Raw genomic sequence first — 115343 nt, 5'->3', positions numbered from 1 at the left:
ACGCCAACATGGAGGCGGCGATCACGGCTCTCGGCAAGGACAAGATCGACGGCGTCTACTCGGCCAACGACGGCATGGCGGGCGGCATCATCACCGCGCTCAAGGGCGCCGGCATCTCCCCGCTCCCGCCGGTCACCGGCCAGGACGCCGAGCTGGCGGGTGTTCAGCGCATCGTCTCCGGTGAGCAGTTCATGAGCGTCTACAAGTCCTACCCGGCCGAGGGCATCGTCGCCGCCGAGATGGCCGTCGCGCTCGCCAAGGGCGAGAAGCTCGACTCCATCGCCACCTCGAAGGTCGACAGCGCCACCACCAAGGGCATCCCGACGGTCCTCGTCCCGGTCGTCTCCCTGACCAAGGACAACATCAAGGACACCGTCGTCAAGGACGGCATCTGGACCCTGGACGAGATCTGCTCGGCCAAGTACAAGGCCGCCTGCGACAAGATCGGTCTGAAGTAGCCCCCGGGAGCAGCGCCCCGGAGGCCGGGCCCACCCCCGAGCGGCCCGGCCCCGCCCGCTCCACCGCCACCCGGTCCCCGCGCGGGGACCGGGCGGCCCACCGTCCGCGCGTGCGCCCGGTCCGCCGGCCCCGCACGCGCCACGAAGCCTGTCCGGCGCCCCGCACACCAACCGTCCCGCTACCGGGCGGGGCGCCGGACGGAACGCTTCCCCGCTTTTCGCGTATCCCTTCTGCTCGACACCGCCGCGCCTTCCCCCGGGCGCGGCATCCCCGCCGGTCAGGCGGCGAAGGAGATGGTTCATGTGTCCGCTACGCCCGTGCTGGCGTTGCGAGGGGTCTCCAAGCGCTTCGGTGCCGTCCAGGTACTCACCGATGTAGAGCTTGAGGTCCACGCCGGCGAGGTGGTCGCCCTGGTCGGCGACAACGGCGCCGGCAAGTCAACGCTGGTCAAGACGATCGCCGGAGTGCACCCCATCGATGACGGCGTCATCGAGTGGGAAGGCCGGACCGTGCAGATCAACAAGCCGCACGACTCCCAGAACCTCGGCGTCGCGACCGTCTACCAGGACCTCGCGCTGTGCGACAACATCGACGTCGTCGGCAACCTCTACCTCGGCCGTGAGCTGCGCCGGTTCGGCGTCCTGGACGAGGTGGAGATGGAGCGCCGCTCCCGGGAGCTGCTCTCCACGCTCTCCATCCGCATCCCGAGCGTCCGCATCCCGATCGCCTCGCTCTCCGGCGGCCAGCGCCAGACCGTGGCGATCGCCCGGTCGATGCTCGGCGAGCCCAAGCTCGTCATCCTCGACGAGCCGACCGCCGCCCTCGGCGTCGAGCAGACCGCCCAGGTCCTCGACCTCGTCGAGCGGCTGCGCGAGCGCGGCCACGCGGTCATCCTCATCAGCCACAACATGGCCGATGTGAAGGCCGTCGCGGACAAGGTCGCGGTGCTCCGGCTGGGCCGGAACAACGGGGTCTTCGACGTGAAGACCACCTCCCAGGAAGAGATCATCTCCGCCATCACGGGCGCCACGGACAACGCCGTGACCCGACGTGCGGCGCGCAACGCGGAGGTTTCCAAGTGACCACCGACAAGTCCGCCCCCTCGCTCGACAAGGGCGCAGCCCCGGCGGACGCCCCGCCGGTCGGCAACCCGGACGCGGCCGAGGGCGCCGCCACCGTCGTCGACCCCCGCCTGCTCATCCGCGAGCAGGGCTTCGCCGGGTACGTCACCGAGTTCAAGCGCAAGATCAGCGGCGGCGACCTGGGTTCCATCCCGGTCGTCATCGGCCTCGCGATCATCGCGATCGTCTTCCAGAGCCTGAACTCCGAATTCCTCTCCGCGAAGAACATCAGCGACATCGCCACCACGATGGTCGCCACCGGCATGATGGCCGTCGGCATCATCTTCGTCCTGCTGCTCGGCGAGATCGACCTCTCGGTCGGCTCCGTCTCCGGCGTCTCCGGCGCCCTCGTCGCGGTGCTCAGCGTCACCCAGGGCATGAACGAATGGCTGGCGATCCTCGTCGCCGTCGTCAGCGGCGCGGTGATCGGCGCGATCCACGGCTTCTTCTTCGCCCGGATCGGGGCCCCCGCCTTCGCCGTCACCCTGGCCGGCCTGCTGTTCTGGCTCGGCTTCATGCTCCAGCTGCTCGGCGACTCCGGCACGATCAACCTGGACGGCGAGGGCGTGGTCGGCAAGCTGACCACGTACTACTTCTCCGACGTCGCCGCCGCCTACGGGCTCGCCGCCGTCGCGGTCGTCGGCTACTTCGCCGCCGCCTTCCTGGACACCCGCCGCCGCGAGGCCGCCGGCATCCCGGCCCGGCCGCTGGCGGACATCGTCGTGCGCACCGCCGTCCTCGCGGTGTTCGCCTTCGCCGCCGCTTACATGTTCAACCAGTACCGCGGCCTGCCGCTCGCCCTGGTCCTCTTCCTGATCGTCCTGGTCGGCACGGACTTCCTGCTCCGCCGCACGGCCTACGGGCGGAAGATCTTCGCGCTCGGCGGCAGCGTCGAGGCGTCCCGCCGGGCCGGCATCAACGTCACCGCGATCCGGATCTCCGTCTTCTCCATCGCGGGGACCTTCGCGGCGATCGGCGGCCTGTTCTGGGCCTCCAAGATCGCGGCGGCCAACCAGGGCTCCGGCACCGGCGACCTCCTGATGAACGTCATCGCGGCGGCCGTCATCGGCGGCACCAGCCTCTTCGGCGGCCGGGGCCGCACCTGGAACGCCCTGCTGGGCGTCATGGTGATCGTCTCCATCCAGTACGGACTGTCGCTGGAGGGCATCGCCACGCCGATCCAGTACATGGTCACCGGCGCCGTGCTCCTGGCCACGGTGGTCATCGACTCCGTCACCCGGAAGACCCAGAAGACCGCGGGTCGCGCCTGACCGCACATCCGCGAAGGCGCCCGGTGCCCCCGAGGGGTCGCCGGGCGCCCGCGCGTGTCCGGGTATCGCTACGAACCGGACCGCCCGCTGCCCACTCCCGCGAGCGGAACATTAGACTCATCGGATCGGCACGCACGCTCGATCAGCTCAAACGCAAGGAGGCACGGGTGGATCTGCTGACCCGCATCAAGGGACCGCGCGACCTGGACCGGCTCAGCCTCGGTGAGCTGGACCGGCTCGCGGAGGAGATCCGCACCTTCCTGGTGGACGCGGTGTCCAAGACCGGCGGACACCTCGGGCCCAACCTGGGCGTGGTCGAGCTCACGATCGCCCTGCACCGCGTCTTCGAGTCGCCCAAGGACAAGGTCCTGTGGGACACCGGCCACCAGGCCTACGTGCACAAGCTGCTCACCGGCCGCCAGGACTTCTCCCGGCTCAAGAGCAAGGGCGGCCTCTCCGGCTACCCCTCCCGCGCCGAGTCCGACCACGACGTCATCGAGAACAGCCACGCCTCCGGCGTCCTCGGCTGGGCCGACGGCATGGCCAAGGCGAACGAGGTCCTGAAGAAGGACGACCACGTCGTCGCGGTCATCGGTGACGGGGCGCTCACCGGCGGTATGGCCTGGGAGGCGCTGAACAACATCGCCGCCGCCAAGGACCGCCCCCTCGTCATCGTCGTCAACGACAACGAGCGCTCCTACGCCCCGACCATCGGCGGCCTCGCCAACCACCTGGCCACGCTCCGTACGACCGACGGCTACGAGCGGTTCCTGGCCCGCGGCAAGGACCTCCTGGAGCGCACGCCGGTCGTCGGCCGCCCGTTGTACGACACCCTGCACGGCGCCAAGAAGGGCCTCAAGGACTTCATCGCCCCGCAGGGCATGTTCGAGGACCTCGGCCTGAAGTACGTCGGCCCCATCGACGGCCACGACATCGAGGCGCTGGAGTCCGCCCTCCACCGTGCCAAGCGCTTCGGCGGCCCGGTCATCGTGCACTGCCTCACCGAGAAGGGCCGCGGCTACACCCCGGCCCTGGAGGACGAGGCGGACCGCTTCCACGCGGTCGGCAAGATCCACCCGGACACCGGGCTGCCGATCTCCACCTCCGGCCTCGACTGGACCTCCGTCTTCGGCGAGGAGATGGTCAAGCTCGGCGAGGAGCGCGAGGACATCGTCGCGATCACCGCGGCCATGCTCCAGCCGGTCGGCCTCGGCAAGTTCGAGGCGGCCTTCCCCGACCGGATCTACGACGTCGGCATCGCCGAGCAGCACGGCGCGGTCTCCGCGGCCGGCCTCGCCACCGGCGGCCTCCACCCGGTCTTCGCGGTCTACGCCACCTTCCTCAACCGCGCCTTCGACCAGGTCCTGATGGACGTCGCCCTCCACAAGTGCGGGGTGACCTTCGTCCTGGACCGGGCCGGCATCACCGGCACGGACGGCGCCTCGCACAACGGCATGTGGGACATGTCGATCCTCCAGTGCGTGCCCGGCCTGCGGATCGCCGCCCCGCGCGACGCCGACCAGGTCCGCGCCCAGCTGCGCGAGGCCGTCGCCGTGGAGGACGCCCCCACCGTGGTCCGCTTCTCCAAGGGCGCGGTCGGCCCGGCCGTCAAGGCGGTCGGCAAGGTGGGCGGCATGGACGTCCTGCGCGAGCCGAAGGCCGACGCCCGGCCGGACGTGCTGGTCGTCTCGGTCGGGGCGCTCGCCCCGATGTGCCTGGAGATCGCCGATCTGCTGGACGCCCAGGGCATCTCCAGCACCGTCGTCGACCCCCGCTGGGTCAAGCCCGTCGACGAGGCGCTCGCCCCGCTCGCCGAGCGCCACCGGGTCGTCGTCACGGTCGAGGACAACAGCCGCGCCGGAGGCGTCGGATCCGCCGTCGCCCAGGCCCTGCGCGACGCCGGCGTCGACGTACCGCTGCGTGACTTCGGCATCCCGCCGGTCTTCCTGGACCACGCCTCGCGCGGCGAGGTCATGGCCGAGATCGGACTGACCGCGCCGGACATCGCCCGGCAGGTCACCGGCCTGGTGGCCAAGCTCGACGGCCGCTTCGAGAGCCGCGCCGTGGAGCCCGCGCGCGACTGACCCGCGCCCCCGCCCTGCGGTTCGTGCGGCCTGTGGGCCGGGAGGACCACCCCTGTACGGGTGGTTCTCCCGGCCCATTCGCATGAAACGAGCCGGATGGCGCGTTCACTTGTCGGACTTGTCCGAATCATGGCGTTCACAACGAATGCGTGGAGGTAACGCAGGTGAGCGCGCAGGTCACACCACCCCGCGGAAAAGGCTTGTTCCGCACGAAATCCGTCGAACGGTCGATCCAGGACACCGAGGAGCCGGAACACGGGCTGAAGAAGTCCCTCTCCGCCCTGGACCTGACGGTCTTCGGCGTCGGCGTCATCATCGGCACCGGCATCTTCGTCCTCACCGGCCAGGTCGCCAAGGAGACGGCGGGCCCCGCCACCGCGATCGCGTTCGTCGCGGCCGGCGTCGTCTGCGCCCTGGCCGCGCTCTGCTACGCCGAGTTCGCCTCCACCGTCCCGGTCGCCGGCTCCGCGTACACCTTCTCCTACGCCTCGCTGGGCGAGCTGGTGGCCTGGATCATCGGCTGGGACCTGGTGCTGGAGTTCGCACTGGGCACCGCGGTGGTCGCGGTCGGCTGGTCCGGCTACATCCGCTCCCTGCTGGACAACGCCGGCTGGGCGCTGCCCGACGTACTCTCGGGGACGGACGTGGCGGAAGGATTCGGCTTCGACGTCCTGGCCTTCGCCCTGGTGCTGGTCCTGACCGTCATCCTGGTCATCGGCATGAAGCTGTCCGCCCGCGTCACCACGGTCGTCGTGGCGATCAAGGTCGGCGTGGTCCTCATGGTGATCATCGCCGGCCTGTTCTTCATCAAGGCCGAGAACTACAGGCCCTTCATCCCGCCGGCCGAGAAGCAGGAGGCCGGGGGCGGCTGGGACGCCCCGCTGGTGCAGCTGATGTTCGGCTACGAACCCACCCACTTCGGCGTGATGGGCATCTTCACCGCCGCCTCCATCGTCTTCTTCGCCTTCATCGGCTTCGACGTGGTGGCCACCGCCGCCGAGGAGACCAAGCTGCCCCAGCGCGACATGCCGCGCGGCATCCTGGGCTCGCTCGTCATCTGCACGGTGCTCTACGTGGCGGTCTCGATCGTCGTCACCGGGATGCAGCACTACAGCGAACTGTCCGTGAGCGCCCCGCTCGCCGACGCCTTCAAGGCCACCGGGCACCCGTTCTACGCCGGTCTGATCAGCTTCGGCGCGGCGGTCGGCCTCACCACGGTCTGCATGATCCTGCTGCTGGGCCAGACCCGCGTCTTCTTCGCGATGAGCCGGGACGGGCTGCTGCCGCGGTTCTTCTCCAAGACCCACCCGCGCTTCCACACCCCGTACCGCCCGACGATCCTGCTCGGGGTGCTGATCGCGGTCATCGCCGGGTTCACCAGCATCGAGGAGCTGGCCACCCTGGTGAACATCGGCACGCTCTTCGCGTTCGTCGTCGTCGCCCTCGGCGTGCTGGTCCTGCGCCGTACCCGACCGGATCTGCCCCGCGCCTTCCGCACCCCGCTGGTGCCGCTGCTCCCGATCGTCTCGGTGGCCGCCTCGGTCTGGCTGATGCTGAACCTGCCGGTGGAGACCTGGGTGCGGTTCGGGGCCTGGATGGTGCTCGGGGGGGTCATCTACTTCGCCTACGGGCGCTCCCACAGCCGCATGGCCGGGGAGAACCGCCCTTAGCGGGCGCCACCGGGCCGGGCCTTCCGGTGGTCACCGCCCGCCGGGGTCCGGCGACCGTACCGTACGGGGCCCCACGCACCGGGCCCCGTAAGCCTCGACCCGCTGCCGCAGCCCGCGGTCGGCGGTGACGACGACGCACTCCCGGCCGGCCCCCTCACCGGCCGCCAGCTCGGCGATCAGGTCGTCGCCGCTGCCGGGGGCCGAATCCACCCGGACGCCGGGCACGGAGGCGACGCCCCGGGCGGCCCCTTCCACGACGAGCACCAGCTCCAGCGGGCCGGGCAGGCCCGGCAACCCCTCACCGGCGCGGCGGACCAGCGAGTCACGCAGCCGTTCGGCCGCCCCGCGCCGGTCCCGCCACCATCCGTCCGGCACGGAGCCGACCACGTTGGCCCCGTCCACGATCACCAGCGCCGCGCTCTCCTCGCTCATCCCGGCAGGGTGTCACGGGAAGGGCGGCGCGACGGGCCGTCAGCCCCCGGTGGCGGGGGACTTCTTCGCGTCCTCGGGGATGACGGCGTCCTCGCGGATCGCCTTCCACAGCCGGCCCGCCTGCGGCTCGGCCGCGACCACCCGGTTCTCGTCGATCTTGTCGTACGCCACCGGCAGCATGATCGTCTCCATCGAGGCCGGGTCGACGCCGTTCATCGAGCGGGCGAACTCCGCCAGCGAGGTGAGCGACGCCAGCTCCGAGTCGGTGGTGAGCGCCTTGGTGGCGGACTTGGCGATCTTGTACGAGTTCGTCGGACTGCCCAGCAGGTCCTGCGACTTGACCTCGCTCAGCAGGGCCATCAGGAACTGCTGCTGGAGCCCGATGCGGCCGAGGTCGCTGCCGTCGCCGATGCCGTGCCGGGTCCGTACGTACGCCAGGGACTCGGTGCCGTCCAGCTTCTGCGGGCCCGCGCTGAGGTGCAGCCCGGTCGACTTGTCGTCGATGTCCTGCGGCACGTCGACGGTGACACCGCCGATAGCGTCGACCAGGTCCTTGAACCCGGCGAAGTTGATCTCCAGGTAGTGGTCGATGCGGACGCCGGACATCTTCTCCACCGTCTTCACCACGCAGGCCGGACCGACCTGGGAGTAGACGGAGTTGAACATGACGCGCTCCTTGGAGGGCACCGTGGAACCGCCGTCCCCGACGCACTCGGGCCGGGGCACCAGCGTGTCGCGCGGGATGGAGACGGCGACCGCCTTCGTCCGGCCCTCGGGTATGTGCACCACCATCGCGGTGTCGGAGCGCGCGCCGCCGACGCTGCCGCCGCCGCCCAGCTCCTTGTTCTCCGCCCCGGCGCGCGAGTCCGAACCGAGGACCAGCAGGTTCTGCCCGCTGGTGGGCAGCTTCTCGGGGCGGTCCTCGCCGAGCGCCTTGTCGATGTCGACCGCCGTGATGTTCTGGTCGAGCCGGCTGTAGAGCCAGTAGGCCGTTCCGCCGCCGGCGAGCAGCAGGACGAGCAGGACGCCGAGCGTGATCTTGAGGCCGCGGCGGCGCTTGCGGGGCTGTGCCGAACGCCGGGCGGCGCGCCGGCCCGGGGGCATGACGTCGTTGCTCATCCTGATTCGAGTCCCTAGGTCTCGCGGCCCGGTGGAGGGCTGTGGCGGGTGGACTCGGGTGGGGGGAGGGGCCGGTCCGACATGGCTGGTGCGAGAACTATAGACAATCCATCGAGCAGGCGTGCGAGCTGCGAATGAGGTGTGCGATCGTACGTGGGTAGTACCGGCGGCCTCGCGAGAGCCTTCGCGCTGTAAAGACGTGCCCGAGGCTCGGCCGGCGGGCGAACGCTGTGTGAAGAAGTGCTGAACCTATGATGGGTTGACCCCTTCCCGAAGGGCGGGCCGTCGGACGGCCTTCCGAGACGGCCGAGAATCCAGAAGGCGACTTCACCTATGCCGGTCAGATCCGCACGATCCGCACGGAGCAGGCCCACCTTGCCGGGCGACTTCGAAAGCCGGAGCAGCCATCGCGCCGACGCCACGGTCGACGGGCGATGGCTGCTGCTCGGATCGGGCGGGCGGCTCGCGGCGTACGCGCGGAACCGGGAAGGCCTGCTCCGCTGGACGCAGGACCGGCCGGGCGGCTCCTCGTGGACGGGGCCCGACCTCTTCCCGCTGCGCGACCTGACGCACCTCTCCATCGCGCAGGGCGCCGACGGCTATGTGCACTTTCTGGCCCGCCGTGCGGTGCCGAAGCCGGACGGGCCCGCGGCGGTGGACCTGGTCCATGCCATCCAGTACCAGTCGGGTCGCCCGCTCACCGCGTGGCGCTCCCTCGGCAACCCGCACAAGGACCGGGACAAGGCCGAGCGGCTCGGTGTGCCGACCGGCGCGGTCGACGACGCGGGCACCCTCCACGTCCTGGTCCGCAACGCCGGGCGGGGCCTGATGCTGCGCCGGGAGGGCAAGGGCGGCAAGTGGGAGGCCTGGCGCGATCTGCAGGGCAGCATGTTCCAGGATGCGCCTGCCGTGATGGCGGCGGCCTCGGGGCGGATCGAGGTGCTGCTCCCGGGGGAGGAGGGCGCGGGCCGGTGGGTGCAGCCGGAACCGCACACGCTCCCGGAGCGTGCGGAGAACATCCCCGTGGCCATGGTGCCGGGCACTGCGGTGGCGCTGGAGACCGCCCCGGACCGGGCCACCTATTACTGGACCGATCCGGCGTCCGGCGGCATCGTCGCCCACCGCCCGGGCGGCTGGGTGATTCCGCTGGGCGGCGCCCCCACGGGGCCGGTCGCGGCCCTGCGCGCCACGCTGGACGACTACGACTGCACGGTCCTGGCGCACTGCGACCCCGACGGCAACGTGATGCTGGCGGCCTGCGGGACCGAGAACGAGGGCGCCGGCCTGTGGTGGTCTCCCACCGGTGAACGCGGCACGGGGACTCCGGGTCTGGCTCTGGACGCCTACGGCAGGGTGGTCATTGCCGCGCTCGCCCCCGACGGGGGTCTGTGGGTCGCCCGCCAGAACGACGAACCGGGGCTCGCCATGGGGCCGTCCGCCCGCGTCTGAGACACCCCCCGGTGCGCGGGCCGTGTGGCGCGGACGTGAACGCCGGGTCGAGCGGTGGACGCCTGCGCGGTGCGGGTGCGGCGGTCGGTTCACCTGTCTGTCCCGGTATTCCGCGGCGCGGCCTCGACCCCGTGTTGACATAGAACGCACGTACGGTGAAGATGTGCCTGTGCTGTGAAGGTTTATTTTTCATGTGAAAGTGGCCAGCTGTTTCCTCAGGGCGGGACGGAGTGGCGGAAACAGCTCGGGGGCGGCAGGGAGACGGTCTTCACGGCCGTTTCACGGGGGAGAACGAGGCACCATGGCTGGGCAGTGGCACCGGTTGGTTCTGGAGAGGCGCGAAGGGTGACCACTATTCCCGGCCCCGCCGCGTACGCGGCGAGGCGGACAGACGCGCCCGGACCGCCCGTCGGTATACCCGCGCAGCCGCACAGCGCGCCTCCGTCGGCCGCCACGGCCGACGACGTCTACCCGATGCGGGCGGTCACGCCGCTGGCGGCCCGGGAGGCCAACCGCTCCGCGGTCACCTCACTGCTGGACACGGCCGGCATCGCCCACTTCGCCGTACGCGGCACTTCCGACCACGGCACGGTCGTCGCCGTAGCGGAGGACGAGCGCGAACGGGTGCTCAACGTCCTCTTCCGGGGCCTCGGTCAGTACCCCGGACACCTCGGCGTCACCCGGCCCGACCAGGTCCGGCAGGCCCCGCCGCTCTCTTCCCGCGACGCCAGGGCCTGGCGCGACGTCAGGACGGCGGCTGCTCTCCAGGTGAGCTGGACCCGCTCCGACCCCGGCCGCCACCTTCTGCTCGGCCATGAGTACGGCTGCGCCGTCGAATTCTGGCGCCGCCAGGGCAGCCACCTCGTCGCGCCCCGGCCCAACCGCGTCACCTGGGCCGTGTCCGAGCACGGCCCCAACGTTCTCGGCGCCGCCCGTCTCTTCAGCCGGTTCATCTCCGACTGGACGGCGCCCGGCTCCACGCCTCTCCTGGCCACCCGCCCCGAGTTCCTGGTGGAGCTGGCCGACGAGATCACCTTCCCGGTGGATGCCGTCTACACCTGGGTCGACGGGAACGACCCCGCCTGGCAGAGGCGCAAGGCCTCGGCCAAGGGCGAGGTGTACCACGCGGAGTCCGCGAGCGACGCCCGCTTCATCAGCCGGGACGAGCTGCGCTACTCGGTGCGGTCCCTCCACCTCTTCGCGCCGTGGATACGCAACATCTACATAGCCACTGACGACCAGGTGCCTGCCTGGATGCGTGAGGACGTGCCGGGCATCCAGGTGGTCAGCCACCGCGAGATCTTCCGCGATCCGACGGACCTGCCGACCTTCAACTCGCACTCCATCGAGAGCCAGTTGCACCACATCGAGGGCCTGTCGGAGCACTTCCTGTACTTCAACGACGACATGTTCATCGGCCGCCCGGTGACGCCGTACTCCTTCTTCACCCCCAGTGGGGTCGCGCGCTACTTCCCCTCCCGCAACCGCATCCCGCAGGGGCCCGTCGTCGAGACCGACACACCGGTGGACGCGGCCTGCAAGAACAACAGGGCGCTCCTGCTCGAACGCTTCGGCAGGGTCATCACCCAGCCCATGGAACACATTCCCTACGCGTTGCGACGCAGCGCGATCGAGGAGGCCGAACGGGATTTCCCGCAGGCCTGGGCGCGTACCTCGGCCAGCAGGTTCCGCGCGATGACGGACCTGTCGCCCACCTCGTCCTTCGCGGTCTACTACGCGGCACTCACCGGCCGCGCCCAGCCGTCCTCCATGCCCTTCACCTACCTGCAGCTGGCCGTGCCCGATCTCGCCGACCGGCTGCAGAGACTCCTCGACGGGCGCAACCAGGACTCCTTCTGCCTCAACGACGCCTTCTCCACCCCGGAGGACATCGAGGCCCAGCAGGAACTGCTCGACGGCTTCCTCAACGGCTACTTCCCCACCCCCAGTCCCTACGAGCGATGAAACGGAGTTCATGACGTGGCCCGCCCACCCGCACTGAGCTCCGCCGCTCGGGTGTACCGCCGTATCGTCCCGCTGCCGGTGCGGTCCGTCGCTGCCAACCGTGTGACCCCCCGCGTCCGCCGGAAGGTCAAGCGGAGTCTGGTCCGCACCCTCGACCGGCGCGAGGCGCGCCTGCACCGGCGTGCCCTGCGGCGCATCCGCAGGTCCGACTTCCGGGGCGTCTCCGAGCGCCGGACCAAAGCCCCCGACGGCCGGATCGCCCACGTCCACAGCGGCCTTACCGCGGACCTCGCGAGACGCCTGGACCACGACCTGATCGCGCACGCCCTCGACCGGGCGGAGATCCCGTGGTTCGCCGTGCCCGCACTCGACGACCGGCGGATCTGCTTCGCCGTGGAGCAGCAGGACAAGGGGCAGATCCGCAGGGTCCTGCGGGCACTGCTGGAGGAACACACCGGCTACGTGGTCTCCGCCTCCCCGGCCAACAACGAGACCAGGACCGTCCCTGGCAGCCATATGAAGGCGTGGAAGCACTACGGCAAGGCCAAAGTGATCCGCATCACCTGGCTCCGCACCGATCCCACGCAGAATCTGTGGGTCGGCGACGACCAGGGCGTGGAGATCGAGTTCTGGACCGTCAACAACGCGCTGCCCGTCGAACGCCTCGTCGGGCCGCGCCCCAACCGTGTCCAGCGGGTGGTGCCCCGGGACGCTCCCGGCGTCGAGATCGGCATCGAACGGCTCTCGGGCTACTCGGACATCGACGGCGAGATGGACCCCACCGTCACGCTGGAGAACTTCGACATCCCGCGCCTGGAGGAGATCACCTTCCCCGTGGACGCGGTCATCCCCTGGCGGCACGACACCCCCTGGGGCGAGGAGCTGCTCCGCGCCGCACTGAGGTCTCTGCACCAGTACGCCCCCTGGGTGGACGTGGTGCACATTCTGGAGCAGGCCCCGGTCCCCCACTGGCTGAGGTCGGCCGACCACCTCTCCGTGATCCAGGCGGGGCCGGACGCCGAGATGTGGCTGCACCAGCTGCCCGACCTCTCGGACCGGTTCCTCCTGATGCGCCCCGGCGCCCTGTTCGGGCGGCCGGTGCGCCCCTTCGACTACTTCAGCCCGCACGGCGGAACCCGGCCGCGCCGCGGGCCGTGGACGGCCGAGGAATCTTTCGCCCCCTGGACGGCCACGGCCCACGCCGCCACCGGACGGGCGACCGGTCACGGCTACGCGCCGGGCCCCCAGCCCTACACCCGCTCCGCCCTCGTCGGTCTGGCCGCCTCCGGGTACGCCCCGGAGCAGACCCCCGACGCGCAGCTGGTGCCCGTCCTGCCGCTCACCCACCCCGCGGACGGCCTGACGCACCACTTCGCCCGCACGGCGGGGCTCGCCGACCCCGCGGGGGAGGCGACCGTCGCGCTCCACGCGGCGCTTCCGGGCATCCGACGCCACCTGGACCGGCTCCTGGTGCGCCGGGACATCCAGCAGATGCAGCTGTCCGGGCTCGGCGCCGAAGTTTCCCTGAGCCGTGGCGGCACCGACGCCGTCATCTCCTTTCTGCACCGTTACTTCCCCGTCGCGAGCCCGTTCGAGCTCGATCCGGGACCATCAGAGGACCCGGACGAGCGCACGTGAGCATGGGCAATCCCGAAGCGTCCGCCGCGGTCGGGGTATACCGCACCCTCGTACCGACCTCCCTCAGACGCCGTGTGGCACGCCGGGTACCGATCCGGCTCCGCGCGGCCCTCAAGGGAGCGCTGCGGCGTACGCACCACCTCACCGCGGTCGTCCGTGCCGTCCGCGCGGCCCGCGCGCGGCGTCGCTGGCCCCAGCTGTTCGGCGGACAGGAGCGGCTGGCGGTACTCCCCGCCCACGGCGCGCAGATAGCGCTCGTACGCTCCACCGTGTCCCCGCTCGGCCTGCGCGAGGCCAATCTGGAACTGGTCGTCTCCTTCCTGGAGGCGGCCGGTATCGACTACTTCGCGATCCGTGGGCAATCCGACTTCCGTTCCGTCCTGGCCGTCGCCGCACACGACCGGGCACGCGTCGTCGACCTGCTGGACCGTACCCGGAGCACCGGACCCGTCTACGCCGTCGCGTGCCGGGGGGAGGCGGCCAGGGGCCGGCCCGCCCTGTGCGGATCGTCCCGGGCGCGCAGGATCGCCGGCGAGGCCGCAGTCCTGCGCCTCGGCATGGTGTGGAGCGACCCGGGCAACAGCCTGGTGCTGGGGCTGGAGTACGGCTGCGACCTGGAGTTCTGGGAGAAGGACGAGGACGGCCGTCTGATCGCCCCCCGCCCCAACCGCGTCACCGAGGACGTCTCGCCGGCCGAGGGGCGGGTCAGCGCGCCCGTCAGCAGGCTCACCGGGTTCGCCGCCCTGCACACGCGCCGGACCCGTTCGGTGCGGACCATCGCCGCTTGCGCCGAGCCGCTTCCCGAGGACGTGCGCTTCCCCATCGACGTCGTCTACACCTGGGTGGACGGCTCCGACCAGGAGTGGCGGCGCCGCCGAGAGGCGTTCGGCGACCGTGGTTACCACGCGGAGGCTGCCAACGCGGCGCGCTACATCAGCCGGGATGAACTGCGCTATTCCCTGCGGGCGTTGGAGCAGAACGCGCCGTGGGTCCGCCATGTCTACCTGGTGACCGACCGGCAGCGGCCGCACTGGCTCAACCTCCGCAGCCCCCGGATCACCGTCGTCGACCACTCCGAACTCTTCGCGGACCCCGCGGCGCTGCCGACCTTCAACTCGCACGCGATCGAGAGTCAGCTCCACCACATCGACGGGCTGTCCGAGCACTTCCTGTACTTCAACGACGACATGTTCCTCGGCTGCCCCGTCACCCCGCGCGACTTCTTCCTGTCCAACGGGATGACCCGGACGTTCCTGTCGCCCTCCCAGGTGCCGCGCTGGGAACTCAGCGGCGGCGACCGCCCGGTGGACGCGGCGGGAAAGAACAACCGCAGGCTCCTCCTGGAGAACTTCGGCTCCGCCATCGTGCAGAAGCTGCGACACGCCCCGTACGCCCTGCGGCGCAGCGTGCTGTACGAGATCGAGCACGAGTTCGCCGAAGCCCACCGAGGGACCACCTACAGCCGCTTCCGCAGCCCCACGGACATCTCCATCCCGTCCTCGCTGTACCACTACTACGCGTACTTCACGGCGCGCGCGGTGCCCTCGGAGATCAGCTTCGCCTACCTGGACCTGGCGAAGCCCGAGATCGCGCGTCGGCTGGGCATTCTGCTGGCCCGACGCGACCGGCAGGCGTTCTGCATCAACGACACCTTGTCGGACACCTTCGACGTCGGACGGCAGGCGGCCATGCTCAGCGACTTCCTCCAGGCCTACTACCCCGTCCCCAGTCCCTTCGAGCGGAAGGACGCCGACGTCCGATGAAGATCTCCTTCCTGATCAACAACATCTACGGCATCGGCGGCACCAACCGAACCGTCATCAACCTGGCCGAGGCGCTGGCGGTGCGCCACGAGGTGGAGATCGTCTCCGTCTTCCGCCGCCTGACCGCCCCCAAGTTCGAGATCTCGCCCCGCATCAGGGTGCGCGCCCTGGTCGACCTGCGCCCCGGCGCCGCCGACCGCGCCGCCCCGGGGTCCGACGAGCCGAGCGAAGTGGTTCCGCGCCAGGAGGAGTTCTACGCCCAGTACAACCGGTTCACCGACCGGCGGATCATCGACGACCTGGCAGCGACCGATGCCGACGTCGTCATCGGCACCCGGCCCAGCCTCAACCTCTTCGTGGCCGCGTACACCCGCGACTCCGCCCTCCGCGTCGCCCAGGAGCACATGACGCATCTGGCGATCCCGCCTGCGGTGCGTGCCGAGATGGCCCGGGTGTATCCGCGCCTGGACGCCGTCACCACGGTCACGGAGGCCGACGCCCGCTCCTTCCTCGCCAACACCCCGGTGCCCGGCCTCCCCGTGGTCGGCATCCCCAACAGCGTGCCGCGGCCGGTCGTCCCCCCGGCGGACGGCACCAGCAAGGTCGTGGTCAGCGCCGGCCGCATGCACCACATCAAGCGGTACGACCTGCTGATCCGCGCCTTCGGCATGATCGCCGACGAGTTCCCCGACTGGCAGCTGCGCATCTACGGTGACGGGGGCGAGGCGGCGAAACTGCGCGGACTGGTGACCGAACTCGGCCTGACGGGCCGGGCCCTGCTGATGGGCGGCTTCTCGCCGATCGAGTCGGAGTGGGTCAAGGGCTCGATCGCCGCCGTCACTTCCAGCGCGGAGTCCTTCGGCATGACGCTCGTGGAAGCCATGCGCTGCGGTCTGCCCGTCGTCTCGACGGACTGCCCGGTGGGGCCGCGGGAGATCCTCCGGGACGGCGAGGACGGCCTCCTCGTCCCCACCGGGGACGCCTCCGCGATCGCCTCGGGGCTGCGTCTGCTCATGGCCGACGGCGACCTGCGCCGAGCCATGGGGGAGGCCGCGCTGCGCAACTCCGCACGCTACGACCCGGACGTGGTCGCCGCTCGCTACGTCGAACTCTTCGAGGACGCGGCCCGCCGTCGCGCCTCCGCCGACCGCGACTACCGTCGGCCCGCTGCGCCGCGCGCGAGCGGGCCGGAGCGGTGGACCGTTCCGCCGGTCTCCATGAGGGCGGCCACGGTCGACGTCACGACCGACGAAGCGGGCCGGCTGAGGTTCGCCGTACAAGGGCCGCACGAGGACAAGCACCGCTGGCAGTTCGTGCTGCGACACGGCACCGCCGGCGCCGCGGCCCTGCCGGACATGGAACTGCCGACCGTCCGTACCCAGCAGGACAACGGCGGCACGCTCTACAGCGCGGAGCTTCCGGCCTCGGCCCTCGACGCCCTGGGGGACGGCCGTTGGAAGGTGACCATGCGCTCGGCCAGGTCGGAGAACGTCCATATGAAGGCGGGCATCCGGGACACCCGCTCCCTGATCGACGCCCGTGCCCGGCTCGTGGCCTGGCCCACGAGCGCTCCGATCGGCTGGAACCTCCCGTACGCGCAGCCGAACGGCAAACTGATGCTGCGCACGGTAATGCGCCGGGAGCACGTCGAGTGCACCTCCATCGACCTGCACGAGTCCGGGATCACCGTCACCGGGGTGCTGTGCGGAGAACGGGAGATCAGGCCGGGTGCGCGCTTCGTCGTCAGCCGGCGTGGTCAGCACATGGTCAACCACACCGTTCCGGTCGAGGTCCTGAGCAGCAGGGCCTTCCGGGTGGAGGTGCCTGTCCGGTACGTCGTCGACCACCGCCTGGAGCGCTGGGAGGACTGGGACTGGTGGCTGCAGCCGTACCCCGATCAGTGGAAGAAGACCCGTGTGTGCCGGGTGCTCGAAGACTTTCCCGACGTCAAGAGCGCCTACCCCTACCCGCCCGTGCCGTTGGCGGGGGTTGAACAGTCGGATTACGTCATGGTCCATCCGGCCCGACCGGTATGGGTGCGCCCCTACTGCTCGGTGTCCGGAGGCATGGCGATGAACGTGGTGGACCGATGAACCGAGTGAGACCTTCCCTTCTGCACATCGTCGCGCACCAGGACGACGATCTGTACTTCATGAACCCCGACCTGGTCCGTTCGCTTCAGGAAGGACACGCGATCACGACCGTGGTGGTGACCGCGGGCGAGGGGGACGGCCTCAACGTCGACACCAACGATCCGCAGCGCCGGGCCCAGCAGCCGGACTTCATCGGCTACAGCACCGCGCGCGGCTGCGGTCTGCGTTCCGCCTACGCGCGCATGGCGACCGGGGACCGCACCAGTCCGTGGCGCCGGGAGCCGGTACAGCTGGCGCCCGGCTTCGTCGTGGAACGCTTCACCCTGCTGGCACGCGACACCGTGCGCATGTACTTCTGCCAACTGCACATGGGAGCCCCCGTCATGGGCGGCGAGCGCACCCGCGTACACCAGTTGTGGGAGGGCGCCATCCGGTCGCAGGCCACGCTGCCGGAGCGGGGCTCCACGATCGACGAGGTGCAGCACGTCTCCCGCGAACAGCTGATCGTCGGCCTGACCGCCCTGCTCGACGAGGTCCGCCCGACGGTGGCGCGGGTGATGGACCCCGACCCCGAGCACGACGGCGGCAAGGACGGATTCGTCATGTCCGACCACGTCGACCACACCTCCGTCACCCAGTTCGCCCTCGCCGCACTGCAGCGTCACCGGGACGCGGGGCACGCGCCCGTCGTCGAGCACTACCGCGCGTACGCCAACCGCTTCTGGGGCTACAACCTGGACCCGGTAGCCATGGCCGAGAAGGCCGAATACCTCGCCACGTACGCCGGCCTGGACGCCACACACTGCCCCCAGGGGACCTGCGAGCGGTGCGGCGACCGGCAGTTGGGCCCCAACCCCTACCGCAGCACGCACATGATGAGCAGTGCTTACCGCTACTCGCCCCCCGCCAACTGGTTGCGGCCGGGGCCCGGCGACAGGCTGAACGCCTTCGCGGTCCTGGGCGGACGGCTCGCCTTCTGGACGGAGACGGGCCCCGCCTCCGGCGTGTGGCGCGGCCCCTTCGTACTCGGCGACGGTTGGATCGCGCCCACCGTCGCGGTGACGGGGACGCCGGGCGGGCCGGCCGAACTGGTGGGACTGCGAAGGAACATGGTGGCCGGAGGCGCGGTCACCGTGGACATCGTCCACACGGTGCAGGACCCCGACGGCAACGGCTTCGCCGGCTGGCAGTCCCTGGAGAACCCGGACTGGACGCACGGCGACGGGCGCCGTCAGCGGGAGCTCGGAGTGCCCTCGGCCGCCGTCGACGGCGAGGGGCGGCTCCATGTCTTCGCCCGGAACTTCGCCCAGGGCATCAGCATGCGCCGCAGGAACGAGAGCGGCGTGTGGGAGCCCTGGGAGAACCTCGGCGGCTCCTTCCTGCAGGACGCCGGCATCGCCGTGACCACCGAGCAGGGCACGGTGGAGCTGTACGTCCCCGGCAAGGAAACGGTGAGCCGCTGGCACCAGACCTTCCTGGGCGGCCCCTTCGTCCAGGACACCACGCTCAAGACCGGCAGGGTCGCGACCGGCGGCGTCAACGCGGTGGACTCGGGCGGCGGCCGTACCTGCCTCTACTACCGGCAGGCCGCGACCCAGCAGGTCATGGCCTACCGGCAGCATGAGAACGGCAGCTGGCCCGGCGGCGGCGCGAGTCTCGGCACCAGCGGCGGCACGGGGGCCGTGGCGGCCCTGTGGGCCCCCGAGCGGGGCGCACGGGAGGCGTTCCTGGCCCACCGCAGCTCCGGAGGGAGACTCGCCGTCTCCTTCCCGGCCCCCGACCGGAACGTCTCCGGCACCCACTGGCGTGAGTCGGGCGAGATGTTCACCCACGCCCCGGCCATGGCGTACGACGCCGCGGGAGCCGTCGTCGTGGCGGTCGTCGGCACCGACGGCCGCCTGTGTCTGCGGCGACAGCTGTCGCCGGTGGTGGGCAGCGCGCTCGGCCCCGCCTTCCACGCGGAACAGTCCTGAACGGCGTGGGGGCGTGGTGGGCGGCCCGGTCCGGAAAGGGACGGGTGGGGGCCGCCGTCGTGATCCTGGCGGTCGCGGCGGCCCTCGTCGCCGGGGTGCCCGCCTGCGAGGGGCGGGAGAAGTCCCCCGCCCGGGGGGAGGTCCGGGTTCTCCACTACAACCTCTGCGGGGCGGCCGCCGTGTGCCCCTGGAACGCCGGAGGGTCCGGCTCCGGCACCTCCGTCGAGCGCGTGGTGAGCGAGGCGTCCGCGTTCGAACCCGACGTCATCACGCTCAACGAGGTCTGCGAGACGCAGTACCGGGCGCTTCTGGAACTGCTGGAGAACGCCGGCCGGCGCATGGACGGAACGTATGCGTCGTCCCAGGACAACGTCCCCAACTGTGGCCCCACCGGCGCATTCGGCACCGCGGTCCTCAGCCGAGGGCCCATCGTCTCCGAAGAGCCCGACTACCGGCCCTTCGCCCACTCCGGAGACGAGATGTACACGAACGCGGGGAGGACGGTCCCCGTCCGGCGCGGGATCCTCTGCGCCCCCACCCGGGTCGGCCGGAAGCCCCTGCTCGCGTGCACGGCTCACACCTATGCCAAGGCCCCCGAGCAGCTGCGGGAGATCAGGGACCGGTTGGCGGAGGGCTCCGTGCCACGGAAGGTCCCCGTTCTGCTCGCCGGGGACCTGAACCTCCAGCCGAACGAGCCCGCGCTGGGATTCCTCTACGCCCACGCCTCCGGGGACGGCGACAAGCCCGGCGGACGGTTCCGGGAGGGCGACGAGACGGACCGCGCCTGGTTCTCCCAGGGATCGACCGGGGGAGTGGTGTGCACGGCGGGCGAGCCCGATCGGTGCCGCAACGGCGAACCCACCGCCGACGACCGGAAGATCGACTACGTCTTCGCCGACACCCGTCACTTCTCCGGCGGGCACAGCGACGCGAAGATGTTCGAGGAATCCGATCACGCGATGCTGACGGCGGTCTTCTCCCTCGCCCCGGACGCCTGACCGGCGGCGGGGGCGCCGGGGCTTCGGGAACGGCTCCGGCCCCTGCACGACGGCGGGCCGTACGGGAAGATCATCCCGTACGGCCCGCCCGCGTCCACGACGCGCCGGCTACGCGGGCACGCTCGCCACGCCGCGCTCCAGGAACGGCTTCCCGTTCACCCGCTGGGAGACGCCCTCGCGGTCCAGGTACGGCGTGATGCCGCCCAGGTGGAAGGGCCAGCCCGCACCGGTGATCAGGCACAGGTCGATGTCCTGGGCCTCGGCGACGACGCCCTCCTCCAGCATCAGGCCGATCTCCTGCGCCACCGCGTCGAGCACGCGGTCGCGGGTCTGCTCCTCGGTGAGGACGGTGTCGCCCTGCTTGAGGAGGGCGGCGACCTCGGGGTCGAGGACCGGAGCGCCGGAGTCGTAGACGTAGAAGCCGCGCTTGCCGGCCTTCACGACCGCCGCCAGGTTCTCGGAGACCGTGAAGCGCTCCGGGAAGGCGCGGTTCAGGGTCTCGGAGACGTGCAGGCCGATGGCCGGGCCGACCAGCTCCAGGAGCACCAGCGGGGACATCGGCAGGCCGAGCGGCTCGACGGCGCGCTCCGCGACCTCGACCGGGGTGCCCTCGTCGATGACGTTCTGGATCTCGCCCATGAAGCGGGTGAGGATGCGGTTGACGACGAACGCCGGGGCGTCCTTCACCAGGACCGCGGTCTTCTTCAGCTTCTTCGCCACGCCGAACGCCGTCGCCAGCGAGGCGTCGTCGGTCTGCTCGCCGCGGACGATCTCCAGCAGCGGCAGGACCGCGACCGGGTTGAAGAAGTGGAAGCCGACGACCCGCTCGGGGTTCTTCAGCTTGGACGCCATCTCGGTCACCGACAGCGAGGAGGTGTTGGTGGCGAGGATCGCGTGCGCCGGGGCGACCGCCTCGACCTCCGCGAACACCTGCTGCTTGACGCCGATCTCCTCGAAGACGGCCTCGATGACGAAGTCCGCGTCCGCGAAGCCCTCGGCCTTGTCGAGGACGCCGGAGACCAGGCCCTTGAGGCGGTTGGCCTTGTCCTGGTTGATGCGGCCCTTGCCGAGCAGCTTCTCGATCTCGGCGTGGACGTAGCCCACACCCTTGTCGACGCGCTCCTGGTCGATGTCGGTGAGGACGACCGGGACCTCCAGGCGGCGCAGGAACAGCAGCGCCAGCTGCGAGGCCATCAGCCCCGCGCCGACGACGCCGACCTTGGTGACCGGGCGGGCCAGGCTCTTGTCCGGGGCCCCGGCCGGGCGCTTGCCGCGCTTCTGGACGAGGTTGAAGGCGTAGATGCCGCTGCGCAGCTCGCCGCCCATGATCAGGTCGGCCAGCGCCTGGTCCTCGGCGTCGAAGCCGGCGGACAGGTCGCCGTCCTTGGCCGCCGCGATGATGTCCAGCGCGCGGTACGCCGCCGGGGCCGCGCCGTGCACCTTGGAGTCGGCGATGGCCCTGCCCCGGGCCACGGCCTGGTCCCAGGCGTCGCCGCGGTCGATCTCGGCGCGCTGAGGCGTGACCGAGCCCTTGAGGACGTTCGCGGTCCAGATCAGCGACTGCTCCAGGAAGTCCGCGCCTTCGAAGATCGCGTCCGCGATGCCGAGGTCGAAGACCTGCTCGCCCTTGAGCTGCCGGTTCTGGTTGAGCGAGTTCTCGATGATCACCGAGACCGCGCGGTCCGCGCCGATCAGGTTCGGGAGCAGCACGCAGCCGCCCCAGCCGGGGACCAGGCCGAGGAAGACCTCGGGCAGCGAGAACGCCGGGAGCGCCTTGGAGACGGTGCGGTAGGTGCAGTGCAGACCGACCTCGACGCCGCCGCCCATGGCCGCGCCGTTGTAGTACGCGAACGTCGGGACCGCGAGGCCGGAGAGGCGGCGGAAGACGTCGTGGCCGCCCTTGCCGATGGCGAGCGCGTCCTCGTGGCGGCCGAGCAGCTCGACGCCCTTGAGGTCGGCGCCGACCGCGAAGATGAACGGCTTGCCGGTGACGCCGACACCGGTGATGGCGCCGTCGGCGGCCTCCTTCTCGACCTGGTCGATCGCGGCGTTCAGGTTCGCCAGCGACTGCGGTCCGAAGGTGGTCGGCTTGGTGTGGTCCAGGCCGTTGTCCAGGGTGATGAGCGCGAACCGCCCGGCGCCGGACGGCAGGTCCAGGTGGCGTACGTGCGCCTGCGTGACGACCTCGCCGGGGAACAGCTCGGCCGCACCCTTCAGAAGCTCAGTGGTGGAGCTCACTTGTCGCCTCCGTCAGCGTTGAAGTGGGGGTTCTCCCAGACGACCGTGGCGCCCATGCCGAAGCCGACGCACATGGTCGTCAGGCCGTAGCGGACCTGGGGCTGCTCCTCGAACTGCCGGGCCAGCTGGGTCATGAGGCGGACGCCGGAGGAGGCCAGCGGGTGGCCGTAGGCGATCGCGCCGCCGTACTGGTTGACGCGCGCGTCGTCGTCGGCGATGCCGTAGTGCTCCAGGAAGGCGAGCACCTGCACGGCGAACGCCTCGTTGATCTCGAAGAGACCGATGTCGTCGATGGTGAGACCGGCCTGGGCCAGCGCCTTCTCGGTGGCCGGGATCGGGCCGTAGCCCATGACCTCCGGCTCCACGCCCGCGAAGGCGTAGGAGACCAGGCGCATCTTGACCGGGAGGCCCAGCTCGCGGGCGACGTCCTCGGCGGCGAGCAGCGAGGCGGTGGCGCCGTCGTTGAGCCCGGCGGCGTTGCCGGCCGTCACGCGGCCGTGGGGGCGGAAGGGGGTCTTCAGACCGGCCAGCGACTCCATGGTGGTGCCGGGGCGCATCGGCTCGTCGGCGGTGACCAGGCCCCAGCCCGTCTCGCCCGCCTCGGCGTTGGTGCGGCGCACCGAGACCGGCACCAGGTCCTGCTGGATCTTGCCGTCGGCGTACGCCTTGGCGGCCTTCTCCTGCGAGCGCACCGCGTAGGCGTCCGCGCGCTCCTTGGTGATCGTGGGGTAGCGGTCGTGCAGGTTCTCCGCCGTCATGCCCATGAACAGGGCGGACTCGTCGACCAGCTTCTCCGACACGAAGCGCGGGTTGGGGTCCACGCCCTCGCCCATGGGGTGGCGGCCCATGTGCTCGACGCCGCCGGCCACGACGACGTCGTACGCGCCGAAGGCGATGGAACCGGCCGTCGAGGTGACGGCGGTCAGCGCGCCCGCGCACATGCGGTCGATCGAGTAGCCGGGGACGGACTGCGGCAGACCGGCGAGGATTCCGGCGGTACGGCCCAGCGTCAGACCCTGGTCCCCGATCTGCGTGGTCGCGGCGATGGCGACCTCGTCGATCTTCTTGGGGTCCAGGTCCGGGTTGCGGCGCAGCAGCTCCCGGATGGCCTTCACGACGAGGTCGTCGGCGCGGGTCTCGTGGTAGATGCCCTTCGGGCCCGCTTTGCCGAACGGGGTGCGGACGCCGTCGACGAAGACGACGTCCCGGATGGTACGAGGCACGATGGCTCTCCTCCAGGGTGCGGGATGGCACTGCTGCGGGGCGCGCCACGGGGCGCACCGCCTGCCATCATGCTACTTGCGGGTAACCAGACTGCCCACCCCCCACGGCCGGAGCGTCGAAGGTCACACCGTCCGCCGCACGCCCACCGCGACCGGCCCGGAGGGGCGAGCCGCCTCACGGGTGAACCGGACCGCCCCCGGCCGCCGCAGCGCCGGGCCGTGGTCCACCGCGACCACCGGGCAGGCCGCGAACACGGCGGTGCGCCACAGGGGGTCACCGGCAGCCGCACCGGCGAGGGCGGCGGGCCCGGCGCCCGGCGCGGTGTCCCGAAGATCCGGTCGCTCCGGGGGGACGTGATCGGCGGAGCATCGCCGGAGACGAGCGGAAGCGCCGGCAACCTGGCGTGATTTCGCTCCTTCGCGACCACATCCGCACCGCCGACGCGTACTCCGCGTCACCGGCCGCCTCCGCCTCGGTGATCAAGCCGGCCCCGCCGTCGTCCTCGCCGACCTGGAAGCGCCGCACGCCGCGCCGGAGCGCGGGGTGCGGCGGCGCCCCGGCCCGCCACTCCGGATCGCCCCGCTCCGCGCGCTCCCGCCGCGCTGTTCCGAAGAGGCGTGTTCCGTCGCCGTACCCCGTGCCCGTCGTGCCCGCGCCGTACTTCCCGTGAGTCCTGGGGGCCCGTGGCCCCGGGGAGCGCCGCGCCCCCGCGGCCCTCGCGGACCGGGAGGAGACCGAACACCCCCCCGGCCGACCGCCGGGGGGTGTTCGGGAGCGTGTGCGGGGTCAGGCGGAGGCCGCCAGCGCCCGGACCAGGAGCGGGGCGACCTGCTGGATCTGCCAGTTCCGCGCCCCGTACCCGGCGAGGGTGTCCTCGACCGCGCCGGGCGTCAGGCTCTTCGGCGGCTCCCAGCAGACCCGGCGCACGGTGTCCGGGGTGATCAGGTTCTCCTGGGGCATGTTGAGGCGTTCGGCCAGCTCGGAGACGGCGGCACGGGCGGCCGAGAGCCGGGCGGCGGCGGCCGGGTCCTTGTCGGCCCAGGAGCGCGGGGGAGGCGGCCCGGCCGGCTGCTGACCGGGCTGCGGCAGCGCCGTCTCGGGCAGTGCCCTGGCCCGGTCCACGGCCGCCTGCCACTGCTCCAGCTGACGGCGTCCCATGCGGTGGCCGAATCCCGGCAGTGCGCTCAGCGCCTGGACGTCGGCCGGCAGCGCCAGCGCGGCCTCGATGATCGCGGCGTCGCCGAGGACCTTGCCGGGGGAGATGTCACGCCGCTGGGCGACCTGGTCGCGGGCGGTCCACAGCTCGCGGACGACGGCCATCTGACGGCGGCGGCGCACCTTGTGCATGCCGGAGGTGCGGCGCCAGGGGTCCTTGCGCGGCGGGGCGGGCGGCGCGGAGGCGATGGCGTCGAACTCCTCGCGGGCCCACTCCAGCTTGCCCTGGCGCTCCAGCTCCTCCTCCAGCGCGTCGCGCAGGTCGATCAGCAGCTCCACGTCGAGCGCGGCGTAGCGCAGCCAGGGGTCGGGCAGCGGCCGGGTGGACCAGTCGACGGCGGAGTGGCCCTTCTCCAGCGCGTACCCGAGGACGCTCTCCACCATCGCGCCGAGGCCGACGCGCGGGAAGCCCGCGAGCCGCCCCGCCAGCTCGGTGTCGAACAGCGAGGTGGGGGTCATGCCTATGTCCCGCAGGCACGGCAGGTCCTGGGACGCCGCGTGCAGGATCCACTCGGAGCCGGTCAGCGCGGAACCGAGGCCGGAGAGGTCGGGGCAGCCCACCGGGTCGACCAGGGCGCTGCCCGCGCCCTCGCGGCGCAGCTGGACGAGGTAGGCGCGCTGGCCGTAGCGGTATCCCGAGGCGCGTTCGGCGTCGACGGCCACCGGGCCGGTGCCCGCGGCGAAGGCCGCGATCACCTGGGCCAGCGCGTCGTCGGACGTCACCACCGGGGGAATGCCCTCGCGTGGTTCGAGCAAGGGGATCGGCGCCGGGGCGACGTCGTCCGGGGGAGCGCCCCCGGTGGTTCGCAGTGAAGTGTCTGCTGCGGTCTCTTGGGCGTCGGTCACGTGTCAAGGGTATCTGGGTATGCGCGGAGCCCGCCGACGGAACGTTCCGTCGACGGGCGGGCATGCGCGTATTCCGGCCGAAGGCGCGTCGGGGCACGTCCCGGCGGGGTGAGGTCAGTGGATGATGCCCGTCCGCAGGGCCACGGCGACCATGCCGGCCCGGTCCCCGGTGCCGAGCTTGCGGGCGATGCGGGCGAGGTGGGACTTGACGGTCAGGGCGGAGAGGCCCATCGAGACGCCGATGGCCTTGTTGGACTGGCCTTCGGCGACCAGGCGGAGCACCTCCACCTCGCGTCCGGACAGTTCGCGGTAGCCGCCCGGGTGGCTCGGAGACCCGGGGGGCCGGCGGTGCATACGGGCCGCGTTGGCGCCGATGGGGGCGACGCCGGGGCGGCCGGGGTGGCCGATGTTGGTTCGGGTGCCGGTGACGACGTAGCCCTTCACGCCGCCCGCGAGGGCGTTGCGAACGGCGCCGATGTCGTCGGCGGCGGAGAGGGCGAGACCGTTGGGCCAGCCTGCGGCCCGGGTCTCGGACAGCAGGGTCAGCCCGGAACCGTCGGGCAGGTGGACGTCGGCAATGCAGATGTCGCGCGGGTTGCCGACGCGGGGACGTGCCTCCGCGATGGACGACGCCTCGATGACGTCACGTACTCCGAGGGCCCACAGATGGCGGGTGACGGTGGAACGGACGCGCGGGTCGGCCACGACGACCATGGCCGTCGGCTTGTTCGGGCGGTAGGCGACCAGGCTTGCGGGCTGCTCAAGGAGAACGGACACCAGGCCTCCTGGGGGAGTGGCGGGACGGGCCGGCTCGGGGGATGAAACCGGGGACGAACCGTGCTTGAAGGGTCATTGACCTCTTCGGCAGCGGGCCCGTCCTCCTTTAGGGAAAGATCGCGATTTGGTGAGTAACAATTCGGGCAAATAGGACGCGCGATCGATTGTACGAAAAGAGAGCCGGTACATGTGCGATACGGGTGACGGAGCGTTACGAAACCTGCGGCCCGCGCCGCTGCGGCAGCGTCACCACCGCCGCGTCCACCGTCTCCGACGGCGGCAGCCCCGCGATCTGGCACAGCAGATCGCCCCAGGCCATCAGGTGCGACGCCGTCTCCGGAACGCCGCCCCGGCCCTCGCGGGGCGTCCACGAGGCCCGGATCTCGATCTGCGTGGCCGCACGGCGCGCGGAGAGCGCGCCGAAGTAGTGCGAACCGGCGCGCGTCACCGTCCCGCCGGCCTCCCCGTACGCCAGGCCCCGCGCGTCCAGCGCCCCCGTCAGCCACGACCAGCAGACCTCCGGCAGCAGCGGGTCCGCCGCCATCTCCGGCTCCAACTCCGCCCGCACCAGCGTCACCAGGCGGAACGCGCCCTTCCAGGCGTCGTGCCCCGCCGGATCGTGCAGCAGCACCAGTCTGCCGTCGGCGAGATCGTCCTCGCCGTCCACCACCGCCGCCTCCAGGGCGTACGCGTGCGGGGCGAGGCGCTGCGGCGGCCTGGTCGTCTCCACCTCCAACTCCGGCCGCAGACGCGCGGAGCGCAGCGAGTCGACCGCCGCCAGGAAGGCGGGAGGCACGGGAGGGCCCTCCTCCGCACGGTCCTTGCCTTCAACGCCGTCGGAATGATCGGAGAACTGTCCCTGAGCCGGAGCCATGCGGGGAAGAGTAGGCGGAAGGCGGGCCGCGTGCGGGGAGGGACACCCGTGCGGGGCCGGGCTCCTTCGGCCCGCGTGCGAAGATTCTGTGCGTGAGTGCCAACGACAGCCCTTCGGGCCAGCAGACGACGACCTCCGCCAGCCTCGAGGCGGTCCACCGCGCCACCCGCGACTCGGCGTTCCTCAAGGCGTGCCGACGCGAACCCGTGCCCCACACCCCGGTCTGGTTCATGCGCCAGGCGGGACGCTCGCTGCCCGAGTACCTGAAGGTCCGCGAGGGCATCGCGATGCTCGACTCCTGCATGATGCCGGAGCTGGTCGCCGAGATCACCCTCCAGCCCGTGCGCCGGCACAAGGTCGACGCCGCGATCTACTTCAGCGACATCGTCGTACCGCTCAAGGCCATCGGCATCGACCTCGACATCAAGCCCGGCGTCGGCCCCGTCATCGCCGAGCCGATCCGCACCCGCGCCGACCTGGCCCGGCTGCGCGACCTCACCCCCGAGGACGTCCCGTACGTCACCGAGGCCATCGGGATCCTCACCGCCGAGCTGGGCGCCACCCCCCTCATCGGCTTCGCCGGGGCCCCGTTCACCCTCGCCAGCTACCTCGTCGAGGGCGGCCCCTCGCGCAACCACGAGCGCACCAAGGCCATGATGTACGGCGACCCGCAGCTCTGGGCCGACCTCGTGGACCGGCTCGCGGAGATCACCGGCGCCTTCCTCAAGGTCCAGATCGAGGCCGGGGCCTCCGCCGTCCAGCTCTTCGACTCCTGGGTCGGCGCGCTCGCCCCCGCCGACTACCGCCGCGCGGTGCTCCCCGCCTCCGCCAAGGTCTTCGACGCCGTCGCCCCCTACGGCGTCCCCCGCATCCACTTCGGCGTCGGCACCGGCGAACTCCTCGGCCTGATGGGCGAGGCCGGGGCGGACGTCGTCGGCGTCGACTGGCGGGTTCCGCTGGACGAGGCCGCCCGCCGCGTCGGCCCCGGCAAGGCGCTCCAGGGCAACCTCGACCCGGCGGTGCTCTTCGCGCCGACCCCGGCCGTCGAGGAGAAGACCCGCGAGGTGCTGGACGCCGCCGCCGGCCTGGAGGGCCACGTCTTCAACCTGGGCCACGGCGTCATGCCGACCATGGACCCGGACGCGCTCACCCGCCTCGTGGGCTACGTCCACGAGCAGACCGCGCGCTGAGCGGACGGTCCCGGGGCCCGCGCCCCGGGACCGTCCTCAGCTCCCCGCGCCCCGCACCGCCGCCACCGCCTTGCGGGCGGCGACCAGCACCGGATCCCAGACCGGCGAGAACGGCGGGGCGTACCCCAGGTCGAGCGCCGTCATCTGCTCCACCGTCATCCCGGCCGTCAGCGCCACCGCCGCCACGTCCACCCGCTTCGCCGACCCCTCGCGGCCGACGATCTGCACCCCGAGCAGCCGCCCCGTACGCAGCTCCGCGATCATCTTCACCGTCATCGGCTTCGCCCCCGGGTAGTACCCCGCCCGCTGCGTCGACTCGACGGTCGCCGTGACGTAGCGCAGCCCGGCCGCGGCGGCGTCCTTCTCCCGCAGCCCGGTCCGGGCGATCTCCAGGTCGCAGACCTTGCTCACCGCCGTACCGACCACGCCGGGGAACGTGCCGTAGCCGCCGCCCACGTTGGAACCGATCACCTGGCCGTGCTTGTTGGCGTGGGTGCCCAGCGGGATGTGCCGGGGCCGTCCCGCCACCAGGTCCAGGACCTCCACGCAGTCGCCGCCCGCCCAGATGTCCTGGTGGCCCGCCACCCGCATCGCCTGGTCGGTCAGCAGTCCGCCCTGCGGGCCCAGCGGCAGCCCCGCCGCCCGCGCCAGCCCCGTCTCCGGTTCGACGCCGATGCCGAGCACCACCACGTCCGCCGGATACCTCCCCGCATCCGTCACCACCCCGGTCACCCGGCCGTCCGCACCGGTGAGGATCTCGGTCACGGCGGCCCCGTTGACCGTGGTGATGCCCAGCCCGTCCATCGCCCCGTGGACGAGGCGCCCCATGTCCGGGTCGAGCGTCGACATCGGCTGCCGGCCCCGGTTCAGAACGGTCACCGCGAAGCCCCGCTTGAGCATCGCCTCGGCCATCTCGACGCCGATGTACCCCGCGCCCACCACGACGGCCTGCCGGGTGCCCTCCGCGCCCAGCGCGTCCAACGAGTCCAGCAGCGCCTGCCCGTCGTCCAGGGTCTGCACCCCGTGCACCCCGGACGCGTCCATCCCCGGCAGCTCCGGGCGCACCGGACGGGCCCCGGTGGCGATCACCAGCTTGTCGTAGCCCGTCCAGTACGCCTTCCCGCTCTCCCGGTCCAGCGCCCGCACCCGCCGCCCGGGCACGTCCAGCTCCGTCACCTCGGTCCGCATCCGCAGATCGATGTGCCGCTCCCGGTGCTCCCGCGGCGTCCGGGCGATCAGGTCGTCACGCGCTTTCACGTCGCCGCTCACCCAGTACGGGATGCCGCACGCCGAGTACGAGGTGAAGTGGCCGCGTTCGAACGCGACGATCTCCAACTCCTCCGGCCCCTTCAGCCTGCGGGCCTGGGACGCGGCGGACATGCCCGCCGCGTCCCCGCCGATGACCACCAGTCGCTCCGCTGCCACGCCGGGCCCCTTCCGTCCGATCAGGGCCCCCACGCTACGGTGCCGCGGCGGTTCAGGAGGCCGCTGGGCCCCCCTCCCTCCCCGCGGGCCGTGCCGCGAGCGCCACCGCCGCGCGGCGGGCCGCCCGGCGCTTCCGCAGCACCCGCCAGACCACCACGGCCAGGACCCCGGTGAGCAGGAACGGGAACGCGGCCCCGAACGCCACCGCGATCCACCGCAGCATCGTCACGAACGCGTCCCAGCCGCCGCCCAGCGCGTCCAGGAACCCCGGGTCGTCCTCCTCCCCGTCCTCGTCCGGGGCGTCCGGCGGCGTCAGGTCCAGGGTGATGGTCGCCAGCGAGGTGCGGTCCTTCAGGCTCGCCTGCTGGGCCAGCAGCGACTCCAGATCCGACTGGCGGCTGCTCAGTTCGCCCTCCAGGGCGACCACGTCGCTGATCTTCTCCGCCTCGTCCATCAGCTCCCGCACCCGCGCCACGCTCGCCCGCTGGGTGGAGATCCGGCTCTCCACGTCGACCACCTGGTCGGTGACGTCCTTCGCGTTCGAGGTGCGCGAGCGCAGCTTCCCGGAACCGGACAGCTCCCGCAGCACCTCCCCGAACCGCTCCTGCGGCACCCGCAGCACCAGATGCGAGGTCTCGTACGTGTCGTCGAGCCGCTCGGTGTTCTCCGACGCCACCAGGCCGCCCGCACCCTCCGCCGCGGCGCGTGCGGCGGCCACCGCCTTCGGGACGCTCCTCACCTCCACGGAGAGCGCGGCCGTACGGATGACGTGGGTGGCCGCCGCCCCCGGCTTCGGCGCGGCCTTCCTCCCGGACGCCTTCCCGTCCGCCCGCTCCCCGGAGGCGGCCGCACCGCCCTCGTCCGCGAACCCCTCGCGCGGCGCGCTCTTCCCGTCCGCCGCCTTCGCGTCGCTCCCCGACGAGTCGCCCGACGCGCCGCAGCCGCCGACGGCGAGCAGGAGGCCGAGCGCCCCGGCGACGAGCACCGCACGCCCCCGGACGAAGGATCGATCGATTCCGCTGCCCACACACATGGCCAGGTCCCCCCAAGGACTTCGGTTGATGGTGACGGTTCGACGCGGCGGCCCCGTCGCCGGTTGCCGGCAGGGGTTGCGAAGTGGTCACGGTCAGGACGCGGAACGGGTTTGAGAGAGTGGACCCATGCAGCGTTCCCAACAGCGTGCGGACACGCCCCCGGCCCACGTCGTCGTCATCGGCGGCGGCATCTCCGGCCTGGCCGCCGCCCACCGCCTCGTCGCCGCCGGAGTGCGCGTCACCCTCCTGGAGGCGACGGACCGGCTCGGCGGCAAACTCATGACCGGTGAGGTCGCGGGCGTCCAGGTCGACCTGGGGGCCGAGTCGATGCTCGCCCGCCGCCCCGAGGCTGTCGCCCTGGCCGAGGCGGTGGGGCTGGCCGACCGCCTCCAGCCGCCCGCCACCGCCACCGCCTCCCTGTGGACCCGCGGCGCGCTGCGGCCCCTGCCCAAGGGCCACGTCATGGGCGTCCCCGGCGACCCGGCGGTCCTCGGCCAGGTGCTGTCGCCCGAGGGCCTGGCCCGGATCGCCGAGGAACGCGACCTCACCCCGACCCCGGTCGGCGACGACGTCGCGGTCGGCGCGTACGTCGCGGACCGGCTCGGCCGCGAGGTCGTGGACCGGCTGGTGGAACCCCTCCTCGGCGGGGTCTACGCGGGCGACGCCTACCGGATCTCGATGCGCGCCGCCGTGCCCCAGCTCTTCGAGGCCGTCCAGGAGGGCGGCCCGCTGCTGGAGGCCGTGCGCCGCATCCAGGAGCGCGCCGCCGCCCGGCAGCGGACCGGACCCGTCTTCCAGGGCCTCGACGGCGGCATCGGCACCCTCCCGGCCGCCGTGGCGGACGCCGTACGGACCGGCGGCGGCGAGATCCTCACCGCCACCCCCGTCCTCGGCCTGACCCGCACGGAATCCGGCTGGGCCGTCCGCACCGAGGCCCGGACCGTCGCCGCCGACGGCATCGTGCTGGCCACCCCCGCCTGGTCCGCCGGCACCCTGCTGGCCGCCGAGTCCCCGGCGGCCTCCGCCGAGCTCTCCGGCGTCGAGTACGCGTCGATGGCCCTGGTCACCCTCGCCTTCCGGCGCGCCGACGTCGAGGCGCACGAGGCCCTGCGCGGCCGCTCCGGCTTCCTGGTGCCCCCGGTCGACGGGCACACCGTCAAGGCGTCCACGTTCTCCAGCAACAAGTGGCGGTGGGTCGCCGACGCCGCGCCCGACCTGTTCGTGCTGCGCACCTCCGTCGGCCGCTACGGCGAGGAGGAGCACATCCACCGCGAGGACGGCGAACTCGTCGCCCTCTCCCAGCGCGACCTCGCCGCCGCCACCGGCCTCACCGCCCGGCCCGTGGACACCGAGGTCACCCGCTGGATCGGCGGCCTGCCGCAGTACCCGGTCGGCCACCTCGCCCGGGTCGCCCGCATCCGCGACGAGGTCGCCGGGCTGCCCGCCCTGCGGGTCTGCGGCGCGGTCTACGACGGGGTCGGCATCCCGGCCTGCGTCGCGAGCGCCCACCGGGCGGCCGACGAGATCGTCCGCGACCTCACGGGGAGGATCACCGGGGTGGAGACGGGGGAGATCACGGGGGAGATCACCGCCACCCCGACCCGGGTTCGGGGCACGGGGAGCGAGGCGGGACAATAGCCGTATGAGTGCTCCCGAGACTGCGACATCAAGCAAGGGTCCGAACGCCGGCAAGAAGGCCAAGGACCTCAACGAGGTCATCCGCTACACCCTGTGGTCGGTCTTCAAGCTGCGCGACGTGCTGCCCCTGGACCGCGCCGGATACGCCGACGAGGTCCAGGAGCTGTTCGACCGGCTCGCCGCCGAGGACGTCACCGTCCGCGGCGTCTACGACCTGTCGGGGCTGCGGGCCGACGCGGACATCATGATCTGGTGGCACGCCGAGGACTCGGACCGGCTCCAGGACGCTTACAACCTCTTCCGCCGCACCAAGCTCGGGCGCGCTCTGGAGCCGGTGTGGTCCAACATGGCCCTCCACCGGCCCGCCGAGTTCAACAAGTCGCACATCCCGGCGTTCCTCGCCGACGAGACGCCGCGCGACTACATCAGCGTCTATCCCTTCGTCCGCTCCTACGACTGGTACCTGCTGCCCGACGAGGACCGCCGCCGCATGCTCGCGGACCACGGCAAGATGGCCCGGGGCTACCCGGACGTCCGCGCCAACACCGTCGCCTCCTTCTCGCTGGGCGACTACGAGTGGATCCTCGCCTTCGAGGCGGACGAGCTGCACCGTATCGTCGACCTGATGCGTCACCTGCGCGCCTCCGAGGCGCGCCTCCACGTGCGCGAGGAGGTCCCGTTCTACACGGGCCGCAGGAAGAGCGTCGCAGACCTGGTGGCCGGGCTCGCATAGCCAGCGAGTCCCGCACCACCCCAACCCGGAAGATCAGAAGGACGGGCACCAGGGCACCGACCGTGCCGCCCGCCGTTCCAGCGACACCGGGTTCGGCTTCGGGGGCCGTCGTACCGTGAAGGTGCGGCGGCCCCCGCTCCGTACGCCCCGACGTCAGTCCAGCGACACCGCGTTGGGCTCCGGGCGGGCGGCGCAGTCCGCGCCCCGCCCCGGCACCTCGCCGGTCAGCAGGTACCGGCGCAGATGGTCGTCCACGCACGGGTTCCCGGCCCCGCCCACCCCGTGCGTCCCCGCGCCCCGCTCGGTCACCAGCGACGAACCGGGCAGCCGCTTCCGCAGCTCCAACGCCCCCCGGTACGGGGTCGCCGCGTCCCGCTCCGCCGCCAGGATCAGCACCGGCGGCAGCTCGCCCCACCGCGTTCCGACCTCCAGCGGCCGCTGCCGGGGCGCCGGCCAGAACGCGCACGGCAGATTGGTGAAGGCGTTGTCCCACGCCTCGAACGGCGCGACGCGCGCCAGCGCGGTGTGGTCGCGGTCCCACACCGCGAAGTCCTCCGGCCACGGCGCGTCGTTGCACTCGACGGCCGTGTACACCGCCTGCGCGTTCTCGTTGTCCCTGGCCGCCACCGCGCGCGGGGACGCCTGCGCCACCAGCGGCTCCGGGTTGCCCCGGACGTACTCCGACAGCGCCGTCGCCCGCATCGCCCAGTAGTCGTCGTAGTAACCGGCCGACAGGAACGCCGCGTGCAACTGCCCCGGCCCGACCTTGCCGCCCGCGGGTTTCACCGCCAACTCGGCGCGCACCGCGTCGTAGTGTTTCTCCACGGCCTCCGGGGTGGCGCCCAGGCGGTACACGTCGTCGTGCTTCGCCACCCAGCGCCGGAAGTCCTCCCACCGCCGCTCGAAGGCCACCGACTGGCCCATGTTGGAGCGGTACCAGATCTGCTCCGGGTCCGGGTCGGCCACCGAGTCGAAGACCATGCGCCGTACGTGGGAGGGGAACAGGGTCGCGTACAGCGCGCCGAAGTACGTTCCGTAGGACGCCCCCATGAACGTCAGCCGGCTCTCCCCGAGAGCGGCCCGCAGGACGTCCAGGTCCCGGGCGTTGTTCAGCGAGGTGTAGTGCCGCAGCGTCTCGCCCGCCCGCTCGGCGCAACCCCGCGCGTACGCCTGGGCGCGGGCGACGTGCCGCTCCTTGTCCGCCCGCGTCGGGTGCGTCGGGGCGTCGGTCGGGCCCTTCGTGTACGCGGACGGGTCCTGGCAACTCAGCGGTGCGGAGGAGCCGTTCACTCCGCGCGGGGCGTAGCCGACCAGGTCGTACGCCTCGGCGATCTCCTTCCACTCCGGCAGCTCCCCGGCCATCGGGAAGGTGATGCTGGACGCGCCGGGACCGCCCGGGTTGTAGACGAAAGCCCCCTGCCGGTCCTGGGTCGGGCCGGTGGCGGGGGTGCGGCTGACGGTCAGTTCGAGCTGCCGCCCGTCCGGCCGGGCGTAGTCGAGGGGCACCTTCACCGTGCCGCACGTCAGGGAGTCCGGCAGCATCTCCTCCTGCGGGCAGGGGCCGAAGTCGATCCCGGCGGACGCGGCGCGGGCGGCGGCGATCGCGGTGCCCCGGGCCTCGGCGGGGCCCCGGCCGTCCCCGGCGGCGGCGGGGGCGGTGGCCAGGGCGGACAGGACCAGGGAGCCGATCGTCGTGTAGAGCGCAGCTGTTCTCACGCGCGGTGCCTCTCTGCGGATGAGGAGAGGGACGGCGGTGCCTCTCCGCGGATGCGGAGAGGGATGGTCGGGCGGACGGGCGGCGATGTCCAGCACCGCCCCGGCACGTCTGCGTCAACCACCTTGATGGCCGGTCAATACCGGTACATAGCAGGCTGCTTCAATCCGGTGGCGCCTGGCTCAGGAACCGCCGCCGCAACTGGAGCCGCCGCCGCAGCTCGACCCGCCACCTCCGCAGCTCGACCCGCCACCTCCGCAGCTGGAACCGCCCGAGCCGCCGCAGCTGGAGCCGCCCCCGCAGCTCGACCCCGAGGAGCACCCCGAGCCGCCCCCGGTGGACCCGCCGCAACTCGACCCGCCGGGGCCGGAGGCGGCGCACCAGACCGTCGTGGCGGCGACGGCGGTGGCTCCCGCCGCCGTGGACCCGGAGGCGTACGCGGGGGACCGTCGGCGTCGGGCGCCCATCCGTGCCGCCGTGACCAGTCGGGCGTACAGCGCCGGGTCCGGCAGGGCGCGCAGCCCCCGTGTGGCGACCAGCTGGGCGGGGGTGGCCATCGGGGCGTGGGCGGCCCCGAACCCCTGGGCGGCGCGGCGCCCCGCCCCGGTGATCCGCTTCGCCGCCGCCGAGGCGACGAGGCGACCGCTGATCCCGCCGAGCACGATGGCAGGCAGCATTTTCAGGACGAACGGGACCGGCAGCTCCTCGTACGGGTAGAGGGATGCCATGTACTGGGCGATCGTGAGCACGATGGAGACCGGGAGCGCGATCAGGCAGCCCACTCCCTGGACCAGCCCCCAGCGCCGTACGGTGCGGATCGCGGCGGGCGGCACGAGCAGCCCCCGTTGCGCCAGCCCGTCTCCGATCTCCTGCACCGCCGGGTGGCGCATCACCGCTTCCCGTAGCAGGTGCAGCGCCCCGCTCGGGGCGACCGCCACTTCGTGGAGCACGGCGCGTTCCACCGGGTCGTTCGCCTGCGGGCGCTGGACGGAGACGACGCCGGGGCCGCCGATGAGTACCCGGCCGTCCGTGTGCAGGGCGGTGAGAGCGGTGTCCACGACCCTGCCCGGGCCGCCGTTCAGGAACGCCGCCTCGTAGAGGTCGTGGACGGCGGGGGAGGGGCCGGCCGAGGGGAGGCGGGAGCGGGAGACGGCCGCGGTCGCCACGAGCAGTACGGCGGAGACGAGGACCGCGAGGTTCAGCAGCAGAGCGAGAGCGTTCACGGCGGTCACCTCCCCAGGAGAACGGCGCGGGCCGCCCGGATCAGGCGGGTGGCACGGCCCGGGGGCAGGGCGCCCGAGCGGTCCTGCCACCAGTGCGTCAACGCGCGCCGCGCCACGGGGTCGGCGGGCCCGTCCATGACCAGCACGTGCTCGGCGAAGTCCAGGGCGTCGCGCCGGTATCCGCCGGACATCGGGCGGACAGCGGCGTATGCGAGGAACGCGGCGCGGTAGCCGTCGCCGAAGATCTCCGGCAGCTCCGGGGCGACCTTGGCGACCACGTCCGCGCGCTTGGCGGCCAGCGCCCGGCTCTGCACCCGCAGCCGTACGGGGTCGAAGCCCGCCGGGGCGGGCGTACCGGCGACCAGCGCGGAGAGGAGCGCGGTCTGCGCGACGGCCGTACGGTCACGGGTGGCGGTGGCGGTGGCGGTGGCGGTGGCGGTGGCGCCGGGCGGGCGGTGCTCGTCCCGGGCGGCGGGACGCGCACCCCGGGGGCCCTTCCGGCGTGCCGGGTCCTCCGGAGCGGCCGGGCCCGCCGCCGCCCGCAGCGTCGCCCGGATCGCGTCCAGTTCGTCCGCCAGCTCCCCGCCCGGCGGGAAGGCGTCGTCCCGTTCCAGCAGCACGCCGGGCGGATCGACCCGGGAGCGCAGCTCCGCCAGCACCTCCAGCACGGGAGCGGTCACCGGGTGGGCGTGGGTGTCGTGCCAGACGCCGTTCCGCTCGACCCCGCCCGCCACATGGACGTACGCGATGGCCTCCACCGGCAGCTCGTCCAGCGCCTTCGCCGGGTCCTGGCCGAGGTTGACGTGGTTGGTGTGCAGGTTGGCCACGTCGATCAGCAGCCGCACCCCGGTCCGCTCGACCAGCTCGGCCAGGAACTGCCCCTCGGTCAACTCCTCGTCGGGCCAGGTGATCAGCGCCGCGATGTTCTCCAGGGCGAGCGGCGCCGGCAGCGAGTCCTGCGCGATCCGCACGTTCTCGCACAGCACGTCCAACGCCTCCCAGGTGCGCGGTACCGGCAGCAGGTGCCCCGCCTCCAGCCTCGGCGACGCGGTCAGCGGCCCCCCGGCCCGGACGAACGCGATGTGCTCGGTCACCAGGGGCGCGCCCAGCAGTTCTGCCCGTGCCGCGAGAGCGGCGAGGCGGTCGGTCTCGGGCCGCTCCGCGCCGCCCAGACCGAGCGCCACCCCGTGCGGCACGACGGTGACGCCGCGCTCCCGCAGCCGTACCAGGGAGTCCGGGAGGTGGTCGGCGCAGAGGTTCTCCGCGACGGCCTCCACCCAGTCGATCCCGGTCAGCGCCTCCACCTCGTGCGCGATCTCCGGCCGCCAGCCGATGCCGATGCCCAGTTCCACGATGCCCCCGTCCCCCTGCTCGCTCACCTCGTTCTGTGCCGGGGTCATGGCCCCGGCACGCGGCGATGAACCCGATCGGAGGGACGTTCAGAGCAGGATCTGAGGTTCCGCGGCGGCTGCTCCCGTTATGGCATCGGCATCTTCGGGGGCGGACGGCCTCAGGGGGCGTGGCCGCCCCGGGAAGCTCAGCGGCGCAGCGCCGGGTGGTCGGCGATCACGGTGCAGGAGCCCGGAGCGATCTCGGTGAACCCCGCGTCGCGCACGACCGGCAGCCCGCTCCCGGCCAGCTCCCGCCAGCGCGCCGCCCCGGGGGTGGCCACGGAGAGCGGGAAACCGGCCTCGCGCCACGCCTTGCGTTCGGTGTCGGACAGCTCCCACCAGGCGAGCTGCGCCCCGTGCCCGACCTGGGCCATGGTCTTGCCGGCCGACATGTCGACATCGGGGTTGAGCCAGAGCACCGGGCCCTCCGGACCGGGGGCCACGGGCGCCCCGGGGTCCTCCAGTTCGGTGCCCGACACCTGGAGCTTGGCCAGTTCCCTGGGCCAGCCGTCCAGCGGCACCGGCGGGAACACCCGTACCTCCGCGCCGTCCTCGCCCGTCACCGTGATGCCGTCCAGCGCCGCCGCCTTGCGCCACTCCGCGCCGCGCGCCCGGCGTACGACCTTGCGGATGCGGGCGTCCTGCCAGTCCCGCATCGCCGCCGCCCACGCGCCGTCGCCGAGGGACCGCTCGTCGGAGAGGATCGCCAGGACCGCACGGGCGGCGGCCCGCAGGGCGTCGGTGCGGGCGGGCGGGGCCGTCTTCTCCAGGTGGAGCACCAGGGGCAGCACGAACTGCGGCGCCCGGTCGCGGTCGGCCGCGCCGGGGCGGAAGGGGCTCCCGGAGGCGGAGGAGGGGGTGTCGTCGCTGCTCACCGTCCCAGTCTGCCAGGTGGGGCGGATCACCTGCTTGGCGGAACGGCCTGGTCCGGGTGAGGATGCTCCGCATGAAGAGCGATCTCTTTTCCAGCGAGCACCTGGCCCAAGCGGCCACCGCCCCCGGCATGACCCTGCAGAACGCCAAGTCGATCAAGTACGCCGTCAACGGGGAGATGCACGCCCGGCAGGGCTCGATGATCGCCTTCCGCGGCAACCTCCAGTTCGAGCGCAAGGGCCAGGGCATCGGCGGCATGCTCAAGCGCGCGGTCACCGGCGAGGGCCTGGCGCTGATGGCCGTCCGGGGCCAGGGCGAGGCGTGGTTCGCGCACGAGGCGGCCAACTGCTTCATCGTGGAGCTGGACCAGGGCGACGCCATCACCATCAACGGCCGCAACGTCCTGTGCTTCGACCCCACGCTCTCCTACGAGATCAAGACGGTGAAGGGCGCCGGCATGGTCGGCGGCGGCCTCTTCAACAGCGTCTTCACGGGCTACGGCAAGCTCGGCCTGATGTGCGAGGGCTCCCCGATCGTGATCCCCGTGACCTCCGCCCAGCCGGTGTACGTGGACACGGACGCGGTCGTCGGCTGGAGCCAGCAGCTCACGACGAGCCTGCACCGCTCCCAGAGCGTCGGCTCGATGGTGCGCGGCGGCTCCGGCGAGGCGGTCCAGCTGATGCTCCAGGGCGAGGGCTTCGTGATCGTCCGCCCGAGCGAGACGAGGCCGGAGAAGACCTCCAACTGAGCGCCGGGGCACGGCGCGTGGGACGCCGGTACGGTCTGTGCGGCGTCCGGGCCCGCACGGGCGGGGCCGGTCCTCCCCGTCCGCGCGGGCCCTCGTCGTACCGGCCGCGTTCCTCGTCGGCCGGACCGCCGCCCGGCGCGGACGAGTAGGCTCGTGAGCATGGACATGGGCAGGGACGGGGGAACGGGCGGGGACGGCACGCACGACGACGGCACGTACTGCGCGCCCTCCGGGCCGGGTGCGCCGGCCGCACCGGACGGGGCCGCCGCAGGCCCTCCGTACGCCGAGTGCGTGCTGTGCCGCGAGCCGACCGAGTATCCGGAGTCGACCCGGGGCGCCACGCTCTGCCCGGTCTGCGCGTGGCAGGAGGCGGGCCGCACGGCCTGTTCCGGCTGAGCGTTTCGCGGCAGACCGTGGTGGGGCGTCCCTCCGCGTACCGGGCGGAACCGTGGCGCCGCGACTTCCGTCCGCCGGGGTGACCGAGGAGTTGTCAAGCAGCCGTGCCGGTAGCGCGCACGGGGGTCGGGAATGACCTTTTCTCGCTGGTTGACCGCTTCGCGGCCTTGCGGAGGAATGTGCGGTGACGTGATGCTGAGGCGGCACTTCGCCCATCACTGAAAGAAGCCATCTCGTGACGCACCGTAAAGTGTATTTGGCGGTAGGCAGGACGAACACGCGGATCTACCGCTTCGACCCCATCGACGGGGACACCCGTGTGGTCGAGAACGTGCCGGCGTACCGGGGCGGCTACACCGCCATGGGCGCGCAGTACAGGGGGGACGACAAGGAGCCGCTGCTCTTCGCCGTCAGCGGCGACAGGCTCGTCACCGTCGACGTGGAGGCCGGCACCGTTTCGGACGCGGTGGTCGAAGGGCTGCCGGACGGACTGAAGTGGTACGACGGCGACATGGACGACGACGGGAAGAAGCTGTTCGTCGCGAGCGGTCCCGATGTGCCCAGCTACACGATCGACGTGGTGACCCGGATGGCGACCGCCGGTCCCTGTCCGGGCCCGGGGCGGTGGGACGACTTCGCTCACCACCCCAGGGACGGTCGGCTGATCTCGGTCGAGGGCGACAACGGCGACCTGCTCCATGTGGACCCCGGGAAGAACCCCATGAAGACCGTGCTCAAGAGGGGGGTGTTCCCGCCTGCCGAGGCCAGCGGGTCCAGCGGTTCCCGCAAGTCCTACTCGGCCACGTTCTTCGACTCCGCCGGTCACTTCTACGCGGTCGACTCGGCAGGCAACGTCAACCACCTCGACCTCAGCGGCGACGCCGTTCCCGACCGCGCCGAGCGGATCGGGAAGGGGAAGATCCCCGTCGACGGCCTGGAGGTCGTGAACGGGGCCGGACGCATCACCCCGATGCCGATCCCTCCCGGCTACGACGAGATCGTCGTGACGAAGAAGGCCGTCGGTTCGTGGCAGAGCTACGATCCGCAGGGCCGGGTCTACAGCCTCGAACTGACCGTCACCGCCGTCGGCAAGGCCGGAGGAGGGGGGAAGGACACGCGCAAGTTCCGGATCTCCTTCGACCTGCGCACGGCTCCCGGAGCGAAGGTGGTGGCGTCCGGTGTCGACATCACGCACGAGGACGGCAAGGCGTACCTCTGCTCCCGGACGGACCAGCTGCTGGAGGCGGGCGGCTCGCGGCCCGTCGCGGTGCAGATCACGGTGCCGGGCGACCCCGCCAGGCTTCCGCAGGAGTATCCGCTCGACGGGCTGAGGGCCACACGGCTGGCCTGACGCCTGCCTCGCGTCGCCGTCGGCAGGGCGGCCGCCGCGCCGGGGCTACCGCCCGCCGTCACCCTCCATCAGCTCCGACACCTTCACGAAGCGGTAGCCGCGCTCGCGGAGTTCCGGCACGATCCGTCGTACGGCCGCCTCCGTGGCCGGGGCCGCGCTGCGGGTGCAGTGCATCACCACGAGGGAGCCCGGCCGGACCCCGTCCAGCACCTGCTCGGCCACCGCGTCCGCGTCCGCGGCGAAGGCGTCGCCGCTGACCACGTCCCACTGCACGGCCGTCACGTTCGCCGGGGCCAGGGCGCGCAGCGCCGCGTCGTCGTAGCAGCCGCCGGGGAAACGGAAGTACGGCACCACGTTCCGCACGCCCGCCTTCCGGAACGCGGTGAAGGCGCGCTCCACATCGGCGGTCATCGCGGCCTCCTCGACCTTCGGCAGGCCGTAGCAGGGGGAGCTGAAGGCGTGGTGGCTGTAGGAGTGGTTGGCGACCTCGAACAGGGGGTCCGCTCCGATGGCCTTCGCCTGCTCCGGGTACTCCTCGGCCCAGCGCCCGGTCATGAACACCGTGGAGGGCACGTTCGACCGGCGCAGCAGCGCGATCAGTCCCGGGTTGTCGAAGCGTTCGCCGGCGGCGGCCCGGGGCCCCTGATCGGCCGTCATGTCGGCGTCGAACGTCAGCGCCACGACCTTCTCCGCCGCCCGGCCGGCCGCGCCCCCCTCCACCGCCCTCCGCTCGAAGACCGGGGTGCGGCCCGCCGGGCCGGGGGCCATGGTGGGCGGCTTCTTCGGCCCGGCGGGAACGGAGGCCGGCGCCGAAGCGGAACCCGGCGCCGAAGCGGCGGATGTCGGCGGGGGTGCGGGGGCGGGGGCACGCCCCCCGTCCCCGCACCCCGTCAGGGTGGCGCAGGCCAGCACCCCCGCCGCCGTCAGAGCCGTCGTCGTCCGCGCAGTAGTGATCACTCACGGAAAATATCCGACAATCCGGTCATATTGTTCTACGGCGCTCCGAGGGCGACCCCGGTGGGCGACTACCTCAGCGCCACGGCCCCGTCACCGCGAACGTCGTCCCCGGGGTGTAGCAGTTCACGTACATCGTCGAACCGTCCGGCGAGAACGTGACCCCCGCGAACTCGCCCCACTCCGGGTCCTCCGGCGTTCCGATGTTCTGCCGCCCGCGCGCCATCGTGTACACCTCCCCGCGCCGGGTCACCCCGAGCACGTACTGCGCGCCGCCGCCGTCCTCGCAGACCATCAGCCCGCCGTCCGCCGCCAGGCAGATGTTGTCGGGGGAGTCGCCGGGCAGCTGGACGTCGGTGTCCGGGCCGAAGAGCACGACCAGGGTGAGCCGCCGCTTCTTCGGCTCGTAGCGCCACACCTGCCCGTAGTGGTCGGCCGCCGAGCCGTCGTCGCTGCGGGCGAAGCTGGAGACGAAGTAGACGGAGGAGTCGCCCCAGTAGCAGCCCTCCAGCTTCTGGGCGTGCGTGATGCCCTTCCGCCCGAAGTCCTGGAAGCGGATCGCCGTCTCCTTGGCCAGCGGATCCGGCACGGGAACCCACTCGATCCGGTCGAAACTCGCGCCGGTCTCCTGGACGGCGGAGAGGTCGGGCACGCCCGGCACCCGCATCGCCTCCAGCTCCCCGCCCGCCCGCAGTGAACCGGTGCCGCCGAGCGGCTTCTCGGGCAGGAAGCGGTAGAACAGCCCGAACGGCCTGTCGAACGCGTCCTCCGTCTCGTACACGATCCCGGACTTCGGGTCCACGGCGACCGCCTCGTGCTGGAAGCGGCCCATCGCGGTCAGGGGGACGGCTCCGGTGCGGCGCGGATCGGCGCCGTCCACCTCGAAGATGAAGCCGTGGTCCTTGGTGTACCCGTTGGTCCCGGCCTTGTCCTCGTTCTCCTCGCAGGTCAGCCAGGTGTGCCAGGGGGTGGGCCCGCCCGCGCAGTTGACCGCCGTACCGGCGATGGCCACGCGCTCGCCCAGCACCTTGTTGCGGCCGTCCAGCTCCAGCGCCGTACAGCCGCCCTTGGCCGCCGGGTCGTAGGTCAGCCCTTCGACGGTCGGTACGCCGATCTTGGCGGTGTGCCGGTTCTCGTGGTTGCGGACGAGGTGGACCCGCCCGTTGCGCCCCCGGAGCGCCGTCATGCCGTCGTGGTTGCCGGGCACCGGGCCTTCGCCGGAGCGCAGCGGTTCGCCCTGCCGGGACAGCACCCGGTAGCGGAATCCTTTCGGCAGATCGAGCAGACCGTCCGGGTCGGGGACGAGGGGGCCGTAGCCGCCGTGGCCGCGCGCGGCGGCCGTGCCCGCGAAGAGTTCGGAGAAGGCCCCCGTGAAGGCGATCGCGGCGGCCGCGCCGCTGCCGGCCAGGACCTGTCGTCGCGTTGCGGTGGAACGAGGTGCGGTTGACATGAGGTGACTCCCTGTTGGCGGACAGGTGAAGTGACCCGCACGTGTGTAGCACGCACGGAGGCGCGAGGGAACCATGCGCGCCCTCGCGCCTCGTGGTGCTCCTGGGACGATCCCGGTGGAAAGGGCCGTCGGCGGACGGCCGGACCCGGTGGAGGACCGGCCGCGGGTGGTCAGGCGGCCGGGCCGGGCGGACCGGCCCGGCGGGCCCGACCGGTCAGGCCAGCGACGCCGACAGAGTGATCGTCGTGCCCGAAAGGGCCTGGCTGACCGGGCAGTTCGCCTTGGCGTCCTCGGCCGCCTTCACGAAGTCCGCCTCGTCGAGTCCGGGGACCGTGCCCTGGACGGTGAGGTGGATGCCCGTGATGCCGGTGCCGGGCTGGAAGGTCACCTCGGCCTTCGTCTCCAGCTTGGTGGGCGGGGTGCCGGCCCCGGCCAGCCCGTGCGAGAGCGCCATCGAGAAGCAGCTGGAGTGGGCGGCGGCGATCAGCTCCTCCGGGCTGGTCCTGCCGTTCGCCTGCTCCGAGCGGGCGGGCCAGGAGACGGGGTACTCGCCGATGCCGGAGGAGTCGAGGGAGACGACCCCCTCGCCCTCGATGAGGTTGCCTTCCCAGACCGTGTGCGCCTGACGCGTGGTAGCCATACCGGATCCCTTCGAACGATGTGCGCGGTTGTACGGGTAAGGGCGGGTGCGCCCGTGGTGCGCCGCTCCCCGTCGCGTTACGCCCCCGAACCTACTGCGCCACCAGCCCCTTCGCGTCACGCGCCAGCGCCGTCAGCCGGGAGATCGCCCGGAAGTACTTCTTCCGGTACCCGCCGTTCAGCATCTCGTCGCTGAACAGCCGGTCGAAGGGCAGCCCCGACGCCAGGACCGGGACCTCCCGGTCGTACAGCCGGTCGGCCAGCACCACCAGGCGCAGCGCGGTCGACTGGTCGGGCACCGCCGTCACCCCGGTCAGGCACACCGCGCCCAGCTCGTCGGTGAGCGCCCCGTACCGGCTCGGGTGCACCTTGGCCAGATGCTCCAGCAGCCCGGGGAAGTCGTCCAGCGACGCGCCCGGCGTGGCGTACGCGGCCCGGGTCACCTGCTCGTCGGTGTACGGCGGCGGGGCCTCGGGCAGCCCCCGGTGCCGGTAGTCCTCGCCGTCGATGCGCAACGGGCGGAAGTGCGCCGACAGCCCCTGGATCTCGCGCAGGAAGTCGGCGGCGGCGAACCGGCCCTCCCCGAGCTTGCCCGGCAGCGTGTTCGAGGTCGCGGCCAGCGCCACCCCGGCCTCCACGAGCCGGCTGAGCAGCGAGGACACCAGTACGGTGTCGCCCGGGTCGTCCAGTTCGAACTCGTCGATGCACAGGAGCCGGTGCCCGCTGAGCGTCTTCACGGTCTGCTGGAACCCCAGCGCGCCCACCAGGTTGGTCAGCTCCACGAACGTGCCGAACGCCTTCAGCGACGGCTCGGCCGGCGTGGCGTGCCACAGGGAGGCCAGCAGGTGGGTCTTGCCGACGCCGTAGCCGCCGTCGAGGTAGACCCCGCGCGGCCCGGCCGGCGCGGCCGGCTTCTTGCTCCCGAACCACCTGCGGCGTCCGGAGCCCGTCGCGTGCGCGCCGCCGAGCCCGGCGGCGAAGGCCGACAGGACCGTGACCGCCTCGCTCTGGCTGGGCTGGTTCGGATCGGGCACGTACGTGTCGAAACGCACCGCGTCGAAGCGCGGCGGCGGCACCATCTCGGCGACCAGACGGTCGGCGGGGACGTGCGGCTCGCGGGCGCACAGGGACAGCGGGGCCGTTTCGGAGAGGGGGCTCTGCCCCGGAAACGCGGTGGATGACGACACAACTCTCCACCCTAAGGCCCGTGCCAGACTGCAACCCATGCGAAGCCTGTTCCCTGTGACGGACCTGACAACGAGCACGTCGGGAGGCGACGGCCCGCCCGCGCCGTCCGCCGACCGCGAGTGGAGCCTCGACGAGCTGGCGGAGGTGTACGCCTACCCCGCCCGCCCGCACGGTGGAGCGCCCGGGGGAACCGGAACGCCCGGCGCCCCCTGGCTGCGCGCCAACATGGTCTCCACCCTCGACGGGGCCGCCCAGCACGACGGCCGCTCGCAGCCCATCTCCTGCGCCGCCGACATGCGGATCTTCGGCACGCTGCGGGCCCTGGCCGACGTGGTGGTCGCCGGGGCCGAGACCGTACGGCAGGAGGGGTACCGCCCCGCCCGCGCCCGCGAGGCGTTCGCCGCCCGGCGGGCTGCCGCCGGGCAGGGGCCCGCGCCCGCCGTGGCGGTGGTGAGCGGCTCCCTGGACCTGGACTTCTCGCTGCCCCTGTTCACCGAGCCGCTGGTCCCCACCCTCGTCCTGACCGGCGCCGGAGCACCGGCCGACCGGATGGAGGCGGCCCGGAAGGCGGGCGCGGAGGTGGTGATCGCCGGCGACGGCGCCGGGGTGGACCCGGCCCGTGCCGTGCGCGAACTGGCGGACCGGGGACTGCGCCGGCAGCTCACCGAGGGCGGCCCCCGGCTGCTCGGCCAGTTCGTGGCGGCCGGGGTACTGGACGAGCTGTGCCTCACGATCTCCCCGATGCTCACAGCGGGTGACGCTCAGCGCATTGCCGGAGGGCCCGGGATCGCTGTGCCGGAACGTTTTTTCCTGGCATCGTTGCTGGAAGAGGCCGGTTTCCTCTTCTCTCGGTACCGTCGGACTGACAGTTAGCGGAATTTGCCGTTCCGCTTAGCCCCGGATGGGCACACTTACCCCTGCAGTCCCCGTGGGACCACGGGGAAGGATGGTTTCAGCAAACGACCGTCCACGGCCGAGAGCGCCGGGGACGAGACGAAGAACCGGAAGGGCGCCTGTCGTGTTCACAAGCGTTTTGATGATCGAGAAGCCGCTCACTCCCGAGGACGTGGACTTCGTCACCACGCTCCACGGCGAGGAGCGGATCTCGTTCGTCGTCCTGTTGCAGCCGCGCGGCGACCAGGCCGATGTTCTGCTGCGCGCGATCGACGACGTGGCGATGGGGGAGCTGAAGGACGCGGTGCGCGAGGGGGAGGAGCCGGAGGGCGGCGAGGCCCGCGAGCCCGCCGAGATCGGGCTGGAGTACTCCCTGCGTGCCCTGCGCCAGGCAGGCGCCGAGGCGGTCGGACAGGTGATCGAGGAGCACCCCCTGGACAAACTGAAGACCGTCGTCGAGGACGCGGGCGCCGACGAGGTGATCGTCCTGACCGCCCCGCACTACGTGGAGGAGTTCTTCCACCGCGACTGGGCCTCCCGGGCCCGCCACAAGGTCGGCGTCCCGGTGCTCAAGCTCTTCGCGCACAGCGAATAGGCTGGACCCGCGGTCCGGAGTGGCACCGGTCCGCGGCCCAGGAACTCGAAACCCGCAGGAGCACAGATGGCACCCGGCATTCCCGCCGCCATGGAACGACCGCACTTCATCGGCATCGGCGGCGCCGGAATGTCGGGCATCGCCAAGATCCTCGCCCAGCGCGGCGCGAAGGTGGCGGGCAGCGACGCCAAGGAGTCCGCCACCGCCGAGTCCCTGCGGGCACTGGGGGCGACCGTGCACATCGGGCACGCGGCGGACCACCTGGCCGACGACGCGTCCTGCGTGGTCGTCTCCAGCGCCATCCGCGCCGACAACCCGGAGCTGCTGCGGGCGAACGAGCTGGGCGTCCCGGTCGTCCACCGCTCCGACGCGCTGGCCTCCCTGATGAACGGGCTCCGCGCCATCGCGGTGGCCGGCACCCACGGCAAGACGACCACCACCTCGATGCTGGCCGTCGCCCTCTCCTCGCTGGGTCTGGCCCCCTCGTACGCCATCGGCGGAGACCTGGAGGGCCCCGGCACCAACGCCACGCACGGCGAGGGGGACATCTTCGTCGCGGAGGCGGACGAGAGCGACCGCAGCTTCCAGAAGTACGACCCCCAGGTCGCGATCGTCCTCAACGTCGAGCTGGACCACCACGCGAACTACGCGTCGATGGACGAGATCTACGACTCCTTCGAGACCTTCGTCGGCAAGGTCGTCCCCGGCGGCACCCTGGTGGTCTCCGCCGACCAGCCCGGCGCGGTCGAGCTGACCCGCCGGGTCCGCGACCTCTCCGACCTCGAGGTCGTCACCTACGGCTCCGCCGAGGACGCCGACGTACGGGTCCACAAGGTCACCCCGCGCGGTCTGACCAGCGAGGTCACGGTCCTGCTCAGGGGTAAGTTCCTCACCTTCACCGTCTCCGTCCCCGGCAGCCACTACGCCCACAACGCGGTCGCCGCGCTCGCGGCCGGGGTCGCCCTCGGCATCCCGGCGCACAACCTCGCCTCCGCACTCGGCAGCTACACCGGGGTCAAGCGCCGCCTCCAGCTCAAGGGCGAGGCGGCGGGCGTGCAGGTCGTCGACTCCTACGCGCACCACCCGACCGAGATGACCGCCGACCTGGAGGCCATGCGCGGCGCGGCGGCCGACGCCCGCATCCTGGTCGTCTTCCAGCCGCACCTGTTCTCCCGCACCCAGGAGCTGGGCGCCGAGATGGGCCAGGCCCTCGCCCTGGCCGACGCCTCCGTGGTCCTGGACATCTACCCGGCCCGCGAGGACCCGATCCCCGGCATCACCAGCGCCCTGATCATCGACGCGGCGAAGGCGGCCGGGGCCGAGGTCACCGCCGTCCACGACCAGGCGGAGGTCCCCGCGGTGGTCGCGGGAATGGCGAAGCCCGGCGATCTCGTTCTCACCATGGGAGCGGGCGACGTCACCGACCTCGGCCCGCGCATCCTGGACCACCTGTCGAGCGGCCGGTAGCCGAGGGGCGACCGGACCGGGCGACCACCTGTCGAGCTGAGGAGCGAGCCGTGCCGTACGACGTCGAGAAGCCGGACGAGCAGTGGCGGGAAGAGCTGACCCCCGCCGAGTACGCGGTGCTGCGCCAGGCCGGCACCGAGCCCGCCTTCCGCGGTGAGTACACCGACACCAAGACGGCGGGCGTCTACTCCTGCCGGGCCTGCGGGGCGGAGCTGTTCCGCTCCGACACCAAGTTCGAGTCGCACTGCGGCTGGCCGTCCTTCTACGACCCGAAGGACACCGACGCGGTCGAGCTGATCGAGGACCGCAGCCACGGCATGGTCCGCACCGAGGTGCGCTGCGCCCGCTGCGGTTCGCACCTGGGCCACGTCTTCCAGGGCGAGGGCTACCCGACCCCGACGGACCAGCGCTACTGCATCAACTCGATCTCGCTGAACCTGACGCCTGACGCCTGACGCCTGACGAGGGCTGAGGCCGGGCGACCGGGGCGGCGCGGTCGGACGGACCGTGCCGCCCCGCTAGGGAACGCGTACGACCGCGCACCGTGCGCTGGTGCTCGGGCCCGTCCTGGCTCAGGTCTGGCGCCCCCGTCCGTCGCTGGTCCACGCATTGGCCGGCGTGCTGAAGGATTGCGTGGTTCCGCAGGCCCGGTCGTTCGAGCCGCCGATGAGGGAGACGAAGGCGGGCCACCCGGCTTGTCCGGCCTGTGCGACCGGTCCGGACCTCACCGACTGGCGACGTGTCGGGACGATGCTCGGGCAGGCGGCGCTGCCGGTGAAGAAGAGGCCGGATGCCGTGGACGCCTGGGTCGCCCTGGCCGCCGCCCGGCACGGCAGTGCGGTGATCTTCACCGGTGATCCGGACGACCTGCTGGCGTATCTGGCGGTTCTACGACCCCAGGACGTGCACGTCGTACCCGTGTGAGCGTGGGGCCCGGGTGCCCGTCGGGTGCCCCCGCCCCGCCTCAGCCCGCGTCCGTCTCCGGGCGCAGCAGCGGGTGGATCACGCCGGGGAAGACCGTCGCCTGGACGACCTCCTCGCCCGATCCGCCCTGGACGACCGTCTCCGCGACGCCCCAGGGGCGCCCGGCGAGGTGGACGGTCAGGGTGTACGAGGAGGAGCAGCCGGTGCACTCGTAGCGGTCGGCCCAGGTCTCGACGTCGGTGGTGGAGCCGGGGTAGCGCTTCACGTGCCGGTGGCGGGCGTGGCAGTGGTCGCAGGTCTCACCCGGCTCGCACGTCCCGCCGCAGGGGCAGGGCACGTCGAAGGAGTCGGCGGGCGTCCACCGCTGCACCAGGACGGCGTCCCGGGTGGCGGCGGTGTCCTTCATGGCCTTGAGGTTGCGGGCGGCGACGTTGTACGACTCGCCGGTGGCGGCCATCCGGTCGCGAATGACGTCCTTGCGTCCACGGTTGGTCGTCATGGTGGTGGGCTCTCCTCCTGGGTCACGCAGCCCGTCGGGAGGCTCACGAGTCGTACCGGTATCCCCCTTACGGTACCGGTCCGGCCCGCACGTGCCCGACCGCGAGCGCGACGGACGGCACGGGCCCGCACCCTGGGCGCCGCCACCGCCCGGACGGTTCGGCCGGGGCACCGCCCCTCCCCGTGTTCCGGCCGGTCACGGTAGGTTCGGTGGCGTCCCGTCCCGCCGCGGCCCGACCGGCCGGAGGGCGGGGCGGACCGACCGCAGACCGACTCATGAGGGAGCTTCCGTGGCCACCGTGCACCGCACCACCCTGTCGCCCGGCAAACTGGAGTTGATCACCGACTGGCTGCCGCGGCAGAAGTGGTACGCGGGCGGGTCGGGAACACCCGATCTGACGAACGCCGGCGGGTTCCGGCTGGACGACCCCGAGGGCGAGGTCGGCATCGAGTTCATGGTCGTGGTGGACAGCGCGGCAAAGGAGCCGGTGGCGTACCTGGTGCCGCTGAGCTATCGCGGCGCGGCGCTGGAGGACGCGCCCGAAGAGGCGCTGCTCGGCACCTCGGAACACGGGGTCCTCGGCACCCGCTGGATCTACGACGGAACCCACGACCCGGTGGTGCAGGCCCAGTTGGGCGCGCTGCTGCGCGGTCGGGCGGAACCGCAGCACCAGAGCGAGAGCGACACCCCCGATCCGTCCGTGACGGTACGGGGGACCGGCCCCGACGACGGGTTCGACGTCCGCGTCAACCGGGTCCTGACGGCGGGCGAGGCCGAGGTCGAGGCCGGGCAGCACCCGCCGGCACACCTGGTCGCCGGGTGGACCTGGCCGGACGGAACGGCCGCGCGGGGCGTCTTCGCGGCCGTGGCCTCGTAGGGGAACCGCCGGTCGGCCCGCTCGCCCGCCTGGCTCTCGCTCAGTCCCGGCCCTGGACCGCGTACCCGAGGAAGCTGGTCCAGGAGGCCGGGGCGAGGGCGAGCTGGGGGCTCTCGTCGAGCTTGGAGTCCCGGACGTGGACGGTCAAGGGGCAGGCGGCGACCTCGACGCATGAGTCGCCGTCACCGCTGCTATAGCTCGACTTGTGCCAGTCCATGGCGACCTCGACGCAGTCGCCGGAGGAGCCGCTGCTGTAGCTCGATTTACGCCACTCCAGTGCGACCTCGACGCAGGAGTCGCCGGAGCCGCTGCTGTAGCTGCTCTTGAACCAGGCCAGGGGTGTGGTGCTCATGTTGCTCCTCGCATCCGCTGCATCAGGCTCCTGGAGTCCTCTGCTGTACGAGCCTGTGAACGCATACTGGCACACCGCATCTGGTACGTGCTGATCGCTTTGGGGTCGGTGACGAGCTGGCCGTACTTCTGCCCCTCCAGGTAGCCGAACCACTGGTGTTGCGGGGTCTCCAGCAGTTGCATGGGGCCGCCCAGCCCGGAGTGGTGAGGGCGTACCACCTCCATGACCTGGATGGTGACGTTACGCAGCTCGGACAGGTCGAGGATGTGGTCGAGCAACTCCCTGGTGACCTCGTCGCCTCCCAGGTTCCGTAGGAACAGGTGCTCTTCGAGGATGAAGCTGAACGCGGTGTTCGGACGGTTCCGCAGGAGTTGCTGGCGCTCCTGCCGTGCCGCCAGCTGGACCTCGATCTGCTCGTCGGTGAGCGGCGGCAACTGGTCGGTGAACAGCGTCCGCGCGTACGCGGGCGTCTGCAACAGCCCCGGGATCATCCGGCACTCGTACGTGTGCAGGCTCAGCGCCGACAGTTCCAGGTTCGCCCACTGATGGAACCAGCTCGCCAGCCCCTTCTGCCGCGTCAGATGCTTGGCCGCGGCCTCGATCACGCCGAACGCGTCGAGCACCGCTTCCGCGCGCTCCGCGAAGTCCGGGGGCGGGAAGCGGCGGCCCTGCTCGATGGAGGCGATGGTCTCCACCGAGTACCGGACGAGCGGCGCGAACTGCTCCTGCGTCAGCCGGGCCCGCTTGCGGAAGGTCTTGACCACCTCCCCGAACATCTTCAGGCTGTACTGCGGTTCGGGCTCGGAGCCGGCGCGTCCGCGTGCGCCGCCGCCCCCCGAGGGGCCCTGTGCGATGGTGCCGATGCCGTCGGTGCCGTGCGTCATGGACGGCCACCTCCCCGTGTCCTGGTGCCGGTGAGCAACCCGCCCATGCTTACGGACCGTGATCCGTACCGTCTACCCTTCGCACCCGTACGCTGACGCAGCGTACGGGTTGCTGACCTGGTGAGGAGAGGTCGAAAGCCCGGAATCTGGGGGCATGGAAGCACCCGTGAAGACCCAGTACCCCGTAACCGTACGTGTGTTCAATCATCAATACCCGGCGAATCCGCAGGGCGCTCGGCTCGCTCGACGCGTCGGTCTGCACAAGCTGCACACCTGGGGCATCGCCTACCTCGGTGACGCCTCGGAGTCGGCGGCGCTGATCATCGGGGAGCTGGCGGCCAACGCGGTGACCCACGGCCGCGTCCCCGGTCGCAACTTCGAGCTGCGGCTGTCCTACATGCCCGGAGACCCGGAAACCCCCGGCCTCCTGCGGATCGAGGTCTCCGACGCCCGGGGCGAACGCCGTCCTCCGGGCCCGGGGGCGATCCCGGCCCCGGAGGACGGCGCCGACAGCGGGCGCGGGCTGCTGATCGTGGAGGCCCTGGCGGACCGCTGGGAGGTCCTGGACCGCGACCCCGGCAAGACGGTCCGTGCGGAGCTTGACCTGCCGCGCTGAGGGGCCCGGCGGCGCCCCGCGTTCGTACGGGCCGGTGTGAACAGGAGTGGAGCCGGGGCCCGGGACCGCTACGGCCGTACACCTCCCGCAAGAACCGCGCTCACCTTTCAGGGGGTGATGGCATGCTCGATGAACTGGCCGCAGGATCGGAACCCCAGGCGGCGGTAGACGGGCTCGCCGTCGGCCGACGCCTGCAGGACTGCGATGCGGTGGTCTCCCTCTCGGGCCGTGCGGAGGGCCGCGAGTGTGATGGCGCCGCCGTAGCCGCGCCGGCGGTGGGCGGCCAGGGTGGAGATGTTGTAGATGCCGGCGACCTCCGCATGGTGGAACACCTCGGCGGAGCAGACCGGGCGGTTCTCCGCGTACCCCACCAGATACCGGGCCGGGGAGGTCGCGGCCAGTGCCCGCGAAGCGGACCGGGCGAAGAAGCGCCGGACGGTTTCGGCGGGCGGGTTCCAGTTAGCGGCGAGGACCGTGGCGTAGTCGGCGAGCTCTTCGGGTGTGGTCACTCTCCGGATGTCCAGTCCCGGGATGGCGGGGGGTGGCGGGGTGCCGTTCAGTTCCGCCCACATCGCCGTCTCACGTTCGGACACCGGCAGACCGGCCCCTGCCAGGCGGGTGGTGAGGTCCGCCGGTGTCGAGGCGGGCCCCACCCACCAGGAGAAACCGCGGCCGGTGCGGGCCAGCGCCCCGGCGGTCTCGCTGATCCGGGCCGTGGCGTTGTCGGTGGTGAAGCGTGCTGCGGTGACGATGTTGAACGTGTCGTCATCCAGGCCGCTGTCCGCGATCAGGAGGTCGTGGGCCTCTGTGACGGTCGCGCCGGCCGTACTGCGGTGCAGATGACAGGCGTGTTCCGCCAGGTTCCGTTCCATCCTGTCCAGTACATCGGCTTGGTCGGGAAAGTAATCGTTCATAGCGATTGATCCCAGCATGACCGGACGGAGACCGCACGCGATTTCCGGCAGTGCTGCGCCGACGACCAGCATTGCACCACCCCGCGCTTCCCCCCCCGTCAGCCGAGGTTGGCGGGACGAGCCGGGCGGGTGGGCGGCCACCCGGACAGATGGCCGCCCGTGGGGGGTCACAAGCTGAGGTAGAAGCGCACGGTCGTGCCGTCGTCGCCGGTGTGCAGCCGTACGAGGTCGGCCACGTAGTGGACCAGCATCAGGCCCCGGCCGCCCAGTTGGCCGGGCTCCGGCGGGCGGCGGCCGGCCAGCGGATCGGTCAGTCGGCCCGCATCGCGGACCTCGTACACCAGCTGCTCCCGCTCGGCCCAGACGGCGAGTGTCCCGCGGCCTCCGCCGTGGATCACGCTGTTGGTCGTCAGTTCCGCGACCGCCAGCTCCACATCCATCAGCCGGTCCCCGGCCAGGCCCAGCCGCGTCGACTGAGCGAGAGCGAACCGGCGGACCGCCGGAAGGTCCTCACGGCTGTAGGAGAAGGCTGCGGCATCCGGTGCGGGCGCCAGCGGCTGGTTGTACCGGTCGACGACCGCCTGCCAGTCGTAGGCGTCGCTGACCGACTCGCGGCCCTCCCCGCTGATGAGGGTCGGATGGGTGACCCGCGCATCGGCGATCACCTGCGGGTCCAGCCGTACCTCGTCGTAGGGGCACAGGATCGTCACCGCCCGGCCCTCGAACGCGGCGTTGATCAGCGCCTCGTGCTGCGCGCACGCCGGGTACTCCACCGCGCTGCGCCCGGCCCAGATCGGCTCGCCGATGATCCGTACACGCCCCTTCGGGTGGGCGTCGGCGAATCCGCGCAGCACCTTGGGGATGATCCGCCCCGGGTTGCGTCCGGCCTCGGTCATGTCCAGGAACAGGATGTCCTCGGCGTCCCCGCCCAGACCTGTCCTGATCAGCTCCAGGTTGGGGCCGGGAACCGCCACGGCCACCGGCTCGCCCCTGCTCAGACCCTCGCGCAGGAAGGTCACCGTCTGCTGCGTGTACTCCTGCTCGGTTCGGTAGAACAGGGCAGGGTGCACGAACGCCTCATGGGTGGTCGCCGTGCTCATCACAGAGCCACCTCAATCCGGTCCAGGCCCGGCCAGAACATCTCCAAAACCCGCGGCAGCTGCGGCGGGGGATTCTCGACCACAACCTTACCGTCGGGCAGGTTCACGGCGGTGACCGCCAGCGCGGTCACCCCGGCCATGTCGACGAAGGCCACATCCGACAGCTCCACGTACGACACCCCCGCGTGCCGCCGGGCCAGCTCGGACAGGGCCTGCTCCCAGGACGGGCGAGTGAGGGCGCTGATCTCACCGCGGGCACGTATCCCGGCACGACCGGACAACGGGCTCACCTCCAACGCGGCCCTTCCGGGCACCGGCCGGGGCCCACCCACCGCATGTGGGGCATCCACGCTCGGACTCCTTCACATCAAGCCGCCTGCCGCCGTCCCGGCGCGGGCGGAGGGAAAGTCCCACCCGACGGGGCAGTGTATCCAGGCGGCGGAACGCCGGGTCCTGGGAGTGGGAGCCGGCAACGTTCGACGGCGGTCGGGAAAAGCGCTCGGGAAAAGCGCTCGGGGACCGCGGATCCCGAAAATGCCACAGCTGGACGTGACGCCGGTGGAACCCGGGCTGGTGGTGGAAGTCAGCCTCGACGTCGCCCGGGACGCCTCCGGCCGGTGGCGGCGTCCCGCGCGCTGTGCAGGCCCCCTCGCGGAGGGGACTGTTCGGTGCGGAGAGTTCAGCGCAGCCCGGTCCCGGAGCGGGCGCCGGGTCAGCGGGGCTCGGTGGCGATCTTCGCAAGGGCGTCCTGGAGTCGGCGGACGGCATCCTCCGCCTCCACATATTCCTCAGGAGTCGGAAGGACGGTGCCGAAGGTTCCGCCACCGTCAGCAGGCAGGGCGCGCCAGCGCAGGACCGGTTCGAGCGCGTGGAGGACGCCGGAGAGGAACCAGGCCATGCGGCCGTGAGTACGTGCGAGGGCGATGGCCAGGACGGCGAGTGTTTCCCGCAGGTGTGCGAGCCGGTCGACCTGCGGCAGCGCCTCCTGGGCGTCCGCCGGACGGATCGCGTCGCGCAGGCCGGTCGCGGTCTCAAGGGCGAGTGCACGGTCGCCCGGCTCAAGCTTCCACACCTGGTCCTGGATCAGCTGCTCAGCTTCCTCGACCAGCAGCGCGACGATCCTTCGCGTGTCCATCGGGCCACTGTACGGAACGGGCCCCGCCGCTCGACACCGCCGGTAGATCTCCTCCGATCGAGAACACCGCCGGGCAGCTCCCCGAGGGCCGCTCATAACGGGCACGTGGTGCCACTCAGGCACGGCTCAGCCGCTCGCGGTGCCCCAGCTTCGTACGAACAACGGGCGGCCGCGTCTGTCCCCTGAGTGCAGTCGGCGTGCCCTGCCGCCGCCCGGTTCGGGGAGGACCTGGACGTTCACGCCGTACCGGCGGCGGCAGGACGAAGTCCGGCTCACGCTCGCGCCGCGTCTTGAGCAGGCAGGGAGCTCCTCCGGCGAGCAGGCCGGTCACGCTGGTGACGTAGGCGTGGACGCCCCGTCGTCGGCGACCCGCGCACAGGGGCTTGGCGTGCTTGCCCGTCCCGCTTCGCTCGATTCGTCCCGCTCCGCCCCGCGCCCCCTGACCACGCGGCTCCGGGCCCGGCGACGGGAGGTCAGGGCCCCGGGCCTCCATGCCCCGGGTTCAACGGATCACATGTCCGGGGCCGGCGGAACGGGCTGGAGGGCGATGGCCACGACGTCGTCGGTGAGGGCGGGCGCCCATCGGGCGAGGTCACGCTGGAGGAAGTCGATGACGTCGTCGGGGGAGCACGGCTGAGGGCTGCTGTCGCAGTGAGCCTGGAGACGGGCGCGGAGAGGATAGAAGGCCCCGGCGCGGTCGCGTGCTTCGGTGACGCCGTCGGAGTAGGCGATCAGAGTGTCGCCGGGCCTCATCGCGTGGGTGGTCGTGCGCGGCTGTTCGGCGAGGAGGTCTCCCATGCCCAGAGGAAGGCTGTGTTCGGTCTCCACGACGGTCGCGTCACCGGAGCCGACGAGAAGCAGGGGCTGGTGGCCCCGGTCCACAACCCGTACTTCGTGGGAGTGCGGGGGGAATTCGAGCAGAACGGCGGTGACGAACAGCTCGTCCTCTGGAGTCACCGCGTCTTCGGAGCCATTCGGTGAGGCAGGGACCCGAGGGCCGTCGCTGATGCTCGGGTACAGGTCGGAGTTGTCGCGGTCGAGTTTCAGCGCCGTGTCGATGCGGTCGGCGAGTTGGGGAAGAGTCGGTTGAAGCAGGGCTGCTTCCCGGAAAGTCGAAAGGACCGTGGTCAGGGTCTGGGTGGTATCGATGCCCTTTCCTCTGACGTCCCCGACGATCACGCGAATACCGAAAGGGGTCCGGCGGACGCTGTAGAGGTCTCCGCCGATGAGCGCCTCGTCGTCGGCGGCCCGGTAGAAGCCGGCCATCCTCACGGGGCCGACTTGGGCGGGAAGCGGGCGCAGAAGGGCCAGTTGCACTACTTCGGCGACCGTCTGGACGCGACGGAAACGTTTCTCTATCCGGAAGCGAAGCGCGCACAGTGCGACGGAGAGCACCGTGATGACAGCCAGCACGATCAACGTGGTGACGGTCAGGGGGCCTACGTTGTCCTTGAACGCTTCGGTGAGCGCCAACACGAGGCACCCGACCGTGCCGGTGCAGGCGACGCCGAGCGGAGTGTAGGCCAATACGGCCAGCACGACCGACGCCGTGAGCAGCGTTCCGAAGAAGTAATACGGCGGGGTCACCTGATCGAGGAACATGGAAACGGCGATCAGCGCAGGGGGAAGCCAGCGGATCCACCGCGGGGGCCACGGGTTCTCAGCCGCCTGGCGCCGGCGCTCCTGGGCGGACCGTCCAATGCCCACAGGTGCCACATCCCTTTCCGTCCGCTTTTCCGGCTCACGACCCGTAAGGGAAACATCATGCACGGACAAACACGCTGTAGACGGCATCGACCCGCCTTCGCCGATCAGGAACGGCCGCCACTGCGTTTTGTCGCCGTCATCGCGGATATCTCATCGGATCGAGCCGCGTGAACGTCATTTCCCGAGCCTTCAGGCCGGGAAGGGTGACGTGGGAAAGGCTCGGGGAATCCTGTTGCGGTCGGCGCTGCTCCCCCCGGTGCGCGCACGCAATGCGGGTGCGATGCCCCCGAGCCGGTTCCACGGCCCGGTCCGAGGGCTCCCCCGCCCGCTCAGCCCCGCCGCACCCGCCCCGCGATCCGGCGGCCCAGGCGGCCCAGAGTGCTGGAGCGGTTCCAGTCCCGGAAGGCGTTCGCCCGGCCGCTGCTGCCCGTGCGGCCCACCGTCGCCTCCACCTCCGCGACCTCCTCGGCCGACAGGGCGCGGACGGCCGGACGCAGGACCTCGTCGAGCAGGGCGGCGGCCACCGGGGGCCAGGCCGTGCCCGCGTGCGGGTGAGCCGTCCAGACGGTGAAGCAGTCCGCGGCGTAGGCGGGCTGTGCGCGGAGCCGGGACCGTACGGCCTCCGATCGGGCCGCCCGGTCGTACGCGGCGACCAGTTCGGCGTCGTCGCCGTGGACGAAGGCGTACAGCTCGGCCCCCGGGCGGTCCGGGGCCAGCAGGCGTTCCACCAGGGCCGCGTGGGCCCGCTCCCGGAGCGCCGGTTCGACCGGCTCCGCCTGGGCGCACAGGGTCCGGACGGTCTCCGCCCAGCCCGGTTCCGGCGCGCCGGTGCGGAGGTCGCGGACCAGGACCAGCAGCAGGAGGCCCGCGCGTTCCCGGCCGCCGATCTCCTCGGGGAAGCCGCGCAGCAGGTCGTGGGCGAGGGCCGCCGCCTCGTCGGGGCTCACGGAGGGCGAACCGGCGGCGGACGCGTCGAGCGCCGCGTCGACCAGACGGGCCCACGTACCGGCCACGCGGTGCGCGTCCGAGGTGGCCGCGTCCAGCAGCAGGCGGGCCTCCTCCACCGTGGGGGCCCGGTCCTCCCAGACCAGGCCGACCGCCGTGCGCAGGACCAGCGGCTCGGCGAACGGGGAGACTCCGGCCGCCCGCAGCACCCGGCGCCACACCGCCGCCCGGTCACCGCCCAGCGTCGCCATCGCCTCCGGAACCTCGGCGCACATCCGCAGATGCGGCAGTGCCTGCGTCCCCGTGAACGGCAGGGCCACCCGCTCCAGGAACCGGGCCATCGCACCGGGGTCGCAGGGAGCGATCCGGTCCAGCGCGCCGAGCAACGCCGTCCGCACCTCGAACTGCTCGTCCAACAGCTCCAGCAGCGCCGGGGCGAAGTCCGGCGGCCCTTCCGGCGCCTGCCCGCCGCCCGCCCCGGTCCCGGCGGCGCCCCCGGCCCGTGCCCCTGACTCCGACAGCAGCGCGGATGCCAGCCGGTCCACGGCATCCGGCAGCAGCTCCGTACTGTCCACGTCCAGCAGCCGTGCCACGCGCAGGAGTTGCACCGTCCGCGCCACCGAAAGCGCCCCCGCCGCGCCGCCGCCCAGCTCGGTCAGGACCTCCGGGCTCAGCCGCTCCGCGACCGCCGCGCCCTCCGGCCCCGTGAACGCGTCCCGGCCCGGCAGCTCCAGCGACCCGTTCCCGCCCCGTACCGCCTCCGTCACCAGCATCGCCGCCAGCGGAGCCGTCAGTGAGGCGGGGCAACGACCCTCCAGCGCGCCGAACAGCCGCCCGGCCGCGTCGAATTCGGCGCCCGTGCGATCGTCGACGGAGGGAGCGGCGAGGGCCTCCACCAACCGGCCGGTGCGCTTCGCGTCCAGCGCGTACGGGCGGTCGGCGGCCCAATCGGCCGCGGCCGCACGCCCGTCCGGGCCGAGCGCGATCCCCGCGCACAGCGCCGTCACCGCCAACGGGCCCGCCGCGAACGGCTCTCCGGGCAGCTCACGGGCCTCCCGGAACAGTTCCGGCGACCGGCTCCGCCAGATCCGCGCCGCCGTCGCCGCCCACACGTCGCCCGTGCCGTCGGCCGCCGGAGCCTGTCCCGTGCACACGTGTACCCGCAGGCCCGCACCCCGTGCCGCCTCCGCGTCCGCGGCCAGTACGCCCGCCACCCGCACCGCCGCGCTCCCCGGCCGCCGGGTGTACGTGGTGAACGTCAGCCGCTCCGCGCTCTCCCTCGGCAGCGTCACGGCCGCGAGGCCCAGCCACCGGGCCACGTCCGCGCACTGCCGCTCCACCAGCACCACCGGCCCACCGCCGGCCGCCTCCGCGGCGCTCGCCCGGCGCAGATCCGCCAGCACGGCCGCGAGCCAGGGGCCGCGCGAGACCGCGAAGTCGTCCAGGCCCTCGGAGACCGGCGCCGGACCCTGCGGAAGCGCCAACGGGTCCGGCGCCGGCCCGCCGGGAGTCGCCGCCGCCCAGTGCGGCGACCGCCACGCCTCCACCGGCAGCCGGTCGCCCGGCAGCGGCACCCCCGGCGGCACGTGCACGCCGTGCGCGTGGAACCGCACCCCAGGTCCCGCCCCGCCGCCCGTCTCCCGTACCGGGGCCGAACGTGCCACCAGCCGGCTGCCGTCGGAGAGAACGGCATAGGTGAACGCCTGCGGGAGCGCACGGAGTTCACCGTCCGATGGGCGGCCGGGCGCCCCTTCGGGGAGTTCGTAGCGCACCAAGGGCTCGATCTCCGCCAGCAGAGCCCCGGACACCCCGGGACCGACCGCCGTGAACCGGCCCGCCGTTCCCCCGTCCCCCGGCGCGGCGGAGGTGTAGTGCACCTGTGCAAGGCTCATCTGTCGGCCCTCTTCGTCCTGCCGCGCCCGATCCCCGTGCCCACCCCGTACGGCTGGGTCCGGGGGAGGAAGTCCGCAGCCGCGGGGGCGACGTTATCAAGCACGGGGCGATGTTCCGTACGCTGCGTCAGGCGCTGGCCCGAGCCGTCGGGGCCGGGCCGCGGGCCGGGGGAGCCGGGACTTCCGCGGGCGTGATCGACCGGCCGCCCGGGCGGCGGCGGCGAGAGGCCCGTCGTGCTCCCCGCGACCCGGGCGGCGGCGCTCGGCCTGATCGCCCGCGCCGCCGGGACCACCAGCGCCTCCGGCCGGGGGTGCGGCGGGGCCGGCGGTCGGATCGTGCGGACCGAGCACCGGGGGACCGTGCGGACCGAGCACCGGGGGACCGTGCGGACCCTCGCCTTCGACGCCTCGACCCGCCAGGTGCGCACCCCGGACGGCGTCTTCCTTCACGGGGTCGAGAGGGGCCGCCCCCGCCTCCCGGGCCCCTGCGGCGAGGCGGGGCCTCAGGAGCCGGTCCGGGGAGGGGCCCGGCGGCAGCGGTCCGGGAGGCCACCGCCGGTGAAGCCACGGCCAGGCGTGAAGATCTTCTGCGGCCGCGCTTAAGAAATCCTCGATGGACCCGGGCCCCGTCGTACGGCAGATTTCTCCGTGACGGCCGAGGATGGCCCGTGGAGCCGTGCGACGCGCGGCCCGTACGGCGTACGCGGGACGTACGGACGACGGGCAGCCGTACGCCGTGCTCCGCCCCGGCCCGCCGTGCCCCCGCCACCGGGGGCGACCCGCCGAAGACCGCCCCGGACCGCGGGGCCCTTCCCACCTGCCCCGGACCCCGGGGCGCCCACTCGCGTACCGACGTCAGGGAGCCACCGCCGTGAAGGCACTCGTCAAGCAGAAGGCCGAGCCCGGACTGTGGCTGATGGACGTGCCGGAACCGGAGTACGGTCCCGCCGACGTCCTCATCAAGGTCCTGCGCACCGGCATCTGCGGCACCGACCTGCACATCCGCGCCTATGACGGCTGGGCCCAGCAGGCGGTCACCACCCCGCTGGTCCTCGGCCACGAGTTCGTGGGCGAGGTCGCCGCGATCGGCTCCGACGTCGCGGACATCGCGGTCGGCGACCTGGTCAGCGGCGAGGGCCACCTCGTCTGCGGCAAGTGCCGCAACTGCCTCGCCGGCCGCCGCCACCTCTGCCGCTCCACCGTCGGCCTCGGCGTCGGGCGGGACGGGGCGTTCGCGGAGTACGTGGCCCTGCCCGCCTCCAACGTCTGGGTGCACCGGACCCCCGTCGACCTCGACATCGCCGCGATCTTCGACCCGTTCGGCAACGCCGTGCACACCGCGCTCTCCTTCCCGCTGGTCGGCGAGGACGTGCTGATCACCGGCGCCGGGCCGATCGGCATCATGGCTGCCGCCGTCGCCAAGCACGCCGGAGCCCGCAACGTCGTCATCACCGACGTCAGCGAGGCCCGCCTCGACCTCGCCCGCAAGGTCGGCGTCAGCCTCGCCCTCAACGTCGCGGAGCACACCATCGCGGACGGCCAGCAGAAGCTGGGCCTGCGCGAGGGCTTCGACATCGGCCTGGAGATGTCCGGCCGCCCCGAGGCGATGCGCGAGATGGTCGCGAACATGACGCACGGCGGCCGGATCGCCGTGCTCGGCCTGCCCGCCGAGGAGTTCGCCGTCGACTGGGCCCGCATCGTCACCTCGATGATCACCATCAAGGGGATCTACGGCCGCGAGATGTTCGAGACCTGGTACGCCATGTCCGTCCTGCTGGAGGGCGGCCTCGACCTCGCCCCCGTGATCACCGGCCGGTACGGCTTCCGCGACTTCGAGGCGGCCTTCGACGACGCCGCGAGCGGCCTCGGCGGCAAGGTCATCCTCGACTGGACCGCCTGACCCTCCGACCGCACCCCCTAAGGAACCCGCATGTTCGACTCCGTACGCGACGACCTGCGCACCACCCTCGACGAGATCCGCGCCGCCGGGCTGCACAAGCCCGAGCGCGTGATCGGCACCCCGCAGTCCGCGACCGTCGAGGTCACCTCCGGCGGGCGCCCCGGCGAGGTCCTCAACTTCTGCGCCAACAACTACCTGGGCCTCGCCGACCACCCCGAGGTCGTCGCCGCCGCCCATGAGGCGCTGGACCGCTGGGGCTACGGGATGGCCTCGGTCCGCTTCATCTGCGGCACCCAGGAGGTCCACAAGGAGCTGGAGCAGCGGCTCTCGGCCTTCCTCGGCCAGGAGGACACGATCCTCTACTCCTCCTGCTTCGACGCCAACGGCGGCGTCTTCGAGACCCTCCTCGGCCCCGAGGACGCGGTCATCTCCGACGCCCTCAACCACGCCTCCATCATCGACGGCATCCGGCTCTCCAAGGCCAAGCGCCACCGCTACGCCAACCGCGACATGGCCGAGCTGGAGACGCGGCTCAAGGAGGCGTCCGGGGCCCGCCGCCGCCTGATCGTCACCGACGGCGTGTTCTCCATGGACGGGTACGTGGCCCCGCTCCAGGAGATCTGCGACCTGGCCGACCGCTACGACGCCATGGTCATGGTCGACGACTCGCACGCCGTCGGCTTCGTCGGCCCCGGCGGACGCGGCACCCCCGAACTGCACGGCGTCATGGACCGGGTCGACATCATCACCGGCACCCTCGGCAAGGCGCTCGGCGGGGCCTCCGGCGGCTACGTCGCGGCCCGCGCGGAGATCGTCGCCCTGCTGCGCCAGCGCTCGCGCCCGTACCTCTTCTCCAACACCCTCGCCCCCGTCATCGCCGCCGCCTCCCTCAAGGTCATCGACCTGCTGGAGTCCGCCGGGGAGCTGCGCGAGCGGCTGGCCGCCAACACCGAGCTGTTCCGCACCCGGATGACCGAGGAGGGCTTCGACATCCTCCCCGGCGACCACGCCATCGCCCCCGTCATGATCGGCGACGCGGGCAAGGCCGGCCGGATGGCGGAACTGCTCCTGGAGCGCGGCGTGTACGTGATCGGGTTCTCCTACCCCGTCGTCCCGCAGGGCGCGGCCCGCATCCGCGTCCAGCTCTCGGCCGCGCACTCCACCGCCGACGTGAACCGCGCCGTGGACGCCTTCGTCGACGCGCGGGCCGCCCTGGACGCGGAGGCGTGACCCGCTGACCGGGCGGCGCCCCTCGCCGGGCGCCGCCCTCACCGGGTCGGGCACTCCGCCGCGACCTGGGACAATGGGGGCATGATCGATGCGCGGCGGCTGCGAATCCTCCGGGCGGTGGCCGACCACCGCACGGTGACCGCGGCCGCCGCCGCGTTGTACCTGACGCCCTCCGCCGTCTCCCAGCAGCTCGCCGCCCTGGAGCAGGAGACCGGCCACCGCCTCGTCGAACGCGGGGCGCGCGGGGCCCGCCTCACCGCCGCCGGGGAGATCCTGCTCGGCCACACCAACCTGGTCCTGGCCCAGCTGGAGCGGGCCGAGGCGGAGCTGGCCGACTACAGCGCGGGCGTGGCCGGTACGGTCACGGTCGCCGCGTTCGCCACCGGCATCGGCCTCGTCCTCGCCCCCGCCCTCACCGAGCTGGCCCGCACCGCGCCCGGCGTCCGGGTCAGGGTCCAGGACGCGGAGGGCGACGCGAGCGTGCCGATGGTGCTGGACCGGCAGGTCGACGTGGCGGTGGCCGTCGAGTACCGGGGCGCGCCCGCCGAGGACGACCGCCGCCTCACCCGCGTCCCCCTGTACTCGGAGCCGTTCGACGCGGTGCTCCCGGTGGGCCACCGGCTCGCGGACCAGGCCCAGGTGGCGGTCTCCGACCTGGCGAAGGACCCGTGGATCGGACCGTACCCGGGCAACCCGTGCCACGACGTGGTGGTCCTGGCCTGCGAGTTCGCCGGATTCGCGCCGCGCCTGGAGCACTCGTCGGACGACTTCCGCGCCGTCGTCGCCCTGGCCGGGGCGGACGCGGGGGTGGCCCTGGTGCCGCGCTCCGCGCTGCGCGGGATGGAGCTGTCCGGGGTGGTCGTCCGCCCGGTCGAGGGCAGCGCCCCCACCCGCCGGGTCTTCGCCGCCGTACGCCAGGGGGCCGAGGGCCATCCGCTGATCCGGCCGGTACTGGAGGCGATGGAGGCGGTGGCCGTACGGGAGGGGGACCTGGCGGGCCGCGCCTGAACGCCCCCCCAGTCCAGGTCGGCGGGTCGGCGGGTCGTCGTGCGCCGGAGACCGGCAGCCGGGCCCCGCCCCGCCCCGTCGCGCCGGGGCCCGCGCGGAGGCCGCGCCGGGGCCGCGAGCGGGTTCAGACGGCCGGCTGGAGCAGGTCCCACCGGTTGCCGTAGAGGTCCTCGAAGACCGCGACCGAGCCGTACGTCTCGTGCCGCGGCTCCTCCAGGAAGCGCACCCCGGCCGCCCGCATCCGCTCGTGGTCGGCCGCGAAGTCCTCCGTGTACAGGAAGAAACCGACCCGGCCGCCCGTCTGCGCCCCCACCGCCGCGCCCTGCGCCTCGTCCTTCGCGCGGGCCAGCAGCAGCCCCGTGCCGTCCGCCGCTCCGCGCGGGCGCACCACCACCCAGCGGGAGCCGTCGCCCCGGTCGGTGTCCTCTACCAGCGTGAAGCCCAGCGCGTCGCGGTAGAACGCGATCGCCTCGTCGTAGTCGCGGACGACCAGGGTGACCAGGGCGATGTGAGACATGAAGGGGTCCTCCGGAGGTGCTGGGACAGCGAAGTTATACGTAACACTAGCGGTCAGGGGCCCGCCCGCGGACGCGCGGACTCCGGCCGGGGCCCGCATGCCGACGCTTCGGCCCCCGGTCGCCGGGCACAATGCGCTGCATGGACACCCTGGACGCCACGAGCACCGCCGGCCTGGCCGCGCTGACCGGGCGGGCCCGCGCCCTCGCGGACGGCGGACGGCGCGGCATCCTCGGGATCGCGGGCCCGCCCGGAGCCGGGAAGTCCACCCTGGCCGAACGGCTGGTCGCCGCCCTGGACGGGCGCGCCGCCCTCGTCCCGATGGACGGATTCCACCTCGCCTCCGCCGAACTGGACCGCCTCGGCCGCGCCGACCGCAAGGGCGCGCCCGACACCTTCGACGCGGCCGGGTACGCGGCCCTGCTGAGACGGCTGCGCGTGTCGGACCCGGTGCACGCGGTCTACGCGCCGGCGTTCGACCGGTCCCTGGAGGAACCGGTGGCGGGCGCGCTGCCGGTGGAACCGGACGTCCCCCTCGTCATCACCGAGGGCAACTACCTGCTGCACGACGACGGCCCCTGGGCCCAGGTGCGCGGGCTGCTCGACGAGGTGTGGTTCCTGGACCTCGACCCGGCGGTCCGGGTGCGCAGGCTCGTCGACCGCCACGTGCGCCACGGGCGGACCCGGTCCCGCGCCGAGGAGTGGGTGGCCCGTTCCGACGAGGCGAACGCCCGGCTGGTGGAACGGGGCCGCGACCGTGCGGATCTGATCGTGCGGCTGACGCCGGCCGGGGACCGGGGCGGCCACCGGGATTCGGCCGCCCCGCACGCGGGCGCGACGGGGGAACGGGCGGAGACCCGGCCGCGTACGCCCCGCGGGGAGGCGTGATCGGGCAGGATACCGGGTGCCGTGTCGCACCATCAGGAGGCCCCATGCCCAGCCCCGGCCCGTCCGCCGAGCACTCCGCCCCGCAGCCCTTCACCGCCGACGACTACCGCGCCCGGATGGCGCGCGCCGCCGAGTCCGCCGCCGAGGCCGGGCTCGCCGGGGTGATCGTCGCGCCCGGACCCGACCTCGTCCACCTCACGGGCTACCGCCCCGTCAGCACCGAACGCCTCACCCTCCTCGTCCTGCGGGCCGGCCACGACCCCGTGCTGGTGGTCCCGACCCTGGAGGCCCCCGACGCGGCAGCCGCCACCGGCGCCCCCGCCCTCACCCTGCGGGACTGGAGAGACGGCACGGACCCGTACACGGTGACCGCGCCCCTGCTGGACGCCGAGGGCCGCTTCGGCGTCAGCGACAACGCCTGGGCCATGCACCTGCTGGGCCTCCAGCGGGAGTTGCCGGGCACCTCGTACACGGCGCTCACCGAGGCGCTGCCGATGCTCCGCGCGGTGAAGGACGCCGCCGAGCTGGAACGGCTCGCCGCCGCCGGGGCCGCCGCCGACGCCACGTACGAGGAGATCCTCAAGGTGCGCTTCTCCGGCCGCCGGGAGGCCGACGTGGCCACCGACCTCGCCGCGCTGCTGCGGGAGCACGGCCACTCCCAGGTGGACTTCACCGTCGTCGGCTCCGGCCCCAACGGGGCCAACCCGCACCACGAGGCCGGGACACGCACCATCGAGCGCGGCGACATGGTCGTCCTCGACTTCGGCGGCCTCAAGCACGGCTACGGCTCCGACACCTCCCGTACGGTCCACGTCGGGGAGCCCACCGCCGAGGAGCAGCGGGTCCACGACATCGTCCGCGAGGCCCAGGCGGCGGGCTGCGCGGCGGTCCGGCCCGGCGTCGCGTGCCAGGAGATCGACCGGGCCGCCCGCGCGGTGATCACCGAGTTCGGCTACGGCGACCGGTTCATCCACCGCACCGGCCACGGCATCGGCGTCACCACCCACGAACCGCCCTACATGATCGAGGGGGAGGAGCAGCCGCTCGTCCCCGGCATGTGCTTCTCCGTGGAGCCGGGCGTCTACCTCCCCGGCCGCTTCGGCGTCCGCATCGAGGACATCGTGGCCGTCACCGAGGACGGCGGGCGGCGGCTCAACACCACCTCCCGCGAACTGGCCGTCGTGGAGTAGGAGTCCGGCGGTGGGGGGACGCGGACGGTTGCGCCGCCGACCGCCCCCCCGCCGACCGCGCCCCGCCGCCGGACCTCGCCCCGGCCCCCGCCCCCGGCCCCCGCGCGAAGGCCGTTCGTCCGCGGGACGGCCCGGGTCAGTCGTCCGCCAGCACCACGCACGACTCCGCCGGCAGGCGCAGCACCCCGTCCGGCCCCGGCGCCTCCACCGGCTCCCAGGACGCCAGCACCCGGCCCCCGGAGCGGCGCTGGCGGCCCAGGCCCAGCGGGATCGCGGCCGGACGGTCCGCCAGGTTCACCACGACCCGCAGGTCCCCCCGGCGGTACGCGAACCACCGGGCGTCCTCGTCGAACGCGGTCTTCACCGACGCCAGGTCGGGGTCGTGCAGATCGGGCAGCGCGCGGCGCAGCGCGATCAGTCGGCGGTACCAGGCGAGCAGCCTGGCGTGCGGTTCGCGCTCCGGTTCGGCCCAGTCGAGGCAGGAGCGGTCCCGGGTCGCGGGGTCCTGCGGGTCGGGGATCTCCTCCTCCGCCCAGCCGTGCGCCCCGAACTCCCGCCGCCTGCCGTTGCGCACGGCCTCGGCCAGCTCCGGGTCCGTGTGATCGGTGAAGAACTGCCAGGGGGTGCGCGCCCCCCACTCCTCGCCCATGAACAGCATCGGGGTGAACGGCCCGGTCAGCACGAGGGCGGCGGCGCACGCCCGGAGACCGGGGGAGAGGGCGGAGGCCAGCCGGTCGCCCAGCGCCCGGTTGCCGATCTGGTCGTGCGTCTGCGCGTACCCGACGAAGCGGTGCGCCGGGGTGCGGGACACGTCCACCGGGCGGCCGTGGGTGCGGCCCCGGAAGCTGGAGAAGGTCCCGTCGTGGAAGAACGCCGACGTCACCGTCTTGGCGAGGGCGGCGAGCGGAGCGCGGGCGAAGTCGGCGTAGTAGCCCTGGGACTCCCCGGTGAGCGCGGTGTGCAGCGCGTGGTGGAAGTCGTCGTTCCACTGGGCGTGCAGCCCGAGGCCGCCCGCCGCGCGCGGCGTCGTGGTGCGCGGGTCGCACAGGTCGGACTCGGCGATCAGCCCGAGCGGCCTGCCCACCTCGACGGCCAGCGCGTCCACCGCCGCCGACAGCTCCTCCAGGAAGGTGAGCGCCCGGGTGTCGGCCAGCGCGTGCACCGCGTCCAGGCGCAGCCCGTCGAGCCGGTAGTCGCGCAGCCAGGCCAGCGCGCTGCCCAGCAGGAACGCCCGCACCTCGTCGGAACCGGGCGCGTCCAGGTTGACCGCCGCCCCCCACGGGGTGTGGTGGGTGTCGGTGAAGTACGGGCCGAAGGCGGGCAGGTGGTTGCCGGAGGGGCCCAGGTGGTTGTGGACGACGTCCAGGACCACCCCGAGCCCCAGCCCGTGCGCCGTGTCCACGAAGCGCTTCAGCCCCTCGGGACCGCCGTACGGCTCGTGCACCGCCCACAGCGAGACGCCTTCGTACCCCCAGCCGTTGACGCCCGGGAACGGGCAGACGGGCATCAGCGACACATGGGTGACGCCCAGTTCGGCCAGATGGCCCAGCCGGTCCGCCGCCGCGTCGAAGGTGCCCTCCGGTGTGTACGTCCCCACGTGCAGCTCGTACAGCACGGCACGGTTCAGCCGCCGCCCCTTCCACGGGTTGCGCCAGGCGTACGCCTCGGGGTCGACGACCGCGCTCGGCCCGTCGGGACCGTCCGGCTGACGCCGTGAGCGGGGGTCCGGCAGCAGCGGCCCGTCGTCCACCCGGAAGCCGTACCGGTCCCCGTCCGAGCACTCCGCCTCGGCCGTCCACCACCCCTCGCGCCCCGGATCGCGCTCCATCGGGGACCGGACGTCCGCCGCCTCCAGCACGACCGCGTCCGCCTCGGGGGCCCACACCTCGAACTGCATCCACCACTCCTCGTCGCCGGCCGGGGCGCGCGGCGGCCCGGGAACGGGCTCCACGATCCACGCGACGGACCCTGTTCCCGCCCGCCACCGGCCATTAAGGTCTGGTCCTGATCATTGCCCGGCGAGGTTCCCGCTCATACAGGTTCTGTTCACACGTCCTGGTTCCGCCCCTACGTACGGCTGCTGGAGGCCGCGATGACCCTGCCGATCTTCCCGCCCGGCTTCCTCTGGGGAGCCTCCGCCTCCGCCTTCCAGACCGAGGGGGCGGTGGACGCGGACGGCAAGGGCCCCTCCGGATGGGACGCCTTCGCCGCCCAGCCGGGCCGGATCAAGGACGGCGCCGACACCACCCGGGGCACCGGCTTCCACGCCCGCTACCGCGAGGACGTCGCCCTGCTCGCCGGACTCGGCGCCGACGCCTTCCGGTTCTCCGTCAGCTGGCCCCGCGTGGTGCCCGGCGGCAGCGGAGCCGTCAACGCCGACGGGCTCGACTTCTACGACCGGCTCGTCGACGAACTGTGCGCCCACGGCATCACCCCCGCCCCGACCCTCTACCACTGGGACACCCCCCTCCCGCTGGAGCAGGCCGGCGGCTGGCTCGACCGGGACACCGCCTACCGCTTCGCCGAGTACGCCGGCATCGTCGCCGAACGCCTCGCCGACCGGGTTCCGATGTGGATCACCGTCAACGAGCCCGCCGAGGTCACCCTGCTCGGTTACGCGCTCGGCGAGCACGCCCCCGGCCGCGCCCTCCTCTTCGACGCCCTGCCCGCCGCCCACCACCAGCTCCTCGCCCACGGCCTCGCCGTCCGCGCCCTGCGCGCGGCGGGCGCGGACAACATCGGCGCCGCCCTCTCGCACGCCCCCGTCTGGACGGCCGGCGACACCGACGAGGACCGCCTCGGCGCCGAGCTGTACGACACGCTCACCAACTGGCTCTTCGCGGACCCCGTCCTCACCGGCCGCTACCCGGACGAGGACCTGGCCGCCCTGATGCCGGGCCCGGTGGCGGACGACCTGAAGGTCATCTCCACCCCGCTCGACTGGTACGGCGTCAACTACTACAACCCCACCCTCGTCGGAGCGCCCCGCCCGGAGGCCCTGGAGACCTTCTCCGGCTACACGATGCCCGCCGGACTCCCCTTCGGCATACGGGAGATCGAGGGGTACGAGAAGACCGGCTTCGGCTGGCCCGTGGTCCCCGAAGGGCTCACCGAGATCGTCAGCACGCTGCACACCCGCTACGGCGACCGCCTCCCGCCGCTCTACATCACCGAGAACGGCTGCGCCCTGGAGGAACCCCACGCCGACGACCGCCGCATCGCCTACCTGGAGAGCCACCTCACCGCCCTGCGCGCGGCGATGGACGCCGGGGTGGACGTCCGCGGCTACTTCACCTGGTCCCTCACCGACAACATCGAGTGGACGGAGGGCGCGTCCCAGCGGTTCGGCCTGGTCCACATCGACTACGAGACGCTGACCCGCACGCCCAAGCGGTCGTACGCCTGGTACCGCGACCTGATCCGCGCGCAGAAGACGCGGCAGGCGGATCCGGCGGCCGAAAGGGCTTACGCGATGCCCGCCGAGTGATCGATACTTCCCGCCATGGTCGCTTCATGGTGGTCCCGGGCCCGGCTGGGGATCTTCGTTCACTGGACACCCGCCTCCGTCCCCGGCTGGGCCCCGCCCCACGTCCCCGCCGCCGAACTCCCGGCGGCGGCCAGGCGCGCGCCGCTGGGCTGGACCCCGTACGCGGAGTGGTACGAGAACGCGCTCCGCTTCCCCGGCTCCCCGGTCGCCGCCCACCACCGCGCCACCTACGGGAAGCGCCCCTACACCGACTTCGGCCGCGACTTCGAGGACGGGCTCGCCTCCTGGGATCCGGCCGCGTGGGCGCGGAGCTTCCGGGAGGCGGGGGCCGGGTACGCGGTCCTCGTCACCAAGCACCACGACGGCTTCTGCCTCTGGCCCTCCGGGACGAAGAACCCGCACCGCGCCGGCTGGCACACCGCCCGGGACGTGGTCGGCGAGTTCGCCGAGGCCGTACGGGCCGAGGGGCTGCGCTTCGGCGTCTACTACTCCGGCGGACTCGACTGGACCTTCGACGACCGGCCCATCGGCACGGCGGCCGACATGTTCTCCGCCGTCCCGCGCGGACGCTACCCCGCCTACGCCGACGCGCAGATGCGGGAGCTGATCCGCCGCTACCGCCCCGACATCCTCTGGAACGACATCGCCTGGCCCGCCTCCGCCACCGAGATCCGCTCGCTCGTCGACTTCTACCGCTTCACCGTCCCGCACGGCGTCGTCAACGACCGCCTGCTGCCCTACGCACCGCACTGGCGGGGGCTGCGGCTACCGGGCGCGAAGGCGCTGTACAACCGGTGGGACCGCCGGACGGTGGCGCGGGGCGAGGGCTTCGTCCCGCGCACACCGCCGGTCTTCGACTTCCGCACCCCGGAGTACGCCCGCTACGAGGGCTCCGACCCGTACGAGATCACCCGGGGCGTCGACCACAGTTTCGGCTACAACCGCAACTCCGGCCCGGACGCCTTCATCGACCGGCCGGCGCTGACCTCACTGGTCCGCGACACGGCGGCCGACGGGGGGAACGTGCTGCTCAACGTGGGGCCGCGCGGCGAGGACGCGGCGATCCCCGCCGAGCAGCGGCTCCGCCTGGAGTGGCTGGCCGAGGAGGCCGGCGCGCTCACACCAGATGGATCCGTTCCTGGGTGACCGGGTACCCGGCACGGGCGAACGCGGCGGCCATCGGCACATTGCCCCGGTCCGTCGCAGCCGCGACGAACCCGGCGCCCTCCTCGACCAGGAAGCGCGTGCACTCCACCAGCAGGTCGTAGCCGTAGCCGTGCCCGCGCGCCTCGGGAACGACCCCGATGAAGGCGACGCAGGGGCCCGACGGGTTGTGCGCGGGCACCTGGATGCCCGCCACCTCCCCGTCCGGCGTGTACGCGATCCGCAGCCACTCCCGCGGCGAGGGACACCAGTGGAAGAAGTCCAACTCCTCCCGCGCCGCGGCCTCCAGACCCCCGGGGCCCTCCATGGTCTTGCGGGCGTGGGCGTCCAGGGTGGACGAGTGCACCCGGCGCAGCACGTCGAGGACCACCTCGTCGTCCGGCTCGGGGCGGTGGACGAGCCGCCCGGTCCGCTCCGGCAGCGGGCAGCCGGGGGTCCACCGGTACTGGTAGCGCTCGACCAGCGGCTCCAGTCCGGCCGCCCGCGCGGCGGAGATCCGCCCCTCGACGGCGGCCCGCGCCGCCGGGTCGTCCCGCCAGCCGGCGGGCGCGATCAGCTCGTACTCCTTGTGGAAGGGGGCGCGGCGCAGGAGTTCGGCGCCCGCCTCCGCCTCCCCGTCCGCGAAGTCGAACCAGTTGAGCAGGACGGGCTCGGTGTCCTGGGGGCCGCCCCACCAGGCGGCGCGGGCGACCACGGTGTCCCCGCGCAGGGCGACCCACGACCAGGCGGGGCGGTACTCGCCGCCGTCGGCGGTCGAGGTGTAGCGGTGGCCGAAGGCGGCCCGGCCCACGTGCGGGCTGTCCTGGAAAGCGGTGAAGAGTGCGGCGTCGCTCGCGGTGAGCGCGCGGATGACCAGTCCGGTCATGGAAGGTGTCCTCCGGGACGGAATGCCGCGTTCCCGGTCAGACGAGGTCCGACACCGTCCGGCGGGCGGGACGGGAACGCGGGAGTGAAGTGGTGCGGTGGGTGGTGCGGTTGCCCTCGCGCATGTCTCTCGCCTCCTTCCACGACCGGCAGCGGGTGTCGGGGGAGACCGTAGCCGTCCCCGCCCCCGCCGTCCACCGGATTGAAACGGCGGGGCCGAGGCGGCTGGTCCCCAACCATGGTGAAAACGCGCTCGAAGCAAGACGTACCCGACGCGCTCGACGGACCGGGCCGTCGGCACGTCGCCGCGACCGGTCGCCGCCCGGACGTGCTCCACGCCCCCGGCCGCCGGCGCCCGGGCGTCCCGGCGAGGAGGCCGTCGATGCGCCGCCGACCGCGCCGGGCGGGGAGCCGCGCAGGTCAGCGGGGAGGAAACACGGGCTCGTCTGGACACTCCGGGCCCTCCGGCCCGACAATCGTCCCCGTGACATCCTCCTCCGAGTTCCACATGAGTCCCGCGCGGCTGTCGGACGCCCAGCGCGACCGTGTCCTCGGCGTGCTCAGAGAGGGTGCCGCACAGGGCAAGCTGTCGCACGACACCTTCATGCGCCGCATGGAACTCGCCCTGGCCGCCCGCCGACCGGAGGAGCTGGCGGCCCTCACCTCCGACCTCGACAGCGGCGGGCGGTGGTCCCAGGGGCTGGTCCGGGCGGTGGGCGGGATATCCGCCTTCCCCGGACGGCTGCGCCGCGCCTGGCAGACCGAACGGCTCCCCAGGCTGCTGCTTCCCGTGCCCGGGCCGCATCCCCTGCGCATCGGCCGCGACCCGGCGAACGGGCTGCGCCTCAACCATGAGACGGTCTCCCGGCTGCACGCCGAACTCCACGCGCTGAACGGCCGCTGGCTGCTGCGCGACCTCGGCTCCACCAACGGCACCTGCGTCAACGGGCAGCGGCTCGTCGGCTCCATCCCCGTGCGGGACGGGGACCAGGTGAGCTTCGGGCACATGAGCTTCCGCCTCACGGCCCCGGCCCACCGCTTGCTCGAACCGCCGCTTCCGCCCGCCCCCCGGCCCCCGGCCGACGGGCGGCCCGGACTGCCGGGGCGACAGGCGCCGGAACCGCCGCCGAGGGCCCCGCAGGGACCGCACCGGGGAGCAGTGCCCCCGCCGCACGGTCCGGACCGGGCCCACCCCGGCCCGGAGCACCTGCCGGGCTCCTCGGCCCGGCCGCCGCACGGCCCGGGCGGACCGCAGCCCGGCGCTCTGCCCCCGCCGCCCACCACGGACCGGCCGCCGCACGCTTCGGACGGGCCGCCGCACGTTTCGGCCGAGGCCCCGCAGCCCGGCGCAGAGGCCCCGCGGCCCGGCGCCGGAACCCCGCAGCCCGGGCCCCAGCCGCCTCCGCGCGCCTGAGCCCCGCCGCGCGGCCTCTCACCCGAACGGCCGTCCGCCGCCTGCGGCCCGCCTCGGCCGATGGTCCCCTGAGAAGACGCGCGCCGACCGCCGGCGCATCGACTCCAGGGGGCTGGGGATGCCGGTCGACCGCCCCGACGCCCTGCCCGACGCCCGCCGCCCGCACCGGATCGCGGGCGGGCAGCCCGGACTCCTCGCCCCGGGGGCCACGACGGACCCGTACCGGCTGCGCCTCTACCGCCTGCTGCGCACCGAGTACCCCCTCGGCTACGACCCGGTCCTCCGCGCCTGGCTGTTGAGCCGGTACGCGGACGTGGCCCTGGCCCTCACCGACCCCCGGTTCACCGGCTATCCGCACGACGGGGCCCCGCGCGGTCCGGCCCCCGTGCCGCTCGGCCTCTGCCGGGGCGGCCCGGCCTGCGCCCCGCCCGCCGTGCCGTACCGCGCCCTCGAACCGACCGTCGAGCGGACCGCGTACGTCCTGGCCCGCCGGATCGCCGGACGCGACCGGGCCGACCTGGTCGCCGACTTCTGCCGCTGGCTGCCCACCGGCGCCGCCGCCGCGGCGGCCGGGCACTCCTACCCGGGGCTGAACGGCCGGCTGCGGGGCGGGCCCCGCCGGGGGCCCGGCGGCGGGGCCGACGACTGCGCCGGCTCGACCGCCCTGCGTGAGCACGCCCTCGCCTCGTTCCTCGCGAACATGCTGGACGACCCCGACCTGCGGGCCGCGGCGACAGCCGGCGAGCCGCTCGGGCACGGCGCAGGGACGCTGCTCGGGCGGGCCTGGGCCGAGACCCTGCGCCGTGATCCGCCGGTCCAGATCGTGCTGCGCCGCACCCGCACGGAGGTGGCCGTCAGCGGCGGCACGCTCCCCGCGGACGCGCCCGTCGCCTGCCTCATCGGCGCGGCGGGCCGCGACCCGGCCCGGTTCGGCGCGCCCGACCGGTTCGACCCGCTGCGCGCCGACGCCGACACCCTGCTCACCGGCCCGGCGAACTGCCCCGCCACCCGTCTCGGCCGACTGGAGGCCGAACACGGCCTGCGCGCCCTGCTGACGGCGATGCCCGGCATCCGGTGGGCCGACGGCTTCCGACCGGCGGCGGGCGGCCTGCTCACCCGGGGCCCCCGCACCCTGCTCGTCCATCCCTCCTGACGGCCCCCGCCGAGCCTCCCGCGGGCCGCCCCGCGACGCCCACGACCCGTCCTCGCGCGGCGACCGCCGCGGACGGCCCGCCCCGCCCGCTCAGCCCCGCACCCGCCGCAACAACGCCACCGGCCGCTCGGCGAACAGCTCGCCCGCCCGTACCGCCCCGCCCGCGAACACCCGGCCCGGCGAAGCCGACAGCAGGTCCTCCCAGCCGTCCCCGCCCGGCAGTTCCAGCACCGTCTCCCCCCAGCCGCCGCCCTCGGCCAGTCGCAGCGACAGCCGGGTCACCGCCGTGACCACCTCGCCCGACCGGCAGAACGCCACCAGGTGGGAGGCGGCCGGACCGGAGGCCGTCAACGGTTCGTACGTCCCCCGCGCCCCGAACACGTCCGGCAGCTCCCGCCGCAGCCCCAGCGCGACCGACGTCAGCTCCCGCTTCTCGTCCGGGACCTCCGGCCGCCGGAACGGCCGCCGGTTGTCCGGGTCGACCAGGGCCAGGTACTCGCTCTCCGTGCCCTGGTAGAGGTCCGGCACCCCCGGCATCGTCAGGTGCGTCAGCGCCGCTCCCAGCACGTGGGCGCGCACATGCGGGGCGAGCGCGTCCGCGAACTCCGCGATCCGGGCCCGGACCGGTCCCGCCGCACGCCCCGGACCGGCCGCGACGAAGTCCGCCACCGCCCGCTCGTAGGCCGGGTCCGACTCCGTCCAGCTGGTGGACAGCCCCGCCTCGCGCACCGCCTTCAGCAGCGCCGGCTCCAACCGGCCGCCCAGTTCCTCGGCCGGCAGCTCCGCGCAGCCGTACGCCGACTGCCAGGCGGCCCAGGCGAGCTGACGGTCCGGGGCGGCGACCGGTGCCGCCGCCGCCACCTCCGACACCAGCGCCGCCCACCGCTCCGGGCACTGGGACAGCACCGCGATCCGGGCCCGTACGTCCGCACTGCGCTTGGTGTCGTGGGTGGTCAGGACCGTGCCCGTGGCGGGCCAGTCGCGGGCGATCCGGGCGGCGAACGCGTGGAACTCCTCCGGTGACACCGCCGGCCGCCCCGGGTCGCCGCCCACCTCGGTGGCCGACAGCAGCGGGACGTACCGGTAGAACGCCGTGTCCTCCACCGACTTGGCGTGCAGCGCCGAAGCCGTCTGCGCGAACCGGGCGCAGAACGCGGCCTGTTCTTCGCCGCCGCCGAGCCGCCCGAGCGCCAACTCCCGTACGACGTCCACGGCCGCCGCCTCCTCGGGGACGGCGAACACCGCCTTCGCGTCCCGTACCGCCGCGTCGGTCAGGGCCTCCTCGGCGATCCGGGTCGGCGGCTCGCCCGCCGTGACGTAGGGCCGGTAGACCGGAACCCGTACCAACAGCTCCCGGACCGCCGTCCGCAGCGCCCACGGCGCATGGTCGCGCAGGGCGGGGTCCTGGGCGCAGACGGCGGTCGCGAGCCGGGTCAGCCAGGCGGTCTCGGCGGCCAGCTCGTGGGTCACCACCCGGTACGCGGCCCGGCGCACCGTTTCCGTCCAGTCGCCGCCCCGGTCGGCGGGCGGGCCGGCGAAATCGCGGTAGTGCCCGAGCAGTTCGGCGCTCCCGGCCGGATCGGTGAACAGGCCGTCGATCCGGTGCAGCGCGTCGTACCCGGTGGTGCCCGCCACCGCCCACTCCGCGGGCAGGCGCTCGTCGCCGGTGAGGATCTTCTCCACCACCGTCCACCGCCCGCCGGTGGCGTCGCGGAGCCGTTCCAGGTAGGCGGCGGGGGCGGCGAGCCCGTCGGGGTGGTCGACGCGCAACCCGTCGAGGACGCCGTCACGGAGCAGTTCCAGGACCTTGGCGTGGGTGTCCTCGAAGACCTCCGGATGCTCCACGCGCACCCCGATCAGCTCCGGGACCGTGAAGAACCGCCGGTAGTTCAGCTCGGTGCGGGCCAGGCGCCACCAGCCGAGCCGGTAGTGCTGGGCGTCCAGAAGCTGTGGCAGCGGAAGGCCCGCCGTGCCGACCCGCAGCGGGAACGCGTGGTCGTGGTAGCGCAGCGCCTGCCCCTCCACGGCCAGGTGCTCCAGCTCGCCGCCGAGCGGCCCGGCGAGCACCGGCAGCAGCACCTTCCCGCCGCCCGCCGCCCAGTCGATGTCGAACCAGCGGGCGTAGGGGGAGTCCGGGCCCTCCCGCAGGACCTCCCACAGCCGGCGGTTGTGCCGGGGGGAGGCCGCCATGTGGTTGGGCACGATGTCCAGGACGAGCCCGAGACCGTGCTCCCGGGCGGCCGAGGCGAGTGAGCGCAGCCCCTCCTCGCCGCCCAGCTCCGCCCGGACCCGGCCGTGGTCGACCACGTCGTAGCCGTGGGTGGAGCCGGGGACCGCCTCCAGGACGGGGGAGAGGTGCAGGTGCGAGACGCCGAGCGCGGCGAGATACGGCACGGCCTTCTCGGCGGCGGCGAAGGGGAAGTCGGGCTGGAGCTGAAGCCGGTACGTGGCGGTGGGCGTCATGGACTCCTACGTACCCCGCCCGGGGCGATCCGTGTCACCCCGGGCGGAACCTCACCCCGCCGCGTCCCCGGCGGCTCTCAGGCGGGCCGCTTCAGCACCACCAGGCTGCGTCCGATCAGCGTGACCCGTTCGCCCTCGGCCACCTTCGGGCCGGTCCCCGGCGGGACGCCTTCCGGCCGCGCGGTGTCCACGACGACCTGCCACTGCTCGCCGTGGCCGACCGGGACGGCGAACTCCAGCGTCTCGGCGCTCGCGTTGAACATCAGCAGGAACGAGTCGTCGGAGATCCGTTCGCCGCGCGGCCCCGGCTCGGAGATCGCGTGCCCGTTCAGGAAGACGGTCATCGCCTTGGCGTGCGCTGCCTGCCAGTCCTGCTGCGTCATCTCCTCGCCGTCGGGGGTGAACCAGGCGATGTCGGACAGCTCGTCGTGGGTGCCCTCCATCGGACGCCCGTGGAAGAAGCGGCGGCGCCGGAAGACCGGGTGGTCGCGGCGCAGCCACACCATGGCCCGGGTGAACTCCAGCAGCGTGGAGGCGGGGGCGTCGGCGGGCTCGTCCGGGTCGGGCCAGTGCACCCAGGCCAGTTCGTTGTCCTGGCAGTAGGCGTTGTTGTTGCCGTGCTGCGTACGGGCGAACTCGTCGCCGTGGGACAGCATCGGCACGCCCTGCGAGAGCATCAGCGTGGCGATGAAGTTCCGCATCTGGCGGGCCCGCAGCTCCAGGATCTCCGGGGCGTCCGTCTCGCCCTCGGCCCCGCAGTTCCAGGACCGGTTGTGGCTCTCGCCGTCCCGGTTCTCCTCGCCGTTGGCGTCGTTGTGCTTGTCGTTGTACGAGACGAGGTCGTGCAGGGTGAAGCCGTCGTGGCAGGTGGTGAAGTTGATCGAGGCGAGCGGGCGGCGGCCGTCGTCCTGGTAGAGGTCGGAGGAGCCGGTGAGCCGCCCGGCGAACTCCGCCAGCGTGCGCGGCTCGCCCCGCCACAGGTCGCGGACGGTGTCGCGGTACTTGCCGTTCCACTCGGTCCACAGCGGCGGGAAGTTGCCCACCTGGTAGCCGCCCTCGCCGACGTCCCACGGCTCCGCGATCAGTTTCACCTGGCTGACCACCGGGTCCTGCTGCACCAGGTCGAAGAACGAGGAGAGCCGGTCCACCTCGTGGAACTGGCGGGCGAGCGTGGCCGCCAGGTCGAAGCGGAACCCGTCCACGTGCATCTCGGTCACCCAGTACCGCAGCGAGTCCATGATCATCTGGAGCACGTGCGGGGACCGCATGAGCAGGGAGTTCCCGGTGCCCGTGGTGTCCATGTAGTACCGCTGGTCGTCGGTGAGCCGGTAGTAGGAGGCGTTGTCGAGCCCGCGGAAGGAGAGCGTGGGCCCCAGGTGGTTGCCCTCGGCGGTGTGGTTGTAGACCACGTCGAGGATGACCTCGATGCCCGCCTGATGCAGCGCCTTCACGGCCTGCTTGAACTCCAGCACCTGCTCGCCCCGGTCGCCCCAGGAGGCGTACGTGTTGTGCGGGGCGAAGAAGCCGATGGTGTTGTAACCCCAGTAGTTGGCGAGCCCCATGTCCGCGAGCCGGTGGTCCTGCACGAACTGGTGGACGGGCATCAGCTCGATCGCGGTCACCCCCAGTTCGGTGAGGTGGGCGATCACCTCCGGGTGCGCCAGCCCCGCGTACGTGCCGCGCAGCTCGGGCGGGAGCCCCGGGTGCAGCATCGTCAGGCCCTTCACATGGGCCTCGTAGATCACCGTGCGGTGGTAGTCGGTACGGGGCCGGCGGTCGTCGCCCCAGTCGAAGTACGGGTTGACCACCACCGCGCTCATGGTGTGCGGCGCCGAGTCGAGGTCGTTGCGCGCGTCCGGCTTCCCGAACGGGTAGCCGTACACCGCCTCGCCCCAGTCGATCTTCCCGGCGACCGCACGGGCGTACGGGTCCAGCAGCAGCTTCGCGGAGTTGCACCGCTGCCCGTTCTGGGGTTCGTACGGCCCGTGCACCCGGAAGCCGTACCGCTGGCCCGGCATCACCCCGGGCAGGTAGGCATGGCGCACGAAGGCGTCGGTCTCCCGGAGTTCCACCGCCGTCTCGGATCCGTCGTCGTGCAGCAGGCACAACTCGATCCGGTGGGCGGCCTCCGAGAAGACCGCGAAGTTGGTCCCGGCGCCGTCGTACGTGGCGCCGAGCGGGTAAGCGTGTCCCGGCCAGACCTGCATGATGAAGACTCTTCCACTTCTGATCCGGGGGCTGCGGCTTTCCTCGGCCCGATGGCTCCTCGAACATTTCCCGAATACGTCCGGAATCTTCCCCGAAAACGGGGCGCTCACCTAGGACGTCACGCGGTGCGGCCGAGTCCCGTCGTCCGCCACGCGCCGTACCGGTCAACTTCGGACACGTCCCTGCCGCTCCGGACGTGCTTCCGGACACCGTCACCCGGCAGGCGTCCGGATTCTGCCCCGGGGCGGGGGGCCCAATCACTATGAATCCGCTCACTCCACCCGATCTCGCCACCGAGAACGAGCCGCACGGGCCGGGCAGTTGGGAAAGTCGCCTGCGCATCGGGCTGCGTCGGATCACGCTCCCGGAGTACCCTTCCTTGATCGTTGGGTGGGGGAGTGGAAGGCGGTACGCGGGTGAGCTCGGGTGGGTTCGAGCTACCCCCAGGTGACGCGGGTCGCGAGGGGGAGACGACCGATGCCCCGCCCGGGGCGGTGTCCCTCGCGCAGCCCATGGAGATCGGCGCCGAGCTGGACTGGGGAGCGGACTCCTGGAACGAGGTGCGGACCCGGGCCCAGCGGGCGGGGCGCGCCTATATCTGGCTGAATCTGGTCGAACAGCGTCTGCGGGCCGTCGTCGCCGCGGTGCTCCGGCCGGTCTACGAGCCGGTGCACGGCGAGGAGTGGGTGGTGGCCGCCGCCGGACCGGCCGGGCAGGAGTGGGTGCAGCGCGCCGTCGCCGTGCGCGAGGTGTCGCGCCGCAAGGGCTATCTGCTGGACCCGGCCGACGACAACGTCCTCAGCTTCCTGACGCTGCCGCAGCTGCGCGAGCTGATGGTCCAGCACTGGCCGTGCTTCGAGCCGTACTTCGACGACCGGCGCGAGGTCGAGCTGGCCCTGGACGAGCTGGAGGTCGCGCGCAACGTGGTCTCCCGCAACCGGGCGCTGAACGAAGCGGTGCTCGCCCAGGCGGAGCGCGCCTCCGCCCGCCTCCTGGACATCCTCGGCAGCGGGGCGGGCGTGCCCTCCGCCGACCGGCTGCCGGTGGACGCGGTGGAGGAGCTGGTCGGCGACCGGTACGCGGACGTGGTCTCCGTCCACCCCGACCGGGTGCGGCTCCAGCGCCAGCTGCCGGCCGAGGACCTGTTCGGCGGGGCGCGGCGGCTCGACGCCATCGGGATAGGGCTCAACCTGCTCGTGCAGAACTTCTCCGGCCGCCGCCTCGTGCGGCTCGCCGAGTCGGGCTGCCGGGTCCGGCTGCTGTTCATCAACCCGGCCAGCAGCGCGGTCAAACGCCGGGAGCGGGAGCTGGGCCTCAAGAAGGGCGAGCTGAGCCGTTCGGTGGAGATGAACATCCTCCACATGCGCCGGGTGCGCTCCCGGCTCCGCGACCCGGGCGCGTTCGAGATCCAGGTCTTCGACGAGACCCCGCGCTTCACCGCCTACCTGGTGGACGGCGACGGCCCGGACGCGGTGGGCGTCGTCCAGCCCTACCTGCGGCGGGCCCGGGGCATGGAGGCGCCGGTGCTGGTGCTGCGCGGCGGGGGCAGGCGCACGGTGGTGCGGGCGGGCCAGGACAGCGAACACGGCCTGTTCGAGACGTACCGGGAGGAGTTCGAATCGGTCTGGACGGACTCCCGGCCGGTCTCCTGAGGGGCGTGCGCGGCCCCGGGCGGGGTAGAGCGGTTGGGGTGGAGAGGGGCGCGGCGCGCCCGGCCGGGCCCCGCCCGCTCGCGCGCCCCGGCCGCCCCCTGACGGGCCGTGCGGCGCAGGGCCCCGTCCGTCGCTGTCAGTGGCGCGTGCGAGGGTGGTCGTCACATGGGGGAAGCACGCAGACGGAGGTACGGGATGAGCTGGCCCAGCGGGACGTTGACGGCGTTCGATCTGGAGACGACGGGGACGGACGTGGAGTCCGACCGCATCGTGACGGCGGCGGTCGTCCGGCTGGAGGCGGACGGCTCCGTGTCCGAGGAGCGGACCTGGCTGCTGAACCCCGGCGTGGCCATACCCGAGGAGGCGTCGGCCATCCACGGCATCTCGACCGAGCGCGCCCGTGAGCACGGGCTCCCCGCCGCCCCCGCCATCGAGGAGATCGCCGGAGCGATCGCCGCAGGACTGCGCTCGGGCATCCCGCTGGTCGTGATGAACGCGCGCTACGACCTGTCCCTGCTCGACCGCGAGTGCCGGCGGTACGGGATCGCGTCGGTGGGCGAACGGCTGGGCGCCGACCCCTCGCCCGTCATCGACCCGCTGGTCATCGACAAGCACGTCGACACCTACCGGAGGGGGAAGCGAACCCTCCACGCCCTGTGCGCCCACTACGGCGTTCCCCTCGACGACGCGCACGACGCCCGGGCGGACGCCGTCGCCGCCGCCGGGGTGGCACGGCGCGTGGGGGAGGAGTACCAGCGGATCGGCGGGATGCCCCTGGAGGAGCTGCACAGCCTCCAGGTGCACGCGGCGGCCGAGCAGTCGTCGTCCCTCCAGGCGTATCTGCGCCGCACCTCGGACCCGGCGGCGGTCGTCGAGCCGGCCTGGCCGCTCATCCCGCGGCTGTCCTGACGGTGTCCCGTCCGGGGCGCCGGACGGGACGCGCGTCGTGGTCCGCCCGACGGCGACGCCGCCGCTGCGGAGGAGGGCCGGGCGGCAGACCGGCACGGACCGGTCCCGGCCGAGGGGCGCCGCGCGGACGAGCGGAGGGCCCCCTCGCGGCCGGCGCGCGTGGGGAGCGAGAGCGTACGCGGCCTCGTGCCGCCGGGGCCCGCCAGGCGCCGGAACCGCCCCTGCGACTCGTTCAGAACGGGTACCAGCGGACCTGTGGGTCGTCCTCGCGCAGGGACGCCACCCGGCGGCGGAACTCCGTCAGCGCCTTCGGGTTGGCCGGGGCGTGCTGGGAGACCCAGGCGCAGCTGGCCGTCTCGCGGGCGCCGCGCAGGACCGCGCACCCCTCCCACTCCCGGACGTCCCAGCCGTACGCGGCGGTGAAGGCGTCGTAGGCCGCGGGGTCGAGCCCGTAGCGGTCGCGGGAGAGGGCGAGGACGACCAGGTCGTGCTCCCGCAGATCGGCGGAGAACGTCTCCAGGTCCACCAGGACCGGGCCGTCCGGGCCGACGTGGACGTTGCGGGGGAGCGCGTCGCCGTGGATCGGCCCCGGGGGGAGGTGGGGGACGAGGGCGGCGGCCGCCGCCGCGAAACCGTCGCGGCGCTCGCGGAGGTAGTCGGCGTCCGCCGGATCGATCGCGTCCCCCGCCAGGCTCAGCCACCGCTCGACGCCGCCCAGCAGTTCACGGCGCGGCAGGGTGAACCCCGCCGGGGCCGGCAGCGCGTGCACCAGCGAGAGCAGCGGAGCCAGGTCGCGCGGCTCGGCGGGGCGTACGGGCTCGGGAAGCCGGTGCCACAGCGTCACCGGGTGCCCCTCGACCAGCCGGGCCCCGCTCTCGGCGGCACGTACGGCCGGAACACCGGAGGCGGCGAGCCAGTCGGCCAGAGCCACCTCCCGCTCGGCCCGCTCCCGCAGCTCGGGATGGCCGGTGGAGTCCCGGCCGACCTTGATCACCAGGTCACCGGCGGCGAACACCGCGTTCTCGCCCAGCGCGAGCAGCTCCGCCGCGCCGGGGAGCCCGGCGGCCGTCAGCACCTCGCGCGCACGCATCTCGTCCATGGGTGCGATTTTCGCATCCGCGCAGGCCGCCTTGACGAACCGACGGCCCGTCAGCACCATGACGGGGGCCTTCCGGGCAGCCGGAACGGGACGAAGTCCGCTTCGGGCGCATCAGTGACTCACCGGACAGAGGGGTCTTCTTCGTGACATCGGCGACTGCGGCGAAGCCGCCCGGACCGGGCGGCCCGCACGGCGGACCCGGCGACCCGGGCGGACGCGAGGGACCGGGCGGGAGCGACGGGGCGGGCGGACGGGGCGGCGGGCGCACCGGCAGCTCCGGTCGCACCGGAAGCCCCGGGCGGTCCGGCCGGCCCCGGGGCAAGGTCTTCGGGGACCGGGCCGCCTGGTTCCTGGTGCTCCCCGCGCTCCTCCCGATCCTGGTCCTCAGCGTCGGGCCCCTCCTCTACGGCATCGCGCTCTCCTTCACCGACGCCCAGTCCGGCCGCACCCGCTCCACCCAGTGGATCGGCGTGCTCAACTTCCAGGACCTGCTGCACGACACCCTGTTCTGGGACTCGTTCCGGATCGGCCTGGTCTGGGCCGCGGGCGTCACCGTCCCGCAGTTCCTCCTGGCGCTCGGCCTCGCCCTGCTGCTCGACCAGAACCTGCGGATGCGCTGGCTGGCCCGCGCGCTGGCGATCATCCCCTGGGCGATGCCCGAGGTCGTCGTCGGCATCATGTGGCGGCTGGTCTACAACCCGGACGCCGGCATCCTCAACGAGACCGTCCGCGACCTGGGCCTCGGCGACGGACGGGACTGGCTGACCGGCCTCGCCACCGCGCTGCCCGCCGTGATCCTCGTCGGCGTCTGGGCGGGGATGCCGACGACCACGGTGGCCCTGCTCGCCGGACTCCAGAACACCCCGCGCGAGCTCCACGAGGCGGCGGCCCTGGACGGGGCGGGCGCCTGGCGCCGGTTCCGTACGGTCACCTGGCCCGCGATCAAACCCGTCGCCCTGGCCGTCGGCGCCCTCAACCTGATCTGGAACTTCAACTCGTTCGCGCTCGTCTACGTCCTGACCAGCGGCGGACCCGGCGGCCGGACCCGGCTGCCGATGCTCTTCGCGTACGAGGAAGCCTTCCGCTACGGACAGTTCGGCTACGCCGCGGCGATGGGCTGTGTGATGGTCGCGGTGGTCTCCGTGCTCCTCGCCCTCTATCTCGTCGGCCGCATCGGGGGAGGGGAGGACCGATGAGACGGGGACTGATGGGACGAGGACTGATGGGACGAGGACCGGTGAAGCGTGGCTCCGGAAGGCGGGAGTCCACCGGTCTGCGTACCGGCGGGGCCGCCCGCGCCGGACAGTACCTGGCTCTCCTGGCCTACCTGGTCTTCCTCGCGTTCCCCTTCGCGTGGCTGATCTCGACCGCCTTCAAACCCGCCCGCGAACTGGGCTCGCTGCACCCCACCTGGATCCCCGAGCAGCCCACCCTGGACAACTTCCGGCAGGCGTTCGACGAGCAGCCGCTGCTCCAGGCCGCCGCCAACTCCCTGATCGCCGCCGTCGGCGCGGCCGTGATCTCCGTCGTGATCGCCACCCCGATGGCGTACGTGATGGCCCGCCACCGGGGCCGTCTCGCCACCGCGGCGACCGGGTGGGTCGTGGTCAGCCAGGCGTTCCCGTTCGTCCTGGTGATCATCCCGCTCTTCCTGGTCCTGAAGAACCTGCACCTGATCAACTCCCTCGGGGGCCTGGTCCTCGTCTACGTCGTCTGGTCGCTGCCCTTCGCGCTGTGGATGCTCGCCGGATACGTACGGGCCGTGCCGACCGAACTGGAGGAGGCCGCCGCCGTCGACGGAGCGGGGCGGGTGCGGACCCTCGTCTCGGTCGTGGCCCCGCTGCTCGCCCCCGGCCTCGTCGCCACCGCGCTGTTCGCGTTCATCACCGCATGGAACGAGTTCTTCTTCGCGCTCGTCCTGCTCAAGACCCCGGAGAAGCAGACGTTGCCGGTCGTCCTCACCCACTTCCTCGGCGCGGAGGGCGTGGCCGACCTCGGCCCGCTCGCCGCCGCCGCGTTCCTCGCCACCCTCCCCTCCCTCGTCCTCTTCGCCTTCATCCAGCGGCGGATCACCGGCGGGATGGCGGCCGGGGCGGTGAAGAACTGATGCGCGGCGCGGTCCGGCGGGCGGCCGTCGCCGTCACCGTCCTGGCCCTGCTGCTCAGCGGCTGCTCCGGCGACGGCGACGACGGGCGGGACGCGGACGGCACGATCCGTCTCCGGTTCCAGTCGCTCGCCTGGCAGAAGGAGTCGGTCGACGCCAACAAGCGCCTGGTGAAGGAGTGGAACGCCGCCCACCCCGCCGTCCAGGTGGAGTACGTCCAGGGCAGCTGGGACAGCGTCCACGACCAGCTGCTCACCTCGTTCGAGGGCGGCGAGGCCCCCGACATCATCCACGACGCCTCGGACGACCTGGCCGACTTCGCGTACGGGGGCTACCTCGCCGACCTCCGCCCCTACCTGCCCGCCCGGCTCAAGGCCGACATCCCCGAGCGGTCCTGGCGCACCACCACGTTCGGCGAGGGCGTCCACGGGGTGCCCTTCCTCCAGGAGCCCCGGGTCCTGATCGCCAACACCGAGCTGCTGAAGGCGTCGGGCGCGCGCATCCCGACCCCGGAACGCCCCTGGAGCTGGCAGGAGTTCCGGCAGGTGACGAAGGAGCTGACGGGAAAGGGGCGGTACGGGATCGCCTGGCCGCTCAAGGAACCGGTCTCCGTCACCCTCAACCTGGGCCTGTCCGGCGGCGGCCGGCTCTTCCACCGCGACGGCGACGGCAAGGCGGTCCTGCGTTTCCGGCGGGGCGACGGCGTGGTGCCCGGCACCATCCGCGACCAGGTCAACGCCGACCGCAGCGCGGCGCGCGGCGCGTTGGGCATGGGCGGCTCGGACGCGCTGCCCGGCTTCTTCGGCGGCAAGTACGCGATGCTCCCGCTCGGGTTCTCCTACCGCCAGCAGATCATCCAGCAGGCCCCCGAAGGGTTCGGCTGGTCGGTCCTGCCGATGCCCGCGGGGGCCGGGGGCGCGGTCCAGGGGGTGAGCCCGCAGACGCTGTCGGTGGCGGAGGAGAGCCCGTACAAGGAGGAGGCCGTCGCGTTCATCGACTTCCTGCTGCGGCCCCCGAACATGGTGCGTCTGGCACGCGGCGACTGGATGCTGCCCACCGGGACGCGGGCGCTGGCCGACCCGTCGCTCCGCTCCGCCGAGCACGGCTGGGCCGTGGGCGCCGCCCTGGCGAAGGGGTTGCGGCCCGCGCCCGCGCAGTCGGTGCGCGGCTACCCCGAGTGGAAGGACAAGGTGGCGACCCCGGCGTACCAGGAGTTCTACAGCGGCGCGATCGACGCCGACGAGCTGAGCGAACGGCTGGTGGAGGACGGCAACCGGGTCCTGGCCCGCTACCAACGCTGATCGGGGACGGAAATTCATTGCACGAGACGTCTCGTCTCGTTTAGAGTCACCGGCATGACGGAATCCCCGCGTGCCCATATCGCCATGTTCTCCATCGCCGCCCACGGGCATGTGAACCCGAGCCTCGACGTCATCCGCGAGCTCGTCGACCGTGGACACCGTGTCAGCTACGCCATTCCCGCCTCCTTCGCGGAGAAGGTCGCCGCCACCGGGGCGGAGCCGGTGATCTGGAACTCGACCCTGCCGACCGACGAGGACCCCGACGCCTGGGGGACGGAGCTGATCGACAACATCGAACCCTTCCTCGCCGACGCCGTCCAGGCGCTCCCGCAGCTCGCGGACGCCTTCGCGGGCGACGAGCCCGACCTCGTCCTGCACGACATCACCTCCTATCCCGCCCGCGTCCTCGCCCACCGCTGGGGCGTCCCCGCCGTCTCCCTGTGGCCCAACCTGGTCCCCTGGGACGGGTACGAGAAGGAGGTGGGGGAGCCCATGACCGCCGAGCTGAAGCGGACCGAGCGCGGCAGGGCCTATTACGCGCGCTTCGAGGGCTGGCTCGCGGAGAACGGCCTCGGCCACCTCCCCGCCGACGACTTCGTGGCCCGCCCCCGCCGCGGCCTCGTCCTGATCCCCGAGGCCCTCCAGCCGAACGCGGACCGGGTGAACCGCGAGATGTACACCTTCGTCGGGGCCTGCCAGGGCGACCGCTCCGACCAGGGTGAGTGGCGGCGGCCCGCCGACGCCGAGAAGGTGCTCCTGGTCTCCCTGGGCTCCTCGTTCACCAAGCAGCCCGCCTTCTACCGGGAGTGCGTCGCGGCCTTCGGCGGCCTGCCCGGCTGGCACATGGTGCTCCAGATCGGCGCACACGTCGACCCCGCCGAACTCGGTGACGTGCCCGGCAACGTGGAGGTGCGCGACTGGGTGCCGCAACTGGCCGTGCTCCGGCAGGCGGACGCCTTCATCACCCACGCCGGGGCGGGCGGCAGCCAGGAGGGGCTCGCCACCGGCACCCCGATGGTCGCCGTGCCGCAGGCCGTGGACCAGTTCGGCAACGCCGACATGCTCCAGTCGCTGGGGGTGGCCCGGAGCCTCCCGATGGAGGAGGCGAACGCGGCGGCCCTGCGCGAGGCCGTGCTCGCCCTGGTGGGCGACCCCGAAGTCGCGGCCCGCTGCGCGCTGTTGCGCGAGCGGACGGCCCGAGAGGGCGGCACCTCGCGGGCCGCCGACCTCATCGAGGCGGAGTTGTCGCGCTGAGCGGACCCGCCCGCCGGGTATCCGGACGCTCTCCCGTCCCGCCCCCTTGCCGCCGCCGGCGGCTTCGTGGGGCGGGACGGCCTTGTTCCGGCGCCGTGAAACCGGTGTTACGGCGGTTCCGGTCGGCGCATCTGCACGCACGCCCCGGCGATTTCACACCCGGGGGCCAGGCGTTCACCCTCCTCGCGCGTGCCTTCACAGACCTTCACGGGTCTTCACGCGGCGTCACATCGGCTCCGGGGCCTCGCCGGAGCGCCTCCGGACCTCGCCGAGGGTGGTCGGTCGTTACCCCAACTGCCTTGCTGAACAGGCGATATGCAAGGGTGGCGCGGTCGGGCGAAGCCGCTCGCAGGAGGCCGATCCGGTCGGGCCGGCGGCTCGGCGGCGTTCCGCGACTGCTGTGACCGGCCACGGCCGATTTCCCGTTACGCAACCTTGTTGAACAAGTCACACCTCCCTGTGGGTCTTGAACTGTGCCCGTCAATCGGTCAGGGTTTCGAGCCAGCCCACGGAGATCTTCCGGCCGAGGGCCAATCCCCCCACAAAGAATGACGAGGAGAACCCTCTTCATGGCCAAGCACCAGCGCACCCGTCGTACCAAGCTCACCGCCGCCGTCACCGCCGTGGCGGCCGCCGCCGGGATCACCCTCTTCGGGACCGCCTTCGCCGAAGCCGCGCCGGCTCCGATGGGCACGGTCTACGGCACGGACGCGGCCACCGCCGTCTCCGGCAGCTACATCGTCATGCTCGACGAGAAGAAGGCCGACAAGGCCGGGCTCGCCGAGGAGTACGGCGGCAAGCTCAAGCGCGACTACTCCTCCAGCATCAACGGCTTCTCCGCCAGCGGCCTTTCGGAGACCGAGGCCAAGCGCCTCGCCGCCGACCCGGCCGTCGCCAAGGTGGTGCAGAACAAGAAGTTCAGCATCAACGCCACCCAGGACAACCCGCCGTCGTGGGGTCTGGACCGCATCGACCAGACCGAGACCGCGGGCGACAAGGCCTACACCTACCCCGACGCGGGCGGCGAGGGCGTCACCGCGTACGTCATCGACACCGGTGTCCGCGTCACCCACGAGGACTTCGAGGGCCGCGCCACCTCCGGCTTCGACGCCGTCGACAACGACGACGACGCCGACGACGGCAACGGCCACGGCACCCACGTGGCGGGCACCATAGCCGGGGCGGCGCACGGCGTCGCCAAGAAGGCGAGCATCGTGGCCGTCCGCGTCCTCGACGACAACGGTTCGGGCACCACCGAGCAGGTCATCGCCGGGATCGACTGGGTCGCCGCCAACGCCAAGGGCCCGTCCGTCGCCAACATGAGCCTCGGCGGCGGGGCCGACCCGGCCCTCGACGAGGCGGTCCAGAAGGCCATCGCGGCGGGCATCACCTTCGGCGTGGCCGCCGGAAACGAGTCCAGCGACGCCGGACAGGGCTCGCCCTCCCGCGTCCCCGAGGCGATCACCGTCGCCTCGTCCACGGTCGACGACGAGCAGTCGTCGTTCTCCAACTACGGCTCCGTCGTGGACATCTACGCTCCGGGATCGGACATCACTTCCACCTGGAACGACAGCGACAGCGGCACCAACACCATCTCCGGAACGTCCATGGCGACCCCGCACGTCGTCGGCGCCGCCGCCGTCTACCTGGCGGGCCACCAGGACGCCACCCCGGAGGCCGTCGCCACGGCGCTCACCGAGGGGGCCACCCCGGACGCCATCGGCAACGCCACCGAGGACACCGCCAACAAGCTCCTCAAGGTCGTCGAGTAGCACCCCGGCCCGACACCCCGGTTCCGACCGGCCGCCGGGCGGCGGCGGCCCCACACCTCGCCGCCCGGACACCGCGCACCACGGCCGCCGCGCTCTCCCCCACGGGGCGCGGCGGCTGTGCCGTTTCCCGAAGGGGCCGGGCGGCCCCGGGGAGACCAGGGGGCCGTGGGTCCGGTGTGTCATCGACCGTCCACCTGGCCGGGCTCCACCGTCCCGGCGCCCCCTCCGGTCCGCCCGGTCACCTCCGGGACATCGATCAGTCCCAGGTGAGCGGATCGAGATGGAGGTAGAAGCGCAGCCGGTCGTGGTCGAGGGCGATGTCGTACCTCTCGGCGAAGGCCGCGTCCGCGGCCCGGGCCCGTCCCTCGTCCGTCCACGTCTCTCGCGCGTTGGCCAGCAGCAGTGCCAGGTCGGCGTAGCGGTCGGCCAGTCCGAGGCGGCCCAGGTCGACGAAGCCCGACACGTCCCAGCTCCGCGGATCGAGGATGATGTTGGGCAGGCACAGGTCTCCGTGGCAGACGACCGTGTCGGCGGCCTCCTGCTCCCGTCGACGCGCGACCTGCCCGGTGAGGCGGTCCAGCAGCTCCACGGAGGGCGTCCGCTGCTGCTCGACGGGGAGGAACTCGGGATTGACGGCGCCACGGGACACGACATCGCGCGCCACGGCGACCATCGCGTCCAGGTCCCGGCGGAAAGGGCACTGCGCCACCGGCGCCCCGTGCAGTCGGCGGACCGCGTCCGCGATGCGTTCCCAGGCGACTCGCAGTTCCCCGGCGGAGACCTGATCGGCGGGTACACCGGATACGGCAGTGGTCACCAGACAGGCGCCGGCGTCACCGGACCGCCAATCGACCACGCGGGGACCGGGTACGCCCTGGCCGCTCAGCCACTCGACCCGGTCGCACTCGGCTTTCAGTCCGGCCGCATCCGCGGCGGGCACGCACTTGGCATACCGGGTGGCGTCCGCGCTGCGGAAGACGGCCGCTCCCGACTCGCCCGCGGTGACGGGCACCCAGCCACCGTCATCCACGCCGAGCAGCACCGGCGACAGGGTCCGGGGTCCGCGGTGAGCGCTCATGACGGACACCTTAGGGCCTGGTGTCGCACTGCCGCCTGGCGAGCGACGGCAGTGTGCCGACAGGCCCTAAGGTGGGTCGCCATGACGACGACGTACGCGGCGCTGCTGCGCGGGATCAACGTGGGCGGTGGCAAGAAGGTCCCGATGGCCGGACTGCGCACCGTGCTCACCGAGCTGGGACACACCGGCATCACCACCTACCTGCAGAGCGGCAACGCCGTCTTCCGCAGCGACGAGGACGACGAGGACGCGCTCGCCGCGGCCCTGGAACAGGCGCTGCGCCGACGGTTCGGCTTCACCGTCGACTGCCTCGTCCGCGACGCGGGCTACCTCGCCGCCGTCGCCGGCGCCTGCCCCTTCCCGGCCGCCGAACTGGAGGGCAAGCAGCTCCACGTCACCTACTTCGACCGGGCCGTGGACGCGGAACGCTTCGCCGGCCTGGAGACGGAGTCCTTCCTGCCGGAGGAGTTCCGCCTCGGCGACCGCTGCCTGTACCTGTACGCCCCGGACGGCCTCGGCCGCTCCAAGCTGGCCGTGGCGCTGGCCCGCCCCCGCCACGTCAAGGGCCTCACCGCCACCACCCGCAACTGGAACACCGTCGCCAAACTGGTGGAGCTGACCCGCGGCTGAGCCGGCCCCGCTCGGGGCACAGGCGCCGCGCCTGCCGCCCCGACCGCCCGGAGCGGAAAGCCCGGGGCGGCCCCGCTGCCCCGCGGCCCGCCCCGACCGGGACCGGCCCCGCCCCACCGCAATTCCCACCCGACCGGGACCGGCCCCGCCCCACCGCAACTGGCCCACCCGACCGGAACCCGATTGGCCCGGGATCCCCCGCCCCGTGCTCCGTAGGCTCGGCCCATGAGCACCGGACACCGCACCACCGTCGACTTCTTCTTCGATCCCGCCTGCCCGTTCGCCTGGATCGCCTCCCGCTGGATGCTGGAGGTCGAGCGGCACCGGGACATCGACCTGCGCTTCCGCCCCATGAGCCTCTACCTGCACAACCAGGGCAACGAACTGCCCGACTGGTACCGCGAACTCGTCGACAAGTCGATCGGCCCGGTCCGCGTGGCCGTCGCCGCGGCAGCCGCCCACGGCGACACCGTCCTGCGGGACCTCTACACCGCGCTCGGCACCCGCATCCACCAGCACAAGGAGGAGGACTTCGACGCCGTGGTCGCCGCCTCCCTCGCCGAACTGGGCCTGCCCGCCGGCCTGGCGGAGGCGGCGCACTCCACGGCGTACGACGAGGAGGTGGCCCGCAGCCACGACGCGGGCAAGGACCCGGAGCAGGGCGCGTACGTGGGCACGCCGACCATCCACGTCGACGGCACGGTCTGGTTCGGTCCGGTCCTCAACGCGGTCCCGCGCGGCACGGAGGCGGCCGTACTCTTCGACAGCTTCCGGGTCCTCGCCAACCACCCGGGCTTCTTCGAACTCAAGCGGGCCCGGTCCGGAGGGCTGTCCTACGACTGAGCCGGGCCACGACCCGCCTGCCGTCGACCGCCCCGCCGGAGCCGCCGCCGGCCCGGGCCCTCACGCCGACAGCGACGCCCCCTCCGGCATCCGCGCCGCGTCGTACCGGTCGAGCAGCAGTCGCGCCAACTCCGGGGCCGGTCCCAGCACATCGGCCAGGACGTCCGCCCCGGCCGCCTCCGCACCGGCCGCGATGCGGTCGGGGAGCCGGCCGGGCGCGATGACGTACGGGGCCACCGCCACCCGCTCCACGCCCTCGGCGCGCAGGGCCCGCACCGCGTCCTCGGTGGGGGGGAAGCTCCCGGCATGAGCAGCGGAGGCGAACGCAGGCCGCACGGCGCACCAACCGGTGTGCCGCAGCTCCCGCGCGATTTCAGCGATCACTGCGATCGCCTCCGGGTCCGTGGATCCCGCCGAGGCCAGGACGAGCCCGGTCCGGGGGTGGTCGCCGGGGCGGACCCCGGCCTCCCGCAGCCGCCGCCCGAGGGCGGCGTCGAGCAGCGGGGACGGGCCGAGTACGTCGGCCTGGCGGATACGCAGCCGCGGCAGCCGGGCGCGGGCCTCGCGCAGGACCGAGGGGATGTCGGTCTTGGCGTGGAACGCCCGGGTGAGCAGCAGGGGCAGGGCGACCACCTCGTCCGCCCCCTGTGCGGCCAGGCGCTCCAGCACCCGGGGCACGGAGGGGGCGTTGAACTCCAGGAACGCGGTCTCCACACGCGCCCCCGGCCGCTCGGCGCGTACCCGCTCGGTGAGCGCGTGCACGGTCGCCGCGTGCCGGGGGTCGCGGCTGCCGTGGGCGATGACGAGGAGGGCGGGGCGCGTCATGGGAGGACTCAGTTCTTGACGAGGAGACCGCGGCTGCGCAGCACCCACCGCTCCAGCGGACTGAAGATCAGCAGATCGATCGCAATGCCGACGAACAGGATGAGCAGGATCGACAGGAAGATCCCGGGCATGTCGAAGTTGCTGCGGCCGTTCTCCAGCAACTGGCCCAGTCCCAGGCCCAGTTCCGGGGAGGAGGCGATGATCTCGGCGGCCATCAGCGAGCGCCAGGAGAACGCCCAGCCCTGCTTGAGGCCCGCCAGATAGCCGGGCAGCGCCGCCGGGAGCACGATGTGCCAGGTCCCGCGCAGCCCGGTCGCGCCCAGCGTGCGGCCCGCCCGGAGGAACAGCGGGGGCACCTGGTCCACGCCGGAGAGCAGCCCGTTGGCGATCGAGGGCACCGCGCCCAGCAGGATCACCGCGAACATCATCCGGTCGTTCAGCCCGAGCCAGATCACCGCCGGGGCCACCCACGCCACCGAGGGCAGCGACTGCAGCCCGGACAGGATCGGGCCGATCGCGGACCGGACCAGCTTGACCCGGGCGACCAGCAGCCCCAGCGGCGTACCGATGGCGACCGCGAGCAGGAAGCCGAGCAGACCGCGCGAGACGCTGGTCCAGACGACCTCCAGCAGCGTGCCGGCCAGCCACATCTCCCGCGCGCTGTCCCACACGGCGGACGGCGGCGGCAGCTTGTAGACCTCCGTGACCTGGGCGCGGACCAGCAGTTCCCAGATCGCCAGGACGAGCACCACCGCCACGACCGGCGGCAGCACCTTTTGCACCAGCACCTCGCGCACCGGGGTGCGGCGGATCTGCACGGCGTCGAGCGCGTCGAGCCCCGCCTCCAGTCCCGCCAGGTCGTCGGTCTCCGCCCCGACGGACCCGGCCTCCCCGGCCGGCCGCTTCCGGTCGGAGGTGATGTCAGTGCTGGCCATGTCGGCGGATCTCCCCACGCAGTTCTTCGGTGATCTCGACGGACAGCTCCGCCACGGCGGTGTCCTCGATGCGGCGCGGCTGCTCGATGTCCACCGTCCACTCGCGGGCGATCCGGCCCGGCCGGGAGGAGAGCAGCACCACGCGCTGCGCGAGCCGTACGGCCTCGCGCACGTTGTGCGTGACGAAGAGGACCGAGGCGTTCGTCTCCGCCCAGATCCGGGTCAGTTCGTCGTGCAGCACATCGCGGGTGATGGCGTCCAGCGCCGCGAACGGCTCGTCCATCAGCAGCAGTTGGCTGTCCTGGGCGAGGGCGCGGGCCATGGCGACGCGCTGGCGCATCCCGCCGGACAGCTCGTGCACCCGCTTGCCGTACGCCCCGCCGAGCCGGACCAGTTCGAGCAGCCGCTCCGCCTCGGTGCGGCGCGCGGTCTTGGGAACCCCGCGCAGCCGCAGGGCCAGTTCGATGTTCTTGCCCGCGGTCAGCCACGGGAAGAGGGCGTGCTCCTGGAACATCAGGGCCGGCCGCCCGCCGGGGGTCTCGATGGACCCCTTCGACGGGCGGTCGAGTCCGGCCACCAGGTTCAGCAGCGTCGACTTTCCGCACCCGGAGGCCCCCAGGAGGGTGACGAACTCGCCCGGAGCGACGTCGAGCGAGATGTCGTCCAGCACGAGCTGCGCGCCCGTGGGTCCGGCGAAGGACTTCGAGACATGCGTGAGACGGGCGGCGTGCCCGACCGCCGTACGGTCCTCGGCCTTGGTGAGGATAGGGGTCGCCATGGTCGTCACCTCCTGGGAATCCTTGCGTCCTGGTACGGGTGGGCGGAGCTACTCGACGCCGAGACCGGCGTCGGCGACCTCGGGCCGGCCCTCGGCCTTGAGGATCTTGTTCAGCGGGCCCAGGTCGTAGATGCCCTGGAGGTCCGGCTCCTTGAGCAGGCCGGACTTCACCGAGTGCTCGGCCTGCGCCTTCAGCGTCTCGGCCAGCGGGTCGTCGGTGATCTCGATGGACTCCCACGCCGGGTCGAGGATCTCCGGGGCCAGCGGCTTGCCGCTCAGCTTCTCCAGCGCCTCGTTGGCGGACGCCTTGGCCTTCTCCGGGTTGGCGTTGATCCACTTGTTGGTGGCGACCGACCCCTTGAGCACCGCCTCGACCACGTCCGGGTGCTCGGCGAGGAACTTCTGCGACACGATGATGTTGGTGATCACGAACTTCTCGTCCGGCCACAGGTCCGTCTCGTCGAGCAGCACCTTCGCGCCCTGGGAGACCAGCTTCGAGGCGGTCGGCTCGGGCACCCACGCGCCGTCCAGGTCACCGGACCGGTAGGCGTCGGGCGTCACCTTGTTGTCCGACCGGACCACGGAGACGTCGCCCTTGCCGCTCTGGGCGTCGACCTTCCAGCCCTTCTCCGAGATCCAGTTGAGGAAGGCCACGTCCTGGGTGTTGCCGAGCTGCGGGGTGGCGATCTTCTTGCCCTTGAGGTCGTCCAGGGTCGTGATCTTCTTCGGGTTGACGACCAGCTTCACCCCGCCGGAGGCCGAACCGGAGATGATCCGCAGCCCCTTGCCCTGGGACTTGCTGTAGCCGTTGATGGAGGGGGAGGGGCCGATGAAGCCGATGTCGATGGAGCCCGCGTTCAGCGCCTCGATCTCGGACGGGCCCGCGTTGAAGGTGGTGGACTCGACCTTGGTGCCGCCCAGTTCCTTCTGGATGGTGCCTTCCTGGATACCGACCAGGGCGGTGGCGTGCGTGAGGTTCGGGAAGTACCCGATCTTCACGGTGTCGGAGGAGAGCTTCTTCCCTCCGGCGGAGACGTTCGCCTTGGCGTCGTCGTCCTTCGCCTCGGAGCCGTAGCCGCAGGCGGTGGCCGCCACGGCGAGCAGCGGCAGGGCGGCGACGGCGGCGAGGCCGCGGCGGACGGTGGAACGTGGGGCAGGCACGGGAGGGTTTCCTCTCGTCGGCCCGGTGCTCGCGTCCCGCTGTCGGTCAGGGGGGCGCGGCCGGGAGATCGGCAGGTCTTCGGAGGTGCGGGCGGTGCTGGAGGGCGCGCGAGCGGTGCGCGTACGTCATCACGCACATCGCCCCACGCCTCCCTGGCCGCTGCCGAGGGCGCCGCTGCCGACGCGGCCGCCCTCCTTCGCGAAGGTGGAGAAGAAGTCGGTCATCAGAAGTCCCACCCCTCGTCGTCGGTGGCCGTGACCGCTTCGGCGGCCGCGGCGAACGCGGCGCCCGCCATGCCGGCGCTCAGCGTCGTCCCGTCCGCCGGGTCGATCAGCAGGAACGAACCGGTGCGCCGGGAGTCCTCGTAGGCGTCGAGCGCGAGGGGTTCCGCGGTGCGCACGACGACCCGCCCGATGTCGTTGGCGACGAGCCGCCCCGGGGCCGGGTGCTGGGAGAGGTCGTCCAGGGTGAGCCGCGACGGGATGTCCTTGACGATCGCCTTGACGGTGCGGGTGGTGTGCTTGAGCAGCACCCGCTGACCGACCGACAGCGGCTCGTCCGCGACGTGGCAGACGGTCGCCTCGACGTCCCTGGTGACGGCGGGGGCGTCGTCGGCCGGGGCGATCAGGTCGCCGCGCGAGATGTCGATGTCGTCGGCCAGCCGGAGCGTCACCGACTGCGGGGCCCAGGCGATGTCGACGCTCTCGCCGAGCGCGTCGATGCCGGTGATCGTCGTCGTGCGCCCCGAGGGGAGTACGGAGACGGCCTCGCCCACCCGGAACACCCCGGCCGCGATCTGCCCGGCGTACCCCCGGTAGTCGGGGTGCTCGGCGGACTGCGGGCGGATCACGTACTGCACGGGGAAGCGCGCGTGGCACGCGGTGAGGTCGTGGCTGACCGGGACGGTCTCCAGGTGCTCCAGGACGGTCGGCCCGCCGTACCAGTCCATGTGCGCGGACGGCTCGACCACGTTGTCCCCGGCGAGCGCCGAGATCGGGATCGCGGTGATCTCCGGGACGCCGAGGGACGCGGCGTACGCGGTGAACTCCTCGGCTATCGCGGCGAACACGGGCTCCGCGTAGTCGACCAGGTCCATCTTGTTGACGGCCAGCACCACGTGCGGGACGCGCAGCAGCGCGGCGACGGCGGCGTGCCGGCGGGTCTGCTCCACGACTCCGTTGCGGGCGTCGACCAGGACCACGGCCAGCTCCGCCGTGGAGGCCCCCGTCACCATGTTCCGGGTGTACTGCACGTGGCCCGGCGTGTCGGCGAGGATGAACCGGCGGCGGGCGGTGGCGAAGTAGCGGTAGGCGACGTCGATGGTGATGCCCTGCTCACGCTCGGCCCGCAGCCCGTCGGTGAGCAGCGCCAGGTCCGGCGCCGCCTGGCCCCGGTTGAGCGAAGCCAGCTCGACGGCCTCCAACTGGTCGGTGAGGACCGACTTGGAGTCGTGCAGCAGCCGTCCCACGAGGGTGGACTTGCCGTCGTCGACCGACCCGGCCGTGGCGAAGCGCAGCAGGGTGGTGGCCGCCAGCTGCTCGGCCGACTGGAGGTGGGTGGTCATGGTTAGAAGTACCCCTCGCGCTTGCGGTCTTCCATCGCGGCCTCGGACATCTTGTCGTCGGCGCGGGTCGCGCCCCGCTCGGTGAGCCGGGAGGCGGCGATCTCGGTGATCACGGCGTCCAGCGTGGTGGCGTCGGAGTCGACGGCCCCCGTGCAGGACATGTCCCCGACCGTGCGGTAGCGCACCAGCCGGGTCTCCACGGCCTCGTGCTCCTTGGGGCCGCCCCAGTGACCGGCGGTGAGCCACATGCCGTTGCGGTTGAACACCTCGCGCTCGTGGGCGAAGTAGATCTCCGGCAGCTCGATCCCCTCACGCTCGATGTACTGCCAGACGTCCAGCTCGGTCCAGTTGGAGATCGGGAAGACCCGTACGTGCTCGCCGGGGGCGTGCCGGCCGTTGTACAGCTGCCACAGCTCGGGCCGCTGGCGGCGCGGATCCCACTGCGAGAACTCGTCGCGGAGCGAGAAGACCCGCTCCTTCGCCCGCGCCTTCTCCTCGTCGCGCCGCCCGCCGCCGAACACCGCGTCGAAGCGGTGGTGCTGGATCGCCTCGGTGAGCGGGACCGTCTGGAGGGGGTTGCGGGTGCCGTCGGGGCGCTCGCGGAGCTTCCCGGCGTCGATGTACTCCTGTACGGAGGCGACGTGCAGCCGCAGCCCGTGCTTCTCCACGGTGCGGTCGCGGTACTCCAGGACCTCGGGGAAGTTGTGCCCGGTGTCCACGTGCAGCAGGGAGAACGGCACCGGCGCGGGCGCGAACGCCTTCAGCGCCAGGTGCAGCATCACGATCGAGTCCTTGCCGCCGGAGAAGAGGATCACCGGCCGCTCGAACTCGCCCGCCACCTCCCGGAGGATGTGGACCGCCTCGGACTCCAGGGAGTCCAGGTGGCTGAGCGCGTACGGGTTGGCCGTGCCTTCCGGCACGGTGGTGGTGACGGCACTCACGCCAGGCCCCTCTCGGTGAGCAGCGCGTGGAGCGCCGCCGCTGACTCCTGCACGGTCTGCTGGTGCGACGCGATCCGCAGATCGGGCGACTCCGGGACCTCGTAGGGGTCGTCCACCCCGGTGAGCCCGCTGATCTCGCCGGCGGCCTGCCGGGCGTAGAGCCCCTTCACATCGCGTACGGAGCACACCTCGACGGGCGTCGCGACGTGCACCTCCAGGTAGGTGGTGGACTCGGCGGCGTGCCGCTTGCGGACGGCCTCGCGGCTGTCGGCGAACGGGGCGATGACGGGGACCAGCACCTTCACGCCGTTGGCGGCGAGCAGTTCGGCGACGAAGCCGATCCGGGCCACGTTGGTGTGCCGGTCCTCGCGGGAGAAGCCGAGGCCCGCGGAGAGGAACTCGCGGATCTCGTCGCCGTCGAGCACCTCCACCCTGTGGCCCTCGGTCCGCAGCCGGCCCGCCAGTTCGTACGCGATGGTGGTCTTGCCGGCGCTCGGCAGACCGGTGAGCCAGATCGTGGCCCCCGTCTCCGTCACGCTCATCGAAGTCTCCTGATCAGTCGTCATCAGCCGTGCAGCCCGCATTCGGTCTTGCCGCGCCCGGCCCAGCGCCCGGCCCGCGCGTCCTCGCCCTCCAGCACCCGGCGGGTGCAGGGCGCGCAGCCGACGGAGGCGTAACCGTCCATCAGCAGCGGGTTGGTGAGCACCCCGTGCTCGGCGACGTAGGCGTCCACGTCGTCCTGGGTCCAGCGGGCGATGGGGGAGACCTTCACCTTGCGGCGCTTGGCGTCCCAGCCCACGACCGGGGTGCCCGCCCGGGTCGGGGACTCGTCGCGGCGCAGCCCCGTCGCCCACGCGGCGTACGCGGTGAGACCGTCCTCCAACGGCTTCACCTTCCGCAGCGCGCAGCACAGGTCGGGGTCGCGGTCGTGCAGCTTCTCGCCGTACTCGGCGTCCTGCTCGGCGACCGTCTGCCGCGGGGTGATCGTGATGACGCGGACGTCCATCACCGCGGCCACCGCGTCCCGGGTTCCGATGGTCTCCGGGAAGTGGTAGCCGGTGTCCAGGAAGACCACGTCCACGCCCGGCATCACCCGGGAGGCCAGGTGCGCGACCACCGCGTCCTCCATCGAGGAGGTGACGCAGAAGCGCGGCCCGAAGGTCTCGGCGGCCCACCGCAGGATCTCGGTGGGGGAGGCGTCCTCCAACTCCCGCCCGGCCCGCTCGGCCAACTCCCGGAGATCTTCGTCGGTCAGCCCTTCGATCAGCTGAGTACCCGTCATATCCGTTCTCCTCCACCGTCGTTGCGCTGCACGCCCCGGGCCAGCAGGCCCAGGAACTTCAGCTGGAACGCACGGTTGCAGGAGGCGCATTCCCAGGCGCCGTGACCGGTCTCGTTGGGGCGCAGGTCCTCGTCGCCGCAGTACGGGCAGTGGAACGGGGCGGCTCGCTCGCTCATGACAGCGACTCCGCACTGGCGCGCGCCGCCCAGGCCGCGAACCGCTCGCCGTCCTCGCGCTCCTCCTGGAAGCGGCCGAGCACCCGCTCGACGTAGTCCGGCAGTTCGGCCGAGGTGACCTTCAGGCCGCGGACCTTGCGGCCGAACCCGGCCTCCAGTCCGAGCGCCCCGCCGAGGTGCACCTGGTAGCCCTCGACCTGGTCGCCGTTCCCGTCCAGCATCAGCTGGCCCTTGAGTCCGATGTCCGCGACCTGGATACGGGCGCAGGCGTTCGGGCAGCCGTTGATATTGATGGTGATCGGGTGGTCGAACTCCGGGATGCGGCGCTCCAGTTCATCGATGAGGGCCGCGCCGCGCGCCTTCGTCTCGACGATCGCCAGCTTGCAGAACTCGATGCCGGTGCAGGCCATCGTGCCGCGCCGGAAGGGGGAAGGGGCGACCTTGAGATCGAGGGCCTCCAGCCCGGCGACCAGGGAGTCCACCTGCTCCTCGGCCACGTCCAGCACGATCATCTTCTGCTCGGCGGTGGTCCGCACCCGGCCGGAGCCGTGCTGGTCCGCCAGATCCGCGATCTTGGTGAGCGTGGAGCCGTCTACCCGGCCCACCCGGGGGGCGAAGCCGACGTAGAAGCGGCCGTCCTTCTGCCGGTGCACCCCGAGGTGGTCGCGCCAGGTCTGGGCGGGCTGCTCGGGCGCGGGCCCGTCGACCAGCTTCCGCTTCAGGTACTCGTCCTCCAGGACCTGGCGGAACTTCTCCGGCCCCCAGTCCGCGACCAGGAACTTCAGCCGGGCGCGGTTGCGCAGCCGCCGGTAGCCGTAGTCGCGGAAGACCGCGATGACCCCGCCGAACACGTCGGGCACCTCGTCCAGCGGCGCCCAGGCGCCGAGCCGCACCCCGAGCTTGGGGTTGGTGGAGAGGCCGCCGCCGACCCAGAGGTCGAAACCGGGACCGTGCTCCGGGTGGTTCACGCCGACGAAGGCGACGTCGTTGATCTCGTGCGCCACGTCCAGGTGCGGGGAGCCGGAGATCGCCGTCTTGAACTTGCGGGGCAGGTTGGAGAAGTCGGGGTTGCCGATGAACCGGCGCTGGATCTCGTCGATGGCCGGGGTGCCGTCGATGATCTCGTTCTCCGCGACGCCCGCGACGGGCGAGCCGAGGATGACGCGGGGCGTGTCGCCGCACGCCTCGGTGGTGGACAGACCCACCTCTTCGAGCCGCCGCCAGATCTCCGGCACGTCCTCGATGCGGATCCAGTGGTACTGCACGTTCTGGCGGTCGGTGAGATCCGCCGTCCCGCGCGCGAACTCCTCGGAGATCTCCCCGATCACCCGCAGCTGCCGGGTGGTCAGCCGGCCGCCGTCGATGCGGACCCGCAGCATGAAGTGCTCGTCGTCCAGCTCCTCCGGCTCCAGCACGGCCGTCTTGCCGCCGTCGATACCGGGCTTGCGCTGGGTGTACAGCCCCCACCAGCGCATGCGTCCGCGCAGGTCGTTCGGGTCGATGGAGTCGAAGCCGCGCTTGGAGTAGATCGTCTCAATACGTGTCCGTACGTTGAGACCGTCGTCGTCCCTCTTGAACTGCTCGTTCCCGTTCAGGGGGGTGTGGTGGCCCACGGCCCACTGGCCCTCGCCACGGTGGCGTCCGGCCTTGCGGCGGGGCGTGGCGGGCGCAGGCTGATCCGGGGTAGCGGCCATGACAATACGTCCTTCGGGACTGCGGGAGGGCGGCTCTGAGCGGCACACTCGCGGTGAGGCGCGGCGGTGCGCAGGGCGGTTCAGAGGGAAGAAGGGGGCGGCGGTGCTGGGTCTCTCAGCTCGCCGGACAGATGGCGCTGGACATGCGGCCGAGGTCGACGTGGCGTCGACTCACCAAGGCAATTCCAGTTCCAGGCATGGCGGAAGCGTGTCACGCGTGACTTGGGGCAGTCCACCACTATCCGGGATGTGGACGCGTATGTCCCGAAGGGTGAGACCGTGTGGTGTCGGTCACGCCGGGTGGCGACGGCATTCCCTGGCAAATCCCCCATAGCGGAGGGGAGGGCGCGGCACAGCCCCACAGCTCAACAGCCGACCGGTCGGGCAGCCGGACTGCCGAACCGCCACCGCCGACGCCGGGCCGCCACCGCCCCAGAACTCCGGGGGCGGCGGAGCACCGCCCCCGCCGCTCCCGGAGGCCGCGTACGGCTCAGTACGCCCCGGGCCACGGCCCCGGCGTCGCCACCTCCGGCTCCACCGCGGTCTTCGTCCCGAAGAGGCGGAAGCCGCGCCGCAGGTAGTTGTCCATCGCGTGCGGGCCGTCCTTCGAGCAGGTGTGCAGCCACACCCGCTTCGTCGCCGGCCGCCCGGGCCACCGCTCCGCCAGGTCCCAGGCGCGCGCCACCCCGTACGACAGGAGGTGCCCGCCGATCCGCCGGCCCCGGAACGCCGGGATCAGCCCGAAATACACGATCTCGACCGCCCCGTCGTCCTGCGCGTCCAGCTCGACGTACCCGGCGGGCGTCCCGTTCTCGTAGGCCACCCAGGTCTCCGCCCCGGGCCGCCGCAGGACCTCGTCCCACTCGGCGTACGTGAGGCCCAGCCGGTCGGTCCACCGGATGTCCCCGCCCACGGCGGTGTAGAGGAACCGGCTGAACTCCGGCGACGGGACCTCGGACCGGACGACGCGCACATCGCCCTCCGGTACGGACGCCGGACGGAGATCGGCGGGCGAGGTCTGCTCCAGCGACCAGAAGGTCACCTCGGTGGTCGGGGCTGCGGGCTGCGGGGTGTCGCTCATGACGGCCAGAAAACCATGGGCCCGCCCGGGCGCGCACAGCGGGCCCGCCCCCGCGCACGGCCGGCCCCGCCCCCGCGCAGGCCCCCCGCCCCGCCGCGCGTCCCGGAGCCCACCGCCCCGGCGCCCCGCCCGCCCGGCGCCGCCCTCACTCCGCCCGGGCCGCCCGGCGGGCCTCCGCCACCACCGGCGCCACCGAGTGCGGCAGCAGATCCGCACCGTGCTCCGGCCGCACCACCTCCACCTCCACCCCGTCGGCGAAGCGGTACGGGCGGTGGGCCAGGACCTCCGCCAGCTGCCGCCGCAGCCGGGAGACCTCGGCCCGGACCGTCACCGTCCTGGTCGCGTCCCCGAAGAGGTCCCGCGCCAACTCCGAGGCCGTCCGCCCCTCCCGGTGCGCCGCCAGCGCGAACAGCAGCTCCGCGTGGCGCGGCGACAGCCGCTGCGTACGGTCGCCCAGCGGCCCCGTCAGCCGCACGGCGAGCGCCCGGGGGCGGCTCAGGTCCAGCACCACCCTGCGCGGCGTCTCCCCGGCCGCGCCCTCGCCCACCTGCACCAGCCAGCCGCCCGGCAGCGGCTCGACCCGGCACATGCCGAGCGAGGACAGCCACACCCGGCCCGGCCGCAGCGACTTCGGCAGCGGCAGCCGGTCCACCGGGGCCATACCGGTCACCGCCGCCAGCCGCCCGTGCACGTCCACCGCCAGCGCCCGCCCGCCGACCCGGCACAGGATCGGCGCGGCCACCGCCCGCAGCCGCTCGATCTCCGCCAGGTGGCGGGTGCGCAGCTCGCCTTCCGCCAGCCGGGCCACCGAGTCGACCAGGGCCAGCGTCGCCGGATGGAACGTGGAGGCCGGCCCGCTGATGTCCACGATGCCGATCAGCCGCCCGTCGCGCGGATCCCGGACCGGGGCGGCGGCACAGGTCCAGCCGTGCAGCGCCCGGATGAAGTGCTCGGCCGAGTGGACCTGGACCGGGACCCGGGCGGCCAGCGCCGTTCCGATGGCGTTGGTCCCGGTCACCGCCTCGGCCCAGGCCGCCCCTTCCTCCAGGCAGATGTCGCGGGCCCGGCGCAGCACCCCCGTATTGCCCTGGCGCCACAGCACCCGGCCCTCGGCGTCGGTCACCACCATGATCTGCTGCGCCGCGTCCGCGATCGAGGCGAGCCCCGCCCGCAGCAGGGGCATCAGCTCGCCGAGCGCCGTACTGTGCCGCCGGTGCTCGATCTCGTCGGCCTCCAGCAGTTCGCTCTCCGGCGACTGGTCCGGGTCGACGCCGCAGCGCACCACCCGGTCCCAGGAGGCGTCGATCTCCGCCCGCGGCGCCACGGCGGTCCGCTCCCCGGCCAACCGCGCCTCCCGCGCCCGGTGGAGCGACCGGGGCGTCCGGCGGCCCGCCGCCTGGCCCGTCACTCGGCCCACCTCCGCAGCACCCGTCCCCGTCATGGTTCCCGTCCCCCCGAGTGCTTTCCGGCCCGCTCGCCGGACCCGTCCTGCCGGGCCGTCGAGCAGCCCATCCCATGGTGCAACCCTTTGCAACCCTGGCAAGGTTCCCGGGGCCGTACCAGAGTGACAGAGACACTGTGCGCCAGGCATGTCCCGGTCGCCCGGTGTCGCAGAAGCATGGAGGGTGGTGCCGTGTCGGCGCAGCACCACCCTCCGTCGCTTCCCGGCCCCTCCGCTCCCCCCGGAACGGCCTGCGGGCCAGCCCGCCCGGCTCCGCCGCCCCTCCGGAACCCGTCGCGGACCAGCTCACCCCGCCCCTCCGGCTCCCCGGCCCGGACCCCGGCCCCGGCAGTCCGCCCGACAGCCCCGGACAGCGCCCGGTCGAGGGCGAAGACGTCCTGACCGACCTGCGACGGAACCTGATCCGCCACGGTGCGGGCGGTGGGCGCTGGGCCGATACGGTAAGGAGGTGCAGGCAGCAAACGAAACACCCGAGCGGCCGCCGGGCCGGCTCCACCGGGCGCGAGCGCTCTACCGCAACGTCTCCAAACGCCGTATGGCATGGCACTTGCTCAAGGACACCGTCAACTCGTGCATCGAGTACCGCATTCTGGGACTCGCGGCCGAGGCGGCGTTCTTCACCCTGCTCTCCCTGCCCCCGCTGCTGCTCGGCCTGATCGGCCTGCTCGGTTACGTCGACGAGTGGACGTCCACCACCACGGTCGCCTCGATCGAGCGCAACATCCTCTCCGCCTCCCACACGGTGCTGTCCGAGCGCGGGGTCAACGAATTCGCCAAGCCGCTGCTCGCCGACGTCACGACCGGGGCCCGCCCCGACATCATCTCCATCGGCTTCGCGATCGCCCTGTGGTCCGGCTCCCGCGCGGTGAACGTCTTCATCGACACGATCACCGTCATGTACGGCCTCGACGGCCACCGCGGCATCGTCAAGACCCGGCTGCTCGCCTTCCTGCTGTACGTCGTCGCCCTGCTGCTGGGCGCGGTGGTGCTGCCGCTGCTGGTCGTCGGCCCGGACCGGGTGGTCGAGTTCGTGCCCTGGGGCACCGAGGTCATAGCCGTCCTCTACTGGCCGCTGGTGATACTGCTGACCATCGCGTTCCTCACGACGCTCTACCACGTGTCCGTGCCGGTGCGCTCGCCCTGGATCGAGGACGTCCCCGGGGCGCTGGTGGCGCTGGCCATGTGGGTCCTCGGCAGCTTCCTCCTCCGGATCTACCTGACCAGCACCGTCGAAGGCCCCACGATCTACGGCTCCCTGGCGGCGCCCATCGCCGTCCTGCTGTGGATCGGCATCTCCGCCTTCGCGGTCCTGGTGGGCGCCGCGGTCAACGCGGCCATCGACCGGGTGTGGCCCTCGCTCGCCACGGCCGCCGCCCGGGAGGCCACCGAACGGGCCCGGGCCGCGCAGGCCGCCGAGTTCGTCGCCCGGACCCGCTCGGGCGCCTACGCCACCCTGGGCGACGACGAGGACGAAGACGACGAAGACGGCGGCTCCGCGTACATGCCCTCCGAGTTCCCCGAGCGCTGGTCCCGCTTCCTGCCGCCCGACGACGTGAAGTCCCGGCTGCACGCGACCCGGGAGAAGGAGTCCCGGGACGCCAAGGGGGCCGCGGAGCCCCCGGAAGCCGGCGAACCGCCCCCGCGCTAGCGTTGGGGCCATGCCTCCGACCCGCCAGCGGTACCGGGAACGGCCGTCCCGGCTGGACGGTTCCGTCGTCTGGACCCTGGACGTCCCGCCCGGTCCGCGCCCGGAGGCCCGTTCCGTCCTGCCGGACGGCTGCATGGACCTGATCTGGACCGCCGGCCGCCTGGTCGTCGCCGGGCCCGACACCCACGCCTTCCGGGTCGACCCCCGCACCAGCGACTCCTGCGCCGCCGTCCGGTTCGGGCCCGGCACCGCCCCCGTACTCCTCGGCGTACCGGCGCACGAACTGCGCGACCGCCGGGTGGACCTGGCCGAACTCTGGCCCCGCACCACCGTGGCGGCGGTCGCCGGGCGGATCGGGCGGGCCGCCGACCCCGCCGCCGCCCTGGAGGACTTCGCCCTCGCCCGGTCCGCCGAGACCGGTCCGCCGGACCTGCTCACGACGGCCGTCGCCGACCGGCTGCGGCGCGGCAGCTCCGTCGCGGACACGGCCGCCGAGGTCGGCCTCGGGGCCCGCCAACTCCACCGCCGCTCCCTGGCGGCGTTCGGCTACGGCCCCAAGACCCTGGCGCGCGTCCTGCGCCTTCAGCGCGCCCTCGCCCTCGTCCGCGCGGGCCTCTCCTACGCCGACGCGGCCTGCGCGGCGGGCTGCGCCGACCAGGCGCACCTGGCCCGCGAGATGCGCGCCCTGGCCGGTACGACGCTCGGCGCCTACTTCACGCCGGACGAGGCGCCGGCTCCGGGAGAGGGGGCGTCCGCGGAGGCCGCCGGGGAAGCCGGGGCGAACAGCGACACCCCGCAGCCGTCCGGGTCCAGCACGACCGCGTAGCGCTGCCCCCACACCGCGTCCCACGGCTCCAGGTGCCCGGTGTGCCCGGCCGCGACCAGCTCCGCGTACAGCGCGTCCACCTCCTGCGGGCCGTCGCAGGCGAAGGCGAGCGCCACCCGCTCACCGCCCGCCGGACGCTTCCACTCCGGATCGAACGAGGCGATGACCTCCTCCGTGTCCCACAACAGCCGCTGCCCGCCCGGCAGGACCACCTCGACATGCGGCGCGGACTCCGCCCCCTCGGGGATGTCCAGGCCGAGCCGCCGGTAGAAGGCCAGCGAGGCGGTGAGATCGGCCGTGATGATGCTGATGGCGTCGAATCGTGGAGTCATGTCCCGACCGTAGGCGCCCGGCCCCGCCGCCGTCTTGGAGGAATCGGTCACCCCTCCGGGCGGCGCGCTTCTCCCCCCCCCCCCCCGCCGGGCGGACGCACCACCGCCCTCACCCCAGGCAGTCGGCGGGGGAAGTCCCCGGATCGGTCAGCGCCATGCCCAGGGCGGCCCGTTCGGCGAGCCACCGCGTCGGCCGGTGGCGCGGGTCGCCCGTCGCCGCGTGCAGCGCCCGCTGGAGCGCCAGCATCCGTCCCGTCCCGACGCGCTCGCCCCACGCCAGCGGCCCGGCCGGATAGCCCAGGCCCGTGGTCACCGCCAGGTCGATGTCGGCGGGTGCGGCGAGCGAGCGCTCCGCGATCGAGCAGCCGACCGCCACGACGGAGGACAGCAGCCGCTGTGCGACCGAGCCCGCCGTGTCCCGCACCACCGACACCGCGTACGGCTCCTCGCCCGCGGCGGCCCGCGCCAGCACCGCCCGCGCGTCCCGGGCGGCCGCCGGGTCGCCGGCCGCCGTCACCGCGAGGACCCGCCGCCGCCCCGCCGCCGGCAGCACCTCCACCCCGAACGTGCGCTCCCGGGGCAGCCCGCCCTCCGCGACCGCCGCCGACACCGCCGTGCCCCAGACGGGCGTCAGCACCACGGCCTGGGACGACGGCCCCGCGCCCCGCTCGACCCGGGCCCCCGACGCCTCCAACGACCCGGCCAGCCCCTCCTCGTACGCCGCCGTCTCCGGCCGGCCGCCGCGGACCAGGAACACCGGGCGCCCCCCGTCCCCGGCGACCGGGCTCTCCGGCGCGGGACCGGCCGCCCCGTCGCCGTACGCGTACCAGCCCCGGCCCGTCTTACGGCCGTGCAGCCCCGCCACCACCCGGTTCGGGGTCAGGAAGGACGGGCGCAACCGGTCCTCGTACCGGAAGCCCTGCCAGATCGAGTCGATCACCGCGGCCGTCACGTCGAGGCCGGTCAGGTCCATCAGTTCGAAGGGGCCCATCCGCAGCCCCAGGACGTCCCGGGCGATCCGGTCGATCTCCGCCGGGTCCGCCACCGACTCCTCCAGCAGCGCCAGCGCCTCGGTCACCAGCCCCCGCCCCGCGTGGTTGACCAGGAAACCGGGGGTGTCCGCGACGGTCACCGCCCGGTGGCCGCAGCCCTCCACCAGCGCGGTCAGCAGGACCGGGATCTCCGGGCGGGTCGCGGCGCCCGGCACCACCTCGACGATCCGCATCAGCGGCACCGGATTGAAGAAGTGCAGCCCGGCCAGGCGCGAGGGGTCCTGAAGCGTCGCCGCGATCCGCGTCACCGACAGGGACGAGGTGTTGGTCGCGAAGACGGTGGAGGAGGGCAGCGCCCGCTCCAGCTTCCCGAAGACCTCGGCCTTGGTGTCCAGGTCCTCCCGTACGGCCTCGATCACCAACTCCACCTCCGGACCCCCCGCCCACGGATCGGCGAGCGGCACCAACCGGGCCACGGACGCGTCCCGGTCGGCGGCGGACGTCCGGCCCTTGGCGACCGCCCGGTCCAGCATCGACGCGACGAAGTCCAACGCCTCCTCCACCGCCTCGGGGCGCACGTCGCCCAGCTCGACGGTGTGACCGGCGCTCGCCGCCCACTGGGCGATGCCACGGCCCATGGCCCCGGCTCCGACGATCCTGATACGCATGGCGATGGGCCCTTTCGGACGAGAACGAAGAGAACGAAGAGAACGACGAGAGCACGGTCGGGTGGGATCAGCGGAGGTAGACGCGGTGCGGATCGACATCGTCGCGCAGGAGCCGCAGTTCCGCGGGGGTGGGCGGGTCCGTCGTCGTGACCCGGCCCGCGGTCCTCAGCTCCCAGCCGGTCGCGGCCCGCACCTGTTCGACCGTCACTCCGGGATGCACGGCGACCAGCCGCAGTTCGTCCCCGACGCCCTCCCGCGCGAGGACGCCGAGTTCGGTGACGACCCGGGTGACGCCGACGCCCAGCGGGCGGATACCGTCCGCCAGCGCCCGGTCCGGGCCCGGCGTGGTGCAGAAGTCGAGGACGGCGGCGAAGGAGCGCGGGGTGTGGCGGCGCATCACGACGAACACCTCCCGGGCGTTCGCCATCACCTCGACCGCGCCCCCGGACCCCGGCAGCCGTACCGCCGGGCGCTCCCACTCCCCGATGACCGAGGTGTTGAGGCTGCCCCACCGGTCGATCTGCGCGGCCCCCAGGAACCCCACGTCGATGTGGCCGCCCTGGAGCACCGAGCCGAACAGGGTGGGCATGGACACCACCGCCTCGGCCCCCGTGATCAGGACGGCGTCCGCGATGGTCTCCGGCAGCCGGGACGGGTGCGCCCCGCAGACGCCGGACTCGTACACCACCTCGATGCCCGGCGCGACGGTCAGCGCCGCCAGCTCGACCGCCAGGGTCGGCAGTCCGATCCCGGCGAACACCGTGCGGCGGCCCGCCAGTTCCCGCGCGGCGACGACGGAGAGCAGCTCGGAGGCGGTGACGGGAGCATCGGCCCCGCCCGCTTCCGGCCGGGCGGGCCGCCGCCCCGGCCCTTCCGGTACGGCGGGAGCGGCGGGCGCCCCGGGACCGTCCGTACGCGTCCCGTCCCGCCCGCTCACAGCCGCCTCCCGTAGTCCACCGGCCCACTCAGCGCCTCGCCCACCGCCAGCCCCGCCCAGTACTCCTCACCCTGCTTCGCCACGTACTCCGCGTGGTCCGCCGTGCCGTGCACCCACTCCTCCAGCCACGCCCGCAACCGCGCCGGATCCGCGCTGATGGCGGACCAGGAACGGTAGAAGGCGTTGTCCCGGTCGTAGTAGCCCTGGGCGAACGAGGGATGCGCCCCGCGCGGGCAGACCACCACCGCGTCCACCGCGTGCGCCGGGACCAGCGTGCGGTTCGGGTCCGCCCGGACCACCTCGTCCGCCACCAGCTCCTCCACCACCACGATCGCCCGGTCCGCCGCGTACACGGCTTCGGCCTGTACCCCGGTCAGGCCCCAGATCTGGGTGTTGCCCCGGCGGTCGGCGCGCTGCGCGTGGATGATCGTCACGTCCGGGTTCACGGGCGGCACCACGTAGATCTGCTCGGGCCGGCCGTCCGGCCCCGGGTACGGCGAAGCGACCTTGCGGATGGCCGGGTTGACCGAGGGCAGGTCGCTCCCGCCGTACGAGCGCAGCGGATGGAACGGCAGCCGCTGCGCCCCCGCGAGGTACCGGCACACCATCCCGTAGTGGCTGTACTCCTCGAACTCCAGCGGCTCCGGATCGGCCCGCTCGATCCGCCGCCGCAGCTCACCGAGCGAACCGGCGGAGGAGTTGCCCACGAACGAGGAGACCAGCCGCGTCACACAACCCGCCGCCAGCATCTGGTCCACCACGATGTCCGCCGTCATCCGCACGACGGTCAGACCGCGCCGGCCCTGCCGGATGATCTCGTGGCCCGCCGCGGTCGGGACGAGATGGGTGAAACCCTCCAGGCTCACCGTGTCCCCGTCGCGCACATGGCGCGCGACGGCCTCCCGCAGGGAGACGACCTTGTCCGCGGCCCCGCCGTCGGCCGTCGTCCGTTCCACAGCGCTCCCCGGCGTCGGTGTACAGGTCGCCCCACCGTGCCAGGGCCCATTGATCGGTGTCCAATACCGAATTAGGCTCGCATCGAGACGCCGGGGATATCACCGGGGCGCCGGGACGGCGCCCCGCCGGAAGAGGACCGGGAAACCGGAAGGGGACCGGGAAGAGGGGGGCCGCATGGAACTGCGCCATCTGAGGGCCTTCCTCGCCGTGGCCGAGGAACTGCACTTCGGCCGGGCCGCCAAGCGCCTCCAGATGGCGCAGCCGCCGCTGAGCCAGCAGATCCGGCGGCTGGAGAAGGAACTCGGCGTCCAGCTCTTCCACCGCAACACGCGCTCCGTACGGCTCACCGGCCCGGGGGAGGCGTTCCTCGATCCCGTACGGACCGTTCTCGACGACCTCGACACCGCCGTACGGGCCGCCCGCTCGGCGGGCCGGGGCGAGCACGGCCGCGTCACCATCGGCTTCGCCGGGGCCTCCAGCCACGAGACGCTGCCCCGCCTCACCCGCGCCGTGCGCGCCGCGCACCCCGGACTCGAACTGGTCATGACCGGCCAGACGTACGCCAACGTCGCACTGAACCGGGTCGCCGACGGCTCGCTCGACCTGGGCTTCGTCCGGCTGCCGGTGAACCGGCCCGGGGTGGAGCACCGGGTGATCGACGAGGAGGAACTGGTCTGCGCCCTGCCGCTCGACCACCCTCTCGCCCGGTACGACGCCGTGCCGCTCGGCGAACTGGCGGACGAACCGTTCGTCTCCTTCCCCGCCAACACCGGCTCCACCGTGCGCGACGCTCTGACGGAGGCGTGCGAGAGCGCCGGCTTCACGCCGCGCGTCGTCCAGGAGGCCCCCGACTCGTACACCATCATGGCGCTCGTCGCCGCCGGGGTCGGCGTCACCCTCACGGTCACCTCCGTACGCCACATCCAGCAGAGCGGACTCGTCTACCGGCCCCTCACCGGACCGCCCATCCGGCTCCAGGCGGCCCTGGCGTGGCGGGCCGACAACCCCTCCGCCGCCCTGCACGCGGTGCTCGCCGTCGCCCGCGACGCCCTGCCGACCCCCGGAGCCGGACCGGTGGCGGCGCCCGATTGAGACGTCGAACATCTCAGGGAGAGGCGCATCCGGTATTGGACCGACTCAGTCACCGGATGCGAAGGTCACCCCACACCCGACCCGCCCCGCCACCGGGCCGTGTCCGCCCCGGCACCCCGTCCCCGACCCCGAAGGAAGGCCCCGCCGTGCAGCCCGACGTCGTCATCTGCGAACCCCTGCGCACCCCCATCGGCCGGTTCGGCGGGGCCTTCGCCCAGCAGACCCCCGCCGCGCTGGCCGCGCACGTCATCACGGAGATCGTCGCCCGGACCGGCATCGACCCCGCACGGGTCGACGAGGTGATCCTCGGCCACGCCTACCCGACCAGCGAGGCCCCCGCCATCGGCCGGGTCGCGGCGCTGGACGCCGGACTGCCCACCACGGTCACCGGCTCCCAGGTCGACCGCCGTTGCGGCTCCGGGCTCCAGGCGGTGCTGGACGCGGCCATGCAGATCCGGGCCGGGTTCAGCGACGTGGTGATCGCGGGCGGCGTCGACGTGATGAGCGCCGCGCCCTACTACACCCACGACGGACGCTGGGGCATCAAGGGCCCCGGCCTCCAGCTCCACGACGCCCTCGCCCGCGGCCGCGTCACCGCCGGCGGCGTCCACCACCCGGTCCCCGGCGGCATGATCGAGACCGCGGAGAACCTGCGCCGCGAGTACGGCATCAGCCGCGCCGACCAGGACGCCCTGGCCCTCCGCTCCCAGCGGCGCGCGGCCCGCGCCGCCGCCGAGGGCCGCTACGACGCCGAGACCGTCCCCGTCACCGTGCGCACCCGTAGGGGCGAGACGACCGTCACCGCCGACGAGCACCCCCGGCCCGACACCACGGCCGAACAACTCGCCGCCCTGCGCCCGGTGATGGCGGGATCGGACCCGGACGCCACCGTCACCGCGGGCAACGCCAGCGGCCAGAACGACGCGGCCGCCGCCTGCCTGGTCACCAGCGCCGCGACCGCCGAACGCCTCAGTCTCACCCCCCTCGTCCGCCTCGTCTCCTTCGCCCGCGCCGGGGTTCCCGCGGCGACGATGGGCATCGCCCCCGTCACCGCCACCCGCACCGCCCTGGACCGGGCGGGCCTCACCCTCGCCGACCTCGACCTGATCGAGCTGAACGAGGCGTTCGCCGCCCAGGTCCTGGCCTGCACGCGGGAGTTGGGCCTCGGCGAGACGGACCACGAGCAGCGGATCAACGTGAACGGCTCGGGCATCTCGCTCGGCCACCCGGTCGGCGCCACCGGAGCCCGCATCCTCGCCACCCTCGCCCGCGAACTCCACCGCCGCGAGGCCCGGTACGGCCTGGAGACGATGTGCATCGGCGGCGGCCAGGGCCTCGCCGCGATCTTCGAACGCATCGGTGACTGAGGCCGGTTTCCCTCGGAACCAGGTGGATGCGGCGTGAAGGGCCGCATACGGTTCGGAGGTCTTCGCGGGCCGGTCGGGCGCATGCTCGACGCCTGGTCCGAGAAACGGACGGCGCGTTCGGGCCCGGCCTGAGCGGGGAGCCTGCTCGAACCGCCGCTGGAGTCCGCGCCCGTAGCCCGGCCACGGCGGACCGACTGCCGCAGGCGCACACGCAAAGGTCCGGCCGGACAGTCCCCGCTGCCCGGCCGGACCCCGTTCTCCCGTGGGAGCTCTGTCAGCCCCGATCAGTCCCGCGCGCCGCGGGCGCGGCGCATCAGCACCGCGCCGCCGAGCAGCAGCGCGGCGCTCGCGCCGGCGGCCAGCCCCAGGTCGGCGGCGCCGGTGTCGGCGAGGTGCGCGCCCGGAGTGTTGGGTCCGGGCGTGTTGGAGCCGGGAGTCTCCGAGCCGGGGGTGTCGGTACCGGGGGTGTCGGTCGGGGGCTGGTAGACAGGCGGCTCGTCGACGGGGGGCTCGTCCACCGGGGGCTTGTCGACCGGGGGCTTGTCCACGGGCGGCTTGTCGACCGGGGGCTTGTCCACGGGCGGCTTGTCCACCGGAGGCTTGTCGACCGGGGGCTTGTCCACGGGCGGCTTGTCCACCGGAGGCTTGTCCACCGGAGGCTTGTCGACCGGCGGGTGGTCGTGCTTCGGGCCGTCGGCGTTCACGCACTTGTTGCCGAAGGCGGGATTCAGCAGGGCGATCACATTGACGGTGTTGCCGCAGACGTTGACCGGGATGTGCACCGGCACCTGCACGGTGTTGCCCGAACCGACTCCCGGCGAGCCGACCGCCGCCCCCTCGGCCGCCGCGTCGGCGTGCGCGGTGCCGCCCACCGCCGCCAGGAGGCCCGATGCGGCCGCCGTGGCGATCATGCTTTTTTTCAGGACCTGTCGCATTACTTGCCCTTCCTTAGGACATTCGCGAGGACATCGCGTGGGCGCTTCGCACGCGGGGACGGGCGGCCGTAGGACGGCGGAGCCGCAGCACGGCCGGAGCCCGCGGGAAACCCCGGTGAAAAACTTGGTGAAGACGTGCGCGCTGCACGGTTGCCCTAACGACTCGGGGCCGAGCGGGAAACTTGGAGTTGAGTGGAAGTTGTGTAATCACCCGAATAGGTGATGTCCGTAGGTCTTGCGTATCCCGGCTGCCGGAGAGAGAAAAACGATTCGCCGCCAACTCAAGCCCTTTCACGTGTGGTTGACCGCGGCGGTCTCGTCCCGGCGAAGCGAGTGTGCGTCAGAACCGGTGACCATCGCCCGCCCGTTCGGGCGAATAGTGCAGACGAGGGTGTGCGCAATTCCTTCACGAACGGGCGGCCGTGCGAACAGAGCGCGCGGCCCCTCCCGGCGTCCGGCATTCGGGTGAACGCGCGCAACCAAAAGGTCCCGGGCCGGGTTGGGCAGGGCGCTCCGCCACGGGGCAATCAGTGCGAGAAGGGTTAATCGTGATCAAGAAGGTTCTGGCTACGGGCGCTGTCGCCGCCTCCGTCCTCGGTCTCGGCACGACGCAGGCCATGGCCATCGCCAACGACGGCGGCACCACGACGGTCAACGGCAACGGTGCTTCGCAGTCGTACGGCAACTCCGAGACCCACGGTGACTGGAGCCCGCAGTTCGCGCTCATCCAGGGCTCGCTGAACAAGCCCTGCATCGCCCTGCCGGCCAAGGCGAACGTCGGTTCGCTGATCGGTATCGTGCCGATCGCGGTCCAGGACATCAACGTCCTGTCCTCGCCGCAGAACCAGCAGTGCACCGAGAACTCCACTCAGGCCAAGGGTGACGAGGCCCTGTCGCACATCCTGGAGGACATCCCGATCCTCTCCGGCAACGGCGCCGGCAACAACTGATCCGCGGCCTCCCGACTCGGGCCCGAGCCCTCGGCGTTCCTCCACCGAGCGGCTCGGGCCCGTTGCCGTGCCCGGGGGCGAACGCCCCTTCTCCTCGCGTGCGCCCTCCATGGAGCGGCCCGCCGGGCGTTGCGGCATTCGGGCGTATATCCGGGAATTCGCCCGTCGAACAGTTCCTGTTCCGGGCGTTCATCGTTACGTAGGACAACACCGGAGTCGTGAGAGATCAGGACCTGACTCGGGCGGACACGGCAGTCGTGGCCGCACCGGACTCCGCCGAGGAAAGGGTAGAGAAGTGAAGTACACCAAGGTTGCCGCAGTCGCCGCCGGTACGCTCATGGCGATGGGCGTCGCCGCGCCGGCCATGGCCGACGCCGGTGCCGGGGCCGTCGCCGCGCACTCCCCGGGCGTGCTCTCCGGCAACATCGTCCAGGCTCCGATCCACATCCCGGTCAACGTCTGCGGCAACACCGTCAACGTGATCGGCGTGCTGAACCCGGCCTTCGGCAACACCTGCGCCAACGTGTGACCCGGTGACCGGTCGGGCCGCAGGCCCGCGCAACCGTTGGGCCCCGGACGGCGGTGTCGTCGTCCGGGGCCTTTCTCGTGCCGGATTCACTCTCGTTCGGACAGGTGGACGAGACCGGATAAAAAC

General features: G+C 72.9%; 99 protein-coding genes and 1 pseudogene (1 of these 100 cut by a window edge). 49 read left to right on the top strand and 51 right to left on the bottom strand.

What is annotated here, in order from left to right; genetic code table 11:
• The 5 genes from AMK24_RS09855 to AMK24_RS09835 form a co-directional block, all read left to right on the top strand.
• Positions 1-458, top strand: partial view of a sugar ABC transporter substrate-binding protein gene (locus tag AMK24_RS09855; RefSeq protein ID WP_073767177.1) — the end only. It extends 655 nt beyond the left edge of the window; the window shows 458 of its 1113 coding nt (coding positions 656-1113); its start codon lies off the left edge, out of view; it ends in the stop codon at positions 456-458.
• Between the two features lie 294 nt (positions 459-752).
• A complete protein-coding gene (locus AMK24_RS09850; protein WP_073767175.1) occupies positions 753-1541 on the top strand; it encodes an ATP-binding cassette domain-containing protein in 789 nt (262 codons plus the stop codon).
• Positions 1538-2851: a sugar ABC transporter permease gene (locus tag AMK24_RS09845; protein WP_073767172.1), complete on the top strand. Its 1314-nt coding sequence runs from the start codon at positions 1538-1540 to the stop codon at positions 2849-2851. Before AMK24_RS09850 ends, AMK24_RS09845 begins: the two co-directional genes overlap by 4 nt.
• Positions 2852-3018: 167 nt before the next feature.
• Positions 3019-4935: a 1-deoxy-D-xylulose-5-phosphate synthase gene (gene dxs, locus AMK24_RS09840; protein ID WP_073767170.1), complete on the top strand. Its 1917-nt coding sequence runs from the start codon at positions 3019-3021 to the stop codon at positions 4933-4935.
• A 200-nt stretch (positions 4936-5135) separates the two neighbouring features.
• Complete coding sequence (locus AMK24_RS09835; protein ID WP_073767168.1) at positions 5136-6605, top strand: amino acid permease; 1470 nt, start codon at positions 5136-5138, stop codon at positions 6603-6605.
• Positions 6606-6635: 30 nt separating this feature from the next.
• On the opposite strand, the gene AMK24_RS09830 is transcribed toward AMK24_RS09835, so the two are convergent.
• Both AMK24_RS09830 and AMK24_RS09825 read right to left on the bottom strand, forming a co-directional pair.
• The gene (locus AMK24_RS09830) at positions 6636-7037 is read right to left on the bottom strand and encodes an NTP pyrophosphohydrolase (protein WP_073767166.1); all 402 of its coding nucleotides are present in this window, start codon (positions 7035-7037) and stop codon (positions 6636-6638) included.
• A 39-nt stretch (positions 7038-7076) separates the two neighbouring features.
• Positions 7077-8156 (bottom strand): LCP family protein, encoded by a 1080-nt coding sequence (locus tag AMK24_RS09825; RefSeq protein WP_073767164.1) that lies wholly within the window; start codon positions 8154-8156, stop codon positions 7077-7079.
• A 333-nt stretch (positions 8157-8489) separates the two neighbouring features.
• Here AMK24_RS09825 and AMK24_RS09820 point away from each other — a divergent pair, with 333 nt between their 5' ends.
• The 7 genes from AMK24_RS09820 (at position 8490) to AMK24_RS09790 (ending at position 20035) form a co-directional block, all read left to right on the top strand.
• Positions 8490-9605 carry a hypothetical protein gene (locus tag AMK24_RS09820; protein WP_073767162.1) on the top strand — a complete coding sequence of 372 codons (1116 nt, stop codon included), beginning with the start codon at positions 8490-8492 and terminating at the stop codon, positions 9603-9605.
• A 474-nt stretch (positions 9606-10079) separates the two neighbouring features.
• Entirely contained in the window at positions 10080-11570 is a 1491-nt protein-coding gene (locus AMK24_RS09815) for a stealth family protein (protein WP_073767160.1), read from the top strand.
• A gap of 15 nt (positions 11571-11585) precedes the next feature.
• Positions 11586-13208 (top strand): sugar phosphotransferase, encoded by a 1623-nt coding sequence (locus tag AMK24_RS09810; RefSeq protein ID WP_073767158.1) that lies wholly within the window; start codon positions 11586-11588, stop codon positions 13206-13208.
• Positions 13205-14971: a stealth family protein gene (locus tag AMK24_RS09805; protein WP_073767156.1), complete on the top strand. Its 1767-nt coding sequence runs from the start codon at positions 13205-13207 to the stop codon at positions 14969-14971. The genes AMK24_RS09810 and AMK24_RS09805 overlap by 4 nt, the downstream gene beginning before the upstream one ends.
• A complete protein-coding gene (locus AMK24_RS09800) occupies positions 14968-17064 on the top strand; it encodes a glycosyltransferase family 4 protein (protein ID WP_073767154.1) in 2097 nt (698 codons plus the stop codon). The genes AMK24_RS09805 and AMK24_RS09800 overlap by 4 nt, the downstream gene beginning before the upstream one ends.
• Entirely contained in the window at positions 17061-19037 is a 1977-nt protein-coding gene (locus AMK24_RS09795) for a PIG-L family deacetylase (protein ID WP_073767152.1), read from the top strand. The genes AMK24_RS09800 and AMK24_RS09795 overlap by 4 nt, the downstream gene beginning before the upstream one ends.
• A 44-nt stretch (positions 19038-19081) precedes the next feature.
• Positions 19082-20035: an endonuclease/exonuclease/phosphatase family protein gene (locus AMK24_RS09790; RefSeq protein WP_073767150.1), complete on the top strand. Its 954-nt coding sequence runs from the start codon at positions 19082-19084 to the stop codon at positions 20033-20035.
• A gap of 108 nt (positions 20036-20143) precedes the next feature.
• Here AMK24_RS09790 and AMK24_RS09785 read toward each other — a convergent pair whose 3' ends face one another.
• The 5 genes from AMK24_RS09785 to AMK24_RS09760 form a co-directional block, all read right to left on the bottom strand.
• Positions 20144-22273: a 3-hydroxyacyl-CoA dehydrogenase NAD-binding domain-containing protein gene (locus tag AMK24_RS09785; RefSeq protein ID WP_073767148.1), complete on the bottom strand. Its 2130-nt coding sequence runs from the start codon at positions 22271-22273 to the stop codon at positions 20144-20146.
• Positions 22270-23496 (bottom strand): thiolase family protein, encoded by a 1227-nt coding sequence (locus tag AMK24_RS09780; protein ID WP_073767146.1) that lies wholly within the window; start codon positions 23494-23496, stop codon positions 22270-22272. The genes AMK24_RS09785 and AMK24_RS09780 overlap by 4 nt, the downstream gene beginning before the upstream one ends.
• 787 nt (positions 23497-24283) lie before the next feature.
• Positions 24284-25558, bottom strand: a complete 1275-nt coding sequence (locus tag AMK24_RS09770; protein ID WP_073767144.1) for an HRDC domain-containing protein — start codon at positions 25556-25558, stop codon at positions 24284-24286.
• A gap of 114 nt (positions 25559-25672) precedes the next feature.
• The gene (locus AMK24_RS09765; RefSeq protein WP_018491682.1) at positions 25673-26335 is read right to left on the bottom strand and encodes a helix-turn-helix transcriptional regulator; all 663 of its coding nucleotides are present in this window, start codon (positions 26333-26335) and stop codon (positions 25673-25675) included.
• Positions 26336-26546: 211 nt separating this feature from the next.
• On the bottom strand, positions 26547-27209 hold the full coding sequence (locus AMK24_RS09760; protein ID WP_073767141.1) for a DUF3000 domain-containing protein: 663 nt from the start codon (positions 27207-27209) through the stop codon (positions 26547-26549).
• Positions 27210-27301: 92 nt separating this feature from the next.
• Between AMK24_RS09760 and hemE the strand changes: the two genes are divergently transcribed.
• The gene (hemE, locus tag AMK24_RS09755) at positions 27302-28399 is read left to right on the top strand and encodes a uroporphyrinogen decarboxylase (RefSeq protein ID WP_073767138.1); all 1098 of its coding nucleotides are present in this window, start codon (positions 27302-27304) and stop codon (positions 28397-28399) included.
• 36 nt (positions 28400-28435) lie between these two features.
• Here hemE and AMK24_RS09750 read toward each other — a convergent pair whose 3' ends face one another.
• Positions 28436-29824: an FAD-dependent oxidoreductase gene (locus tag AMK24_RS09750; protein WP_073767136.1), complete on the bottom strand. Its 1389-nt coding sequence runs from the start codon at positions 29822-29824 to the stop codon at positions 28436-28438.
• Between the two features lie 52 nt (positions 29825-29876).
• Positions 29877-30857, bottom strand: coding sequence for a DUF4349 domain-containing protein (locus tag AMK24_RS09745; protein ID WP_073767133.1), 981 nt, complete (start codon positions 30855-30857; stop codon positions 29877-29879).
• Positions 30858-30984: 127 nt separating this feature from the next.
• On the opposite strand from AMK24_RS09745, the gene hemG reads away from it, so the two are divergent.
• Positions 30985-32496, top strand: coding sequence for a protoporphyrinogen oxidase (gene hemG / locus AMK24_RS09740; protein WP_073767131.1), 1512 nt, complete (start codon positions 30985-30987; stop codon positions 32494-32496).
• A 4-nt stretch (positions 32497-32500) separates the two neighbouring features.
• A complete protein-coding gene (hemQ, locus tag AMK24_RS09735; RefSeq protein ID WP_073767129.1) occupies positions 32501-33229 on the top strand; it encodes a hydrogen peroxide-dependent heme synthase in 729 nt (242 codons plus the stop codon).
• 153 nt (positions 33230-33382) lie between these two features.
• On the opposite strand, the gene AMK24_RS09730 is transcribed toward hemQ, so the two are convergent.
• The 4 genes from AMK24_RS09730 to AMK24_RS09715 all read right to left on the bottom strand — a co-directional run bounded on the left by AMK24_RS09730 (position 33383) and on the right by AMK24_RS09715 (position 38432).
• Positions 33383-34945 carry an alpha/beta hydrolase gene (locus AMK24_RS09730; protein ID WP_073767127.1) on the bottom strand — a complete coding sequence of 521 codons (1563 nt, stop codon included), beginning with the start codon at positions 34943-34945 and terminating at the stop codon, positions 33383-33385.
• A gap of 180 nt (positions 34946-35125) precedes the next feature.
• On the bottom strand, positions 35126-36166 hold the full coding sequence (locus AMK24_RS09725; protein ID WP_073768735.1) for a TIGR04222 domain-containing membrane protein: 1041 nt from the start codon (positions 36164-36166) through the stop codon (positions 35126-35128).
• Between the two features lie 5 nt (positions 36167-36171).
• Positions 36172-37518: a DUF692 domain-containing protein gene (locus tag AMK24_RS09720; RefSeq protein ID WP_073768733.1), complete on the bottom strand. Its 1347-nt coding sequence runs from the start codon at positions 37516-37518 to the stop codon at positions 36172-36174.
• A 185-nt stretch (positions 37519-37703) separates the two neighbouring features.
• On the bottom strand, positions 37704-38432 hold the full coding sequence (locus AMK24_RS09715) for a peptidyl-tRNA hydrolase (RefSeq protein ID WP_073767125.1): 729 nt from the start codon (positions 38430-38432) through the stop codon (positions 37704-37706).
• Between the two features lie 71 nt (positions 38433-38503).
• Between AMK24_RS09715 and AMK24_RS09710 the strand changes: the two genes are divergently transcribed.
• The 3 genes from AMK24_RS09710 (at position 38504) to AMK24_RS09700 (ending at position 40925) form a co-directional block, all read left to right on the top strand.
• Complete coding sequence (locus AMK24_RS09710) at positions 38504-39178, top strand: AIM24 family protein (RefSeq protein WP_073767123.1); 675 nt, start codon at positions 38504-38506, stop codon at positions 39176-39178.
• A gap of 165 nt (positions 39179-39343) precedes the next feature.
• Complete coding sequence (locus AMK24_RS09705) at positions 39344-39574, top strand: hypothetical protein (protein ID WP_073768731.1); 231 nt, start codon at positions 39344-39346, stop codon at positions 39572-39574.
• Positions 39575-39809: 235 nt separating this feature from the next.
• Positions 39810-40925: a hypothetical protein gene (locus AMK24_RS09700; RefSeq protein ID WP_143203696.1), complete on the top strand. Its 1116-nt coding sequence runs from the start codon at positions 39810-39812 to the stop codon at positions 40923-40925.
• A gap of 45 nt (positions 40926-40970) precedes the next feature.
• On the opposite strand, the gene AMK24_RS09695 is transcribed toward AMK24_RS09700, so the two are convergent.
• The 4 genes from AMK24_RS09695 to zapE all read right to left on the bottom strand — a co-directional run bounded on the left by AMK24_RS09695 (position 40971) and on the right by zapE (position 45155).
• Positions 40971-41693, bottom strand: a complete 723-nt coding sequence (locus tag AMK24_RS09695; protein WP_242435119.1) for a polysaccharide deacetylase family protein — start codon at positions 41691-41693, stop codon at positions 40971-40973.
• Positions 41694-41955: 262 nt separating this feature from the next.
• The gene (locus AMK24_RS09690; RefSeq protein ID WP_073767119.1) at positions 41956-43329 is read right to left on the bottom strand and encodes an alkaline phosphatase PhoX; all 1374 of its coding nucleotides are present in this window, start codon (positions 43327-43329) and stop codon (positions 41956-41958) included.
• Between the two features lie 214 nt (positions 43330-43543).
• On the bottom strand, positions 43544-43969 hold the full coding sequence (locus AMK24_RS09685; protein WP_073767117.1) for an OsmC family protein: 426 nt from the start codon (positions 43967-43969) through the stop codon (positions 43544-43546).
• Positions 43970-44060: 91 nt separating this feature from the next.
• The gene (zapE, locus tag AMK24_RS09680) at positions 44061-45155 is read right to left on the bottom strand and encodes a cell division protein ZapE (RefSeq protein ID WP_073767115.1); all 1095 of its coding nucleotides are present in this window, start codon (positions 45153-45155) and stop codon (positions 44061-44063) included.
• 37 nt (positions 45156-45192) lie between these two features.
• Here zapE and AMK24_RS09675 point away from each other — a divergent pair, with 37 nt between their 5' ends.
• From AMK24_RS09675 to AMK24_RS09655, 5 genes are all read left to right on the top strand, one after another.
• Positions 45193-46029: a pyrimidine reductase family protein gene (locus tag AMK24_RS09675; protein WP_073767113.1), complete on the top strand. Its 837-nt coding sequence runs from the start codon at positions 45193-45195 to the stop codon at positions 46027-46029.
• Positions 46030-46192: 163 nt separating this feature from the next.
• Positions 46193-46645, top strand: coding sequence for an indole-3-glycerol phosphate synthase (locus tag AMK24_RS09670; protein WP_199876405.1), 453 nt, complete (start codon positions 46193-46195; stop codon positions 46643-46645).
• Between the two features lie 66 nt (positions 46646-46711).
• Positions 46712-48112 (top strand): UDP-N-acetylmuramate--L-alanine ligase, encoded by a 1401-nt coding sequence (murC, locus tag AMK24_RS09665; RefSeq protein WP_073767109.1) that lies wholly within the window; start codon positions 46712-46714, stop codon positions 48110-48112.
• A gap of 50 nt (positions 48113-48162) precedes the next feature.
• Positions 48163-48567, top strand: a complete 405-nt coding sequence (gene msrB / locus AMK24_RS09660) for a peptide-methionine (R)-S-oxide reductase MsrB (RefSeq protein ID WP_073767107.1) — start codon at positions 48163-48165, stop codon at positions 48565-48567.
• Between the two features lie 178 nt (positions 48568-48745).
• Positions 48746-49036, top strand: coding sequence for a hypothetical protein (locus AMK24_RS09655; protein ID WP_242435118.1), 291 nt, complete (start codon positions 48746-48748; stop codon positions 49034-49036).
• 40 nt (positions 49037-49076) lie between these two features.
• On the opposite strand, the gene AMK24_RS09650 is transcribed toward AMK24_RS09655, so the two are convergent.
• Positions 49077-49535: a hypothetical protein gene (locus AMK24_RS09650; RefSeq protein WP_073767105.1), complete on the bottom strand. Its 459-nt coding sequence runs from the start codon at positions 49533-49535 to the stop codon at positions 49077-49079.
• Between the two features lie 289 nt (positions 49536-49824).
• Between AMK24_RS09650 and AMK24_RS09645 the strand changes: the two genes are divergently transcribed.
• Positions 49825-50412 carry a maltokinase N-terminal cap-like domain-containing protein gene (locus AMK24_RS09645; protein WP_073767103.1) on the top strand — a complete coding sequence of 196 codons (588 nt, stop codon included), beginning with the start codon at positions 49825-49827 and terminating at the stop codon, positions 50410-50412.
• 40 nt (positions 50413-50452) lie between these two features.
• Here the strand turns inward: AMK24_RS09645 and AMK24_RS09640 are convergent, their stop codons facing one another.
• Together AMK24_RS09640 and AMK24_RS09635 are read right to left on the bottom strand one after the other, a co-directional pair.
• Positions 50453-50764: a DUF397 domain-containing protein gene (locus AMK24_RS09640; protein ID WP_073767101.1), complete on the bottom strand. Its 312-nt coding sequence runs from the start codon at positions 50762-50764 to the stop codon at positions 50453-50455.
• Positions 50761-51648 carry a helix-turn-helix domain-containing protein gene (locus AMK24_RS09635; RefSeq protein ID WP_073767099.1) on the bottom strand — a complete coding sequence of 296 codons (888 nt, stop codon included), beginning with the start codon at positions 51646-51648 and terminating at the stop codon, positions 50761-50763. Before AMK24_RS09635 ends, AMK24_RS09640 begins: the two co-directional genes overlap by 4 nt.
• A gap of 154 nt (positions 51649-51802) precedes the next feature.
• Here AMK24_RS09635 and AMK24_RS09630 point away from each other — a divergent pair, with 154 nt between their 5' ends.
• Entirely contained in the window at positions 51803-52264 is a 462-nt protein-coding gene (locus AMK24_RS09630; RefSeq protein ID WP_073767097.1) for an ATP-binding protein, read from the top strand.
• A 107-nt stretch (positions 52265-52371) separates the two neighbouring features.
• Here AMK24_RS09630 and AMK24_RS09625 read toward each other — a convergent pair whose 3' ends face one another.
• From AMK24_RS09625 to AMK24_RS09600, 6 genes are all read right to left on the bottom strand, one after another.
• Positions 52372-53136 carry a GNAT family N-acetyltransferase gene (locus AMK24_RS09625; RefSeq protein WP_073767095.1) on the bottom strand — a complete coding sequence of 255 codons (765 nt, stop codon included), beginning with the start codon at positions 53134-53136 and terminating at the stop codon, positions 52372-52374.
• A gap of 209 nt (positions 53137-53345) precedes the next feature.
• Positions 53346-54278 (bottom strand): sensor histidine kinase, encoded by a 933-nt coding sequence (locus AMK24_RS09620; protein WP_073767093.1) that lies wholly within the window; start codon positions 54276-54278, stop codon positions 53346-53348.
• Positions 54278-54568, bottom strand: a complete 291-nt coding sequence (locus AMK24_RS09615) for an STAS domain-containing protein (protein ID WP_228989395.1) — start codon at positions 54566-54568, stop codon at positions 54278-54280. Before AMK24_RS09615 ends, AMK24_RS09620 begins: the two co-directional genes overlap by 1 nt.
• Positions 54569-54990: 422 nt before the next feature.
• Entirely contained in the window at positions 54991-55413 is a 423-nt protein-coding gene (locus AMK24_RS09610) for a hypothetical protein (protein ID WP_073767089.1), read from the bottom strand.
• 510 nt (positions 55414-55923) lie between these two features.
• Positions 55924-57015: a PP2C family protein-serine/threonine phosphatase gene (locus AMK24_RS09605; RefSeq protein ID WP_242435117.1), complete on the bottom strand. Its 1092-nt coding sequence runs from the start codon at positions 57013-57015 to the stop codon at positions 55924-55926.
• A gap of 434 nt (positions 57016-57449) precedes the next feature.
• Entirely contained in the window at positions 57450-59957 is a 2508-nt protein-coding gene (locus AMK24_RS09600; RefSeq protein ID WP_079190473.1) for a GTPase-associated protein 1-related protein, read from the bottom strand.
• Between the two features lie 871 nt (positions 59958-60828).
• Here AMK24_RS09600 and tdh point away from each other — a divergent pair.
• The 3 genes from tdh to AMK24_RS09580 all read left to right on the top strand — a co-directional run bounded on the left by tdh (position 60829) and on the right by AMK24_RS09580 (position 64095).
• Entirely contained in the window at positions 60829-61857 is a 1029-nt protein-coding gene (gene tdh / locus AMK24_RS09590) for an L-threonine 3-dehydrogenase (protein WP_073767081.1), read from the top strand.
• 30 nt (positions 61858-61887) lie between these two features.
• Complete coding sequence (locus tag AMK24_RS09585) at positions 61888-63087, top strand: glycine C-acetyltransferase (protein WP_073767079.1); 1200 nt, start codon at positions 61888-61890, stop codon at positions 63085-63087.
• Positions 63088-63168: 81 nt separating this feature from the next.
• Entirely contained in the window at positions 63169-64095 is a 927-nt protein-coding gene (locus tag AMK24_RS09580; protein ID WP_073767077.1) for a LysR family transcriptional regulator, read from the top strand.
• Positions 64096-64219: 124 nt separating this feature from the next.
• Here AMK24_RS09580 and AMK24_RS09575 read toward each other — a convergent pair whose 3' ends face one another.
• Positions 64220-64612, bottom strand: a complete 393-nt coding sequence (locus tag AMK24_RS09575; RefSeq protein WP_073767075.1) for a VOC family protein — start codon at positions 64610-64612, stop codon at positions 64220-64222.
• 140 nt (positions 64613-64752) lie between these two features.
• Here AMK24_RS09575 and AMK24_RS09570 point away from each other — a divergent pair, with 140 nt between their 5' ends.
• Together AMK24_RS09570 and AMK24_RS09565 are read left to right on the top strand one after the other, a co-directional pair.
• The gene (locus tag AMK24_RS09570) at positions 64753-65499 is read left to right on the top strand and encodes a nucleoside/nucleotide kinase family protein (protein WP_079190472.1); all 747 of its coding nucleotides are present in this window, start codon (positions 64753-64755) and stop codon (positions 65497-65499) included.
• 44 nt (positions 65500-65543) lie between these two features.
• The gene (locus tag AMK24_RS09565) at positions 65544-66689 is read left to right on the top strand and encodes an aminopeptidase P family protein (protein WP_073767073.1); all 1146 of its coding nucleotides are present in this window, start codon (positions 65544-65546) and stop codon (positions 66687-66689) included.
• Between the two features lie 136 nt (positions 66690-66825).
• Here the strand turns inward: AMK24_RS09565 and treZ are convergent, their stop codons facing one another.
• Positions 66826-68586, bottom strand: a complete 1761-nt coding sequence (treZ, locus tag AMK24_RS09560) for a malto-oligosyltrehalose trehalohydrolase (protein ID WP_073767071.1) — start codon at positions 68584-68586, stop codon at positions 66826-66828.
• A gap of 195 nt (positions 68587-68781) precedes the next feature.
• Between treZ and AMK24_RS09555 the strand changes: the two genes are divergently transcribed.
• Positions 68782-70176 carry a GH1 family beta-glucosidase gene (locus AMK24_RS09555; RefSeq protein WP_073767069.1) on the top strand — a complete coding sequence of 465 codons (1395 nt, stop codon included), beginning with the start codon at positions 68782-68784 and terminating at the stop codon, positions 70174-70176.
• A gap of 15 nt (positions 70177-70191) precedes the next feature.
• Positions 70192-71322, top strand: a complete 1131-nt coding sequence (locus AMK24_RS09550) for an alpha-L-fucosidase (RefSeq protein WP_073767067.1) — start codon at positions 70192-70194, stop codon at positions 71320-71322.
• On the opposite strand, the gene AMK24_RS09545 is transcribed toward AMK24_RS09550, so the two are convergent.
• On the bottom strand, positions 71294-72205 hold the full coding sequence (locus tag AMK24_RS09545; protein ID WP_073767065.1) for a GNAT family N-acetyltransferase: 912 nt from the start codon (positions 72203-72205) through the stop codon (positions 71294-71296). The genes AMK24_RS09550 and AMK24_RS09545 overlap by 29 nt on opposite strands.
• A gap of 483 nt (positions 72206-72688) precedes the next feature.
• On the opposite strand from AMK24_RS09545, the pseudogene AMK24_RS35310 reads away from it, so the two are divergent.
• Together AMK24_RS35310 and AMK24_RS09535 are read left to right on the top strand one after the other, a co-directional pair.
• Positions 72689-73285: pseudogene (locus tag AMK24_RS35310) on the top strand (FHA domain-containing protein); the annotation flags it as partial.
• Positions 73286-73736: 451 nt separating this feature from the next.
• Complete coding sequence (locus AMK24_RS09535; protein WP_073767063.1) at positions 73737-74771, top strand: cytochrome P450; 1035 nt, start codon at positions 73737-73739, stop codon at positions 74769-74771.
• A 90-nt stretch (positions 74772-74861) separates the two neighbouring features.
• On the opposite strand, the gene treY is transcribed toward AMK24_RS09535, so the two are convergent.
• Both treY and glgX read right to left on the bottom strand, forming a co-directional pair.
• Positions 74862-77234 (bottom strand): malto-oligosyltrehalose synthase, encoded by a 2373-nt coding sequence (gene treY, locus AMK24_RS09530; RefSeq protein ID WP_073767061.1) that lies wholly within the window; start codon positions 77232-77234, stop codon positions 74862-74864.
• A 77-nt stretch (positions 77235-77311) separates the two neighbouring features.
• Positions 77312-79441 (bottom strand): glycogen debranching protein GlgX, encoded by a 2130-nt coding sequence (gene glgX / locus AMK24_RS09525; RefSeq protein ID WP_073767060.1) that lies wholly within the window; start codon positions 79439-79441, stop codon positions 77312-77314.
• 417 nt (positions 79442-79858) lie between these two features.
• Here glgX and AMK24_RS09520 point away from each other — a divergent pair, with 417 nt between their 5' ends.
• Positions 79859-81094, top strand: a complete 1236-nt coding sequence (locus AMK24_RS09520; protein WP_073767058.1) for an SAV2148 family HEPN domain-containing protein — start codon at positions 79859-79861, stop codon at positions 81092-81094.
• Positions 81095-81289: 195 nt separating this feature from the next.
• A complete protein-coding gene (locus AMK24_RS09515; RefSeq protein WP_073767056.1) occupies positions 81290-82003 on the top strand; it encodes a 3'-5' exonuclease in 714 nt (237 codons plus the stop codon).
• 232 nt (positions 82004-82235) lie between these two features.
• Here AMK24_RS09515 and AMK24_RS09510 read toward each other — a convergent pair whose 3' ends face one another.
• Positions 82236-83102, bottom strand: coding sequence for a phosphotransferase enzyme family protein (locus AMK24_RS09510; protein ID WP_073768727.1), 867 nt, complete (start codon positions 83100-83102; stop codon positions 82236-82238).
• A gap of 143 nt (positions 83103-83245) precedes the next feature.
• Here AMK24_RS09510 and AMK24_RS09505 point away from each other — a divergent pair, with 143 nt between their 5' ends.
• The 5 genes from AMK24_RS09505 to AMK24_RS09485 all read left to right on the top strand — a co-directional run bounded on the left by AMK24_RS09505 (position 83246) and on the right by AMK24_RS09485 (position 89533).
• Positions 83246-84298, top strand: coding sequence for a carbohydrate ABC transporter permease (locus tag AMK24_RS09505; RefSeq protein ID WP_073767054.1), 1053 nt, complete (start codon positions 83246-83248; stop codon positions 84296-84298).
• Positions 84299-84324: 26 nt separating this feature from the next.
• On the top strand, positions 84325-85209 hold the full coding sequence (locus AMK24_RS09500; RefSeq protein WP_073767052.1) for a carbohydrate ABC transporter permease: 885 nt from the start codon (positions 84325-84327) through the stop codon (positions 85207-85209).
• Positions 85209-86507: an ABC transporter substrate-binding protein gene (locus AMK24_RS09495; RefSeq protein ID WP_073767050.1), complete on the top strand. Its 1299-nt coding sequence runs from the start codon at positions 85209-85211 to the stop codon at positions 86505-86507. Before AMK24_RS09500 ends, AMK24_RS09495 begins: the two co-directional genes overlap by 1 nt.
• Positions 86508-86561: 54 nt before the next feature.
• Positions 86562-87761 (top strand): macrolide-inactivating glycosyltransferase, encoded by a 1200-nt coding sequence (gene mgt, locus AMK24_RS09490; RefSeq protein WP_073767048.1) that lies wholly within the window; start codon positions 86562-86564, stop codon positions 87759-87761.
• A 569-nt stretch (positions 87762-88330) separates the two neighbouring features.
• On the top strand, positions 88331-89533 hold the full coding sequence (locus AMK24_RS09485) for a S8 family peptidase (RefSeq protein WP_073767046.1): 1203 nt from the start codon (positions 88331-88333) through the stop codon (positions 89531-89533).
• A 256-nt stretch (positions 89534-89789) separates the two neighbouring features.
• On the opposite strand, the gene AMK24_RS09480 is transcribed toward AMK24_RS09485, so the two are convergent.
• Complete coding sequence (locus AMK24_RS09480; RefSeq protein ID WP_073767044.1) at positions 89790-90611, bottom strand: APH(3'') family aminoglycoside O-phosphotransferase; 822 nt, start codon at positions 90609-90611, stop codon at positions 89790-89792.
• Between the two features lie 81 nt (positions 90612-90692).
• On the opposite strand from AMK24_RS09480, the gene AMK24_RS09475 reads away from it, so the two are divergent.
• On the top strand, positions 90693-91241 hold the full coding sequence (locus AMK24_RS09475; RefSeq protein ID WP_073767042.1) for a DUF1697 domain-containing protein: 549 nt from the start codon (positions 90693-90695) through the stop codon (positions 91239-91241).
• A 225-nt stretch (positions 91242-91466) separates the two neighbouring features.
• A complete protein-coding gene (locus tag AMK24_RS09470) occupies positions 91467-92084 on the top strand; it encodes a mycothiol-dependent nitroreductase Rv2466c family protein (RefSeq protein WP_073767040.1) in 618 nt (205 codons plus the stop codon).
• Positions 92085-92144: 60 nt separating this feature from the next.
• On the opposite strand, the gene AMK24_RS09465 is transcribed toward AMK24_RS09470, so the two are convergent.
• The 13 genes from AMK24_RS09465 to AMK24_RS09410 all read right to left on the bottom strand — a co-directional run bounded on the left by AMK24_RS09465 (position 92145) and on the right by AMK24_RS09410 (position 103963).
• Entirely contained in the window at positions 92145-92909 is a 765-nt protein-coding gene (locus AMK24_RS09465; protein ID WP_073767038.1) for a sirohydrochlorin chelatase, read from the bottom strand.
• 8 nt (positions 92910-92917) lie between these two features.
• Complete coding sequence (locus AMK24_RS09460) at positions 92918-93844, bottom strand: ABC transporter permease (protein WP_073767036.1); 927 nt, start codon at positions 93842-93844, stop codon at positions 92918-92920.
• The gene (locus AMK24_RS09455) at positions 93831-94622 is read right to left on the bottom strand and encodes an ABC transporter ATP-binding protein (RefSeq protein WP_073767034.1); all 792 of its coding nucleotides are present in this window, start codon (positions 94620-94622) and stop codon (positions 93831-93833) included. Before AMK24_RS09455 ends, AMK24_RS09460 begins: the two co-directional genes overlap by 14 nt.
• 48 nt (positions 94623-94670) lie before the next feature.
• Positions 94671-95783 carry an aliphatic sulfonate ABC transporter substrate-binding protein gene (locus AMK24_RS09450; protein WP_073767032.1) on the bottom strand — a complete coding sequence of 371 codons (1113 nt, stop codon included), beginning with the start codon at positions 95781-95783 and terminating at the stop codon, positions 94671-94673.
• A gap of 224 nt (positions 95784-96007) precedes the next feature.
• Positions 96008-97348: a sulfate adenylyltransferase subunit 1 gene (locus AMK24_RS09445; protein WP_073767030.1), complete on the bottom strand. Its 1341-nt coding sequence runs from the start codon at positions 97346-97348 to the stop codon at positions 96008-96010.
• Between the two features lie 2 nt (positions 97349-97350).
• Entirely contained in the window at positions 97351-98289 is a 939-nt protein-coding gene (gene cysD / locus AMK24_RS09440; RefSeq protein WP_073767028.1) for a sulfate adenylyltransferase subunit CysD, read from the bottom strand.
• The gene (gene cysC, locus AMK24_RS09435; protein ID WP_073767026.1) at positions 98286-98855 is read right to left on the bottom strand and encodes an adenylyl-sulfate kinase; all 570 of its coding nucleotides are present in this window, start codon (positions 98853-98855) and stop codon (positions 98286-98288) included. The genes cysD and cysC overlap by 4 nt, the downstream gene beginning before the upstream one ends.
• The gene (locus tag AMK24_RS09430) at positions 98855-99571 is read right to left on the bottom strand and encodes a phosphoadenylyl-sulfate reductase (RefSeq protein WP_073767024.1); all 717 of its coding nucleotides are present in this window, start codon (positions 99569-99571) and stop codon (positions 98855-98857) included. The genes cysC and AMK24_RS09430 overlap by 1 nt, the downstream gene beginning before the upstream one ends.
• The gene (locus AMK24_RS09425; protein WP_073767022.1) at positions 99568-99747 is read right to left on the bottom strand and encodes a hypothetical protein; all 180 of its coding nucleotides are present in this window, start codon (positions 99745-99747) and stop codon (positions 99568-99570) included. Before AMK24_RS09425 ends, AMK24_RS09430 begins: the two co-directional genes overlap by 4 nt.
• On the bottom strand, positions 99744-101441 hold the full coding sequence (locus tag AMK24_RS09420; protein ID WP_073767020.1) for a nitrite/sulfite reductase: 1698 nt from the start codon (positions 101439-101441) through the stop codon (positions 99744-99746). Before AMK24_RS09420 ends, AMK24_RS09425 begins: the two co-directional genes overlap by 4 nt.
• Positions 101442-101556: 115 nt before the next feature.
• The gene (locus tag AMK24_RS35305; RefSeq protein WP_310739661.1) at positions 101557-101640 is read right to left on the bottom strand and encodes a putative leader peptide; all 84 of its coding nucleotides are present in this window, start codon (positions 101638-101640) and stop codon (positions 101557-101559) included.
• Between the two features lie 291 nt (positions 101641-101931).
• A complete protein-coding gene (locus AMK24_RS09415; protein WP_073767018.1) occupies positions 101932-102522 on the bottom strand; it encodes a GNAT family N-acetyltransferase in 591 nt (196 codons plus the stop codon).
• 145 nt (positions 102523-102667) lie between these two features.
• The gene (locus AMK24_RS09410) at positions 102668-103963 is read right to left on the bottom strand and encodes a helix-turn-helix domain-containing protein (protein ID WP_073767016.1); all 1296 of its coding nucleotides are present in this window, start codon (positions 103961-103963) and stop codon (positions 102668-102670) included.
• A 469-nt stretch (positions 103964-104432) separates the two neighbouring features.
• Here AMK24_RS09410 and AMK24_RS09405 point away from each other — a divergent pair, with 469 nt between their 5' ends.
• Together AMK24_RS09405 and AMK24_RS09400 are read left to right on the top strand one after the other, a co-directional pair.
• Positions 104433-105632, top strand: coding sequence for a YihY/virulence factor BrkB family protein (locus AMK24_RS09405; protein ID WP_079190471.1), 1200 nt, complete (start codon positions 104433-104435; stop codon positions 105630-105632).
• Positions 105633-105642: 10 nt separating this feature from the next.
• Positions 105643-106458 (top strand): DUF6597 domain-containing transcriptional factor, encoded by an 816-nt coding sequence (locus tag AMK24_RS09400; protein ID WP_073767012.1) that lies wholly within the window; start codon positions 105643-105645, stop codon positions 106456-106458.
• On the opposite strand, the gene AMK24_RS09395 is transcribed toward AMK24_RS09400, so the two are convergent.
• The 4 genes from AMK24_RS09395 to AMK24_RS09380 form a co-directional block, all read right to left on the bottom strand.
• Positions 106341-106790, bottom strand: a complete 450-nt coding sequence (locus AMK24_RS09395) for a VOC family protein (protein WP_073768725.1) — start codon at positions 106788-106790, stop codon at positions 106341-106343. The genes AMK24_RS09400 and AMK24_RS09395 overlap by 118 nt on opposite strands.
• Positions 106791-106899: 109 nt before the next feature.
• A complete protein-coding gene (locus tag AMK24_RS09390; protein ID WP_073767010.1) occupies positions 106900-108450 on the bottom strand; it encodes a 3-hydroxyacyl-CoA dehydrogenase in 1551 nt (516 codons plus the stop codon).
• Between the two features lie 67 nt (positions 108451-108517).
• Positions 108518-109255: a CoA-transferase subunit beta gene (locus AMK24_RS09385; RefSeq protein ID WP_073768723.1), complete on the bottom strand. Its 738-nt coding sequence runs from the start codon at positions 109253-109255 to the stop codon at positions 108518-108520.
• Positions 109256-109383: 128 nt separating this feature from the next.
• The gene (locus tag AMK24_RS09380) at positions 109384-110343 is read right to left on the bottom strand and encodes a CoA transferase subunit A (RefSeq protein WP_073767008.1); all 960 of its coding nucleotides are present in this window, start codon (positions 110341-110343) and stop codon (positions 109384-109386) included.
• Between the two features lie 175 nt (positions 110344-110518).
• Here AMK24_RS09380 and AMK24_RS09375 point away from each other — a divergent pair, with 175 nt between their 5' ends.
• Positions 110519-111436 (top strand): LysR family transcriptional regulator, encoded by a 918-nt coding sequence (locus tag AMK24_RS09375; protein ID WP_073767006.1) that lies wholly within the window; start codon positions 110519-110521, stop codon positions 111434-111436.
• Between the two features lie 146 nt (positions 111437-111582).
• Complete coding sequence (locus tag AMK24_RS09370; RefSeq protein ID WP_073767004.1) at positions 111583-112803, top strand: acetyl-CoA C-acetyltransferase; 1221 nt, start codon at positions 111583-111585, stop codon at positions 112801-112803.
• A gap of 284 nt (positions 112804-113087) precedes the next feature.
• Here the strand turns inward: AMK24_RS09370 and AMK24_RS09365 are convergent, their stop codons facing one another.
• Positions 113088-113738 (bottom strand): chaplin, encoded by a 651-nt coding sequence (locus AMK24_RS09365; RefSeq protein WP_073767002.1) that lies wholly within the window; start codon positions 113736-113738, stop codon positions 113088-113090.
• 548 nt (positions 113739-114286) lie between these two features.
• Between AMK24_RS09365 and AMK24_RS09360 the strand changes: the two genes are divergently transcribed.
• Positions 114287-114688: a rodlin gene (locus AMK24_RS09360; RefSeq protein WP_073767000.1), complete on the top strand. Its 402-nt coding sequence runs from the start codon at positions 114287-114289 to the stop codon at positions 114686-114688.
• Between the two features lie 295 nt (positions 114689-114983).
• Positions 114984-115217 carry a chaplin gene (locus tag AMK24_RS09355; protein ID WP_073766998.1) on the top strand — a complete coding sequence of 78 codons (234 nt, stop codon included), beginning with the start codon at positions 114984-114986 and terminating at the stop codon, positions 115215-115217.
• Positions 115218-115343 lie beyond the last annotated feature (126 nt).

This window comes from Streptomyces sp. CB02366 (genome assembly GCF_001905905.1).
GTDB lineage: Bacteria > Actinomycetota > Actinomycetes > Streptomycetales > Streptomycetaceae > Streptomyces.
The sequence above is the reverse complement of the archived record's forward strand: the minus strand, read 5'-3'. Positions and strand labels throughout refer to the sequence as shown.

What these genes read in the sequence shown, in the direction of transcription:
- AMK24_RS09850 (WP_073767175.1), top strand. Translation starts at nt 753, where the DNA reads ATGGTTCATGTGTCCGCTACGCCCGTGCTGGCGTTGCGAGGGGTCTCC.
- AMK24_RS09830 (WP_073767166.1), bottom strand. Translation starts at nt 7,037, where the DNA reads ATGAGCGAGGAGAGCGCGGCGCTGGTGATCGTGGACGGGGCCAACGTG.
- AMK24_RS09825 (WP_073767164.1), bottom strand. Translation starts at nt 8,156, where the DNA reads ATGAGCAACGACGTCATGCCCCCGGGCCGGCGCGCCGCCCGGCGTTCG.
- AMK24_RS09820 (WP_073767162.1), top strand. Translation starts at nt 8,490, where the DNA reads ATGCCGGTCAGATCCGCACGATCCGCACGGAGCAGGCCCACCTTGCCG.
- AMK24_RS09815 (WP_073767160.1), top strand. Translation starts at nt 10,080, where the DNA reads ATGCGGGCGGTCACGCCGCTGGCGGCCCGGGAGGCCAACCGCTCCGCG.
- AMK24_RS09800 (WP_073767154.1), top strand. Translation starts at nt 14,968, where the DNA reads ATGAAGATCTCCTTCCTGATCAACAACATCTACGGCATCGGCGGCACC.
- AMK24_RS09795 (WP_073767152.1), top strand. Translation starts at nt 17,061, where the DNA reads ATGAACCGAGTGAGACCTTCCCTTCTGCACATCGTCGCGCACCAGGAC.
- AMK24_RS09760 (WP_073767141.1), bottom strand. Translation starts at nt 27,209, where the DNA reads ATGGCTCCGGCTCAGGGACAGTTCTCCGATCATTCCGACGGCGTTGAA.
- AMK24_RS09745 (WP_073767133.1), bottom strand. Translation starts at nt 30,857, where the DNA reads ATGTGTGTGGGCAGCGGAATCGATCGATCCTTCGTCCGGGGGCGTGCG.
- hemG (WP_073767131.1), top strand. Translation starts at nt 30,985, where the DNA reads ATGCAGCGTTCCCAACAGCGTGCGGACACGCCCCCGGCCCACGTCGTC.
- hemQ (WP_073767129.1), top strand. Translation starts at nt 32,501, where the DNA reads ATGAGTGCTCCCGAGACTGCGACATCAAGCAAGGGTCCGAACGCCGGC.
- AMK24_RS09710 (WP_073767123.1), top strand. Translation starts at nt 38,504, where the DNA reads ATGAAGAGCGATCTCTTTTCCAGCGAGCACCTGGCCCAAGCGGCCACC.
- AMK24_RS09705 (WP_073768731.1), top strand. Translation starts at nt 39,344, where the DNA reads ATGGGCAGGGACGGGGGAACGGGCGGGGACGGCACGCACGACGACGGC.
- AMK24_RS09695 (WP_242435119.1), bottom strand. Translation starts at nt 41,693, where the DNA reads ATGGCCCCCGGCCCGGCGGGCCGCACCCCGGTCTTCGAGCGGAGGGCG.
- AMK24_RS09690 (WP_073767119.1), bottom strand. Translation starts at nt 43,329, where the DNA reads ATGTCAACCGCACCTCGTTCCACCGCAACGCGACGACAGGTCCTGGCC.
- AMK24_RS09685 (WP_073767117.1), bottom strand. Translation starts at nt 43,969, where the DNA reads ATGGCTACCACGCGTCAGGCGCACACGGTCTGGGAAGGCAACCTCATC.
- AMK24_RS09675 (WP_073767113.1), top strand. Translation starts at nt 45,193, where the DNA reads ATGCGAAGCCTGTTCCCTGTGACGGACCTGACAACGAGCACGTCGGGA.
- AMK24_RS09670 (WP_199876405.1), top strand. Translation starts at nt 46,193, where the DNA reads ATGATCGAGAAGCCGCTCACTCCCGAGGACGTGGACTTCGTCACCACG.
- murC (WP_073767109.1), top strand. Translation starts at nt 46,712, where the DNA reads ATGGCACCCGGCATTCCCGCCGCCATGGAACGACCGCACTTCATCGGC.
- AMK24_RS09650 (WP_073767105.1), bottom strand. Translation starts at nt 49,535, where the DNA reads ATGACGACCAACCGTGGACGCAAGGACGTCATTCGCGACCGGATGGCC.
- AMK24_RS09640 (WP_073767101.1), bottom strand. Translation starts at nt 50,764, where the DNA reads ATGAGCACCACACCCCTGGCCTGGTTCAAGAGCAGCTACAGCAGCGGC.
- AMK24_RS09635 (WP_073767099.1), bottom strand. Translation starts at nt 51,648, where the DNA reads ATGACGCACGGCACCGACGGCATCGGCACCATCGCACAGGGCCCCTCG.
- AMK24_RS09630 (WP_073767097.1), top strand. Translation starts at nt 51,803, where the DNA reads ATGGAAGCACCCGTGAAGACCCAGTACCCCGTAACCGTACGTGTGTTC.
- AMK24_RS09625 (WP_073767095.1), bottom strand. Translation starts at nt 53,136, where the DNA reads ATGGAACGGAACCTGGCGGAACACGCCTGTCATCTGCACCGCAGTACG.
- AMK24_RS09620 (WP_073767093.1), bottom strand. Translation starts at nt 54,278, where the DNA reads ATGAGCACGGCGACCACCCATGAGGCGTTCGTGCACCCTGCCCTGTTC.
- AMK24_RS09610 (WP_073767089.1), bottom strand. Translation starts at nt 55,413, where the DNA reads ATGGACACGCGAAGGATCGTCGCGCTGCTGGTCGAGGAAGCTGAGCAG.
- AMK24_RS09605 (WP_242435117.1), bottom strand. Translation starts at nt 57,015, where the DNA reads ATGTTCCTCGATCAGGTGACCCCGCCGTATTACTTCTTCGGAACGCTG.
- AMK24_RS09600 (WP_079190473.1), bottom strand. Translation starts at nt 59,957, where the DNA reads ATGAGCCTTGCACAGGTGCACTACACCTCCGCCGCGCCGGGGGACGGG.
- AMK24_RS09585 (WP_073767079.1), top strand. Translation starts at nt 61,888, where the DNA reads ATGTTCGACTCCGTACGCGACGACCTGCGCACCACCCTCGACGAGATC.
- AMK24_RS09580 (WP_073767077.1), top strand. Translation starts at nt 63,169, where the DNA reads ATGATCGATGCGCGGCGGCTGCGAATCCTCCGGGCGGTGGCCGACCAC.
- AMK24_RS09575 (WP_073767075.1), bottom strand. Translation starts at nt 64,612, where the DNA reads ATGTCTCACATCGCCCTGGTCACCCTGGTCGTCCGCGACTACGACGAG.
- AMK24_RS09570 (WP_079190472.1), top strand. Translation starts at nt 64,753, where the DNA reads ATGGACACCCTGGACGCCACGAGCACCGCCGGCCTGGCCGCGCTGACC.
- AMK24_RS09565 (WP_073767073.1), top strand. Translation starts at nt 65,544, where the DNA reads ATGCCCAGCCCCGGCCCGTCCGCCGAGCACTCCGCCCCGCAGCCCTTC.
- treZ (WP_073767071.1), bottom strand. Translation starts at nt 68,586, where the DNA reads ATGCAGTTCGAGGTGTGGGCCCCCGAGGCGGACGCGGTCGTGCTGGAG.
- AMK24_RS09555 (WP_073767069.1), top strand. Translation starts at nt 68,782, where the DNA reads ATGACCCTGCCGATCTTCCCGCCCGGCTTCCTCTGGGGAGCCTCCGCC.
- AMK24_RS09550 (WP_073767067.1), top strand. Translation starts at nt 70,192, where the DNA reads ATGGTCGCTTCATGGTGGTCCCGGGCCCGGCTGGGGATCTTCGTTCAC.
- AMK24_RS09545 (WP_073767065.1), bottom strand. Translation starts at nt 72,205, where the DNA reads ATGACCGGACTGGTCATCCGCGCGCTCACCGCGAGCGACGCCGCACTC.
- AMK24_RS09535 (WP_073767063.1), top strand. Translation starts at nt 73,737, where the DNA reads ATGCCGGTCGACCGCCCCGACGCCCTGCCCGACGCCCGCCGCCCGCAC.
- treY (WP_073767061.1), bottom strand. Translation starts at nt 77,234, where the DNA reads ATGACGCCCACCGCCACGTACCGGCTTCAGCTCCAGCCCGACTTCCCC.
- glgX (WP_073767060.1), bottom strand. Translation starts at nt 79,441, where the DNA reads ATGCAGGTCTGGCCGGGACACGCTTACCCGCTCGGCGCCACGTACGAC.
- AMK24_RS09515 (WP_073767056.1), top strand. Translation starts at nt 81,290, where the DNA reads ATGAGCTGGCCCAGCGGGACGTTGACGGCGTTCGATCTGGAGACGACG.
- AMK24_RS09510 (WP_073768727.1), bottom strand. Translation starts at nt 83,102, where the DNA reads ATGGACGAGATGCGTGCGCGCGAGGTGCTGACGGCCGCCGGGCTCCCC.
- AMK24_RS09500 (WP_073767052.1), top strand. Translation starts at nt 84,325, where the DNA reads ATGGGACGAGGACCGGTGAAGCGTGGCTCCGGAAGGCGGGAGTCCACC.
- AMK24_RS09495 (WP_073767050.1), top strand. Translation starts at nt 85,209, where the DNA reads ATGCGCGGCGCGGTCCGGCGGGCGGCCGTCGCCGTCACCGTCCTGGCC.
- mgt (WP_073767048.1), top strand. Translation starts at nt 86,562, where the DNA reads ATGACGGAATCCCCGCGTGCCCATATCGCCATGTTCTCCATCGCCGCC.
- AMK24_RS09485 (WP_073767046.1), top strand. Translation starts at nt 88,331, where the DNA reads ATGGCCAAGCACCAGCGCACCCGTCGTACCAAGCTCACCGCCGCCGTC.
- AMK24_RS09480 (WP_073767044.1), bottom strand. Translation starts at nt 90,611, where the DNA reads ATGAGCGCTCACCGCGGACCCCGGACCCTGTCGCCGGTGCTGCTCGGC.
- AMK24_RS09475 (WP_073767042.1), top strand. Translation starts at nt 90,693, where the DNA reads ATGACGACGACGTACGCGGCGCTGCTGCGCGGGATCAACGTGGGCGGT.
- AMK24_RS09470 (WP_073767040.1), top strand. Translation starts at nt 91,467, where the DNA reads ATGAGCACCGGACACCGCACCACCGTCGACTTCTTCTTCGATCCCGCC.
- AMK24_RS09465 (WP_073767038.1), bottom strand. Translation starts at nt 92,909, where the DNA reads ATGACGCGCCCCGCCCTCCTCGTCATCGCCCACGGCAGCCGCGACCCC.
- AMK24_RS09460 (WP_073767036.1), bottom strand. Translation starts at nt 93,844, where the DNA reads ATGGCCAGCACTGACATCACCTCCGACCGGAAGCGGCCGGCCGGGGAG.
- AMK24_RS09455 (WP_073767034.1), bottom strand. Translation starts at nt 94,622, where the DNA reads ATGGCGACCCCTATCCTCACCAAGGCCGAGGACCGTACGGCGGTCGGG.
- AMK24_RS09445 (WP_073767030.1), bottom strand. Translation starts at nt 97,348, where the DNA reads ATGACCACCCACCTCCAGTCGGCCGAGCAGCTGGCGGCCACCACCCTG.
- cysC (WP_073767026.1), bottom strand. Translation starts at nt 98,855, where the DNA reads ATGACGACTGATCAGGAGACTTCGATGAGCGTGACGGAGACGGGGGCC.
- AMK24_RS09430 (WP_073767024.1), bottom strand. Translation starts at nt 99,571, where the DNA reads ATGACGGGTACTCAGCTGATCGAAGGGCTGACCGACGAAGATCTCCGG.
- AMK24_RS09425 (WP_073767022.1), bottom strand. Translation starts at nt 99,747, where the DNA reads ATGAGCGAGCGAGCCGCCCCGTTCCACTGCCCGTACTGCGGCGACGAG.
- AMK24_RS09420 (WP_073767020.1), bottom strand. Translation starts at nt 101,441, where the DNA reads ATGGCCGCTACCCCGGATCAGCCTGCGCCCGCCACGCCCCGCCGCAAG.
- AMK24_RS35305 (WP_310739661.1), bottom strand. Translation starts at nt 101,640, where the DNA reads ATGCCTGGAACTGGAATTGCCTTGGTGAGTCGACGCCACGTCGACCTC.
- AMK24_RS09415 (WP_073767018.1), bottom strand. Translation starts at nt 102,522, where the DNA reads ATGAGCGACACCCCGCAGCCCGCAGCCCCGACCACCGAGGTGACCTTC.
- AMK24_RS09410 (WP_073767016.1), bottom strand. Translation starts at nt 103,963, where the DNA reads ATGACGGGGACGGGTGCTGCGGAGGTGGGCCGAGTGACGGGCCAGGCG.
- AMK24_RS09400 (WP_073767012.1), top strand. Translation starts at nt 105,643, where the DNA reads ATGCCTCCGACCCGCCAGCGGTACCGGGAACGGCCGTCCCGGCTGGAC.
- AMK24_RS09395 (WP_073768725.1), bottom strand. Translation starts at nt 106,790, where the DNA reads ATGACTCCACGATTCGACGCCATCAGCATCATCACGGCCGATCTCACC.
- AMK24_RS09390 (WP_073767010.1), bottom strand. Translation starts at nt 108,450, where the DNA reads ATGCGTATCAGGATCGTCGGAGCCGGGGCCATGGGCCGTGGCATCGCC.
- AMK24_RS09375 (WP_073767006.1), top strand. Translation starts at nt 110,519, where the DNA reads ATGGAACTGCGCCATCTGAGGGCCTTCCTCGCCGTGGCCGAGGAACTG.
- AMK24_RS09365 (WP_073767002.1), bottom strand. Translation starts at nt 113,738, where the DNA reads ATGCGACAGGTCCTGAAAAAAAGCATGATCGCCACGGCGGCCGCATCG.